The sequence below is a fragment of the Bacillus tuaregi genome (genome assembly GCF_900104575.1).
Lineage (GTDB): Bacteria > Bacillota > Bacilli > Bacillales > Cytobacillaceae > Bacillus_BD > Bacillus_BD tuaregi.
Window position 1 is genome coordinate 4,131,899 of record NZ_LT629731.1, and the last position, 115,343, is coordinate 4,247,241.

Genomic DNA, 115,343 nt, shown 5'->3' on the forward strand with positions numbered 1-115,343 from the left:
CAACCTTGCAAAGTAAAACCACAGCCCGGCCAAGAGGCTAAACGTAATCATAACCTCGCTGTCAAAACGCATATCAATAAATTTACTTTGCATGATTAAGGTTGTAACCGCAACCCCCATGATTAGATAAAGAAAAACAGCTGCTAGCAAATGAATGATTGTTTGAAAGAAAAATTTCATTTTATCACCCGATTTCTAGAAATTGTAAGTCAAGATAACAGCCGTTCCGTCCTCAGGAAGTACATCAGGATCACCGTGGAATTCTGCTGCTCCGCTTTCAAATGCTCCTACTGGCTGGTTAGCATTACTAATAATTCCAACAGGACAGCTGTCAAAGCACATGAAGCAGCCAGTTACCTTATCAGCTGCTGCATCATAGTTACCGCCAAAATGATACTCAAGCTTCTTTCCTGTGCTATCAACCTACCTCATTGATATCATACTCTTTGCCAGCGCCTTCCCATGTAATGCTGACATTTACCTTGTCACCCTTAATGAATTTTCCTTCTGCAGTTTCTTCAAATTCCTTGCTCGCATCTCCGCCTTTATCAACCGCTGGAGTACCGCCAAGCTTCATTAAAGCCTCATTGAATAATAGAGGATCTGCATATGTTTTGAATACGGATTGGTCGCCATATTTTCCTTCCACCCAGTTCGCTCCATGACGTGTTGGTGTGACAAGATATTTTCCGTTGACTGTTGCATAAATCTGCACCATTTTCTCTTCTTCGTTGATAACGATAGGATTTTCCTTACTTACTTCAACGCCTTCTTCTGCAGAAACCAGTGTAAGCTTCTCCGCTGCCTCGTTATTCGAGCATGCTGCTAAAACATTCATTGCCAGTAATCCTGTTAATAGGACAATAGATAATTTTGTGAGTTTCATATATTGGACCTCTTTTACAAATTTAATTGACCCAAAGTGTTGCTAGAAAAGCTTTTTTTCAAGGCAGTGATCAAATTCGCTCGTAGAATTTGCGTCCGGATTTTTATAGAGCTTGCTCGATAAACTACCTTAAAAAAATCCGTGACATCCGCCGGAGGCTTAACTTCATTCAGCCGGGGTTTGTACCCCCACTGAATCGAAGTACTATTTGCATTCATCCCCCACTTGTAGAAGTGGAGGACTTCTGCTGAATGTAGTTAAAGTACAATGTTGATTTTCCAGCAGGTTGATTGTAGTGGATGGCAAGAAGACTCCCGCGGGAGAAGCGAGGCAGTCGAGACCCCTCAAGACACGTAGTACCGAAGAGGATCGGCGGTCACCCGCAGGAAAGCGAAGTGCCTGGAACGAAAATCAACACTCCTGTTTAACAGAGCCTTTTTCAAAAAAATAATTTTGTGACATATATCACAATTATATACATGTTCTTATTTATACTATTAGTAGAATAGCATTAGGCTTATTGCTTGGTTCACCTTCATTATATAGAACCAATATATTTATTAAAACATGATTTTATAGATGAAACATTTATTAATCTATCGATTTTATAGATATTACTTTACAAACATAAAAACACAGCATATCGTTAAATATGCTGTGTTTTTATAATTTCTATAGGACCATATGGACTTCCATTAGTTGTTTTTGTAATTCTTTTACATCTACTCCCGCAGGGGTCACACCCGTTGAAAGAGCAAGTGCTGCTGCTGTTCCGGCAGCCTGTCCAGTTGCCATTGCACTTGGTGTTAATCGAGTGGTTGCGATTGCTTCATGAGTGGCGGACATGCAGCGTCCGGCGACTAAAAGGTTATCTATCCCCTTTGGTACTAGACTGCCGTACGGAATATCAAACGCACCATCCCCTTCTACCCATGCCACCTGCATCCCGTTTCCACTAGGGGCATGAATATCAATAGGGTAGCCACTTTTTGCAATCACATCGTCAAACTTCCGTCCTGCGATGACATCCTCTTTTGTTAAAATATATTTCCCTTCAATGCGCCGAGACTCACGAACCCCGATTTGTGCTCCTGTACTTGAAATCGTAGCCATCTCAAAGCCCGGTATCCACTTTCTCAAAAAGTCCGCTACCATCAGAACCTGCTTACGGCCCTCATACTCTGCCTTCGTTAAGTCTTCTATTTTTGTGGCATCAAGTCCCTGCACTCTTGTCATATTCACAAGTACCTCATCCTCTGCCGGCCCCGCAAAGAATAGGACTTGATCACGGTTGATTGGAAGATTCGCTTCCTTCCATTCCTTATAAAATCCCTGTACAGCTGTCAATGGGAGTTCTTTTAGCTCTGCAAACGGAGTTTTTGGGAAAAAATTGTCCGGATTCTGAAGCATCGCCTCTTTCACCTGCTCTAAATCCACCCCCCGCATTCTAAACTTCATCGTTAGCGGCTGTGTCATCTGATCCTCATCTCGACCCATCAGCGTCTTTGCACCAGATAAAAACGCGACGTCCGCATCACCCGTTGTATCAATAAACATTCCAGCATGGATATGCTTCCGCCCTGATTTTGTCGTAATCTCTATCGATTGAATTTGCCCATTTTCAACCACCACCTGGTCGACAAAGCTATGAACCATTAAATCTACGCCCGCCTCCTCCAGCATTTCAACTGCAAGCACCTTATATACCTCCGGGTCATATGGTGTCACACTATACGTAAAGCCGCATGTATCACGAAGATGACCTGGTGAAGCACCGCGCTCCTTTAAGCGTTGGACGATTTCCTCTGCAATCCCCTTAATCACTTGTGTTCCGTCTTCAGTATGAAACGTCATCCATGGATAAACACCTGCAATGGTAGACATACCACCAAGGAAACCATGTCTTTCTATTAATAATGTTTTTTTATCTTTACGTCCTGCGGCAATGGCTGCATTGATACCAGCAGGTCCCCCGCCTACAACGACAATATCGTACTTATGATGTGTCATATTCATTTGCCTCCTATAGAAAAAATCGTTACTAATTATGTTTCATTTACCTTTATAGTAGCCGATACTAACCGACTGTTTCTATAGATGAGGGCAAGCTTAAAACATGTTTCAAACGTTTTCATAAATGAAAAACATGTTTTAATAACCCGCCTTTACCAAAACTATTATGCTATAGTGACAGTGTTGAAAGCGTACGCAACATATACACGAAGGAGTTCTTTAACGGAGGTTCTTATATGAAAAAGAAATTGCAAAGTTATTTCTCGCTACTAGGTCGTTCCTTTCTAATGGCAGTTGCAGTCATGTCATTTTTCGTTTTGCTGCTATCCTTGGGGGCTGTTCTAAAAAACCCACATTTTATTGAAGCCGCTCCATTTCTAGGAAACACAGCAATCCAATTTATTGCCAATGCTTTAAGTGAATCCGGACTTGTTGTCATCCGATTTATGCCGCTTGTATTCGCGGTTTCTATCGCTATCGGCATGTCGGAAAAAGGTACAAAAGAGCTCGCTGCTTTTTCAGCCTTAGTCGGTTACCTATTTATGATTACCTTCTCAGGCTTGACGATGTCCGCCTTTAATATGACGCTGCCGCCAACGGTTGCTGTTGGGGACAACAATCTTGTCAGCATTTCTCAAACACTTGAAATGAGAAAAGCGATGCAAACGATGATTCTCGGTGTTCAAACGATTGATACCGGAGTTCTTGGAGGGGTTATTGTTGGTACGGTTGCCGCTTGGGCAACGAAGCGTTATAAAACGAAAACATTACCGATGATTTTTAGCTTTTATCAAGGTAAGCATTTCCCCCCCATTGCAACAGGCTTTATCTTTATGCTCGTTGGAATTGCGATTCCGTTTGTTTGGCCGTTTATCGGTGGCGGCATATATAACACAGCAGAGCTTGTAACAGGTGCTGGTGTGGTCGGGTCCTTCCTATTTGGTTTTATTGAAAGAATTTTAATTCCAACCGGCCTTCACCATGTTTGGTACTCATTAGCCCACTTTACACCTGTCGGCGGAACGGTCGAAATCTGTGGGGAAGTCTTTACCGGAACAAAAGCTATTACGACCGGAGCACTTGGCTGCGGTGATTACACTGGCGATTTATCCGATATCACACGCGTTTGGCTTGGCCAAGGTGCAACACCAATCAAGGTATTTGGTGTTCCAGGAGCCCTACTCGGCATTTACCTAGCTGCCAAAAACAAAAATCGAGCAAAGGTAATTGCAATTTCAGCTGCAAGTGCCAGCTTCTTCGCTGGTGTGACTGAGCCGTTTGAATTCTTATTCATGTTCTTAGCTCCTGGATTATTTGTCATCCATGCAGCACTAACCGGTTTATCCTTTGCCGTACTTGATCTATTAAATGCCTCTTATTTAGGAGGAAACAATATCATCGAGCTTCTATTCAACGGGGTCTTCCAAGGACATAAGTCCACATGGATTCCGGTCGTTTTAGTCGGTATAGCGATGTTCTTCATCTACTTACTTACCTTTAAGTGGTACATTGAAAAGTTCAATGTTATGACACCAGGTCGTGAGCCTGATGAGGATACAGAAGAAGTTTTACAAGCTGAATTAGAAGCATCAAAGCTGATTCGCTCTAAAGTGGACAAGAAAGAAGTCGCTCTTAGCTTAATTAAGCATCTTGGCGGCAAGGACAATATTAAAGAATATACCAACTGTATTTCACGCTTGCGTGTCTTTGTCCATGATCCATCATTGGTTGATTCCGAAGCACTGAGGAAAGTTCCTGATTCGCTTGGAATGTCCCAACCTTCAGATGAAGAATTTCATATTGTGTTCGGAATGAAGGTTTCTGAATACCGTGATGCAGTTGATTTGCAATTTGAACAATAATCGAACGAAAAAAATAGAAGAGGTGCATATACATCATGAAAACATTTAAAATTGCTGTAGCCGGTGGAGGCTCTACTTATACACCAGGGATTGCCAAGGCGTTAATGCTAAAAAAAGATGAGTTTCCTATCAGTGAAATTCGATTATATGATGTTGATGCTGAGCGTCAACGCAAGGTCGCTTTAATGACAGAGAAAGTGGTAGCAGAATTTGATGACAACGTAAAAGTTAGTCACACAACCAATCCAAAAGAGGCGTTTGAAGGAGCAGACTTTATCTTTGCCCAGCTGCGTGTCGGAGGAAATGCGATGCGTGAAAAGGATGAAAAAATCCCATTCAGTCACGGTGTTGTTGGCCAGGAAACATGCGGGCCTGGCGGTATGGCATATGGCTTGCGTACAATTGCGCCAATGATTGAGCTATGTGATTTCGCAGCAGAGCACGCTCCGGAAGCATGGATTATCAATTACTCCAATCCGGCTGCAATCGTTGCCGAAGCCCTTCGCAAAGAACGTCCGAATGCAAGAATTCTTAACATTTGTGACATGCCAATTGGGATGATGCTGCGTATGGCAGAGATTTTGGGAGTAGAAAAGGATGAAATTGAAGTTGATTATTTTGGCTTAAATCACTTTGGCTGGTTTACAGATGTTTACGTAAAAGGCGAAAGCAGAATGGAGGAGCTGCGCGAGTATATGAGTGTCAATGGACTCGTTACTCCAGCACAATCAAAGGATTTACAGCACTCGGATGTGGACTGGATTAAAGCACATACAAATGTAGCTAAAATGCTTCAACTTTTCCCTGAGTATATTCCAAGCTCTTATCTTCAATACTATTTGATTCCTAAAACAGTTGTTGAGCAAACAAATCTAGACTATACAAGAGCGAACCGTGTAATGGATAATCGCGAGAAGAACTTATTTGATTCGATTGCACAGTTGGAAGAAACCGGAGAACTAAAGGAAGGCTTCAATGTCGGAGTACATGGTACTTTTATTGTTGATGTAGCTATGGCTATTGCCTATGATAAACGCGAACGCTTCCTGTTGATTGTCGAAAACAATGGCGCGATTCCAAATTTACCGGATGATGCTATGGTTGAGATTCCAGCGTATGTAACAAACAGAGGACCTGAACCAATCCGCTTAAACCCTATCAGCCTATTCTATAAAGGCTTAATTGAGCAGCAGCTAGCATCAGAGAAGCTCCTTGTTGAAGCAGCCATTGAAGGGTCTTACCAAAAGGCATTACAGGCTTTTGCCCTAAATAAAACCTTTCCTTCCGCAGAGGTTGCGAAAATCGTCCTTGATGACTTAATTGAAGCAAACAAAGAGTTTTGGCCTGTATTAAACTAACTATTTTAATAGACGAAAAGAGTGCTTCTATAGGAGGCACTCTTTTCATCTTCTCCATGATTTCCCTTAAAACCATTACTATTTTATAATAGTGGATAGATAAAGGAGAATGAGCTATGAAACGTTTATTGTTAAAGAGGATTATCGCCACTGTCGGCGAATCGATCAATGATACTGAATATACCATCCTACACGATTTAATTGAACGAATGGATGAGCTGCAAACCTACAGCATTCGAGAAGCAGCCAAAAACAACTTTGTTTCTACATCAAGTATTTCGAGACTTTGTGCCAAGCTTGGATTAAGCGGCTACAGTGAGCTGAAATTCTACTTGAAAAATCAGTACGAGTTCCTACATGAAAATCAGGAAAGCCCTCACTCTTCCATGAAGAAATCGGCATTGCTCTTATCGGATTCACTTCAGCAAAATTATACTAAGACAATCGAGCAGATAAATGAAGGAGATTTAGAGGATTTAATCAAATTAATTGTTGATTCCTCCAAAATTGCAGTATGCGGGTCGGGCATTTCTGAAATTGCAGCTACTTATTTCTCACAAAGGTTCCAAATTATCGGCAAGGATAGTTGGCTTGTTGACTTAAGTGCAGCTGGAGGTATTTTCATAAACCAGCTCATCAAGACGCAGCTTATGGTTGTATTTTCGAGGTCCGGCGAGTCCTACTTTGTCCTTTCAAAAGCAAAAATTGCGAAACGAAAGGGGATTACCATCGTTGCCATTACCAGTGGGCAAAACAGCCCTTTAGCTGAAATTGCTGATTTCATTCTACCTATCTACGGATCCCCGGAGCCATTTGATGTATCGTATAATGTTACATCCTATAACTCTATTGTCGTTCTGCTCATTGACCTATTGCTGCAATTATATATGGAAACAGTTCCAGAAAATTGGAAGAACTAAAGCAGGCACGCCTAGATAAGGTTTGCTCCATCCAGGGGTGCCTTCTCAGCAATGATTCCAGTCAATTTCTCATTCATATCACTTGTCGTCACAATACAGCTAATCGAGCGGCCTCTTGTCTTGATCCTTATTTCATACCCCTCATTTACGTCCTTTTCATAGCCATAGTATTTATGGTTAGGTTCAATCGGGACCACCTGAAATGATTTCATTTGCTTCCAAGCAATAAATCGATCACCACAAAGAATACCATCCTCCACTAACGCAAATAAATTAAAGGAATTCCTTGAATTAATCAACGGAAGAAAGAGCAGTATTTGGTAGGACCAATTTAAATCAAATCCGATGATAAACATCGTTAAGACAAAGAGTAGCATGAAGGAATAGATGATGATCCCCCATTTCTGCTTAGCATAGGAAGGAGATGCGACTGGTTTCTGAGGAAATATTCTTAGCACATTCCTTTCACTTTCATTTATTGGCACGATAACTGGCTGCTTCATTTTTATTAATAACTGTATAAATTTATAGAAATAATATCCTAGTGCAATAAGAAATAAAATATTGATGACCAGCTTCATGAAACCTCCACCTTTTTCATTCAATTTCTGCATCGATAAAGATCAACTTATAATATTCTACGAAAAAGGAGTAAATAAAGTTTCAATTTCCCTTACTATTCTAATTATTGATAAAGTAGAACTTGCTGTCGTTAAACGTATGTCTGATTGATCTTTAATGGAAAAAGAAGCAAGAGAATGACCCCCTGCCTCTAATGGTTATACCATCTTTTTCTATTTAAAATAAACAAGCTTCCTCCAAGTGTGAGCACCGAAATAAATTTGCTTGCCAAAAGCAGATAGGAGGTAGTTTGAGAATCAATCGTGATATGTGGGAGCAGGACTAAAAAGTAAACGATGACAAGTCCGAATACCAGAATGATATAGGCATGGTCAAATGACTTATTGATGATCTCCTGTCCCTTTTGATCCTCTTGATTTTTCAGAATAGATACCGCATAGGTAAAAACTAAAAGGATGAAATAGGCAATAGCGACTACTACAACCTCGATGTTCATGTTATGAGTGCCTCCTTTGTTATTCCTAATCGGCCTTATGATAATCTAAATAGGATGGCAGCATACACATTCATATCATTTATATATTCCGTACGTCTGATTTACATCTTGAATAAAGATGATTCCGTTACCCGGCTCATCTATCTTAATTTTTTTCCTGATGGAATTGATGATAGCATCTGTGCTTTCCTGTTCTGATAGAATCAGCACAATCTCCTTCTCCGGTTCTATCGCCATGGCAAAAACTTTACTTGTTTCATGGATACCCGAACCACGAGCATTAATGATGGTGCCCCCTTTTGACCCTGCCTCAGCTGCTGCCTCAATCACATACTCTGCATTCCCTTTTTCGACAATAACCGTAATGGCATGATACATGATAGTTTCCGCACCTCTTTCTTCTTTAATATTATCTCTTTTGCAGCTCCTGGCCCCTATAATATGACCAACAGAAGTAGTAAAGGCAATGCCATGATTTGGCTTTGAGAATTTAAATTTCTCATTAAGCCTTTCAAGGGACTGACTGACTCTTTCTTTATCACTAACCATCAATACGATCTCTTTTCTAACATCATTTAATGCTAAAAATTCTAAGAGGCGGTTCTTGATGGTGCCTTTCCCCAGCAGTACCGTTCCGCCGGGCATACCGCATTTCTTAGCTGTTTGCATGACCTTGCTTCCTAAACCGAAGTCAACGATAATACATAGCAATTCAAAATCAGCTGCTTCAGAATGACTCAACATCCTTAACCATTCCTCCCTTTTTCGATTTCAATTTAAAGACAAGCCCCAAAATCTGTAAGGCAATGAGCGGCGTTAATGCAACCATTGCAATCATACCAAATCCATCTACTAATACATTAGCACCTTCAATTGATTCCGCTGCACCCTGTACAAATGCAAGGATAAAAGTGGCCGTCATCGGTCCCGACGCCACACCACCGGAGTCAAAGGCAATCCCGACAAATAACTTTGGTACAATATAAGTCATAGCAATGGCGATTATATATCCAGGCAAAAGATAATGCCATAATTGAAGCTCGGGAATAATAATTCTCAGCATAGATAAAGCTACCGCAAGTCCTACGCCAATCGCAAGTGTTCCTATCACTACTTTTCTCTGTACATAGCCGCTTGTTACATCCTCAATCTGATGGGTTAATACATGAACAGCCGGCTCAGCAAGTATGGTAACAATCCCTAAAATAAAAGCTACAATTACAACATATGCTTTATTCTCTAAAGATGCAATACTATGTCCAATCGCAGTTCCTACGTCCATAAATCCGGCATTCACTCCTACTAAAAACAAGACAAGTCCAATAAAGGTAAATAAAAGACCCATTAGTATCTTTCTTACCGAATTCCTTGTCATTTTAAATGATATTTTCTGAAAGACAAGAAAGAGAATAATTATTGGCAGCAGGGCAACAATAATTTCCTGTGCGATAATAGGTATCTCATGTATAAACGGACTGATAAGAGAACCAGCTCCTATATCGTGGTGCTCTAGGCTCCCTGATATCTTATCTGTTTTGGAAATAATATTCATAATCATAACAGATATTATAGCTCCGGTAGAAGCAATGGCTACAAGCCCAAAGCTGTCCTTTTCGGAGGCTTTACTATCCTTTTTTAGTGCTGAAACACCTAGAGCAAGCGCAAGAACAAAAGGTACCGTCAGCGCACCAGTTGTCGCTCCCGAAGCATCAAACGAGATGGCTAAAAACTCAGGTGAGGTAAATATGGCGAGAACTAAGATGATTAGATACAAAATGGTTAATAATTTATAAAGAGGAAAGTTAAAAACAATTCGAACGAGGCCTACACTAATTAAAGCACCAATACCGATGGATACGACAAGGACTATACTTGCTTTTGAAATCAAGCCTGCCGTTACTAAATCAACCTGCCTTGCAAGAATATGCAAATCAGGCTCTGCAATAGAGATAAAAAAGCCCAGCATTAAGCCTGCAATAATCACAATCCAAATTTTATTTGATTTTGCGATCGTCCCGCCCATTGACCTTCCGATGGGTGTGATTCCAAGGTCAACACCAAATAAGAATATCGCCAATCCAATAATGATGAGAATCGCTCCAATAATAAATCGGAAAAATAACGCGGAATCAAGCGGGGCAAGAGTAAAGTGTAAAATTAATACGATTACTGTAATCGGTAAAACCGCGTACAGCACTTCCTTGAATTTTGATACTAGTACATTCAACGGTAATCATTCCTTTCAATTCTATTTCGAACGGGAAGAAACAGTCAGAACCACCCCTTTTTTATAAATTAGAAGGATATAAATAAAAGAGTCTGACACAAAAGGACATACTTATCCCATTGCGACAGACTCCACCTATATCAAATTCGCCCGTCGAATTTGCGTCCGGATTTTTATCGAGCTCGCTCGATAAACTACCTTTTAAAAAATCCATGACATCCGCCGGAGGCTTAACTTCATTCATCTGGGGGTTGAACCCCCACTGAATCGAAATACCTTTTACATTCATCCCCCACTTGTAGAAGTGGAGGCCCCTGTACCTGTCGCAAGCTTTCGGTACAAAAGGCATTTGCTGAATGAAGTTAAATACATATAAAATTATAATTTTTTTGCATAAAAGAATAATTTTAATTATTCCTATATCTATAGTAACATACATTTTCCCATTTTTTCTAGCAATATGACATTGCAAACTTTTGGTATAACAAAGGGATTGAAAGTTAATCAATAAACTCTCAATCCCTTTTACTATGAATCTATTTTCTATCTATACTATTCCACAGGAACATAACCAGTACGTTCGACGAGCTCCTGACCTTGTTCAGATAGCATCCAATTTATGAATGGCTCAATATTAGGATTTTCACTGCCAGCTGTAATGGCGTAAAATTGATCAACAAGTGGATAGGTTTTATTTTGAATATTTTCTTTCGTTGGTTGGATTCCTTCTATAGCAATATTTTTTATCTTCCCATTACTAACCATATTCTGCGAAAAATGCCTAAAGGAGTAACCAATTGCATTTGTACGATTTTGATAATTCGTGGTTTCTGTAATAATCCCACCCATTGCCGAAACAATGTCCTTTGAAGGAGGATTCATCAGTGGAACACCATCCATTACCTTTATAAGGGCAGACTGGCTCCCGCTACCCTCAGGACGTTGAAAGGCACGGATTTCTTCATCCTTTCCGCTCACCTCATGCCAATTCGTTATTTTTCCCGAATAGATTCCTTGAATCTGTTCCACTGTCAGTTTTTCTACTGGATTTTCCGAATGAACAAAGAACACAAAGGCCTCTCTTCCGATCGGTGTTAGATTTAAATCAATGCCTTGTTGTTCCGCACTCTTCATCTGCTCTTCAGAAGGATGAGCGATAAAGATGATATCCACCTCACCCTTTAATAGACGATCAAAGGCATATCCTGTTTGACTAGAAACAACCTCACTTTCTCCTAACGGATAGTCCTTTTCGGGATATACTGCTTGAACAAAGGCTGAATAAACCGGATATAAAGCCGTTGCTCCATCTAATAATGGAAGGTTGTCCTGGAATTTTAAAGTTGATGCTTCATCTAAAGCGACGGCTTTCGTCCCTTCTACAAATGGCTGATATTCTGATAAATTAACATCTTGGGTGCTGACTACTTCCAGGGATTTAACGTATGCCTGATACCCCTCATAAATACCCACTGATACGATACATAATAAAATGAAAACAATCGTACTTATCCTTGGTACTTTCCTTCTCAATTTATGATTGATTGCTAGAATGATTATAACGATCATACCAATTGTAACAATAGGTATTAAGATTGTATAAAATTCTGCGTCTCTTGTTAGTGATGCAATGACTGTTGCAATAAACCCGATGAATCCTAGTACAATTACGGTAAGAATAGAGCCAAATATTTTCATCGTATCCTCCTAGACATTGACTGATATTTATCTATAATAAGTCATTCTCTTTATCTATACATTAACATATTTATCCAGCAACCTTTGCTATGTAGGTCGAATAATTAGAGGAATACTAAAAAGATGCCCTCGAGGAAGGCATCTTTTTGTTGTAGATTGACTTATTTAGTTCTCTTTCAATGCAGGCTTTCCAGCTTCAATCAACACTTTATTCCGACCAAGAAAAATCGCTAATATGATAATAAAGATTCCAGTTCCTAGCAGCATCCATTCTATTTTGATGAAATCTGCTATTGGTCCGAATATTAGCATGCCAAGTGGCATCATTGAGGTTGAAATCATCCCCATAACGCCAAACACTCTTCCTAAGTATTCTTCCTCTACTTTTTCCTGCAGCAGTACAGTGGCTGGCGTATTGAAAATGGGCATCGCCACACCGAAAATACCCATAAAGGCTAAATAAACCCAGAAGATAGGTACAATTCCGAGTGCAAATGTGCAAATACCCATAATAACACTCGCAAAACCTAATGTTTTTATTTTATTCTGGAAGCCGCCCCAGGATGCGATGATTCCTCCACCTGCCATCATCCCAACGGAGAAGGCAATTTCAATAGCTGATAGCCGCCACACATCATCACCAAAGCTACGCGTTACCTGCAGTGGTGTCAAAAATGCTGCTGGTGCCATTAACACAAAGAATACCGCAAAGAATAGGAAAAACTTCTTCAGAAAATCATGAGTATTTACATATTGAAGCCCTTGTTTAAAGTCACTAAAATAGCTTGTGGTTTGTTTGTCTGCTGCCTTCTCATGAACAGATACTTTTAAGGCAAGAAGTGAAACTATCGCAATCGCTGCTGTAATCACATCAATAAAGAATATCATTTCAAGCGAGGTCACCCCTAAAAGGGCTGCACTAATCATGGGAGAAATGAACATGATAATCGCTTGAATACTTCCATTGGCTCCGTTCACCTGTGTCAGTCTTTCTTTTGGAACAATTTGCGGTAAAATGGCCCCTACTGCCGGCATTTGTACACCTGTCCCAAAGGCACGGACCGCTGCTATGGCAAACAATAGCCAGATAGAATCAAATCCCATTAAAAAAAGAATAGCGAGGATCAAAGTGGCCGTTGCAATAGCACCGTCTGCTAATATAATCAACAGCTTCCGGTTATAACGATCGGCCCAAACCCCTGCTACTGGAGATAAAATAAACGTTGGAATAAAACCACATATAATATATAACGTCATCATTAAACCTGATTCCGTCGTTAGAGTTATATGCCACATGATTGCGTATTGAACCACTGACGATCCAAAAAGCGAAATCGTCTGGCTGCTTAAAAAGAGGATAATATTCTTAAACCAATTCTCTTTGAGATTATGATTTAGTTTGTTCATTGATTAACAACCCATTTCTATTTAATTTTCAAATTTTACCTAAAATACTTTCAAAGGATTGTTCCACTCTATTCTCACACTTAGTTATCAAATTCGCCCGTCGAATTTGCGTCCGGATTACCTGAGCTCGCTCGGGTAAACTACCTTAAAAAAATCCGTGACATCCGCCATAGGCTTAACTTCATTCAGCCGGGGTTTGTACCCCACTGGATCGAAGGACCATTTGCATTCATCCCCCACTTATAGAAGTGGAGGACTTCTGTACCTGTCGCAAGCTTTCGGTACAGAAAGCATTTGCTGAATGAAGTTAAAGACAACAAAAAAGAGGGAATACTAGTCCCCTCTTTTAATTAACCGTCAAATATAGGTTTTCTTAAAAAAATAGACAGACCAATCCCATTGCTCTGAACATAGGCAGAGCTCCAAACATATTTAATTTGGGTATCGTAATCTCATTGACGCTGTCACAAAGAAAACCTCCATTTCTCAATAGCTTCTAATATCATAGCAAAACTATCGTTTGGACACAATTACTTTTAATTGTCAATAGATGTTTACTCCTCATTTAAACGGTAATGTAACTGAACAACGCCGGAGGAGAATGTTCTTGAATCTACCAGCTTCAGATTGATCCTCTGCCCTATATCAATAAATAATGGTTTTCCTTCACCTAGAATAACTGGGTGAACAGATAATCGAAATTCATCTACTAATCCCAAATGGATAAAGCTAGTAATAAGACTTGCCCCACCATATAACCAAATATCCTTACCAGGCATATTCTTTAATTTATTTACTTCTTCGAGGATATCACCATTTATAAAGTTTGCTTTATTATCCATTCCTTGTTTCGTTTTGGAAAATACATATTTTTCCTTACTATGTACTAATCTCCAGATTTCTTGTTCGTCCTCATTCGTTTCACTTTCCGGAGTATATTGCCCCCATAAATCATAGCTTTTACGCCCATATAAAATCGTATCAATTTGATTCAGGAAGTCAGTGAAACACATATCAGGGTCCATAATGCACCAATCTACTTCACCTCTTGGTCCTTCAATAAAACCATCTAAAGTAACGGCTAAATCTAAAATAATTCTTCTGGGGGTTACATTATTCGACATCATTTTTCCTCCTAGTTTGAAAGTGAACACCTTCTAAATGAGCATTCTACTTAATTTCTTTTAAGCTGATTATCATGATACTATTGGAAAGAGAGAGTTAATTTACGTAAGATAAGAGTAAAAGAATGTAAGGGCATGATGTAAACATGAATAAAGAGATGTTAAAAGGGACGATTGATTTATTGATTCTATCCACCCTCTCTTTGGCTGATAATTATGGCTATGAAATCTCAAAGAAAATAAAGGATCGTACGGAAGGGATGTTTGAGATCCAGGAGGCAACTCTTTACTTAGCACTCAAAAGGCTTGAAAAAAATAATTTTATTGAAGCCTATTGCGGGAGTGAAAGCCAGGGAGGGAAACGGAAATATTACCATTTAACTGAATTAGGAATCAAGCAGCTGGAACAGATGAAAAAGGACTGGATGAATATCTCGGAAATGGTGCATCGCTTTTTATAAAGTAGTGAGTGAGGTCTTGGTTATTTCCCTTACTAAAGTCAATGACAAAATGGTATTAATATTATCTATTATCATTTTTGGTAAGTTATTATAGCGAAAATGATGAAGAACAAATACTCAGAATCCGTTCTGAGTATTTGTTCTTTCCCAAACTAATCACCCTACTGAACAGTACTAGACCCTTAAAGAACCACGGAATCCTCTGGCACCATAGTAGGAGTCAGCACCGTTATGATACAAGAAGACACGACCATAGCGGCAATCACAAAAGACGGCACCGCCACGTTCTCTAATATCAGGAGGAGTTTGCACCCAACTCGATGTTTTTAAGTCGAAGCTTTCTAGCTTCTGCAAGTCTCGATATTGCTCCTCTGTTAAAAGCTCAATCCCCATGGCTGCTGCCATATCCATCGCATTATTTTCTGGTTTATTTTTTTTCCTTGACTCCAGCGCTTCACGGTCGTAACAAACACTCCTGCGCCCTTTAGGACTTTCCGCTGAGCAATCGTAAAAGATGTACTCATCGTTCTCTTTATCATATCCGACAACATCCGGTTCTCCGCCGGTTCTTTCCATTTCATGGAGCGACCATAGCTTATCAGGATGGGCATCAAGCTTTGCTTGGACTTGATCCCATTCAAGCCCATTATGACGATGACTATTTTTCTCAAAACGTGCTTTCAATTCTTCAAGTAGCTCATCTCGTTGTTCTAGAGACAGGTCCTTGTTATGTCCACCATTCTCATTCTCTGTCATATTCAATCCTCCTCGGTTTAAGTATAGGTAAAGATTTGTTTTATACTTATTTAAAAAAATCCGAAGGAATATTGAAAAACCCTCGGATTGGAAATTTTATTTTATAAGTACTGCTAGGGAATGTCAATTTATGCCTTCAATTGAAACGAACCTTTTATCTTCGTTTTTTCTTTTGCTGTTCTTTTAGGAACTTCTTGGCATTTTTTATTCCGCCCATTTCACTAAATAGACTATTTAGCTTTTCTTTTTCAATCATTTTTGAATTCAAGCCTTCATACTTGGTTTCTTTTATGAGTTTCCGATAGCTTTCTAGCCTTTCAGCTGACAACATACCGTCCTTAATGGCCTTTTGCACAGCACAGTTAGGTTCATTTTTGTGAGTACAGTCATTAAATTTACACGTAGCTGCCAAATCATCAATATCCGCGAAGGATTTGGTCAGATCAGCACTCATGATACCAAGTTCACGCATTCCTGGAGTATCAATTACTACGCCAGTACCCTCTATCATGATTAATTCACGTCTTGTCGTTGTATGTCTACCTTTATCGTCGTTTCTGATTCCACTCGTATCCATTACTGTTTGGCCAAGCAGACAGTTAATTAAGGTTGATTTTCCCACACCAGATGAACCGATAAAAGCAGCTGTTTGTCCATTCGTCAGATAGCTTTTTAATGCTTGATAGCCATCATCAGAGGTACTTGTCGTAACGTATACGTCTACACCGATGGCAACGGAAGCGACTTCGTTAAGCCGTTGCTCAATTTCCGTACAGAGATCGGATTTTGTCAGGACCACGACCGGTATCGCACCACTGTCCCAAGCAATAGAAAGGTAGCGTTCCAGCCTGCGCAGATTAAAATCGTTATTCAGTGACATGCAAATAAAAACGGTATCGATATTTGCCGCAACAACCTGCAGCTCTTCCTTTTTACCTGCTGCCTTTCTTGTAAAAACACTTTTACGCGTCAGTACATGATGAATAATTCCAATTCCTTTGGTACTATCATTCCGATCAACCATTACAAAATCACCAACAGCCGGGAATTCAGAAGGGTCCTTGACGCTATAGAGAAACTTACCAGATATCTCTGCTGTCATTTCACCGTGTTCCGTCAACACCTTATAAATATTTTTAGATTGTGAAGAAACTCGGCCAATAAAAAGATTACTATATTGTGTAGACTCCTGAATAAATCGATCAGTAAGTCCTAAATTTTTCATATTCATGTTCAATTCTATTTCCTCCTAAGGTTTGGATTGCAGCCTTTGGGAGGTTCTATGCCTACTTTATTTTGCACATACCTCCCCGTTACTTACAATCTCATTGCTTTGGTTGTTAAACATAAAACAACAACTCCTTTCGATCATTATATGCTTCACTATATCACAATCCTCAACGAAATTGAATGAAGGGGTGCGTGCTCCATTAAGGTAAGAAAAAAATGAAATCATTACGCTCAGATAAAATCTATCGTGAAATTTTACAAGCTCCAGAAGCGGAAAAGGTAGAGCTATTCAGACATCAAATGCTGGCTCCATGGAACTATTCGAAGAATGGAAGGGCTATCCCTGTCTCTTTTCAATATTACTCTTAACCATTATTCTAATTCTTCGCATTCAAGCCTTGACCCATGATCAGCTCTGTTTCATTTTCTCTTTCAATGATTTCAGCTGCAACCTCAGCAGCTGATTTTAATCTCGAACGGTCGGTTATATAGTTATTTTCATCCCAAAAAGGAGTATCCATGCCACCCATATAGACACCCGTAACAGATATAGACGTATTCTCTAATTCCTTTACTAATGCTTCAGTGAAGCCCCGAATAGCAAACTTGCTCGCACAATACGCGGTTTCATGAACCTTTCCATATAATCCGGCTGTTGAAATAATGTTCATGATTTTTCCGGCATTCCGTTCTAAAAAGGAAGGTAAAATGGCTTTAGTCACATAAATTGTTCCTTTTACATTGGTATCAATCATGGAACTAATCTCACCGACTTTGATTTCCTGGAGAGGGCCGAAGTAACCGACCCCTGCATTATTAATCACCTGATCTATCTTTTCCGTCTCATTTAAATCAGAGAGCATTTGTTTAACCCTACTTGCATTTGTTATGTCACAAGAAATGGTTCTTGCACTCCCCTTTGTTTTTACTATCATTTGACGTACTTCATCTAGACGAGTACTTGTTCTTCCAACCAACAAAATTCGATTTCCCTTTTCAGCATATGCAAGAGCAAGTTCTTTACCCAGCCCTGTACCTGATCCGGTAATTAAGATGGTTTTCATACACTACACCTCTGTATTTGGGGTTGTGTTAAACAAAAATCTTGATGCATCCTTGGTCTATAGCTTGCTTTTCAAATCGGTTAAAAAGCTTGTGCCATATTGAGGCATGTTTACTTGGAAGTTTTCAGCAACAGTTGCCCCTACATCAGCAAAGGTTTTTCGAACCGGAAGCTCAAAGCCTTCCTTCATGCGCTGCGAATAAACAAGAAGCGGAACATATTCCCGCGTATGATCAGTACCCGGGTGAACCGGATCATTCCCATGGTCAGCTGTAATAATGAGAAGATCATCTTCATTCATATTAGGAAGCACTTCTGACAATCTTACGTCAAATTCTTCTAATGCCTTTCCATAGCCAATGGGGTCACGGCGATGGCCATATAAGGCATCAAAATCAACAAGATTTAAAAAGCTTAAACCAGTAAAGTCCATTGATAAAGTATCCATTAGTTTATTCATTCCATCTTGATTGGAAATCGTCCGAAGTGACTTCGTTACACCCTCGCCATCAAAAATATCTGAAATTTTCCCAATGGAAATCACATCGAATCCTGAATCCTTTAACTCATTCATCACTGTGCGGTCAAATGGTTTTAATGCATAATCATGGCGGTTCGAAGTTCGTTTAAACTCCCCTGGCTGTCCGATAAAAGGTCTGGCAATTACGCGCCCTACCATATACTTTTCATCAAGCGTTAATTCACGGGCTATTTTACAAATTTCATATAACTCATCAAGTGGAACCATTTCCTCATGGGCGGCAATTTGAAGAACAGAGTCAGCTGAAGTGTAGACGATTAATGCCCCTGACTTCATATGCTCTTCCCCTAATTCATCAAGAATGGCCGTTCCGCTGGCAGGGATATTTCCAATAACCTTCCTGCCGCTTCTTGTTTCTAATTCATGAATCAGTTCATCGGGAAAACCATTCGGGAAAACTTGAAATGGTGTTTGAATATTTAAACCCATCATCTCCCAATGTCCTGTCATCGTATCTTTCCCAACGGAGGCTTCCTCCATTTTGGTGTAAACAGCCAAAGGCTTTTCATCCTTAGCAATTCCCTTTATTGGCTTAATATGACTTAAGCCAAGCTTTGCCATATTCGGCATATGAAGCCCGTTCATTTTTTCAGCAATATGTCCAAGTGTGTCAGAGCCTTTATCACCAAATGCTTCCGCATCAGGAGCTTCTCCAATTCCCACTGAATCCATTACAACTAGAAAAATTCGTTTAAACATATTCTTTTCCACCTTTGTTACCTCCCATAAATCATTAGACTTTACGTTTATCGACTTGCGGCAGTACCACTGAAATCTTTAGCCTCGACAAACCGATAGCAAAATAGACAATCGAGCCGATCATGACGACGTACCATATTTGATTGACAATCGGTGTATTCCATATGCCCATAAAATATAAAAGGGACGGAATGGTTAATGTGACCCATGACTGTATAAAAGCAACTTTACCAAGAAAATGGTCAATTTTCATTTCCAAAGTATTAGATAAAAAGAACAATAGCCAAAGAAACGCCCACATTCCCCATGTTAAGGCACTAATCCCATCATGGAAGTGAACAATGGCTGTAACTGTATACACAATCGCAACAACCACTACCCATAAACAAAACCAGCCAAGCCCTTTACTATCCATTCCCATTAAGGCGGTGATGCCAAAATATAAATACGTCAATCCAAATAAAAAGATAGAGGCAAAGTTGTACAGCTCCCAATTGCTTTGATCTGAGCTGATGATTAAATAAAATGGAATAATGATTTGAATCATTCCCACAAATAGGTTAAATATGCCGACACTTTTCGCTTCAGCTTTTCCAAGAATCAACAAGCTATTCAGAAACAACACTGCACCCGAAAGAAACAAACCTACAAAGCTCATATTCATAGATTATGGGGAATTCCCACAATCTTTCTTCACCTCCTTAAAATAAGGAAAAGCAATTTTTCACCCCTATAATAGGAATGAAAAAATGCTTTTTCAATTTATTATAAAACCATACTTACAATGATAGATGTTAATACACTTACCAATGATGCACCATATAATAGCTTTAATCCAAACTTGGCAACAACATTTCCTTTTTTCTCATTTAACCCTTTTACAGCACCTGCGATAATCCCAATAGAAGAGAAGTTCGCAAAGGAAACTAGGAACACTGAAATAATTCCTAATGTTCGCGGGCTAAAGGATTCTTTCATACTTACCAAATCCATCATCGCAACAAACTCATTCGTGACAAGCTTCGTGGCCATAATACCACCTGCTTTCACTGCTTCTGAGAACGGAATACCCATAATAAAAGCAAAAGGTGCAAAAAGATAGCCTAACATACCTTGGAACGAAATACCGAAAATCATCTGAAAAACGCTATTAATCGCAGCAACCAAGGCAACAAATCCAATTAACATCGCACCAACAATGACCGCTACTTTAAAGCCGTCAAGGATATATTCCCCTAGCATTTCAAAGAAGCTTTGCTTTTCTGTGTCTTGGATTTCTAAAATATCCTCTTCTGGTGTAACTGTATAGGGATTAATAATGGAGGCGATAATAAATCCGCCAAATAAGTTCAGGACAAGTGCTGTTACTACATATCTAGGTTCAATCATTGTCATATAAGCACCGACAATCGACATGGATACCGTTGACATCGCCGACGCACATAGGGTATATAAACGGTTTGCTGGCAATAGACCTAACTGCTTTTTCACCGTAATAAATACTTCAGATTGACCAATCATCGCTGATGCCACTGCATTATATGATTCCAATTTCCCCATGCCGTTTACTTTACTAAGCAACAAGCCAATCGCCTTCATAACAACCGGTAATATTTTCGTGTACTGCAGAATTCCAATTAAAACAGAAATAAATACAATTGGCAATAAAACATTAAGGAAGAAAGGGGCTTGTCCATCATTGGCAATGCCGCCAAATACAAAGGCTACCCCTTCACCTGCATATTCTAATAATTTACCAAACACGCCTGCAATCACTTTAATTAGTCCCAAACCAAGTGAAGTATTCAGTAATAAGACACATAACATTAATTGTATAATAACCATAAGAATAACCGGTTTTATTTTGATATCTTTTCGATTGCTACTTGCCAGATAAGCTAATCCAAAAACGACAAGTAAACCGATGATTGCAATGATGTACTTCATTTTTATTCCCCCACATGGTGTATATATCTCATGTTGATGTATCCGCTTCCATCTTGTGTAAATTTATCGTTAATCTTTTAAAGAGAAAGCACCAGGCAATAACTCATCAATTGTCGTCTCAACTTTAGCCCCGTTTAAATTAGCTAAGATAATTTTGGTATCCTTGTCACAAAACTCAGCCATCACCTGACGGCAAGCACCACAAGGAGCAATAGGACCTTCTGTATCACCTACCACTACAATCGCTTCCACTTCCTTTTTACCTTCAGAAACTGCTTTGAAAATCGCCGTTCTTTCTGCACAGTTAGTTAATCCGTAGGAGGCATTTTCAATATTGCATCCAAGAAAGACCTGCTTATCCTTTGTCATTAAGGCTGCACCAACCTGAAACTTTGAGTAAGGAGCATAAGCCTTTTTACGAGCCTCTATCGCCTGATCAAGTAATGATTGAATATCCATTGTTTTGTCATCCTTTCCGCTCTGATTAATTTCAGTATTAGGCTGGCCAATAGACCAGCCTATTCTATTTATTAATAGGAAGATGTTGATGTTTCTCCATTCACAATCTTTACGCCGGAACTTGCCCCGATTCGTGTGGCTCCTGCTTCAATCACAGCTTCAGCATCTGCTGCACTTCGAACACCGCCAGAGGCCTTCACACCCATATCAGGACCGACCGTTTTCCTCATTAATGCGACATCAGCAACAGTTGCTCCACCAGTTGAGAAGCCTGTTGATGTTTTAACAAAGTCTGCTCCTGCTTTAACTGCCAATTCACAGGCTTTGACTTTTTCCTCATCTGTTAAGAGACAGGTTTCAATAATCACTTTCGTCAACGCTTTCCCTTTCGCTGCATCGACAACTGCCTTAATATCCGCTTCCACAGCATCATACTGTTGATCCTTTAAGTTCCCAATATTGATAACCATATCCACTTCAGTTGCACCATTTTCAATCGCGTTCTTTGTTTCAAACGCTTTTACCTCTGGTGTTGTGGCTCCAAGGGGAAAGCCAATAACCGTGCAGACCTTTACTTCCGGCGTATCACGAAGAAATTCTGCTGCTGTTTTCACCCATGTTGGGTTAACACAAACAGATGCGAATTTGTATTGTTTGGCTTCTTCAAGCAACTTCATTAGTTCAGCCTTTGTTGCATCTGCTTTTAATAATGTATGATCAATCATTGCTGCTATATTTTTCGTCATGCTTTCCATCCCTTTCAACTATTGGATTTCTGTATAAATCAACGTAGGTTTTTCTACTTTTTCATCGACTATACGATAAGCTGAGTATATCTTCTCCATTGCCTCTTTGACATTTTCGTTGTTGCTATGAATGGTTACTAAAGCGTCTCCTGCTTGGACAGAATCTCCTACTTTTTTATGAAGCACTATACCTACTGCCAAATCTATAACAGATTCCTTTGTAGCGCGCCCTGCCCCAAGTACCATCGCAGCAACTCCGATTGTTTCAGCACTAATTTCCGCCACGTATCCAGACTGTTTAGCTGGAACAGCGATAGTATAAGAAGCTGTTGGCAGCTTAGCAGGCTCATCAACAACAGATGAATCTCCGCCTTGGGCAGCAAGGAAGGTTTTAAAGCTTTCTAATGCTTTTCCATTTCGAATCGACTCCTCCAGCATTTCACGGGCCTGCTCGTAATCTGCTGCCTTTTCTGCAGATACAACCATATGACTGCCAAGTGTCAAACAAAGTTCATGTAAATCTTCTGGTCCTTGACCATTCAGGGTGTCAATCGCTTCTTTCACTTCAAGAGCATTTCCAACTGCAAACCCAAGCGGCTGGCTCATATCTGAAATGATTGCTTTTGTTTTACGACCGACTCCATTTCCAATGTCAACCATAGTCTTAGCTAATTCCTTTGCCTCCTCAAGGCTCTTCATAAATGCCCCGCTGCCTGTTTTAACATCAAGAACGATTGCATCAGCCCCTGCTGCGATTTTCTTACTCATAATTGAACTCGCAATCAGAGGAATAGAGTCCACTGTTGCCGTAACATCTCTTAGTGCATATAATTTTTTATCGGCTGGTGTTAAGTTGCCACTTTGACCGATGACAGCCACTTTATTTTTATTCACTAAATCAATAAATTCTTCATTTGTAATTTCCACATGAAATCCTTTAATCGATTCCAATTTATCTATTGTACCGCCAGTATGACCTAGGCCTCGGCCTGACATTTTAGCAACTGGTACGCCAACGGAAGCAACAAGTGGAGCCAATACAAGTGTAGTCGTATCGCCAACTCCGCCGGTGCTGTGCTTATCTACCTTTATTCCTTCAATTCCAGATAGATCAATCTGATCACCGGATTGAACCATTGCTTCTGTTAAATGGACGCGTTCTTCCTTTGTCATTCCTTTGAAGAAAACGGCCATGGAGAAAGCCGACATTTGATAATCTGGAATTTCCCCATTTGTAAAGCCATTTATTAAAAATTGAATTTCCTCTTTCGTTAATTCAAAGCCATCACGTTTTTTCTCAATCAAGTCAACCATTCTCATATGATTTCCTCCTAACAACTGTGAAAAGATATTCAGTATTTACTGAATAAAATTTAAATGCGAACGTTTTCATTTAATGAAATTTTAAAGCACTTTTCCTTGTTAGACTTTACACTAAGCAAGTATTTATGCATCTTTTACACTGATTACTATAACAGTAGTAACCTAATTAGTAAATAGGTTTTTTTTCAAAAAAACGTTGAATGATTTGTGTCAGCTTTAGGTCATTATTTATATGCGACACGAGGAATCGTTTTACAAAACAATCATCATCACCTATGATAGATTGTAAATCATTGGGTTATTTGAAATTCTAAAAGAGGTTGGGCCTATGTTGCAAAAATTCGGATTTTCACAATATGAAAGTAAAGTGTATGAAGTATTGTCTTCAAGTGATGAACCACTCGATGCCACTATGATTGTAAAGTTTTCAGGTGTTCCAAAGGCAAAGGTCTATGAAGTCATATCCAGGATGATTGGAAAAGGGCTGGTACTCGATTCAGTATCCGAAAAGAAAAAGCTGTATACTGCTCTACCATTACAACTTGTCATTGAAAAGCTGACTAGTGAATTCCAGTCCAATATCAAACAATTAAAACTCAATACACCAAAAAAAATAGTAACCGATGACCGTGTATGGAGCTTAAAGGTTGAATCATCCATCCAGCTGCAAATCAAACAGCTCTTGAAAGAGGCACAGCGCTCTATTCAGATTTCTATTTGGACAGATGAGCTCCCTGAATACTTGCCATTACTCATTGAAAAAGAACAATCAGGGGTAAAGGTTGAAGCTCTTTTCGTCGGAGAGACAAAGGAAGAAATCCCATTGTCCACCTATTACAGGCTATCAGTTATAGAAGAACATCGAGCATTGGAAAGAAACCGCCTCATCATTATTGATGAAGAGACGACATTATTCGCCGGTGTTGAAAATAATGCATGGCAAGCGATGGTTACAAAATCAAAGCCATTTGTTAAGTTTTTCGTCGAGTTTTTCTATCATGATGTGGCACTGACAAAGATTACAAAGAAATATGAAGATACCTTGATGGAGGATGAAGAAATTAAACATCTTCTGCTGCGTCTGCGTTATTAGGTATACCTATTTCGAAAGCAACTTAAAAACAGGCAGGGAATACCCTTGCCTGTTCTTTGTTATTTGTTTAACGTTTCAAGAGCTATAACAACCATGTCATCAAAGGTTGTCTGTCTTTCCTCTGCAGTCGTATCTTCTCCGGTAAAAATATGATCACTAACCGTTAGAATAGATAATGCCTGTGCACCGTACTTAGCAGCGAGTGTATACAATGCAGTGGTTTCCATCTCTACCGCTAGTACACCATAATCACCTAGCTTTTTCACAAGATCCATACTGTCACGATAGAAGACATCTGCCGACAATACATTTCCGGTCTTCATGTTAATCCCGTGCTCCGTTCCAATTTGATAGGCATGATGGAGCAAATCAAAGCTTGCACAAGGTGCATAATCAATTCCTGGAAATGTCAAACGGTTGATATTCGAATCCGTCGAAGCTGTCATCGCAAGGACTACATCACGAACATGCATATCCTTTTGAATCGCACCGCAAGAGCCCACGCGAATTAGATTTTTCACACCATACTCACGAATCAGTTCATTCACATAGATAGAAATCGATGGAAGACCCATGCCTGTACCTTGAACCGATACCCTTTTCCCTTTGTATGTCCCTGTAAAACCAAGCATTCCACGGACTTCATTGTAACAGGATACGTCCTCTAAAAAGGTCTCAGCGATATACTTGGCCCGTAATGGATCTCCAGGCAATAAAATACTATCGGCAATTTCTCCCTGTTTCGCATTAATATGAACACTCATTTATTCAAGATTTATAAAAAGCAGTAGCTCTTTTATAAATCTTGTTCACCTCCTTGTTTATAATTCATGAATCTCTTTAGTTGAAGTTTGTGATCGTGTTATCGAAAAAACAGCACTGATTAATGCCAGAAGGACAAAAACCCCTCCGATGGATGCATTGTGGAGCACAGATGAAGACTGGTTAATCACCATTCCCCCAATAACAGAACCAGCTGCGATTCCTAGATGCGAGGCCGTATTATTCAGACTTTGTTGTATATCCGCTGTCTCTGGAGTGGTCTCAATTAAATAATTTTGTTGTGCTGGTGTAATCGCCCAGCTTAACATGCTCCAAATCATCATGATTATCACAAAGAGAATGGTTGAAAAAGTAACCTTTGGTAGGATAAACAGAACAAGGCAAAAGACAGAGATAATCCCCAAAATGCTCTTTTCTGAGCCCCACTTATCCGCCATAAATCCACCGAATCCGCCGCCAATGACAGCCGCCACACCAAAGATGAAATAGAAAATACTTACCCATGTCGCATTCAGGTTTAGTGCTGTTTGCAGGAATGGTGTAAGGTATGCGTATAGTGTTAAATGACCGGTTAAGAATAGCAGCGATGTTAGCTGTGCAGTCAATATTTTTGGTCTCTTTAATGTCTCTAACTGCTTTCTTAAAGAGATGACAGGCTTCGGCTCCATTTTATCAAAAAACAGCATGATTCCTAGCATTGAGACAAGGGAAAGAATCGCAATGAATAGAAACGGCGAGCGCCATCCGAAATGCTGCCCAATAACAAGACCTATCGGCACGCCAATAACTAATGACCCGCTGACCCCCATCATGATAACTCCAATGGCCCTTGCTCGATATTCTCCCCTTACAATACTGGATGAAATCGTGATAGCTAAAACAACTAAAAGAGAGCCAGTAGCAGCTGAGATGATTCTTGTGATAAATAGAATGAGGAAATTAGGACTGAAATAGGCTAGCAGATTGCCGCCAAAAAATATTAATAAAGTCCAAAGAAATAACTTTTTTCTTTCGACCTTGGCTGTTACTGTTAGCAATACGGGAGAAGCAAGTGCAAAAACAAGAGAATATATTGTAATTAGCTCCCCGGCTTTACTAACAGACACCCCAAGGCCATCTGACACAATATCCAGGATTCCACCAACAATCAATTCCGCCATCCCTACTACAAACGAAACAACAGATAATAGATAAACCTTATAATTCAAACGCCCCACCCTTACTTAGATAGTTAATAAAGTTACTACCATAATAGTAACCTTGTTAGATTGGTGATTGCAAGCTATATTTTCATTTATCCACTCTATTGTTTTGAAATTGGGATGATTACTGAAAAGGGAAAGAGGCAGGACTATCCCTGCCTCTTTTACCTCCTTAACTCTAACTTATGATTTTCTATCACGTATACGTAATCAGCTACACATTCGATAAAAGTTTGGTCATGTGATACAAGCAGGATTGTTCCCTCATAACCCTTGATAAACCGTTCTAATGCCTCAATACAAAAAACATCCAAAAAGTTTGTTGGTTCATCTAAAACTAAAATATTATATCTACCTAAGAATAGCTGACACAATACAAGACGAATGGCCTCCCCACCGCTTAAATGACGAACATTCTTTTTTAAATCATTCCCGGTAAAGCTCATAGAGTGCAATACGGATCGAATCTTACTTTCATCGTATTCACTTCTATCTTTCATATAGTCGAGAACACTTTCATCTTTCTTAAATTGATAATCCATCTGTTCATAAGTACCCATGACAGCCTTTGGAGAAATCGTTATTCCTTTACCACATTGTATGATATGACGAAGAAGCGTTGTTTTTCCCGAACCATTTTTACCTGTAATCGCAATGGTTTTACCTAATGGGAATTGAAAGCTTGCTTCCTTAAGAAGTGTCTTCTCTCCCATTTTTAGTGTTAAGCGATCTGCCATTATCGGAAATTTATTGTGTAATTGCAGGGCATTGGACTGATGAAATCGAATGATTTGCTCCTCTTTAGGTGCCTCTACCGCTTCCAGCTGTTCCACTCTTTGCTCCATCGCCTTTGCCGCTCGTTGAACAGCCTTTTGACTTGTATCCTTCGATTTCGTCATAAACATTTTATTTGCCTTTGCTTTTGTTTCCTTTTTAGACATACGTCCATTTTCCTGCGTAATCTTATCTGCCTTTTTCATTTTTTCCTCTGCAGCCTTCATAAGACGTGATTTTTCTTTTACATACCTTTCGTGCTGTTCCTGCTGCTGTCTTTTCTGTAGCTTCTTTTGTGCCACATAATCTGAATAGTTTCCTGTATACTCTTTGACCTTTCCATCTTCCACTTCCCAAATTTTCGTCACAAGTTTATCTAATACATATCGGTCATGACTCACAAGGATTAGGGCGCCATAATAGTAAGTCAATTCCTCAATGAAAAATTGTATACCATCTGCATCAAGATGAGTGGTTGGCTCATCAATTAATAGACCTTCATGATAGTTGGAGAAAATTTGCGCTAATTTCAGTCTTGTCTGTTCACCACCGCTGAAGTTTTCGACTTCGGTTTCCGGAATCGACAGTTTTCCTTTTAGCTCATAATCTACCTCCGTTTTATCAGGTGTTGTTAGTTGATCAAAATAAGCAAAGTCCACATATTTTTTCACATTTCCACTGGACGGTTGAACTATACCCGCAAGTAGCTTTAATAACGTACTTTTTCCTGCACCATTTTTCCCAACGATTCCGATACGGTCAAACTGATGTACAGCTAAACGTTCAATTTCTAATACTTTTCTATCTAAATAATTTATTTCAATATTTTCTAATTTAAAACATACTTTTTCCATTTTGCTACCTCCCGAAATTTAATGATTTCATATCGATAGCTAGGATATCGATACGAGCTTCTACATCAAGCTCGTATCAAAAGAATAGTAAGAAATGCATGGATATCTCCTCCTACTTCGCATTTAAAACAATTAAAATCTCTGTTATTGAAAATAGCGCGGCAACAGTTGTTTCGTTAATCAAGTGACCCAACGACAATAAAAAAATCACAGGCATCTGCCTGTGATTTGAGTAAAGGGAAAGAGACCCGTCCTTATTGCTGGGGCTATCTGGAGCCGTCAACAAGTAAACCTGCCTAGTAAATCACATTCACCCATCCCCCGCTTATCGAAGTGGATGGCTTCTGCTGAATGAAGTTGAATAGGCAAGAAAATTAGACATAAATAAAGAAGGGTAGAAAAATCGCCCTTCCTAAACATTACATATATGCATCCTACCAAGATTCCTAGTACCTCGATAGGATAAGAAAACATCCCTGTCATTCTCATGTTTTCTTATATGAAATGAAGATTATTAAAAAAGGACAGACTTATCCCGTTTACTCTGTATACACAAACAGAGCCTTTGAACGTATTCAATTACTAGTTCAAAGTTGGGAATCGAAGTCTCATTGCATGTGTCATTTTTTGATAATCCTCCTGAACATTTTTATATTACATAATAAATTATACTGTGAGTGTTTGAGAGTGTCAAAGAGTGAACTACCCCCACTTAATTTTCTAGCGAAAATTTGAAGTGGGGGCTTCCAAAGAATTGTAATCGTCTAAGCGATTCTTATTCTTTGAGGCGTAGCCACTTCGCCGCTAGAACATAAGACAGTGATGTCTACAGCTTTACTTTTAGCTAAGATATTTAAAGCGCCGTTGATGTCAGCATTAACTAGCTTGCCAGATTTCGTTTTATACAAACCACGCTTCACTCGTTTGCCGCTGAACTGATAATCTTTAGGATTGTCGGCATTATATTTAGGTATTTCGTCGTTATCGAAGAAGCTAGCTTTGGAGGTGTAAGATTCTTCTTGTTTAAAGAATTTAATCCCGTAAAGCTTACAAAGATATTCTAGTTTTTCTTTGATATTGCCGACAGGAATATTAACGAAATTTTGATTTGTTATTCTACCTAAATTGATGTTTCTTTGCAGAGTTTCAGCATAACCAATAACAAGATTACCTATTTGGTTTTCAAGGCAATAGTTAATAATATATCGACAAGTTTTGTTGATATAATCATTTACTTTATTGTTGCGGTTATAAGTAAGAAACGATTGTTTGCGAGTCGTGCCTTTGATTTTTTGCTTATCTTTTATGCTTTGAAGTCTGGCATTTTCTTTATTAAACCATTGGTTAATGCTTTTTAATTTACGACCATCTACAATGAAAGATTGACGTTCTGTTGTTACACAAGTAGCTAAATTATTTAGTCCTAAGTCAATTGCTAGTGCTTTTTGGTAATTTAAATCTCTTTGCTCTTCAGCCACTTCGTACGTGTACTGGATTTCAAAGAACCTAGCATTGTTTTTAGGAACAATTCGAATTTCTTTAATCTTCTTGTCTAACAAAATAGGAGGAATATTAATTATAATAGGTGCGTGATGCTTTTTGTATAAGTTTGAATACGGAATCGTTAATTGATTTCCGTTTAAGCGAACAAAGCCAATCACTAAAGGATAGTAGCCATCTTTCTTAAGGTATCTTGGAAGATTGATAGATTTAAAGTCGTACTTGCCCTGCTTGGCTAGTTTGATTAAACCAAAAAAGGACTTAAATACTCCGTCTACTTCTTTCAAAATTTGCTGAGCCATATTGCTATTTAATAACTTATAATTCTCGTTGGTTTTTGCGAGATGATAATTACTTTCGTATTTAAGATATTCTTTATGTTCAAAGTAATACTGTCTAACATTGTATAGTCCAACGTTATATAGGTTTTTAGCAATATGACAAAGCTCTTTAAGATTTGAATACTCGTCTTTAGTTAAATGATTGAGCTGTTGTTTAACACATAAGTACATTTACGTCACCTCCTATCTATAATATATTATACTATATTTTACTGAAAATATGATGAATTCAGTAAAATTAAACAGTGGCGATTCATCTCCCACTTACTCCGCTTCGCTACGTTGAAGTGGGAGTCTTCTCGCCAAAGCCAATAAATATCAACATGGATCACCAGCCATTTCTGCTCGATAAAAAGGGAATTGGCTGTTTTTTATATACTTTTTTTGTTTGCGAAAAAAGCGTTTTTTTCGAATGAGTTTGCCCTCACTTCACTTCTACCCCAAAAAATGATCAACACGTAATCTTCATGTATTCGGTTAATACAGCGTTCAATGGTGCTTATTTTATTAAGGATGATATCACTTTTCATACATTCTTCCACTTTCGTTTAATTTTAGATATTTAAAATCTATCTACCTTAACTTATTTCACATATGTAATAGATCTATTGTGAACAAATTATATGACCTCATCAGGATAATAAAGTGATTTACGTAATGTCACATCACGATGCTTCAATGTTTCACCCTTAAAACGCAACCAAATCTCATCATCAGCCATAACACCATGTGTTTTACGAATAATTGCCCATCGATTATAGCTTTTTAAACCGAGTCCAGCGAGTAATTCCTCAGCATTCACTCGTGTTTCGGGGAATACACGCCACTTTAACCATCTTTCTATCTCATCTTTTGTAATATAGCCCTCTGGACTAGGTGAAAATTGCTTATTAAAACCTTTAATATAGTTGATAACGTATGGTTTGTCGATTCCATTTGGTTTTAAATCCACACTTGCGATTACATCATCAAACAGCATCACATCAAATTTAAAATAATCAATCATCAATTTTCACCTCGAATAAGCAATTTTTCATAAACTGGATCGTTTAACTGTGCTTTAATTACATCCAATGCTCGACCAAGTGGGTATGGAGAAGAGGCTAAGCGTTTTTGTAACGTGGCCACATTAATAAAGGGTGGTCCATCGTATAAGGATAGTTGTTTCTTAAAACTATTATTAAACGGTTTTGCTTTTACTTTACGTTTTAAAACTTGAAGATCAACACCCAGTGGATAATCCTTGACATCCGATAACAAGCTTAAACCATGATCAAAAATTGGAGCCAGCTGCCAGGCTTCTGTTTTGGGATCAAAAAGAAACAGAATGTTATTGGTATGGCGATCTTCATTCAAAATGAACGCATCAAATGCTAGCATTTGTGCAATTTGGTGAGAAACATCTAAGCCTGTGAACTGGTATACCTTTTCCATAATTAATCGAAATCTATCTTCTGTGGAGTAGCGGGTATTATTTAAAATGTCATCTGTTGTTTCAAAGTTCGCTTCAAACAAGCGCTCAAGCGTTACTTCCTGTAAATGACCACGAAAATCTATAGAATAACACCCTTCTACAACCGTTTCATCGTGCTTATTAATTAAACAGGGTACATAAGGAACAAAGGAAGTCTTCGGTAAGGTGGAACTATCTAAAACGATAGAAGCAACATATTCCGCTATATTTTCGTAACCACGAGTATTCTCCTTAATCCATTTATCTCCTACTAGCCATTTCGATTGATCACCTTTACTGGATGTACTGACAATCGTTTCAGCATCTTGTGGGATCTGAACTCTTTCCATTCCATACACCTCTGTTCAAAAGTTTATAAAATATGATGTATAACATTCGTTAGTTTAATAATTAATTCCTGTTATTAATGAAGGTGGAATATATTTCTATTTCCACTATATCAAACATACATTCTTATTGTCTAATTATTATTCGTAAAATAAGGATTATACGAATAGTTAGACAAACTCTCCCCCTTTTTAATAAACTGTGATTTCTAATAGCGTAATCTCGGTTATAAAAATAAGCGTACCTTTGGTACGCTCAGAATTTCGAGAAAGGAGTATTTTTCCCGACATTTTCTAATATATGAAGGTATGAAACATTAAATTGCCTACATATTTATATGATTTTAAAAAGGATTGCTCACCTCACCTAGCTTTGCTAGGTGTGTGGCAATCTTTTTCATGTTTTGGCAAGCTGCAGTTAGGAGAACCTGCTCGCTTGCCTTCTTTAGTCCCCGTAACCGGCAGTAGCGAAGCCCCTGCAGCTCTTTTGAGTCTGCGAAGCTTAAATAAGATTAAAGGTTCAGTTGGACGACCATTATCTTCACTATACAAAGGTTTGGTTTTTTCAAGAATAAAGGAAAAATCAATATATTTATCGATTAAACAGAGAAGGTGATCTTCAAGGACTAGTACATCAATTGAAATAAATCAAATTCATTTTGGGAGTTTTTCTCTTGACTTCAACATGATATTAATTCACCACCATGGATTTATTAATATATCTAACTGAATTACATAAAATTAACGCGGTGAATAATTAAAGAAAGTAAATAAAAGCTGTCGAGGGTTTCTCGACAGCCTGAGAGGATAAAAACCCTCATTTGGTTGTTCAATTATAATAAACTGTTCCAGCATTAAGATAAATAGTCGCTCCATTTGTATTAGCATTTACCAGCTGGATCTTATAATTACCAGCATATTGATATAAATTGCTAAGAGGAACAGCGACACCGCCTATGAATCCACCAATTTTTACATTACCTGCTGGAGTAGAACTTGTATCCTTTTGAACTTTAATGTTTAATCCTTCAAATTTACTGCGTGGATTGATTGTGATAGTTGTCGGGTTAGGAAAATAGTTTCCGCCTTTAACCCAAATATTATTAATAATTGAAGTTGTGCCATAATTATAAGTAAGCCTTTGAGCTTGAAAATCGTCTAAAACAGATTTTTGTTTTTGAACAGCTCCCTCTACTGAGGAATCAATTAAATGGTTATTCTCATCGAAAATATGTACATACGGTGAATTTACAGGAGCTTCTGCTGCTTCGTGTACTTTATTAAATTGTTCCGCCTGTACCATAAGCTCTTGAATTTCTTCGTCTGAATATTCTTTAACTAGTTTTCCTTTTGCATCGTAAACTTCGATATAAGGTTTTAAGTTTTCAACTTCGTCCTGAACGCTAGTTTTCACTTTAGCTTCTGGTGTTCCTTGTGCGAAACTTGATGGAGCTACTAACAAAAAGGATGTGGCAACTGCTAGTGAAGCAATTTTTAATATCATTATGATAATCTCCCTTTTTGAATTTTCTTTACAAATCTATAATAACATTAAAAATAGTAAAGTAGAGTATATGTTTCCAATATTTAACAAAGTGGTAAAAAGGTCACCAAAAACTCTCTTTCTTATATATACATCCAGAAGTCTTTTTCGACATACTATGGATTTAAAATATCCTCCCCTTTTGGAATCTGGATATGAACGTAGTCTTTATAATCTAGTGTATCTTTATGGATATCATAGCAAGGTTCCAACCCATACTTTTCACGGGATTTAATGATGTGTCAGATGGATATACATTTTATAATGAGGTGGGGTATCTCTCATCTGAACAGATTATTACAGGCTTTAAAGATGGAACCTTCAAACCTGATAATACAGTTACACGTTCTCATGCTGCTATTATGATTGGCCGTTCTTTAGGACTGAATGGAGACCCTATTAACACAAAATTTAATGATGTTACTGCAAATGTAACTGGATCAGGCTATATTGCCTCAGCTGTTAGAAAAGGAATCATTACCGGATTTCCAGATAACACATATCGACCTAATGAGCTGGTCGCCCGAGGACAAATGGCGATTTTCCTAAACAGAGCCTTCACATTAACGACAGGACAAGCCAATAGTTTTCACGATGTTTCTTCCAATACGGCAGCCTATCAATCCATTTTGGATGCAGTAGCAACTGGAATTGCGGATGGCTATCCTGATGGATCCTATCGACCAGATACATCTGTAACACGTGGACAATTCTCTGCATTTATGGCACGCGCATTAAATCCTGTGTATCGTGAAAAAGGAAGAATAGTCATTCGTGTGGATAAAAACAGTTTCTTGGTAGTTGATACTTATCCTCTTCATTTACAGGCTGGAAATAAATACGGTGCAACATCATTTGAATATCCTAATGCTTCTGAAACATTGAAAATAGGACAAAGAGTAGAAGTTGAATCTACTGGCCCTGTCTTAGATTCATATCCAAAACAAGGAGTAGCAAAAACTATTTAAATACTGCCAGATTATAAACCTGCGGACGCAACGTTAACTGAGTCTATTCCGATGATTGCTAACAGTAGATTTTGCCAATATTTCTTCACCACACCAAAAGAATGAGCTAAAGCTAATATCCATAAAACAAAAGGGAAAACAAGCAAGTAAAGACCTACTGACCAACTTCCCAAAAAACTAACAATATACATAATCAATCCCGCCAACCAAAACCTTCTTGCTCTATTTTAACAACCGCTAAAATCATTAGGACTGTTCCTATTAGAAATAATCCATAAAATATAAATGTTAACATAGAGACACCACCCCTATTCAAATCTAATAATGGTAAAATAATTTGGTTTAATCCTCTTAATATCATACCATGGTATTTGGAATATTTTTGTAATTTCCTACCTTAATTCTCTAAATACAAAAAAGACTCAATCCAATTTTAGGATTGAGTCTTACTTGATTCATTTCTTTACATATTTGTAAAAATGCAATTAGGCAGTTCCCAACTTTGTTGGCGAGTTCCCGACTTTGTTGTCAAATAACAAGGGTATTCCCCTGCTAAAAAGTCCTTCCCCGCCTTCCTCTCCCCCTCATTCCCCTCAAACCCTTGCGTCTCTAAGCCCTGCCCCTCTTATCTCGCCTTTTTTCTTCATTCCATTATGTTATATTGTTCTTCCCCAAAACCCCCATTTTCGCCCTCTTTTTTCCGTTCTGGCTTGTATCGAATATTCGGACAATGTTATTAAGTTCGTACCGAACTGAGAGAAGAATCAAGAGAAAAGAATGAAAAAAATGCAAAGAAACTGCCGAAAAAGTATTGAAACCCTACGGGTTTATATAGTGAGGAAAACAACATATTAGAAGAGAGAAAAGAATGAGCAAGGATGATTGAACCCCTATTGGAAAAGGGATTGAGGAGATATTGGACAAAACAAAAAGACTGGACCACTATTGGATCCAGCCTGAAATATAATTGATTTTACGATTGAAAAATGATTGAGTACATATTGTTCGCCTGCTCTTTTTTCCTCACTCTTCCTTCCACTCTGGATACCAACTATTTAGCAGTAGGTACCGACTTTTTAGCGTGGGAACCAGCTTTTTAGCAGGGAAACATATTAGAAAAAAGAGAATGGAGATAAGAAAGTAATTTCAAACAGAATAACATTTTAAGGACACTATAACCTATATTTAATAAATAGACGTTGAATATTCCTAGTCATCAATCACATATAGTTAATAATATCGGACAAGACAGAAAGGAGTAAAAAATGGGAGTATCACTTTTTCTAATTCTTATATCAATTTTCTCGCTCTCAGTTCTTGTTATTTATAAGGTAACTTACCATAGAAAGAAATTCACTAATATGACTGGCATGATGATAGCTATGTCAATTGGTATGAGTGTCGGTCTCACTGTAGGAGTTATTGTAGGAATTGTAATTTCGGACAACTTTTTTATTGCTACCATTTTAGGAATGGCTGCAGGTTTTCTGATTGGATTTTTGACTGGTTTACCAGTAAGCATTATAGCTGTTCTTGACGGGATGCTATCCGGGATTATGGGAGGCATGATGGGAGCCATGCTTGGGGAAATGATCACGGTAGAGTATCGTGATGCAATTGTTAAGATCATGATTTTTCTATTTCTATCTACTTTACTAATTCTCCTTCATTTGATACAAAAAGAGGTCAGTAATAAAGAAGCGACTTTCTATAATCATCCACTGTTTATCATTATTCTATATAGTTTTATTTTTATTTTACTTAACCAATTAGACCCGATTTTTAGCGATATTGAAGCCCCTAATGAACAAAATCATATAGAACATCATTAAATTGAGTAGATACTTTTTATAAAAGGCAACTATTATAAAGAAGACTAATATTAGAACTGCTGATGCTTCAGCGGTTTTTTTATCTTTCTGGTGTAAAATAATAATGTACCGACCTTTACACAATTTCTGCACAAAATCTTCAAAATTTTATCGTAGGCTAAGCATACATGGAAATAGGAGAATGATCATCGTAATGAAGAAACTTTCAGTAAAACTAGGCATCTTATTTTTTGTTGTAATTTTTGGTTTAATTACATTTATGTTTTTCTTTTTGCATGCCGAAATTGTGGACTCGAGAATAGAACAAGAGCTACAAACATTAAAATCGAGGGGGAATTCTCACAAGGCTATTCTTGAAAAGCAATTCGATGATGAAATGGTTGATCATGTCGTTTTGATGGAATCTGAATCCAATACAGACGTAATCATAACAAATGAGTCAGGGGAGATACTAGATTCTTCGGCCCCGGTTGAAAACTTTAGAAGGTATATAGAAGCCCCTTTAACCCCTATTCCAAATGATGGACAGGTTTTAGAAGAAAAATGGGAGCAGGAACCATATATTGCGACAGTTAGTCCCATTCAAATTGATCAAAAAGTTTCCGGGTATGTTTATATGTTTCAAGATACTGCGTTGGTACGTATTTTAATTCATTCCTTGAATGAACACTTTTTGATTGCAGGCTTGATTTCAGTTATTTTTACGATTATTATCATTTGTTTCTTATCGAGGGGGATTACTAGACCTCTTATTAAAATGAAAGAAGCAACATCACAAATTAGTAAAGGTAATTTTTCCGTTCCTCTCCCTCATACATCAGAAGATGAATTAGGGGATCTAGCAAAATCAATCAAGTTATTAGCGACAGATTTAAACTATCTTAAAAAAGAACGGAGTCAATTTTTAGCTAGTATTTCACATGAACTTCGGACTCCTCTTACTTATATAAAGGGCTATGCTGATATTGTAAAAAAAAGGAATTTATCCAAAGAAGAACAGGGTAAATATTTATCTATTATTGTGGAAGAATCAGATCGTTTAGCCAAATTAATCAAAGAGCTATTTGAACTTGCAAAAATAGATCAAAATACGTTTATCATTGAAAAAGAGTTAATCAACTTAAACGAATTTTTCACTAAAATGGATCAAAAGTTCTCTCCTATTTTTCATGAGAATGAAATGAAATTTACTATAAACTGCCAACCGAATCTGTTATTAAAAGCTGATTCATTAAGACTTGAACAAATTTTTATGAATCTATTAGATAATGCCATGAAATACTCAAACAGAGGTTCGACCGTTTCTTTAACAGCTTGGAAACAAAAAAAGGAAATTTATATTTCCATTAAAGATAATGGAAGGGGAATTCCAGAGGAGGATCTTCCCTATATTTTTCACCGTTTTTATCGAGTGGATAAATCCCGAACACGTTCTCTCGGAGGTACAGGGCTTGGTCTTGCAATAATCAAAGAACTTATCCTTGCCCATGGAGGCGATATTCAAGTGAGAAGTAAAGAGAATGTTGGGACAACATTCGAATTAATTTTCAAGGAGGATCAAAATTGAAAACCATTTTACTTGTAGATGATGAACCAATGATGCTTGATTTATTATCGTTGTACTTATCCCCTCTGGGCTATCAGTGTATTAAAAAAGAATCTGCACGAGAAGCTCTAAAATTTTTGGAGTCCAATACGGTTGATCTTATTTTATTAGATATTATGATGCCTGATATGAGTGGGTTAGAAGCATGTCAGGAAGTACGGAAAAATTGGGATATTCCAATTATTATGCTCACAGCGTTAGGCGACAAAGCAGACATTATAAGAGGTCTTAATATAGGTGCGGATGATTACATATCTAAACCTTTTGATGAAGAAGAGTTAGTAGCTAGAATTGAAGCTGTCCTAAGAAGAAGTACAAAACAACCAGAGCAAATCTCATTTAAAGGACTTACCCTAATTCAAGATTCTCATCAGCTTTTTTATAAAAATCAAGAAATCTCTTTAACTCCGAAAGAATTTGGGATGTTGAACCTCTTTTTAACCAACACAAATCGGGTTTTTTCTAGGGATCATCTGATTGAATCGGTATGGGGATATAATGTTTCAACCGAGGATCGCACGATTGACTCTCATGTCCGAAATTTACGTGAAAAACTAAGAAAAGCAGGTTTTCCAGCAGATGACTATTTACAAACCGTCTGGGGTGTCGGATATAAGTGGAAGTCTTAGGCCTATCCATATTTGAATTGCAAGGAGATGAACCCTTTGAAAAACGCACTTCAAATGATTAAAAGATGGGACATTATTATTACTGTTTTATTATTAGTCATTTCATTTATCCCCGTTTCTATTTTTAGCTATCAGCAGGCTAAAGTAGAGGCAACAACTGAAAATCCAGAATATGTCGCTGTTATTTCCAGTAGAAATGAGGAAGTGAAACGGGTCACATTAACTGGACATAAAGGTACTGAAAGGTTAAACATACCTGAGATTGAATGTAATCCAAATACCGTGGAGTTGCATAACGAGGAGATTCGGATTGAATCTTCTACATGTCCTGAACAAATCTGTGTAAATACAGGCTATATTTCAAAACCAGGTCCTGCTATTGTATGCTTACCCCATCAAGTAGTAATCACAATTGAAACAGTCGGTGGAGGCGAAGATGTGGATCCGCTTATTATTAGTTCATGATAAATATGTATCCAATAAATTCATGTACAATCTTAACAAGTTCCACAAAGTTTCTGCATAATCTCTGCAAACTTTTACGTTAATATAAAAATATAATTAAGAAGGAGATGAAACAAATGAAAAAGAAATTAGCTATCGGGCTATTAACAGGAGCCATTCTGCTAGGCGGGGCAGGATTTGCCTATGCTCAAACGGATGGCTTCCAAGAAATGAAACCATTTATGGAAAAAATGCACCCAGAATTATCAACAAATGAATTAGAGCAAATGTATAATGATTGTCATGGGGATGGGGGCATGATGCAGGATACTGAGAAGGCAAAAAATATGATGAATAGTTTATAATCGTGACAAATAAAAGGATTGGAATACCACCAATCCTTTCGTTTTGAACAATGAAATGTTAAGAAGCCATTTGACGGCAAATTTCTGCACATCTAAAGCAAGATTCTGCACATTTACGACAATGTTCATGATGTTCATGATTTTTACACGCATTGCCACATGCCTCACAAATTTCTGCACAAAGTTGACAAATTTGTTTTGCAAATGGGCTGTTTGATTGCATTGCCTTTGCAGCAAATGCACACATATCCGCACATTCTCTATCCAAACGGATACATTCTGCCATCATTTTTACATCCTCTTCTTTTAAACAGGCATCATAACATCCGTTACATGCCTCCATACATTCCAAACATGCTTTTATACATTCTTCATAGGTCACAGGCATTTTCCAAAATCCTCCTTTTGATTTTTACAGAAAATATCATCCCCTTTTGAAGATTAATTATCCTATCAAAGTCGTAAATCGTTTATAATTATTAAACATAATATGGCTCTTCCAAACGTCATTTATTGGGACTAACCGATAACTCTCTAAAAATAGACCCCATTAAATTTTTATTCATTTCAACTTTGAGACCTGATCGTTCGATCGTGTTGATCGTTTCCCGGTTAATATTGGCTCCCCATAATCTTACCGTTAAAGGATTTAACAAATCCATTACAATACCAACCCACATTTGATCACTTCTCACATGCTCCAACAGCAGTATTTGTCCATTTGGTTTACAAACTCTTTTCAACTCTTTTAAACCCAAAAGAGGATCCGGAACGGAACAAAATACACAAGTAGAGACCACTGTATCGAACATATCGTCTGGAAACGGCAATTCCTGTATATCTGCTTCCATTAATCGAATCGGAAATGGATACCTACCTTTTACTAATTTCTCCTGGGCCTGTTTTAGCATCCCTTTACTAAAGTCAACACCTGTTAGTGATTTTGTATAGGTTGGATAAAAGGGGAAATTAGCCCCCGTCCCGACTCCCACTTCAAGAACATTTCCAGATATATTAGATAGTAAATTCAATCTCCACTCTGCTTTAATCATCTTATCCATAACTTCATATATACTTGAAATTCTATTATATCTTCTTTTAATTTTTTCATTCGTATTCAATTCGTTCCACCTACCTCATAAACATCCTTTTTAGTGTCTCATTTATTTATGAAAAAACTTTGCATTTTTTATAACAAGAATGGCCTCTATCCAAATAGGGGCCATTCTTAAAATCAGTTAACTATTCATTATGTTGTTCTATATTTGTGTGTTCTTGATCCTCTACAGGAGGACTTACAATTGAATAAGCATAATAAGCACCCACAACGACTATTAAATAAGCCAGGGCAGATAATACCCATTTTTTCATATACGACACTCCTATAGTTTGACCTTTTGTAATCGTAGAGCATTGAGTACAACCGAAACAGAGCTAAATGCCATTGCAGCACCGGCAAGCCATGGAGCTAAGAATCCAAACGCCGCAATTGGAATGCCAATTGAATTATAAGCTAAGGCCCAGAAAAGGTTTTGCTTAATATTTCGCATTGTTTTATGGCTCATTAAGATGGAGTCTGGAATACTGTTCAAATCCCCACGGATCAAGGTAATATCGGCTGCTTCCATCGCTACATCTGTACCCGTACCAATAGCCATACCAATATCAGCAGTAGCAAGTGCTGGGGCATCATTAATTCCATCCCCGACCATGGCCACTTTTTTATCTTGAGCTTGAAGTTTCTTCACTTCTTCTGCTTTCCCTTCTGGGAGAACTTCGGCAATTACATGATCAACTCCAGCTTGTTTTGCAATTGCATTTGCCGTATCTTTGTTGTCACCCGTAATCATAATCACTTCAAGTCCCATGTCTTTCATCCGTTTAATGGCGGAAGTAGATGTTTCTTTAATTGTATCTGCTACTGCAACAATCCCTGCATATCTTCCATCAACGGCTGCTAACATAGCTGTTTTCCCTTGTTTCTCAAGATCTTCCATCTTATCTAATACATTATCAATCTCGACATTGTATTTTTTCATAAGACGACGAGTTCCTACAAGAACCACTTTTCCATCCACTACCGTTTTGATTCCATATCCAGGTATATTTTCAAAATCAGAAACATCTTTGAACTGGATGGATTTCTCTACGATTCCTTCAACAATTGCTTGTGCAAGAGGATGCTCTGATTGTTTTTCAGCCGAACCAACAAGAGATAAGAACTCTGTCTCATCTTGCTCCGTTATCACATCTGTTAAAACAGGTTCACCATTTGTGATCGTTCCTGTTTTGTCTAAAATGACTGTATTGACTTTATGAGTCATTTCAAGGTGTTCTCCACCTTTAAATAGAATCCCATATTCGGCAGCTCGACCGGTTCCTGCCATAATGGAGGTTGGTGTTGCTAGACCTAAAGCACATGGACATGCAATGACAAGAACGGCAATTAGGTTTACTAGGGCTGCAGTAAAGTTTCCTGGATCAGCCCAGAAATACCAGATGATAAATGTAATAACCGCTATTCCCACCACAATTGGAACAAAGATACCGGAAATTTGATCAGCCATCCGTTGAATTGGAGCTTTTGATCCTTGTGCTTCCTCTACAATTTTAATGATTTGCGATAGGGCTGTTTCCTTTCCTACTTTTGTCGCTTTAATTTTCAAAAATCCATTTTTATTAATAGTTGCCCCTATTACACTATCTCCAACTGTTTTATCTACGGGGACACTTTCACCAGTGAGCATTGATTCATCCAGTGCTGAGGTCCCTTCCAAAACTTCTCCATCAACAGGAACTTTCTCACCAGGCTTTACTAATAAAATATCGCCAGCCACAACATCTTCTAAAGGAATAGTGGTTTCGATTCCATTTCGAATGACTGTTGCTGTTTTTGCTTGTAGTCCCATTAATTTCTTAATCGCTTCTGATGAACGTCCTTTTGCTTTTGCTTCAAATAGGTTTCCAAGAATAATTAATGTGATTAAGACAGCACTTGTTTCAAAATAAAGTCCAACTGAATGTGCATTACTTCCAAGCGATTCTATTGCTAAATAAACACTATAAAAATAAGCAGCCGATGTACCAAGAGCTACGAGTACATCCATATTGGCACTCTTATTTTTCAATGACTTATAGGCTCCAACATAAAATTGTTTTCCAATAAAGAATTGTACAGGTGTTGCCAAGGCCATTTGTACCCATGGCTTCATAAATGCATCTGGCACCCAAAGGAAAGAAGTAAAACTAAAATGTCCTACCATAGACCACAGTAACGGAAGTGATAAAATAGCTGCGAATATAAACTTCCCTGTCTGTTTTTCAATCTCTTTTTGACGATAATCTACGGCCTCTTTTTCATTTTCATCGCTTTTTACCATCGCTCCGTAGCCGAGATTTTCAACCTTTTGAACTAACTCTTTTGTTGTAACTGCTGATGGATTATATTCTACAGATGCCTTTTCTAAAGCCAAATTAACAGTTGCTTGCAGAACACCATCGACTTTATTAAGACCTTTTTCAATTCTTGTTGCACAGGCTGCACAAGTCATACCAGTTAGTACCAATTCCCTTTTTTCTGTTACAACATCATATCCAAGATCTCTTACCTTTTTCGTTATATCTGAAGGACTCATCATAACAGGGTCAAACTGGACCATGGCTTTTTCTAAAGCAAGGTTTACATTGGCATCCTTGACTCCATCCATTTTTTTCAGCCCTTTTTCAATTCTTGTTGCACAGGCTGCACAGGTCATGCCAGTTACTTGGAATTGATTTTCAATAACTTTTTCGCTCATCCCCATCACCTCATACCTACCTAGGGTATATTTTTTTGAAAAAGAGAGCGTGCTTTAAGCACAGCCCATCTTCAATTTACTTTACTTCGTATCCTTGATCATCAATGGTTTCCTTGATTTTATCTAATGTTACCTCAGCTTGATTAAATTCAACGTCTACTTTTTTATTCTCCAGATCGACTTTTACACTTGAAACTCCATTAAGTGCTCCAACGCTTCCTTCTACTGATTTCACGCAATGTCCACAAGACATACCTTCTACATTTAAAGTTACTTTTTCCATATTTAACGTCCCCTTTTACTTTTTCATTAATTTTTGTATGGTCACTAATACTTCATCTAAAACTTCCATGTCACCTTCTTGAATTCGATTGACTACACATTCTTTCATATGTGCTTCAAGAAGAATTTTAGCAACACCATTAAGAGCTGCTTGTGAAGCTGAGATTTGAGTAATCACATCATCACAGTAAGTATCCGTTTCGATTAATCTTTTTATGCCCCGAATCTGACCTTCAATCCTGTTCAATCGGGTCACAAGGTTCTTTTTCGTTTTTTCTGAGTGATGACTCATTCTCCCATGTGAAGGTGTACAGCAACTATCCTCTGAAATCATCTCATTTTCTAATTCGGGATCCATCTCACTCCTCCTCCTCGATTACATTATAGTATACCCCCGTACCCTATGTAAAGTGACTGATTTGTGAAAAGTAAAATAAAATTAATTATATTACCCAATTTTTATGGAATATAGATTTAATTTGTTCTAACTTCGTATTTTAATACAAAACGTGAGGCGGTTCTCTTGTTTTGCGTATATAAACAAGAGAACCGCCTCCTCGTTTTTATTCTACTGGAGATAATTCACTTTCTGTTACCCATTTGTGATACGTTACCTTTTCCCCTGTTTCAGTATCCGTGTAATCTACCATATAGACTGTTGTTTGTTCAGCAGAATCAATTGTTGCAGTTGCACCTTTCATACCTTCCATATGTTCTGCATTTAATACCACTTCATCACCTGTTTGAAACGATTCATCACCCGCATTTTCAAGTTCCTCATGAATGACCCATTTATGATCCTCGACTGGTTCTCCGCCAGTTGTAGGCGTATATGTAACTGTATAAACCGTCGTGTCAAAGGCTCCAGAGATTGTGGCTTCAGCTCCATCCATTCCTGGCATATGATTTGCGTGAATAATTGCCTTGCTTCCAACCGGATACGTTGGATTCTCTGCTTCCTCTAAGCCTTCAGGTACCTCACTTGAACCAGAGTGATTCATTCCAGCATGATCCATTCCCTCCATTTCTTCTTCTCCATTACTTGATTCCTCATTTTCCTCTTCGTTTGTTGTTGTTCCCTGGTTTGTATTTTCTGTTTTTCCGTTAGTATCTTGTTCTTCGTCGGTTGCGTTTGAACATGCACCAAGCACTAGCAATAGTGAAGCTAACAAAATAAATAAAATTGATCGTTTACCTTTTTTCTGCATTTCTTTATTCCCTCCTTCTTTTATTAAATATAGAGTATCCAAAAAGTTTGCAGAATTTGTGCATTTACATAGTTTACACCTTAAAAAGGTTATAAATTATGTGTGTTCATATGATTCACATTAGTTGTTCAATATTTTTCTTTGAGAAGTTATTAATTTACTTATAAGAATGACCTCAAAAAATTGCTGATGCTATATCAATTTAATCATTAGTTTTCATTTTAAAAACCGATGTAAGTACAATTTGCCAAGTTAAATTTGATTTAAGTACCAAAGGATTTTTTTTTGAACAATTTGTGAATTCATCATTTATCCATTTAGAATCCACAAATTCTCCACATCCTTAATTAATACTAGACATCATAAAAATAAATTTTGAAAAAAGAAAGGAGTTTATAAAATGGGTTGTTGTGGTGGTCATCACTCTAATCAAGATAATCATTCTCAAAATACTTCCATTAAGTCAACGTTTTGGACCTTGTTAATTGGGATCGGTGTAATTGCGGTACTAATATATTTATTAAATTAAAAAAGAAGAGGGATAGGCCCAATTAGTCTCATGCCAATCGTCCCCATTGTTTTTGTTTGTATCATTCGTATAAATTGATGGAGGGAGTACATTATCAAAGATCATAACTATTCAAAGAATAAAAAGGAAAGACCCCTCTTAAAAGCTGTGGGATCAGTATTGTTTGCCATTATAGCCTCTTCTCACCACTGGCTACATACGCTTTTAATTGCACTCGGCCTTACTACACTAGGAACAGGTTTGTTGTCTTTACCACCAAGTATAAGATTAATATTATTAGTAATATCATTGATTTTGTCTGTATGGTTTTTAAGAGTTGCCAAAGTGAAATGGTCACGAAATCGTCCTGCGGCATGGGTTTATCTTATCTCATCCCTTATCTCAATTATTCTAGTTATTACAGCAATACCTGATACACTCACAAGTGTATATCCCAAAAATGAGCCAGTACAGCAACAAGAACAACAACAAAATACAGAACAGCAACACAATCATGATGAGCATAATTAATCTGAACAGGGATATTTAAAATAGATTTTAAATATCCCTGTTAATGCGAATCAATAAATTTTATAAATAGCTTTTTAAGTTACAAACTTCATCAATATGAACATCATCAACATAAAAGAGCCGATAATGCCAGAGAAATACCAAACTCCTTTTACATCCTCTTTTTTCTGCATTTTATTGTATTCATTATAAGTTATTTCCCCTTTAGCAAACCTCAAACCACTATAATCAGGTTTTACGGAAAATAAAGCACCTTTCTTATCCTCTAGGATTATTTTCGTAATAAAATCCTTCCCATTCCATTGTTCATCTTGTTGCGAGAACTCAAAACTTTTACCTCCAAACACTTCTACCTTTACCACTTTATATAACGACTGTTTTCGTATTTCTTCACTTATTTTATAAGCCTGGTGTTCCATAAAATTATTAGTTATACACACTTTAATCGCCTCACTGACATCATAATTTAGAACATTAATCTAAATTCATGAAAAAACTTCTAATGAAATATTTTATGCAGAACACTTCCCAAAAGCCTTTCTTTAATACTACCAATTAACCTCCCTGCATTCATTAACTGTAAGATTTTTTCAAGATTACCAATAAGTCAATGTGTCTAAAACACCTAAAATTAGCAGGGTTATTCCTGCTAATTTTTGAACGATTACACCAATCTTTCTACCTTTTTTCTTAACCAACTTCCCACTTAACTCAAAATACCAAATGAGGAATAGGGTTATTAAAAGTGGTAATGATGTTCCTATTGCAAAAATGGCAGGAAGAATGACTCCATATGATACAGATATTGTAGCAGGCATTAATGTTACAAAAAATAAAACAAACATAGTCGGACAGAATCCAAGGGTAAAACTCACTCCCATTAGAAAAGCACCAAAGTTGCCCTTTTTTATAAATTTCTCTGGTATTGATCCTAAAACGAAAGATTTATAGAATCGAATAACATCGAGCATAAAAAGACCAATCAGGATTAATATAGGTCCAACAACTTTTCTAAACCATGGAAAGTATAGGGCTAAGATGGATTTAAACTCATTTCCGAGCATCCACACAGTAATACCTAGAATAGTAAAAACAAAGATTTTACCAAGAATAAAAAATATAATTTCTTTCCAAGCTATTTGTTTCTGTACTGATTTATTTCCGTATAATGTAATAGCACCTAGGTTCCCAGTAAATTGACAGGGTGTTAAGGCCCCCACAATCCCTAAAACGAAAGCAAATAAAATAGGAATTCCTTCTGTTGTATTGACCATATTATAAAATGGTTGACTGAGCATATAGCTTATTTTGCTAAAGAATTCATACATTTCCTATCCTCCTGTAATTTAAAACCTCTAACTCCCCTCTATCAATTGGGAATATTCCGGATCATGTGTAAATAGCTATTTTGATTTAGCTTAAATATTATTATCTGAAGGATATATTTAAAAATTCACATAATTTATATCAAAATTAAAGGAAACCTCTCAAACGAGGCTTCCAACTTATTGCTTTACTACATTAGTTGCATGGTTGTAATACAAGTATTATCATTTTCAAAAGTGGAGAATTCTGATTCTACTTTCTTATCGTCATACTTAATTTCTATACGATACTCCTTGTCCCGTGGTAGCCATATATCAATAAAGCCATTTGACTGGGACTTTAATTTTTCATCTACTAATACATTCCCTTCGATGTCTTCAATATAAACATCAAACTCTTTATTTACCAACTCACCTTGACAACCTGTCAAGTTATGAATTTGTCAAGGATGGGTTTGCTCAATATAAGGAGCAATGGAAACGAAAAATTCCTCCTTCGGCAAATCATAGCTTGCTTTATTTCCATTACGATCAGTTGCAATGAGTTCATGTGATGTAATAGATGCTGACTGATCTTTAATGTTTCGTAGACTATAATCGTTCACTAACTCCTTAATATTTTTTTCTTCGTTTTCTTCGAAAGCGTTGTCTTCATTTGCACTACAAGCAACTAATGCTAAAAAAGTTAAAGCAATAACAATAAAATGCTTTAATTTCACTTAACATTACCTCCAATCCCTTATGTGGAAATTAATTTGACCTTTTTCCGTACTGTAACTTTGCATATCCTTTCCAACGTCTAAACCAAATTAAGATTACTGCTATTCCAATTAATGATAATGAGACGACTTGAGCGATTCTCAAAGAGTCTGTTAACATCAAACTATCAGTTCTCAAACCTTCTACAAAGAATCTCCCTATCGAATACCAAATAACATAGATAAGAAAAAGTTCACCACGCTTTATATTAAGTCTTCTTACAATTAGTAATAGAACAAACCCCAATAAATTCCATAATGACTCATACAAGAATGTTGGATGATAATAAGAACCATTTATATACATCTGATTAATAATAAAATCTGGCAGATTTATACCTTCTAAAAAGCCCCTCGTTACTTCAGTTCCGTGTGCTTCTTGATTCATGAAGTTTCCCCAACGTCCTATTGCCTGCCCAAGAATAATACTCGGTGCGGAAATATCAGCCAATTTCCAAAATGAAATTCCCTTTTTATTGGCAAAAACAACGGCTGTTACAACACCACCAATTAAAGCTCCATGTATGGCAATGCCACCTTCCCAAATCGCAAATATTTGCCCAGGATTTTGAGAATAATAGTCCCATTTAAAAAGAACATAGTAAATCCTAGCACTTACTATTGAGATTGGAATAACCCAAAGCAATAAATCAGAAAATGTATCTTTAGAAAGCCCTAATTTTTTTGCTTCCCTTGTTGCAAATACCCAACCTAATAATATACCTATTCCGATGATAATACCGTACCAGTATATTGTAAATGGTCCAAATTCAATTGCTACTCTATCTAGTGGCTGTAAATAATCCATCTTGTCCTCACCTCTAAGTTTGCCTAACAAATCGTTCAACCATAAAATTACGACAAATCTGTCGAGATTTTATGCAGAAAATTATAATTGATACTTAAATTATTAGAAATGATAAGTAAAAAGCTGCTACTTTAAGTAACAGCCTTTTACTCATGATTCCTTTTTCACCATTGCAGAAAGAGCTTCAATTTCTTCTCTTAACTTTTTATTCTCCAACTCAAGATTTAGCATTTTATCATTCAAATTGTTTGAAGAATGTGAATGATGGTCATGATTTTTGTGACCAAACATCCCTTTCATACAAAAAATCATCATCAAGGGACAAATTAATAAGATCAATAATTGTAGCCATTCCATAAAATCACCTCATTTTTTATTATCCTACTAAGAAAATATCGAGATTTTATGGAGAATCTTTATGATCAAACAGCGATTCTTTGCATCTCCACATACCATTACTGATATAGTCAAATTGATTAGAAATAATAATTCTAACTTCATCATTTATTGTCCTGCAAAAAAGTCCTTCCCCGCCTTCCTCTCACTCTCCTCAATCCCTTGCGGCTTTAAGCCAAGACCCTCTTATCTCGCCTTTTTTCTTCCTTCCAATATGTTATATAGTTCTTCCCGAAAATGACCCTCCTTTTTCTGTTCTGGCTTGTATCGAATATTCGGACAATGTTAAAGAGTTGGTACCGATAATGGAGGAAAGAATCAGGAGAAAAGACTGAAAAAAATGATTGAAAAAGACATGGAAATCCGTTGGATTTACACTGAATACGTCGTGAACTTTTGCTCTTTATTCGTTACTCTCTTCCCTCTGCTATCCTTATTGGACAAGGGATTGGACAGATCTTGAGCAAAACAAAAAGACTGGATCATATTGAATCCGGCCCCGAATTGATATTGATTTTACGATTGATTATTGATTGATTACATATTGTCGCCTGCTCTTTTTTTCCTCACTCTTCCTTCCGCTATGGACACCAACTATTTAGCAGTAGGGACCGACTTTTTAGCATGGGGACCAACTATTTAGCAGGGAAACATCTGATAAATGGTTTACTGGAAATTTTTCTATGTAATGAATTTATATTGAATAAATTATTTTTTTGTTTGTAGTCATACTCATATTTTCGCCAACTATCCTTACTTCTGATTCTATGCTTTACGTCCCAAGTTTCCTCATTGTTAAAAAAGCGAGACACATAATCTGATGCAAAAGTAAGCAAATTCACTTGATATTTGTCCCATGTCTTTTTAATCCACTCTTCTACTTCCTCTGAGATATAGATATTTTCGAAATCCATTCTTGGATTACTTTGAATTCGATGATGGTCTTTGATAAAAAGGAAAAGCATTTCAGTCTGTTCTTTCAGAAAATGATTTTTCTTTATAAGGTGAGCGTAACAATCATACGAAGCACTGCGAAACTCTCTATCAGTGTTGTATAGATAGAATAAATCATCTTTTTTAAGGTAACTAACAATGGAACGATTCAGTTGCTTTTCATAATCGTCATAAATTCCAACTAACCATTCTTGAATATCAGATTCATATTGCCGAAGGGAATTTTTATACTTTTCAAGACGTTCTTCGTTTAACACTGTTTTTTCATCCAATTTTGAATCATCAAGGTATTGATTGAAATACTCAAATATATAGTTCATACACGTTTGCATGTTTTGAACTTTTGACTCAATATCAAATTCATTAATTCGATCTTCTTTTTTTCTTTTTGAAATGTATTCTTCAAGAGATAGCATCCATATACACATCCTAATTTATCTTCTTTTACCATTTCTCTATTTATTATACTAAATTCCCTTTCAAACCTTTATACCTAACCCATACACATCTACTATGTCCCCATCGAATAATAACGTTCCACCGCCCCTCCCCCTTCTCACTCTCCTCAACCCCTTCTCTCCCAAGGGCTCACGCCCCTTTCTCTACCCATTCCATTTTCTCTTATAAAAAATTACGTTCCCGCCTTTTTGCCAATTTTCGCATGAAATTGTACCGATTTTACAATGATTTTGATAAAAAAATTACGTTCCATAATAGACGAATAGGGAGTATGTGATTGATGACTTTCTGATTCTAATGAGTGAGGAAAAACACTGGAAAGGATGCTGATTCAATACTGTGTGGGAAACTAACCGAAAGAGGCTAGGAGCCTTACTGGACAAGGGATTGGAGGAATACGGAATTGAAAAAACGATTGGATTCGGATTGAATTTTGATTGAAAATGGGATTGGATTGCGATTGGATTCCCGCTGAATTTTATACAAAAAAAACCGAAGGTCTACCGGGAAAAATACCGGAAAAACCTTCGGATTGGGAACATTAATTTTATTTAAGGAACGCTTTTTTTATTTAAGGAACCTTAATTTTATATGGAGACAACCGCTAAAATCATTAGGACTGTTCCTATTAGAAATAATCCATAAAATATAAATGTTAACATAGAGACACCACCCCTATTCAAATCTAATAATGGTAAAATAATTTGGTTTAATCCTCTTAATATCATACCATGGTATTTGGAATATTTTTGTAATTTCCTACCTTAATTCTCTAAATACAAAAAAGACTCAATCCAATTTTAGGATTGAGTCTTACTTGATTCATTTCTTTACATATTTGTAAAAATGCAATTAGGCAGTTCCCAACTTTGTTGGCGAGTTCCCGACTTTGTTGTCAAATAACAAGGGTGTAGCTTTGAAATAAAGTTTGATCAAAAGCATCTAGGCAAACCCATATTTTGCGTTAAATTAAATGAACCTGTTTTGAAAAAGATTGATCAAAACGGGTTCATTCTTTGTGAAGCATTATACAATTTTTATAAAAAAGTTTGATCGCTTTCTATCTATAATCTTCAACAATTGCACCTTATTTTGGAGTAGAAAAATAGTATACCGTAGTGAAGATTGGAAGATTCGACATACTGATTGGAGTTTTTATGATGAAATTTTTGTCATCTCTTTATTTGCATTTTTTTTATTTCTTTATTATGTCTTAAAGCATCGGATGGAGCCTATATTATTTGGTTCTGTTATTATTGTGATTACTGCCAGCGTTTTTTACCACCTAAGCCTCCTTTTGTACCAGCATTTGATACTGTAAAATAGTAAGTTCCGCAAAGGAGAAACCTTTTCTTTGATCATCAATATATTTTTGAATTGTGTCTTTTAAATTTTCTTGCTGTATATCTTTCCTTACGAGAATATCCAACGACTTAAGTATTCTACTAGTAATTTCGGACAATAGAACATCCTCCAAAGGTAGAAAAATATTGGTTGCTAATAACAAATAAGCATTCCATTTTACTTATTACAAGCTCTTTTTTATTTTGTTCAAAAAAATAGATTTTTTCTCAGGGTATAAAGATAATACAAGCTCAAATTCTCTACGGGTTACATTAGCCCAATCCTGTTTAGTAAACTGTTTTTCTATTAATGTGAACGGGAGTTGTAGTTTGATTTCCTCTCCTGCATTTAATTCAGGGGTCATTGTTTTATTAGTGTTAAGGGCCATAAATAAATCTAAATTAACACCATTTGAAAATCCCTTAGATTCGAGGATAAAAGGATAGACCTCTAGTATCATTTTTTTATTACTTGTATTCTTAATATTAATAGTTGTTACTATAGATTTTATATCCTTAATCTCATTGGTAAATAATTTTCCGTAAACAGCGCTAAAGTTTTGAAGTTCTGTTTTATCCATCATTTTATGTTCAAGCATGGTAATTTCAAATGAACCATATCTTACGGGTTCATTTATCTGGTATGCTTCAATTGTTGGTGGTGGAAATTTGTTGTTTAGGCTATTAAACCTGGCCATAAATAGTATAGATAAAATTAATAATAAAGAAGCAATTGAAATACCTACTAATTTTTTTCTATTTAGAATCATATGCAATCGTCCTTAGTCTTTCTTGGTATTTTATTTAGAATTTGATGGTCGATAATACGTCCATTCTCAATAATGAATATTTCATCAGACAAAAATTCTAACTCCTCTTTATCATGACAAGAAACGATTATTAATGCTCCCTCTTTTCGTCTTCTCTGCAAAATATCACGTACCTTATTTGTGCTTTGTTCATCCAAAGCATTAATAGGTTCATCTAATATTATGAGCTCTGGATTTTCCATAATGGCAGCTGCTATTCCTAGTTTTTGTCTCATTCCCAAGGAATACTTTTTATATTTCTTTTTATCACCCGGATCTAAACCTACTTCGAGAAGAACATCATTAATTGTATTATTATCTATCTCTCCTTTTATATCAGCTAATATTTTTAAATTTTTGAATCCGGTATAACTTCCGATAAATCCAGGATTCTCAATTAATGCACCTACACTTTTAGGAAATGAAATATCCTTCCCTAAAATATCACCATTTATATTAATTCTTCCTTCACTAGGGACAATCAGTCCACAAATTGCACGCATTAGCATAGTTTTTCCAGAACCATTTTTCCCTTTTAATCCGTAGATTTTCCCCTTTTCCATACTAAGACTGATATTATCTAAAACAGTTGTTTTAGATATTTTTTTAGTTAGTCCTTTTAACTCTATATACATGTGATCACTCCTTTTTAAATAAGTTTAATCTTTATATAGAATATCTAAATTCCTAAATCTTACGAACCCAATCAAAATTGAAAATATAGAAAGAGAAATAGATAGCAATATGCCTATTGTTGCATAAACTCCTTCACCAAGAGATATCATGTTATTACGAAGAATCATTAAATAATTTCCTATTAACAATGGAAAAGAACTATATGCTGACGCGACCAATAGGGTAATAACGATAATACAACTAAATATAGGTCTGCAAAATAAAGTAAGCGTCATTTGAAATAATGAAATTGCAATAGATGTGATAATGGGTAGAATAAAACCAATTATTAATAGACTTTCTGGTTGAAAGTTTGCAGTATTAACCCTTGAAACTAATAGATTAATATCTTCATTTCTTTGGAATGCTATATCTCCCGAAAGTAATGTAAATAAAAAGACAACTATATATCCTATTAAATAAAAGGTAAGTACCGTACTAATATTCCATATGCATTTACTTAACCACCATTGTTTACGATTTTTTGAGTGAAGTATTATTAGTTGACCATAACCATTTAGATCTTGAAAAGGATAATAACTAACTAAATAAACAATATAGATATTTATCAATAACCACGTTACAGGGATTTCAAAGGGTCTGTTCTCTTGATAAATCTCCATTCCTTTAAATATTTGAATAATGTAATCTGAATAAGATGGAATACTACTTGTTATTTCGTGTGATGCACCTCTATCAACCATGTTTTGAAAGTAAACACATGAAAAAATAAATATTAGAAATACAGGTACATATCTTAACTTTTCATGTAGAATTCCAATTAAAAGATCATGCTTTATTTGTGTATAAAAACTACCTCTCCTTTTACACATAGAGCTACCCCACTTCATTTAAGAAGTCCTTCCTTTTTACTGCCACTATACCTATTATAAAAATAACTAGCCCGACGAAAATACCATACATTATAGATATATTCATATAACCGGAACGTTCCCAAATCGAATGACTTATTGTAAGTTTTCCATACATAACAGCATATGTTCGTTGGAACATATCCCATATTCCAATTGATAAAATCACCAACCAACCAAATAAATATCCGTTTGTAATCCATTGAAGAAGTTGAAATAACATATTCAATATAGTCAATAAAAGAATACAAAATATTAAAAACATAACTAGTACATTCAGAATTGAAACATTATCAGTTACTTTATTATTCGCAAGGTAATATATGCTACTGATACTATTCCAATTAATATAACTAGTAGAAAAAAAACCACCAATGATAAAAGTACAAATTGTAAAGTATGTTGTTACTAATGATGAAAAGATAAATGTTCTGAACATATGTTTCGTCCATAATATCTTTCTACTTTTTTGTCTTAGAATAAACAAAATATTAAAATCGTTTTTATTTAGATACTGTAATAAATAAACTGACATTGGTACGATTAAGAGAGCAAAGAAAAATTTATCTGTAACGAATACAAAACAATCTGCTAAGCTAGCACCTACTCCATATGGCAGAATTGTATTTGTAATTCTCCACATTAAATATAGGAAGATGAGAACAGGGAAAAGAAATATAAATACCAACAGAATGGTCACATTATCCCGAAAATTATACAATAGCTCTTTTATCCACTGACCAAAATTAATATGTATCATCTTTTATCCCCTTTAGTATAAATACCAATGAAGTAGTAAGTCCTAATATTACAGCCTCAATTATAATAATGGTAAAACTGCTATATCCAAAACTTGGTTGAAGAAAATTAATTGGTTCATAAGCTATCGCATCAAACAGGTTAAATACTGAAAAAGTAAAAATATAAACTAAAAGCGGTGAAATCAATACTATAAAGCGATGCTCAACAAAGTGACCAACAACAACTGCGATTGTTGCTATTAAACCTCCAAAGACGAAATCGATAAACATATAACAAATAACATAACCAAAAGGATGATTATAATATAATTCACTCCACATACTAGCAGCATTTACATAATCAAAAGAGGCCGATGCTTGAGGTAGCATAGACGGGAGTAGCAAGGCTGAAATACAAAAATTAATTAAAAGTGGAATGATAACTGCGGTGCCCCCCGCAATAAAAGTAGCTACAAACTTAGAAAGATAATAGTTAATTTTCTTTGTTCTAATAAACACATTTTTTATAAATCCATTTTTACGATCAAGGAAAAATGAGTCAGCAAATGGGATTGTTGAAATAATAGGAATCAGAAGGTAATAAAGATAACCTTGCATATTATATTGATTCCCACCCATCCATGAAGCGAAGAGCCAACCAGGATACATCATTGGTTTATTAAAGGATAAATATTCATCGAGGGTACTGGATAAAGGTATTACGTACTGAAACAAATGGGAGATTGTAATAACTGAACCTATTAAGATGGAAAAAAACAAATATTTATTATTGAAAGCTCGCGAAAATTCAATTCTTAACATTTTAAACACTTTTATTACCCCGCTAGTACTTGATTTTTATTATTCTAACGTTCTTATCTACTAATATTTCGTTTGTATATCCATTGTTAATAACAAAATTAAGTTGTTCTTTATATTTGTCTAAAATTGCATCCTTTTTAATAAACCCTAAATTAAAGGTTACTTTTTCATTTGGTTGTAAAATGTAATGAAAGTAATCCCTTTTCTCTACATCAGCTCGTTTATCAAACAGCATCGGTTCAAAGAGTTCTGCACGTCCACCTTCCATGTTACCTCCAACAATGTAATATGAATTCAGTGAAATTTCCTTTACTTGTTCTAAGTTGTTTTGAATAGATAAATTAACAATTAAATAAGAATATTCATTTAAGATAGTACCTTTGTTATCTAAGTCTAAAATATCATTATAAAAACTTGTAAGAGGAAGTAGACCTTTGTCCTTTGTCCTAGTTATACTATTTATTTTATAGGTCATCCCATCTGTAGAAATTTCATTATTCATATCTAAGGGTTTATTTTTTATGCTGCTACTTTCCTTCTTTACTTGTTCATTTGATTCACCCGTGACATTGGATTTGCTCCAAATATTATTAATCGGTAGAGAATCATTATTCCTTGTAAAGCTATAAACAATAATGGCAATCATAAAAATACCAATTATACTCACTATAATTTTCGTGCCCTTTTTATCCATTTAAAAACCTCCGGTTGAAAAACCAGCGTAATATAGCCGGATAACTATATTACGCTGGTTTTATATTTCAAGCAATTTTAGATACTATCTGGACTCCATTCACCTGCCATAACACTTGCAGAATGCGAGTCTGACATTAATCCTAGTTGTGCGTAATTATAACCCCGTTCTTTAACATAATTAGGTAAATACTTCGCCTCACCTACACCAACATGAGGGATTGGCCCCGCTGTAGCATAAGTACCTATACCACTACTAGAGTAATTTTTTGAACCATACACTATTACAGAATATCCATAATTAGAACCATAGTTATGCACATAGCTAGAAGTATAATCTCTTTTTTCTCTCATGTCTGTGAATCTATCGCTACCATCACCGTTGTAATAAAATTTAAATGGTGTATCTTTATAATTTCCTGCTGCGCTAGCAGAGGACATACCTATAGAACTTGCCATTAAGCAAGTTAGACCCGCAACGGCTAATTTCATTTTTAAAGATTTGATTTTCTTCATGATTATTCCCCCTAATATTTATCTTCATTTGTTATACGGAATACATATCAATGATTTATTTCTAAAATGATTTTTTTAAACATTCCCTTCTTATTAAATAAGCGCTTATTCAAATATTTGAAATTTACAATACAAATATTATTCTAGCATTTAATGTAAAAAAAAGAACCGCAATAATATTTGCGGTTTTCCGTATGTTATGTTGCGGAATCCTATTAAAAATTCGATATATCATAAAAATTTGTTACTCGTTTAACTATAATAACCACTTTTAAATCTATAAGAAAAGAACTGCATCAGCAAGTTCTCTTTTACAGCCTATAAAGTTTCCTTTTATATTAAATATCATTCAGTTATATCCACATGGCAAACCAATATGAAGCAGGAATAAATGCCCTAATAAAGAGCGCTAATCCTGTTTGATGTAAGTTGGCAATAGGTAAGCATTTGATGTTATCTTATCTCCAGCTTTTGTCGGGTAGTTCAGGAGCTGTACCACTCCCTTCCCCCTAAGAACAGTACGTTTAGGGCAACATAATTACTTTAACAGAGCGACACATGCCAACTTAGCGTTCTCACGCCTTGCCTATGATATTGGTGCAATGATGTACAACATCATAATAATTAATCCAGCCTCTAATTTCTTATCTAAGTTCTCGGATAAGGCCAATGCTCGGCGTTATTGACTAAAAGCTGATAACAAAAATGGTAGAATAGGTGTGAACTACTGTGATGAGTTATATCGGCTGGAAAGACAATTTAAGCATTTGACTCCGAGTAAGCGTAGAAAAAACGCAATAGTACTCGAAGCCAATCGTGAAGAAATCCAAAAAACACCTGTTAACCATGAAAGCAAAAATGAGAAACGCATGGCCTGGAGTGGAGAAAGGTAATGAATGGTATTGGAAGTGATGCTGTTTTTAATCCTACAACAACAGAAGTATTTGTATTTGCAAGTGTTCCAGGAACCTTTCCTATTCCCCATTCCGTTGTAAACTGAATACTCGGAAGATTGATAATAATCGTAAGGAACATCAAAAAGATAAAATAAACAGCTGTAGTAATGAAAAGGAAATTTACCAAAATCCTTTTTTTAAGGCTGCTATTTTCTGAATAGGAATTTTTTTAAAAAAAGGCAAATTAAAAAGAGCTGATAAATAGAATCAGCTCCTAAATTTATTCATGATTCACTGAATTTTTGGATAGTAATCCGAATTCTCTCGCCTTTATTAGTGCTTCAGTTCTTGAACCAACCCCTAGTTTAGAAAAAATTTTGGTTAAATTGTATTCAACAGTACGTTGGCTCATAGATAGTTCAATAGCAATCGCCTTATTTGTTAATCCTTTTGAAACCCTATCTAATATTTCCTGTTCTTTACTAGAGAGTATAATATCCCCTAGATTTCGTTGTTCTTCATAAGTTAATGGTCTAGTATCCACTCTTCTTAATTGTTTTAATAATTGAAGTGGAATAACAGCTTCTTCTCTCAAAGAACACTTGATAGCTGTAATTAATTGTTCCTTGGTAGCCGTTTTGCTTATAAATCCTGATACACCTGCTTCTATTAATAAATTATAATGAGAAATCAAATCAAATCCTGTATAGATCAGGATTACCGCTTCAGGATCATATTGTAAGATAACTTTTGTTAATTCAATGCCATTTATCCTTGGCATATACAGATCAATTAGATACACTTCATATTTCCCATTTTTTAGTACCCCTGTAATTTTATCACTTTCTGTTAACACATCAGCGGTCATATCATATTCAGATTCAATAATAGCCCTAGTACCTTCTCCAACAGCAGGGTGATCGTCCACTATTAATATATTAATCAATCCCATCATTGCCTCCTGTCTTCAATTCTAATTCTATAATTACCTTAAAACCGCTATTGGGATTAGACTCAATCTTAATCTTACCACCTATACATGTTACTCGTTCTTTAATACCCGAAATCCCCATTGTTTTAAAAGAATCGTTTAGTTTGCTCATGTCTATGCCAACCCCGTTATCCCAATAAGTAAGTATTAAAGCATGCTTTCTTTTCCTTAATGATATGCTAACCTCAGAGGCTTCCGAATGCTTCATTGCGTTATTTAAAAGTTCCTGTATCACACGATATAAAGCTAATTCATATTCCGGATCTAATTGCTGAATGGATTGATCCAATTCTGTATACAAAATAAAATTGGAGCGTAGTTTAACCTGGTCAATTAAATTTTGAATCGATTGAATAATTCCCAACTCGCTAAGAAAGGGAGGCCTTAATTCGTTACACGTTTCCCTTACTAAATGGATATTATCAAGAAGTCTTTCTTTTATCATCAATAAATCATCTTTTAAGAAGGGATCTGTCATTTTATTTTTTATTGATTCAATTTCTCTTAATAGCTGTAATTGATCCTGTAGGACTGTATCATGGAGATCAATTGATAAATTAGTTCGTTCTTTTTCTGACAAGGAAAATAACAGCCTTGATAACCACGAGGGATAACTTTCCTTTGCCTCTTGTCCTTTTTCTTTATATTTTTCAATTCTTTGGAACAAACCCTCAATTAGCTGATAATTTTCAAGGAGAATACTAGAAAAGTAGGCTATCGTTTCTAACCAAATTTTCTCTTGAATATTTAATTTCGTTTTATACTCTTTCAAACCACAAAAAATTATATCTTTTCGATGATAGTCATCTCCAACAACGACGCAAAATCCATCTTGAAATTCAATGAGAATTCCGGCATTGAGGTTTTCCCAATTTATTTTTTCAATTTCATTAACAAGGTTGGAAGAAAAATCATCCTTGTTGTTCAATGTCCATATGCTCCCATCTTTACTCGCCTGGATTTCAACATATTGAACTTCTTTTACCTTTAATACTTCTTTTACTTCTTTCATAAGGCTCTCTATAAAGCTACTTACTTTTGTTTCCCTCCTAGTCCTTTGAAAGAATTTATAAAGGCTAGAATTAGTTTCCAAATTATACTTTTGTGAAAATAAATGGTGTCTAATTTTATAATCCAAATATTCCTTGATGTATAAGAATAATATAGATCCCGTAAATAATAAGGTAAAGGTAAGAAAAAAAGAACTGGAAATTAACCTTATTTTGAGAAACATAGCTATAAGTGTTGTAAAAAGTAAGGTAAAAGGGAAAGCCAATAGGGTAAAATAACGTAGCCTGCCAAGTAAGAATTCAATATCAAATAGCTTTGCTGCCAATAGTAAATAAACAAAAGCCAACGGTATGACTAGTAAAAATACAGCTGCTATTTCAGCAGAAAGTATTCCCTTCCCCCAAAAAATGTAAGGTACAGCATACAAAACCACAAAAGGACTAAATGCAGTAACTAATGTGACCCAAAGGATTTTTAAAACATTCTTTCCTTCAGAATGTTTATATCGATAATAGAATCTTACTAAGAAAAAAAACAACGAGCTTAATAATAAAAAGAAAAAACCTAATTCAACATTCTTCATTAAAGAGGAAAGGTTATGGAAGAAAAAGCTGCTCAATAATGTTGTAATTAAAAGAAGGTAAATAATATACAGAGTTTTCATACTGCTATCTTTAATAAACCCAAGATCAAATCTTGAAAAGTAGCTTTTTAAAAAATGAATAAGTAAAACAATAGAACCCGAAAAAGTAATAGTAGTAGTGATTCTACCAACTAAGTCTGCTCTCGCTGATGCTGAAGCACTTAAATAACACAGACCTAGTGATAATAAGAAAAAAATTAATATTAATGCTGATTTTTCCTCTTTTTTCTTATAATATAGAACTAAGCTTAAAAAGAAAGTAGAGAGGGCAAATAAAAAGGGCAGAAGCAAATGAACTAAAAGCTGAAAATCCAAATCATTATACGAAATAGCAAATGTATTAATTTGGGACTCATTGTTAGAGATTGTAACAGACTCCGCCATCTCTACCATCCCAAACAGAACAACCGTATTATGCTTACCGGGATCAATGCCATTTATAAGATTAACGATACTCCCTGTTTCTATGTTATTTTTGTAAGCCCAACCCTTGTCATAAACCTTTTCCACTATCCAAACGTCATTAACCTTCTCAACTTCAATTCCCACCAAAGGATATTTCAGGATTAGTAAAGTAAAATGCATGATCAGCCCCATTGTTATTAAGGCTAGCAGCGAAAAGGTTATAGTAGATTTCAAAAAACGCTTCATTTCAATCACCTTAAAAGAAGCCGGAATGTGATTCCCCCGGCTTTAGAGATTATTTCCAATATTCTACTTTTGGAACTATGCTACCCTCAACAAAAACTTCTAATATGGCTCTTAATTCCTCTGCATTAACTCCAATCAAACTTACGGTTCCTTCTTTCAACTTTTCTAAAATTTCTGCATTGCTTAATAGATATTGTACCACCTCTTGCACTGTAAATCCCCCTATTTATAGTTTAATGTATATAGTCTAAAAGTTGTCCAATAAACTTCTTATCAACGTTCAGCTTTTGAAGTTCAGTTTTTACTTTATTTTGGTAAACTCTCTTGATAATTTCCGTATAAACTAATACACCACTATCCACTATCATCTTACTAATAAATTTTTGATTTTTTACCATTTCATCCTTTTCAATAGCTCCATTATAATAACTGCTGATAATTTCAGCTCCATTCCCTTGATAACCCAATAGATAAATAACCGGAAGTGAAAGTTTCTTGTTCAACAAATCGTTTTTTCCTTCCCAATTCTGTAAGTCGTAGATGTCATTGTTTAGTTGCCCTATTAATCCTATAAATTGCGAATACCGATTTATAATTTCTAAGTATTGGTCACTAGCTAAATTAGCTCCAACCAAACATGCAAGTGAAACTAAAGAACCTGATTTTTTGAGAGCCATTTCAATATATTCCTTCTCGGTCCGGCATTTACTTAAAAGATCAATCTGCTGGCCACTTATGGAAAGCAACGAATATTCAAGCAGAATTGAAATTGCCCTCTCTTTATACTTTAAATCTGTTTTTCTTATTACATCAATACATATAAATATCATTGCAGTTGAAGCATTTAATGCAAAGCTTTGTTCATTCATCCATAGCTTTTGATTGTCATCATCATCTTCTATATCATCAAGTATATCGAAAGACAAAATTAGAAGCTCGATTGCTGCAGCAACAGATATGACTTTGTCCAACTCTGTTCCATCCAGCATTTGATAATGTAAGATGGTAAGCTTAGCAAAGGGAAAACCTTTTTTTGTTTGAGCATTAATATATTTTTGAATTGTTTCTTTTAAATTTTCCTGTTGTATTTCCTTCCCCAGAATGGTATTTATTTCCCCTATTATTCTATTAGTAACATCCGTCAATCAGACTTCCTCCATATGGTTTTGATAGTTACTATTATTATATTTTAACTTACTTAAATCTATATTTCACCGCAAATAGAGATGCGGTTATCCGTAAGAATAGTTGCGGTGCAGTATTAAAAAATAGTTAATATTTTCTTGCGCCATCTAAAATATCTCTCTTAAAGTAACTTTTTTAATAACATTTCAGCTCGATGTTTCACGCCTTTTAAACTATGCTTCGATTTGATTGTTTTAACCCCCTGCCTTTTAATACTATTTAGAGATTGGCTTGTCCAAGTACCACAATCGTTTACAAGATTTTCGAGTAGGCGAATAAAAATAAAATCCCAATCCTTCACTTCAGCAGACGACAAAATAAGAGTAGATAAGGACTTACCTTCACGTTCTATCTCAACAATGTAAAAACTTATGCCCTGCATCATATATACTTTTGCAATCACATATCGTCTTCTAGTAACTCTATCACTTAATCTAGTAAATTTACGTTCCCCTAAACCTTCTGGCAATACATCCATGATGACACGAATAGCATTTATCTGCGGATAATTCTCTAAAACCTTTAACACATTGATAAAGTCCTGTAATTCACCCTGCGCTTGAATTTCATGAAGCATTTTATGCTCCAGCCCTCGTGCTAACTGTTGGCCACCTATATCTGCTGTAGAACGGATGGCATCATCATTACCATAGTATTTTTTTGTGTTTTCATCTTCTCTTGTTCGCTGCTTAGCAGTTTTACCTTTTTCTCGAATGATTTTAGGTACTCTTATGTATTCATGTTGTTGCTGGTTCATTTGTACAAGTTCAAAATCCTCAGTGGAACCATCCATCTTCTCATCAAGTGTAAATCCTTCCGTATCACCTTTTTTGCTTACATTACGGTATGTATATTTTTTTGCCTCATCTGTCTTTTCCATCTCCTGTATTTCAGGATGTGAGATTGAAATATGTTCAATTGGAATATGTTTATTTTTTACCTTTGCAATTTGTAATACGGTCCAAAAACCCTTATTTTCCTTTATACAAGCAGTTATTGTGATTGGCTGCGAGAAGTTCCAATCAAACTTAAAAGTTCCTTCTTGAAGCCATGTAAATGCAAGGCTCTCAAAGGTCTGTCGTATGTCACCGTTAGTTAATAACCACACTAATTGATGGATGAATCCAGGGCTCGTGTACTTTAGTTTGTATTGTGCTGTAAAGCTAAGGTGAATTTGACTCTGCCCATATGTTTCTATAAAATATTGTGGAAATGAATTGGACTCAAACAATCGATATAATAGAAAACCATTTGGCGCTAAGATGCTGCGAATGACTTCGACTAATGGTAAAATTATTCTCCTTCCTTCAAAAAAGAAGTTAAAACTTCGAGAAGTTCCCAGATCAGTGTTGCCTTGAATTTTCCAAGGTTTATCGAAATATTTAACACTATTTGGTTCTATCGTAATATCCATTTCACTTATTCCTTCAGGTGGCTTACTAGTTGAAATAACACCGTTCCTATAGAAATGCTGAATAGCCAAACTGGGCAAGGTACCCCAGTCCAACAGTATTTTCTTAGTAACCCCACTTGCGCGAAAATATGCATTAATCATCATCTTATTTTCAAACCGGAAAGGATCACCTATCCAAATCAATTGTGCTTCTTCATCCTGTTTGAAAGGCCAAGGAATTTTAACCTGTTGTTTACCCATATGCCTTCACCTCCTGTTTCACTCGTATATATGCCTCTAAATGCGGTTTTATTTCATGGAAATGATGCGATTTCACTGCACCAATACGTTGTACTTTCCACAATGCAATTGGTTCTTGCTTCTGCAGCATAGTGTCAATAATCTTACAGCAACGGCGAATTTGAAATTGCCTGGCGGATTCTGTGATGTCTTTTAAGAGCCTTTTAGTGCGAGGTAGTTTATCAAGATGCTTTTCTAAATGAGGTAATATTCCTAAAAGCTTCCCTATCAGTGAAGTCGTAATTCGAATGGGTTTCTCTAATCCCATTAACTCCTTATACAGCTGATTTATTTTTGCAAAATATCCTTCATCCCTGTCAGACCAATCCACTGTTACATTGCGGTTTGATTGTTTACGCTTCACAGGCAAGTGTTGAAAAAGCCATTCTTTATCATGGCGATACAAATACGTATATTGTTTTGAAAAGCACGAACGAATTTGTGTTCTTGAATAGCCGGGGGATTGTTGTATTCCTTCAAGTAATTGTTTTCGATATTGCTCTATCATTGGAAACTGTGCATGTTCTCCAACTTGTTCCTTTTGTTCATATTCAGATAAATACTTTTTTACGGTTTTAGAATCAACTCCTAGCATGTTCGCTAAGGATCTTGTGCTTTGATTCCCTTCGCTTGCCAAGGAATGTAATTTAGTTACCCAGATGTCTCCAAACGCTTTGATTCGACCAATACGGTATTTATCCTCATTGGATTTATCCGGACCTTTTCTAGAATAAATAAAGCCACATGAACACTCGAACGTACCGATAGGAGAGGCAGATTTAAAATCTCTAGTAATTATTACTTTAGGAATTACAAATTGACGATAGTGATCAGCAGCTTTGTTCAAGCATGGCCAAGGACCTTTCCCGAAAGGACCTGCATCTTCACCCAATAGCAAAAACCCCTCAACATCTTGGTCCAAAAAACAGAGGAATAGCAGGTGGCGAAATGGATGTACGTGACGTTTTATATTACGGGTCAAAACTCTCAACCAATTATATTCATCATCCTTGTTCAACCCAGAATTATACTTTTCTAGAAACCCATCTGGAAACTTGGCTTGAACTGCATCAAATAACTCTTTTTGTCTTACTCGGTTGGAGACAGTAATCAAATTTCTTTCTCTTAGAAGTAATCTATACCTTTTTACAATCATTTCACGTGAGAATGCTGCTATATTAAGATTTAATAGCTGATACGCCATCGTTGCCAATTTTACTTGAATGTTAAAATAATCAGGAGGCTCCATTCCTTGTAAAATAGAAAAATCCATTCTTTTTGCATCAAAGCGAATAAATTCAATTCGACTGCATGTTGTAAAATCAACTGGATATTTCTTCAACTGCAAAAAATGGCGTGAACACAAGTCAACTCCTTGAAGCTGATGCTCCCGATGGATATACGGTTCACCATATTTTTCAATATCTAACAAGGAACATTGTGGACAATAATACAGCCCTTCTTTTCTACAAATACTCCCTGCAACCATACCCAACCTTGCATAAAGCCCTTTTCCATCATCTTGAACATCTCGTAAGATATCCTGTTGTCGTTGTTTAGAAAGGAAAGGAGCATAAAATGGATAAACTGTATGATTTGCTAACAGTTTATCAACTGAATAATGATTCCCCATTTGTTGAACCAAAGCATGAAAATGGCTGCCAATCTCTATACTTGGTATTACAGAACGGCTTTGGAAAACTTCCTCCAACGTATCCTTATAATCGATATTTCCACTATAGAAGTGATACCGGGCAATCGCTGAATAGATCAACTCATCTGGATATGGCTCAGTAAAGAATGGCAGCATATGATTCCCTCCCTAGTAGAATTCCTCCAAAGGATTTTTAATGTATCCATTTGCTTTTATTAATTCATAGGGGTGTTGCTTTTTGTCTAACGCTTGCTTTCTTAGCTTTAGTAATGGTAGAATCTCTGCTTTTTTTTCTTTTGCCTTTGCTTTTTGATCTTTCTTTTGTTGATTTAATACAATAGCCTGCTGAATCACATCTGATTTAAGATGATTAAATTCAGTATCAAGTGGATTTCCCTCAACTATATTTTGTACGAGCTTTTTAATATCGTTTTCTTTCAAACTATCAAAAATACCAAGGGCTGCCACTTCAACACTTAGGTTCCCAATCATGTCCTGACGTTTATACTCGATTGTATTTTGGCGCTCTTTAAATGCTTCTTGAATACGTCCCGTCATTTCAGTATTTCGCTTGTGATTTAGCATGACTTCATCCAAGTTAATCATAATATCTTCATATTTCATCATGTCGGCTAAATTGTTCGTCCGAATAGCTGTCATCATTGGTTGAATCGTTTGCATATCTTCCCTAGCAGTCTTTTTTAATACTTGTGGTGTAATGATTTCAGCCGGGTTGTCCTCATCAAATAATACTCGTTCTTGCGCTAGAATAAATAGGTTCACAGCAACAGCAGTAATCCCTTGGCATTCATAATAAAATGCCTTCTTTGTCTCCTCCATAAGCTCAGAATGGGTTTTTAAACACTGTAATTCCCAAAGTGTCTCTAGGAAAAACTCCCACTCTTCACTATTTTCGTCCATACGATCCCAAATAATAGCTCCATCACTTGCTGCACGTCTTGCCTGTCTGAAGTTTCCCTTGAATAGTTTTTGTGCTTTAGAAGTGCCGATTAAAACCGTAGGAATGCCAACTGTATTAGACAGTGTTACAAAAAAGTTCAACATTTCTTCCTGTTCATTTTTGGAATGTAGTAAGTGCTGGATTTCATCAATTACTAGAACACCGATGCCGTACATACTTGCTAACGATGTCATGTGTAATAACATTGTCGATGTCACACGGTTCAAATAACCGTACTTTTCTAAATATCGAGTGCCTAGTAAATCATCAATTGCTTTGAAAAAGCTTTTGCAAAGTGTAGATAAACTTCCATCATAGGGGCAGTCAATTTTAAGCCAAACAATTTGAGTTCGATTAAACGGTTGTCCTTTGTATTCTTCATGCTTGATTACTTGTGGATACATAAGCAAAAGACGTTCAATTGCTGTTGTTTTACCAATTCCAGAAATACCGATAATGGATAAGCTATCGGCAGTTGAACGAATATAATTTAGTCGTTCATCTATATATCTATGAGCTGTTTCCTCTTCTTCACGCAATTCATGCAACACCCGAACACGCTCTAGAAATGTTCTATCTAATGGATTTCGCGCCAAGTAACCTCTCCGAATCAATGTAGACAATCGGCGTTCTACCTCGAAATGAATCGGTAACGGCTGTATAAAATTCTTTACACGTTTTAAGATGTGATAACGAATATTCGTTTCACTTAACTTATCTTGCTTGCTAATTCGTGGAGTCACCATAAATCGCTCGAGCACATCATCCTCATTAAATATAGGTGGAAGAGCTTCGATGAAAGGATTATTGGTATATTCATTTAAAAGTTGCTCCTTATAGACAGCTTTCTCAAATTCCCCTTTTAAGACAATCATGTCATTTGTCTTTCCCAAATTCCTCATCTCGCTTCTTCTTTAGTTTTTCCATAAGACGTGAGTTTGATTTCTTAGGTGGTGTTTCATCAATCTTCTCTTTTGTAACAAAGTCGATTACATCAGCAGTTTCACTAACCTTATTAGGCGATAAATCGAACTTTTCAGCTTCACGATTTAACTGTTTTTCAACATCCTTGTTTTCACGAATAGCTGCAATTTTAGCTTTCTTACTTGTTGGCTGATTAAAAGATTGTTTTTTGTTCTTCGTAGCCTTTTTAATAATCTCTTCTAATGCAGCATCAGTATTCACTGTAAGCTGAATTTGATTTGTTCGTTCCATTTCTTCTAGTTCATTCCGAAGTTGTTGCTGAAAGACAACTTCTTCCAAGAAGTCACCTTTATATTGCTGACTAGGCTCTAATAAAATACACGTCTCAAAATCTATTCCGTTATCATGGGGAATATAGATTTTTTCAATATGTCGTGGATCGTAAACGATTTCTACACTTCTATTTTTCAACTTTAAAAACCATTGCTCTTCAATAGCTTGACGAGAACCATAAAGAAGATTTTTAAACTTAATTCCAGCTCTTGAAATTGTCGCTTTCCCACGTGGAAGCACGTTCAGACGAAGAATATTTCGATCAACTGTTCTTAACCTTCCTTTACGATTTTGAATACCCCAATTCCATAAGTTAATTGGCGTTGGCACTAGTCCATCAGCTACCATTTCTTTTTCAACAGGATATTTATCAATGACCTTATGGTTATGATGAAGCACCATTGTGATAATTAGAGATGTAAATTCCTTTAAATTCAGCGTAGCATTTAAGCGATAATCTTGATCTCCACGTTCTCGATATTCCTTTTGAATTGCACCGGGAGCTTTTTGCTTTATCTTTCCGTTAAATGTCCGAAACTTCCTTTCGACAATTCCTTTTAAATCCCCTCGATAAGCTGTGGTATTCTCAATTTTAATATTAAGGTTGTTAATTAAATTCTCCACTGAATAACCTTCAAACTCGCCTCGGTCAGCTATAATGATTTCAGGAAGGTGATGTGTTGGCCATTGTTCAGGTGTAATATCAATTCCATATTGCTTACAAAATTCTACTTTATCTGCGACCATATTATCTAAAGCCATCATTGCACCGATCCATGACGGGCCTTCTAGTCCAACATAAAGACCTGTAATAATACGTGAATACACATCAAGTACCGCATAAATAACTGGTCGACCGATTACTTTATTTACATCAAGTGAACTAACTAAATAAATATCCGCAATGGTTGCGTCAATTTGAAATCTAGTACCAGGACCATTCGTTTCTGATTTAGAATCACTTAAAATCGGACGATGCTTCAACTCATATTCTTTCGTGCTTTTACGGAACTGAATGTCTTTCTTCGGATCCTCAAATTTTTTAAACCAATAATAAAACTGATGATAGGATGGTATTCGATTTGCTTCCCACACTCGATATTTCATTTCGCTTTTTTCTTTATAACGGTCTGAATAGAAATCACGCAGTATAAAATGATAGACTTCTTTTAATGAATAGTTATTTGTCTTGCGATAATATTTGTTAATGGAAAGCTCGAACTGTAGCTTTACTTCATCCGTTATATTAATACCAGTTTGATAATCTCCATTAATATTTACTCTTCGTGGACGACCTACTTTAGCATTTGTTAAAACTTTGGATTTTCCTTTACCACCAGAGTTTGCATAATCTGGTAGCATAGCATTTTTAGTCATACCACGCTGCCAATATCGACTGAGGAGCTTTTTCACCTTCGTAGGAGTTACATTTAACCCTTCCGCAATTTCCTTTATCTTTGTTTCTCTACCTCGTTTTTGAAGAAGCTGGCCCATATGTTGCAAACAGTATTTTTGAATAGTCTCCCAATCATCTTCTCGCTTTTGAATTTGCACATCTGTCAAGTCACTATCAACTACAATTCTTGCAAAAGGATCTGCAATCACTAATAATTCTTTTTGTTCAATTTCTGTAGTCAACGTGGCATAAAGCTCTTTTTTAGGCATAGATGTGTGTGCATCTATATCTACAATAAAAACATGCGATTCTTCTATTTCAACAACACGAATCCGTATTGAATCCTTCACATATTGAAATACTTGATTAATATAAATCATCCGTATTTCACCTTCTTCAACTTGCTTTTATCAATGGACTTAATATCAATCTGTTGCTCTAAATTTAGTGGCTCAAGCATATCTATAACGATGATTTTTTGAGCAAGCAAATGATAGAACAGTGTTACACCACTACCAAAAGGTAAATGGGTATCAGTATCAAATTCATTCGTAATTACACGGATACTATACTTGTTGTTTAGTAGCCTTTGCATTAAAGATAAGGATAAATCTTCAATATGCTGTGAGCTTAATTCCCCGAATACATCATAGTCTAGAATGTCATAATAATCATGAATGTAGCTAATGTTTCGTGCCATTGTTTTGGGAATCCCTTCCTCGGTAACATTGCCCCAATCGATATCCTTCCGTTGCCAATACTCTCGTTCAATCTCAAACTTTTCGAGTACACGTTCATTTAGTAATTCGTCCTTCATTTTGATTGTACGGGCCACTTCAAAAACGCCTTGCCCTTTATTCACTGTTAATAAAAAATCAGTTGTCATTACAATCGGTTCACCAGTTTTAGGATCCGTCGGGTGCTTAATTCCAAGTTCATCAGCTATAACAATCGTTTCTTCTGGTGGTAATAAAGGAAATTGTTCACGAATATCTACAATAAAATTAGAAAAATCTGTTAAATAAAAGTAGTTCCGTTCCAAATCTGATAAAAACTCATGTTGTCTGCCGGTTTTTATGCCTTTTAATCTTGTTGACCGACCCAGTGAGGCTACATCTGTTCAGACATAAAAATCCATGGGTAATTTTCCTCCCCCTCTTTCCCCGCTCCATCCCTTCTCCCGCTTGCCCTCACGCTCCTTTTCCATAATTTGTAATTGAATATAGTTTGCCCAGCGTTTTTCCCCACTTTTGCTCAATCTTGTATCGAATTTGCAATGCCCCAGAGAGAAAAAAGATTGTCCAGAATGGAGAGATAAGGGTTAAGGATTTAAGAGTTAATCAGCCATTCTTTCCCCCTTCTTTTTCAAGCCTATTCAGGCTTCTCTTCAAGCTCCTCCTCCCGCTTTTACTCTTTCATCGCCCCATTTTGTGTATAACTTGTTGATATCTCACATTTTCTCATTCTCTTTTTCCCGCTTCATTTCCGTTATTCACAACTTATCCCCCATTCACCCCAAACCTTCCTATCACACTTTTTTTATCATGCAAAAAAAGAACCGAATGGCGTACCGTCGGTACGCTACTCGATCCTTTAATAAACATTCGTCTTTTCCTTATCCTATATTTTTCCTTGGCTTGGACATTTCAACTATTACTTTACGAATATCATCCAACATTCCTTCAAATTCCCCATCAAAGTCAGTATTGAGGTGAAGCAAGGCATTGTCATATTCTTTGTAAATTTGGAGTATCAATCGGATAATATGCCTTGCTTTTCCATCCACTGCTATTCTTGATCCTAATAAAGCAGTAACGTTAAGCTCTACTTCATCCATGTGAGAGATGGCATACAGATCCTTTACTATGCTTGATTTATCTTGAATTGGTACATGGTGGATAAGTGATTTCCTAATAAAACTAAGAAGGTGAGAGACTCTTTCCACATAAGGATTATAAGCGGGGTGTGTAAACAGTTGTTTAATCTCACTTTCAAGCTGGTTGATATTAGATATTACCTTTTTGAACTTCTTTTGGTTTGATTTTATTGTGGACATTTTCGTGGTCTCCTTTGGGGGTATAGTTTGCGGGTAATCATCAGATGGGAGTGCCAGAGAAGTATTTGATGGCATCCTTTGAGGTGTACGTCGATTGCTTACATTTATATAATACATAGGATAAAAGAGCGGGACAATCCTTTATGTGTTCTATATTGTCGTAGCCCCTATCCCTTGAAATTACAGTATTCGTACCGATGGTACGCTACCCAATCCTTTGTACTTACTAACTCCTATTAATCTTCTTGAAGAATCTTATCTATAATATGCATTTCAAAGATCGTAAGCGGTGCTTCCATTAGCTCTGTTAAATCAAAGCCATCTTTCTGCATCTGTCTTAAACAATCAATACACATCCCTGTATCTCTGCCGACTAATTCTCTAAAATACAAATAAAATTCTACTGCTTTTCCTTTTAAATCCATAGTTCCTGGTGTGTTCATATTAGAGGTCTCCTTTGTATGAGGTATAGTTTGTGGTAAGCGTAAGACGGGAGTGCTTGAAGGGAAGGATTAGCACACCTTTGAGGAAGTTCATCTACCGCTTATGTATTCATTTTATAACGGAGAGTAATGCAGGACAATGGCTTGGATGTTGGAGTTTGTTCTACCCCTTCAAGCCTTGATACCACTGGAAAAGACCATAGGTCTTTATAGTAAGAGCGAGAGAGAATGGCCGAGAATAACCGATTAAAGGATCGTTAAAATGCCAGAAAAGAAGGCCTGGCAAGGAAGTGAGAAGATAAGAACATAGGAAAAAGTTTGAATAAATGTTTGAAGAAAGGGAGCGGAACAGAGTAGAGGCAAGGGTTAAAGGTATGAGATGAAGGAGCGGGAAAAAATGCCCAAAAAAAAGCACGAAGAAATGGAGCCAAAATTTTAGCTTTATCTGCTGTTCATGATTCGTTTGTTCAAATAAAAAAGAACCGAGACGTACCAACGGTACATTCCCGATTCTGATTTGGTTACAGTTGAGAATAAACTTACATACATAATTGACCCTGTACCCCTCAGTCTTGACCAGACTTTTTTCTTTAAGCCTATGATTTTTTCATTAAGCCTAAAGAAAATTGGGTGGGAACAAAGAAGATATAAGGGTTAAGGAAACAACCTATAGAACACCAAACTCCTAACTTATTATTTTTTTTATTATTTTTATTAATACCTCCTCATTAAAATATGACCTATAACATTTCTTTTTCAACATATCATCCTCCCAAAATTTATATTCTTCACTTTCAAATCCATCATGCTCCTTGGGTTCATGATAAATATAACAATCCTTTTCCCCCAATATTTTCTTTGAAAGATCAATAACAAAATGAATCGGCCCATTCCTCAAACTCCCCGCAAAAAGTGTTGAATTAAACTTTGGTATATTAGCTGACCCTATCTCTCTATATAAATTTTCCTGCTCATTGAATAAACTAAAAGAAATATTTGCAGAATGTGAGTATCTTCCTAACTCAATTTCATATATGTACCCTTTCTCTGATAAAGCTGTTCTAAATTCCTCATTTTCATCAAGAGAGTAAAAGATTGAGCGAATTTCTCGAAATTCATGTTCAAAGTATTCATTCCAGTATTCAAACTCTTCAATTTCAGCAATTTCCATTAAATCTAAGATATCCCCATATACTGAATCTAATGGATGTTTAATATTAACAGTGGGTTTCAAATACTCATAATAAAAATCAATAATTAAAGCCAAAGCTCTGTTAATTGCAATCATCACCTCATGAAAGTCCATAGTTTTATCCAATCCAAAATGAGTAACCTTGTTTCTTAATTGCCCCATAGATTCTAAGGTTTGGACTTGACCTTTTGACAAATTAAATATTATTCCTACCCGTTTAATGCATTCAGTGTAATCAATAGTAAGTATATTAAACTTATCAAAAATCATATAATCCTCAAGTGACATATCTGTACTTTTTTTATCCTTCAATAAGTTGAGTAACATAGTATTAGTTAATTCTTTGTAAATCAACAATTCGTTTTCATTACTCAAAAGTTTCTTACTAAATAATTCCAAACAATTGTGAAAGCAGATTACGGCCATCTTTAAATAACCTGGATTTGTATAAGTATCATATTTATCATTTATTCTTAAATATTTATCATAAAATTCTATACCAAATTTCAAAGAATCAATCCCATTTTCCAATAAATTCAGTTTCATTCGTTTTCTCCTTTATCATTGAGGATATTGACATTTCAAGAAAAGCTATGCCGTTCTAAGTAGTAGCAAAAATGTTTATTCTTAGACTTTCATTTATAATGTTTACCGCTTAACAAACCAAGAAAAAGTAGGAAGAGTATGGGATAAATACGGTTTCCTTATTTTCTGTTAATAAGGAAACCCCAATCCGCATCTGGTTTAAACCACTCTGGATCATCGATTGGATTTATGAATTCAGAACTGCGAACTCCCAGCAATGAGTTCATATAACCTTCAATTCCCTTCATTCCATTAACAGTCAATTCATCTAAATTGAATTCATAGTAGATATTTGAAGAAGAAATTAAATTTTCCTTTGCTTCTATATTGATATTTTCCTTTATTTGTAGACTTTTCTTGGGAATCGGCGAAGACAGAATTATTTGGGCAAGATAATCAGAATATACATTTTTATGATAATGCAATTGAATATGACCTTCCGCTTCAATTAATTGCTGATACCCTACCATATTAAATTCATTAGTTGAATAATTATAGAATAAAAAGTGAATACATTTTTGTTGTTCACTTGATACCTTAGCGAACTGATGAAGTGCTTCTGCATTAAAGGTAAATAAATTATTTGATCTCCTTGTTGTTTTAAGTTCAACAATATGCCAACAACCATTAATATTTAATATAAAGTCACCTAACTTATGAAGAAACAAGCTATCTCGAACATAAAGAAAATCAATCCCCATAAATCTTTTGACAAATTCACAATAAAATGAATTTTGATCAACATTTTGCTTGTATTGATAATCAGCAACTTCGTCATTACGGTTTCCTAATTCATTACACAATTTTGCAAGAGGTTTAAAATAATCGTCGATATGATAAACAGGGAGACCTTTAAAATAGGTGTAACTCTGTCTAACCAACTCATTTAATTTTGAATCATGATCCTTTAAATTCTCACTGAATAATTTGCCCATTATATTTTCCCCCTTGACCTTTGTTTACGAATTCTTGCCTGTTTCCTTTTATAATCCTCTCTACAACCTTCATGTAAAGCTCCTTTACCTTGATAGTAGTTACTAACTTGAATCTTACTTGGATCAGCAATTACTTCATCGCAACTTTTACAAATTATGAATTCTTGTTGTTCATTCAAATGATCCATAAAATCTTTATAAATAAGTTGCTCAAAGTTTTGGATTTTCTGTTGAATAACAGGCTTGATTCTAAATCCATTTTTCTTATCAATTGCATAAGTAAATTCAAACTTTATTTGGTTTATCTTTTCTAAAAGTTGACCTTGGCTATTGGTATCCATTGGAATTCGAACAAGGTTAGCCCCAAATTCCCTTTTTTGCTGTTCAGTTTTCTTATATCCATCAAAAATTTCTTTGATAAACCTTCTAATATCTTGTTGAATTTTTTCAATATAGTGGATATTAGTGTTTAAAAAATCAAGGAATTTTGGTGCATATATTTGTGAACCTCTTAATGAATCATTAAAAGGTCGAAGAGCTTCAAAATAGGGTGTTTGTTCCTCTTCTGAATTCCAATCAATTGATTCACTAATTTGAGTGGATATCCACTCAGCTACCCAAAAAGCTACTAACTTCCCTCTTTCTTTCCTCTCCATAAAATTCAATAACTCTATGTTGTCATGGAGATTTATTTCGGCAAAATGAATGCTCAATCTTTTCTTATTCCCCATTATAAATATCTCCTTTATGTTTATATTGATAGTCTAATCCTTTTTCTCGTCACAATCGAGATAGGAAAATGTGTGCGACACAAAATTTTTTAATAAAATCGATATAGCCAATATGGTAAAACTTCACTCCCCACAAAAGACAGAACACGTTTATTTACGCTTAATTACGGATTTAAAAGCATTTATCGGTTAAAATATACGAATTGACACGAATACATACGCTGTGTTACGATGTATTTAGAAATAATAAAACAACAAAAACGGAGGGGTACGAATGAACATCTTCGACATTAATCTGTTTCAATTTAAAACAAAGCCAGAGGGTAACGAAAAAGCATCTGAGTTTCTCAATGAAGGATACATCGCTATTGGTTGGAGCAAAGTATCAGATATGACCTCAATGTCTAAAGAAGATATTCGAGAAGCATTAGCATCTGAATACAATTATTCTGGTCGCTCATTATCAACAAACTTAGGAACAGTTAATACGTTTAGAAATGTTATGCGTGAAGGTGACGTTGTTTTAATTACCCAGGATGGATTTGTTCATATCGGTATAATTGGTGATTATGAATATCATCCAGATAAATTTAATGATGGAACTTGCCATCGTCGTTCTTGTGACTGGAAAAAAATGATTAACAAAGAAGAGTTAAAAGAAGAAGTTAAATCACTACTTAGAAATATGACTACTGTTACTAAGTACCCTCACCCGTTTGTAACATCTGGTATTGGTGAAATATTAGGATTGGTAACTACACATGAAATTCCATCTTCTGAACACATTCATCCACACGATATTTGGGAAGGAGAAGAGGAACAGCAATCACCTAATAAAAAAGAACACGACAAGTTGTTAAGTCGCCTTGACTCATTAGGGACTACAGCATTAGAGATATTAGAAGAAGAAATGCAGTCAGAGGATCATGAACGGCGTAGAAAGGCGGCCGTTGATATTCTTAGCATAATAAAAGGTAATACAAAGAATCCTTTAGAGGGAGAGTAAATCACATATTATAAAAGGATGGAGCCTCCTAAATGATAGCCCATCCTTTCTTCTTTATCATTTTATTAAAATTAAAAAGAAGAATTTACCATGATTTACACATGAATAACTCCAAAATGCTTTAGTTACGGTAACTTAACTGGTCTAATTTGCGGAAGAAATACATATGATTTACTGATGATGATAACGCAACAATCACAAGGAGGAATTTTCATGGCATCCCAACCCAAAGAGAATTGGTGGAGAAATATTCCTGATCTTACTAAGATAATGGATTTGGTTTTACCGAGTATTGCCCCCTTAGCCCAAAGCACTCAAACGAGGGTACAATTTAAGCAGGAATTAGAATCCTTTTGCGACTTTTTAGCTCAGCATCCTTTAGCCATTAAACATAATAAAAACAAGCGTGCCATTTTGGAACATATGAAACTCAATATCGATTTATATAATCAAAGCAAACCTCTTCACCATTGAACGGACACTGGGGTAGCATATAAAGCTACCCTCCTTTTGTTTAAGTAAATAAAATGAACAGAAAAAGACCTTCTACAGTATAGAAGACCTCTTTCTCATATTTAGAGCATTACTTCTTCTTTTTCCTTTTTCTTTTTATCAAATACTTTCCTATACGTTTCTCTGACACTATCCGTAGACTTTTCTTCAATAAAATATGCTATGGCCGCTTCACACAAAGCATATGTACCCGCTGTAGCTACAACACCTGAAATTACACTTCCCGCAACAGGAATAAATTTAACTAACTGACGAGCCACTTGTCTTAAAGCAAAACCTGCGGCCACATTTAATCCTAATGCACTGAAAAATTCAATTACTCCCTTTTTGTCAATCTTCTTGCCACCTATCAATGCAATGGTTGTAACCATCACAGTCTGTAATCCAGTGATTATGGGTAAATCAGAACCAGGAATTGGATTAGCACCAATCAGCCCTGTAACTCCTGCAACACTTGCTCCAATTCTGCGGGCTACCTTTTTCTGAACTGTTCTTATCTTTGCTAATCTCGCCATTATTACTTGGGCTTCATTGGGTAAATGTTCAATTAAATAATCTAATAAAGTATCGACATTCCATCTAATATCATGAACAATTTTGCCATCCTTAAAATGGAGATAACAACAAACAGGTATTACTGTTACTGGGTTTGAAACTGTATCACGCAGTTTCACTGACAAAATCTCAACTGAGTCTGCTATATTTGCTTGCTTTTCTTCATCATCAAATGGTGGGGTGTTTATGTATATTGGACTTAATTCATCTATCTGTGTAACTACACCGATGACAGGAACATCATATTCGTGTTCTGTTTTAATAGTATTTTTCAACTCTAATAATTGTTCCAAATCTTCATCAATTCTTGAACTAACCTCTTTAGCCTTAGCTAAAAACAATATAGCATCTGGACATTTATCTTTTATTGATGCTTTAACTTCTTCTATAGCTGAATCTTGTGAAATGTTTTCTTCTGGTTGATCAGCTTCACCTAATCCTCTTGTATCCAAAATTTCAAGGTTTCCTGAAACGGACTTATAAGTATGCCATTTCCCCATACCTGTTCTTGCCTTTACATCACCAATCTCCGCACGCTTTTCACTAAAAATAGCATTGATCAGGCTTGATTTACCTGCACCCCTTCTGCCTACAATAGCTATACGTGCGGGTCTTGCATCTAACGTAAATGACTTTAAATTATTTAGTTCTTCTTCTATTTTACCTTTTACCTTTTCTGGAATTTTTGAGTTTAACAATGCTTCATAAAGAGATTGCAATAAATCGCCAATTTGTTGATTTTGATTACTTTGATCATCCTGATTATTACTCATTTGATCGCCCCTCCACTAATTGGTAAATTTGTCCTACCCTTTGGTATTATTATTTCATTATCAAATTATTTTGTCTACTAAACTTTCAAAATAAGAAATTAATATATTATACCCTCTACTATACCTTTCCAATAATTATTTACTGGTAATCCCGATCTTCTTAGGATAACCCATGTAATTAATTCGTCACCACTATTCATCATTTGCTTAATTACATATGTGAGCCTCCTCCGCTGAAATGCTTCAACCGTTTCTAAATGACTACTTAAAAACTCCTTTGTCTTTGGTAGATGCCCTTTGGTTAATATCCACTTAAATACTCTGACATTCGTTCCACCTTTGAACTGTAGCTCTCCTCATATGGAGACAGACTTTCTTCTAAAAATTCTGCTAATCTATTTAGCACGATAAAATGGAGCCAAAATATTTTAACTTTATCTGCCTCTATTTCAATCGTTTGTTCAATAAAAAAGAACCGAGGCGTACCAACGGTACGCTCCCGATTCTGATTGATTTTACATAAAATATGGATTTTAAAAACTTTTCATATTTTCATCTGCTAACCAGGCCTCGAAGGATTTTGAATTTAACATCCTCTTTTCATTTTTCCTAACTTCTTCATTAATCTTCATAACCTGTTTCTCGCTGATTTTATAATTTCTTGATTCTTCAATCCTATGATTTAAAAACTCTGCAAATCCGTCAACACTACAGGATTGGGGGATTTTCAAAGTTCCTCTTTTAACTATCTTTGTTTTTGACCATCCCGCCATATTAGTTGGGAAAATGTGCGTAACCATAATAATCCCTGGTAATTTTGTGTATATAAAAAGCGTATTGTTACCATTTGAGGCGATTGTACTATCAATAGATCTTAAAAAATACATATTAGGCTTGTCTTGTAGTTGCAATTCACCACTTACTGATTCAATAGTATCTAAAAAGAAAATATGATGTGCGTACGACCCATGTTTATTAATTTTTCCAAGGAGAAAGTCCCTCCATAATACAAACGCATCATCTAAGTGATTCATTAGAAATCCTGGAATTCCTTCGGCAGTGTGCTTTTGAGTTGCAATTATCCTCCATTGCACAGATATTACAAATTTTAGTAACCATATATCATAGTTAAAATTTTTACCTCCGTCTTGAAACGGCTTAAATATTTTCTCTGAAAACATTTTCTCATATTTAGAAAATAACTGTTCACATTCATTGCATAATAAAGGGAGTTTGGAAATATCCTGTTGTCTTTTATCAGCATTTGAGGTTTGACGCAAATAGCCTGTTGCCGAAGTATTCTTTAACCACTTCCCAATAAATTTTGGAATAATGTGACTACCCTTTAATTCCTTTTGTTCTTCACAAAGCAAACATCTACCAATAGCAGTTGTCATTACTACACAACCTTTTTTATCTTATTCTTACCCTTTGTTTTATTGCTGTTCTTATTTCAGTATATAGCTTAATATCCTGAGTATGTTCAACCATAACTGATACACAGTAGTTCTGCATATGGTTTTCGTCGGTTACCCATTTATTGGAATTTATAACCACTAACGTAAAAGGTGAATTTGGTAATGCCTTTGGCTCCCTTTTAAACTCTCTAATCCCTTTTTGGTGACATCCGCTATTCCTTTTATTAGGGCCTGGTGTTAATTTAATCTCATAGTCATCCAATTCTTCCAAGGTAGCCATGTCATCAGAAAAATCATATTCAGCAAATTTTTCAGCGACAATATATGGATTTATAGTATGATAAAGTTTGAACTGCATACGATTTCCTAAATAGCTGTCTCCCCTTGTCATTCTTGTTACTGGATCAAAAGTTAATGCCACAGATATTTTTTTATACCCTTTTGTTTCAAAGAACAATGATGGGCAATCAAAAGAATAAACTTGTACTTTATTTAATCCAATTACTCCTTCATCAAGAAGCACAACCCTGTTATCAAACGAAGATATTGCCCTTTCATAGTTTGGTAATCCATATCCCTGCACTTTCAACAATGAAGTTTGTTTTTGACTATCGCTTCCATTAAATCCGTCTATTTTTACTGTTTCTGTTGATTGTAACAAAAGATTCTTTAGAAAGTTCGCTGACTTATCTGGATACTTATTGGCTATCTCTCCCAATACATGCGTAACCATTGGTGCAGAAAAACTTGTCCCATAGTTAAAATTAAAAAGTTTTTCCGTTGGGCTATTTGATAACAAAGGAAGTTTTCCACCAACGTTTTCAATTATTCTTCCAAATTCTTTTCTCAAAATTAAATTTCCACCATAATGAACAACTTCTGGCTTTAACATCCCATTAATTCCAAAACCTGTACGAGTAAATGGAGAAGGCTCCTTATGTTGAGCAACCGCTGTATATATATCCATTTTATGTCTTTCTCCTTGCTCTAAGATAGAAAATTCCTGAGCAATTGACCCAACTGTAATTGATAGTGCAGATGTAGCAGGATTAATAATTCTAAAATATTCATTTTCCACTAAGTAATTTGGATAATTTTCAATAATTTCTTCAAGTTCATCGTAAATATTTCTTGGATCAGAGTTTCCAGCGGAAACAACAAAGGCAACGTCTCTATATTCATATGCTAATTCATCCAATAAGGCCGCTAAAGGAAATTGACGATTATTCTTATCTTTTAAAGATTCGTTTGCGTTTCCGAAAGAAATATTTACAATTTTGATCCTATAACCATCCTGATCAAGAAAGCTACGAATTGCTGTATTTAATTGATTCTCGAATAACCTTTCTTCATCATATACAGGAGAAAAATTACCTTGTGCATCCTCTTGTCCATACATAACTTTTGCAGAAAATAACCAATTAGAAGGCAAGAAACTCTTATCATTCATTTTTTGTTTGATATCACCATATAAAGAAACTCCTGCAACGGCAGTACCATGACCTACTTTATCTTGCAATTCCTTTTCAACCTCTTGAAAGTTCTCTTCATCACCAACTGCCTTTTCCAATAAAGGGTGGTTAGAGGTTATCCCCGAATCTATGACTAACACCCCTACAGAGTCTTCATCGGGTGCTGAAATTTCTAAATCCTCTACATCTTGTCCATAATAGTCACTTAATTTAAAGGTTGGAATAAACGGTCGATCGACTCTTGCAACTTCTTTAAGTTCGATTATTTCAGCCAGAACCTCGTATGATATTTTTACTCTAAACAAAGCAAATGAATTGGTAATTAACCTATCACAAATGCGAAACTTATTCCAATCATTATATGTATTACTTAATTCCTTTATAAAAGTCTGGATATACTCGTCATCCATTCTCCAAAGTTCTATATCTAAATAATCAACTTCTTCTTTTTTTAATGGGTTCAATGTAAGGTTTGTCCCTATCTTTTCTTCAATAGGTATATCATCAATTGAGTCGATTGCATTAAAGAAATCGTATTTTCTCCCATCCTTGATTCCTGAATACTGGGATAATTTATCTTTGAATGATATTAACTCCGTATCACTTGAAAAAACAACCCAATAACCTTGCTTATTCTCTGCAACCGATAATACGGTGATCCCGCCCATTGAATGCAGAATCTTAACAAATGAATTGTAATCAACACTTTGATTAACAGAAATTCGATAGACTAAGTGTGGATTTACCTTACCGTTATATTTTTCTTTGAGTTCAGTATAAGACCTTGTAATTTGTTCTGCCTTATCACTAACATCTTTGTAATAATCTTTCTTGACTCTTCCCTGTGGTAATGAAAAGCCTCCACCACCTCTCGGCTTCCGTTTTTCAAGTCCTCCAACGATCTGTGGTAATGAAAGATGTTCATACATTATTATCCCCCCTTTATCTATTACTTGTTCTTATATCCATTCTCTCCTTGTACCTTTCTAATGAATATAATAAATCCCTATTAGTTAAAGTGTCTCTTTCATTTATTATTGCATGTGTAATTGCATCTCTACACATTGACTTTAAATCAGAAGGTGAAAAACCTTCTGTCTCTTCACTTACAAAGCTAACATTGATTTCTGTCTCTTTTTTTATTGGTTTTAAATAAAGATTTATTAGACTCATTCTTTCTTCTTGGGCAGGTAATTCAAAATTAATCACTTCATCAAATCTCCGCCAAATTGCAGGATCGAGGATATGTGGGTGATTAGTAGATGCAATAATCAAACTATCACCTTCAAAATTATCTATCATTTGAAGAAAGTTGTTCACCACTCTTTTTATTTCACCCGTCTCATGTTGATCGTCACGATTTTTGCCAATAATGTCGACTTCATCAAATAGTACAACCCAGAATCCATTAGAAATAAAATCAAATACTTTTCTTAGGTTCGATGCGGTCTCCCCAAGATACGAAGAAATAATTGCATCAAAGTTGATGTAAACAAGTGGAAGCCCTAAATATGAACTTATAACTTGGGCAGAAAATGTTTTACCCGTACCAGGCATACCGCAAAATAAGACCTTATTTTTGGGCTTTAGATTAAAAGTAGCAAGAACTTCATACGACTTAAACCCCAATACAATTTGCTTCAAAGCATAATTTGTCTTTTCTGAGAGAATCAGTTGTTCCCATTCAAGTTCATATTGTTTTATTTCTAATAAAGGGAAACCAGAATCATTATCTCTTGGAATTGGCATATCTGTTCTAAATCGCTTTTCAGAAGTATTCCTACTATAATTTTTAGAATACAAGGCCTCTTTTAGCTCTTTAGCAACTATATTGTGCTTCTTACGTTTCTCTAAATTAATTATTTCTTCCCCAAGTCTATAGAACTCTTCTTCGTCTTTTTTTGAGAACGCTATAAACAATTTTTTTATTAGCTCATTTGTGGTCATAAATGTTCACCTCCATATCCTTTTAGTGTATAATTAAATTTTCACTTTTTTTCCATTATACTATTTGGCCGTCTAATTGTTAATCTTAATCTATTCTATAGAGAACAAATATTCTCTTGACTTTATTTTTTCCTCTACAGTTTTTTTCCATAAATTCCAGTCCTTAATGCCCGACTTCCTTAGAATAATCCATGTTTTAAGCTCCTCATTATTTTTGTACATTTCATTAATCACATGTTCAATTCGCCTTTCGGTAAATTGTTCAACCGTTTCAGCCTTTTCCTGTAAATACTTCATTGTCCTTGGAAGTTTATCAAACTTTTTCTCTAATATTGCCCTCTCTCCGATCAAATTTCCAACCTTTCCAATCGTAATCCGAACTGGCCTATCTTCTGAATTAAGGAGGTTTTTAACCGCTTCACTTACTCTCTCCAATATTTCTTCATCCCGCTTATTCCAATCAATCCTTTCAGGTGATGTTCTTTTTATTGGTTTAGGACTGTTTGCCTTTAACCATTCCCTATTATTTCTGTAGAGCCTCATATAAAGGGCCTTTTCTGCTTCTCTTAATTGTTTAATAGATTTTTGAGGATACTTTCTTTGCAATGACATCCAATTTTGACAATCTTCCTTTACAGAATTTGTTTTTTGTTCAATATTCCAGTTACTTTCCTTTTCGTCATTTAAGAAACGCTTAATTGTATTCGGATCTGCTCCCATTCTTCGGGATAGTTCTCGTAAACTAAGATCGAGCTTTGACAGTTCCCTTAACTTTGTTTTCCATACTTCCCCATATGATTTAACCCTCGTTTTACGTAAACGATCCTGTTGTGTCCTATCTGGCCCTCTCCTCGTATATGTATATCCACAATTAGGACACTTGAAAGTCCCAACTGGATCTTTTGTTTTATCACTAAGGGTTAATTCGATATCCTTTATTACTGGTTGTCTATAATAATCACAAACTGGATTTAAACAAAACCAAGGGGATGATCCAAATGGAGATTTTAAACCTGTACCAAACATATCGTTTAATGATATACCCAAAGCATTCATAACAAGTATGTGACGTAATGGATGAAATGACTTCCGATGTTTCTGAACGATCATGGATAACCAATCGCCTTTACTACTCAATGAACTATAAAACAAATCTAATACCGATTGATCATACCGTTTTTCAAAAAAAGCTCTCCAATCCTCTTGCTTTACCCTCCCGCTATAATAAGCAATTCCTTTTGCAATTAATGCTTGTTTATATTTCTGCTCAAACCAATTTAATTCTTTATGATCAAACCTTTTATTTAAAAGCCCTTTTAAGTAAGGAGCTAATTGTATAACATGATTGATGTACTTTTCTTTAGTGGAGACGGATAGATGCCCTAACGTATTATGGTCTTCATTTATTATGCAGTTGTCCTTTGAGGCGAATTCAAAACGATGTTTACTGCCTCCACTTGCTAATATGGTACTACTATATAAAGGCATAAAATGTTCTAAACAGCAATGGATACCACTTAATTGATGTGTCCTGTGGAAATAAGGTTCTCCGTATTTCTTTTCATCCTCTTCAAAACATAAAGGACAAAACCTTATGAACTTATTCTGAGGGACACCGCTTGCAACAACACCTGCTCTAACGTAGATATCTTTACCATCATTACTCAACATAGATTGATAGACCTTATTAGCTTGATTTGCAGGTAAAAAGGCAGAATTATAGGGATAAAGTGTATTTTCGAATACGAATTGTTCCTCACTATACCCAGAGAATGGAGGCATATTGGAAACTAATGCACTGATTCCAGAAGGTAAAAAAACCGAAGTGGTTAAACCTCGGTTCGAAAATAAATCATGTAGAGTTGCCTTTTCATGTACATTACCACTTCTCTTATGATATCTTGCACAAATACTATAAAGAAGTTCATCGTCTGAATAAGGTGAAGGAAAAAACACTAAACTCACTCACACAACCCCCTCCAATGTTTTTATAACACCAGCTTGCTTTAACGACTGATAAGCTGACAAACCTTGCTCTTTACCTTCTTTTACAATCACTCGCAAATCAGACTTTGCTTCTTCCTTAACATCTTCTCTTGATTCGTGAGATGGATTCAAGGAATATTGATACGCTAATCTTACCAAATCATTTACATCTTGAACTTTTTTATCTTTTAACACAGCTTTTACAGCCATTAATGCCCTTTCCTTTGATAATCCTAATAGATTCAAGCGAAACACCGCCTCTTCCTTTAACTGTTCGGTTGATACAGTTTTATTCACAGCTTTTGTTGCTTGTATAAAACTGTTCTTTTCTAAAACGATTCTTTCCTTTTCAACTGCATTATCAAATGGAAAATAAATATCTTCATACTTTGCAATTTCGTGGATATCCCCTTTACGTAAAGCCTTTAACATTGGCTGTACAAGTTTTAAATTTTCTTTAGCAACCTGTGATATCAGTCTTGGTGAAAGCTCCTCTCTACCCGTTGAGATTGCTCTGATTTGTGAGAGAGCGAATACTTTTATCGCTATATCGAGGATTCCCTGACTCTCCTCGTACAAGATATCTACGTATTCATCTGTAAGTTCCACAGGTTTCCTAACCCACTGATAGTTCCAAATTGATTCAATAAATAAACGCCAATATGGATCATTTTCCAATCTATTAATGACCATGTCGCCTTGACCACTTCCTCGCCTTGCTTGGCGGAACTCACTTTGTAAAACATTTATTGCAGAAGGCGTTCCTATAAGACAAATAGGGATAAGTTGATTGGTTAATCCAACAAAGAAGTTCAACATCAATTTGGCTCCAATCCCCTTTAATGAGAGGTTCTGCACTTCATCGATTACGACAGCACCTAAACCAATTCCCTTGCACACCTGAGTCATTATAGGCATAAGTGTATTAACAGACAACTTGTTTGACCTACCAAACTTATCAAAGTAATTAGTACCTAATAAGTTATCCACAGTTATAAAGAATTGATTCACCAAACCCTTAACGGAGCTATCGTGAGGCAAACCCAATTGAACATATACTAATTGCGTGAACGAGAATGGTCTACCCCTATGGTTCGAATGTACGACGATTTGAGGGTAGGTGTTGAGAATTCGGGATAGTGATGATGATTTTCCCGTACCACTTGGGCCAATAATAGTCATACTTCTTGGGATTGAATCATTTACCCAATTAAGATGTTGTTGCTGTATATTTTCATATCCTTCTGAAAACCCCTTTGCAAACCCTGGGCTGAATGGATTCCTTCCTACATATCCTTGGCGAATTAATCGGGATATTCGGCTTTCAAGATCCAGATGTTGCGGAAACACCTGGAACAAATTGAACAAACGTTGGGTAAGATGAAATCTATAATGACCTTCCATCTCCCGCTCCTTTGGATCAAACAAAGGATAATAACTTAATTTTTGAATTATCTCTTCCTTTGAATAGATTGGTGGTAATGCCTCTATGAATGGATTCTCATATTCTTTTATCGCCTGTTCATGATAAACAGCCTTAATAAACTCACTTCTCACCTTTGTTCCCCAATCCTTTCCGCTGATATTTCTTAATTAATAATAAGTCATCTGAAAGTTCTATTATCTTCTTGGATTCGTCTCGCTTTTCTTGTTCATGCTTCGACATTAACGGAGCATGATCTTCTTGAACTTGTTCGTTTCGAACCCTCTCAATCTCTTTTTCCCTATTATCCTTTATACCTTTGATTCGTTTATTCTTGCTGACATTTGTTCTATCCTTTTTACTTTGTTTCTCAGCTTCCTTAACAATTGTCTCCACTTCTTCCATAAGGTTAATTTTTTCTTTAAGTCCCGACGTTTTATTTTGTTGTTTAATTCGCTGTTCTAATTCTTGCAAATGCTGGACATCTTCAATAGTTTTATCCTTATAGCGAGACTGATGTTCTAATAAATAACACCGTTCGAATGTGTGAGTATCTTTATCATGCAGATATATAAAACTAACGTCTCTTGGATCGTAAGTGATAGTTACCTTATAGCTTCCAGACATCCTGGCTTTAACAAACCATTGCTCTTTTAATGCTTTAGCTGAACTGTAGAACATCCCCTTCCATTTTATACCATGGCCTGAAATAGTTGCTTTTGAGGTGGGCAAGAGCGTAAGCATAAGTTGCTCTTTACTTATGGTTCGTAATTTTCCCGCCCTATTTTTCATTCCCCATTCCCACAGCTTTACTGGTATTGGTTCAACACCCGCTTCAATCATTTCTTCATCACGAACGTAGTTTTCTATAATGAAATTATTGTTATAGTATATAGCAGATAAAATTACAATTTTTTCCAAATCCTTAATTGTTAGCACAGAGGACAATCGATAGTCTTTTGCCCCTCTTTCCCGAAAATCAGACTGAATAGCTCCACTAAGTAAAGGCTTTACTTGTCGGTTTAATATTGCGAATTGTTGCTCAACTAATTGTTTAAAGTCTCCACGATACGGGGCTGAATTTTCAATTTTTATATTCAATTGATCCGTCAGTATTGTAGAGGCATTAGATAACAACTCTGCTCTATCAGCGACTATACATTCTGGTAAATAGGTATTTGGCCATTCATCTTCTGTTATATCAATACCAAACCGTTTACAAAATTCCACCTTATTCTCGACCATATTCATAAGGGCAATTCTTGCCTGCTCAAAATTTGGGCCTTCAAGGCACACATGTACGGATAAGATCATCCTCGAAAATACATCTTTTACAAAATACAACGTGCCTCGCCCGATAATAGCCTGCCTATCGAACTCACTTACAAGGTAAAGATCCGTCGTTGTAGAATCAATTTGAACCTTTTGCCCAGGTGAACGTACCTCTTGCTGAACACTCCCCAGTACAGGTCGATACTGTAATTCATAACGTCTTTTCCCCCGCCTCTTTATAATTCGTTCTGATACTTTTTCATTTTTTCGAACCCAATAAAGAAATTGATTATAACTTGGCAGTTTATCAGGACTGTTTTCCAATTCATCCTTGAAAAATTCTTTAATCATTTGTTCATAAGCGAAACGGACTGTAACATTGTTTTGGCGATAATAATATTTCGTAACTGCCAACTGAAATTTTTGTTTGGTTTCTTCATCAATATTCGTACCTTCTCCAACAATATCACTCATTTTTCGAGGGCGGCCCCTTTTTTTATCACCACTTTTTTTCTCAACTCCAAGGCCTCCGCACTTGTAAAAATCAGGCAGTAATGAATTTTTGTGACTTTTTCCTCCCCGCTTCCAATATCGTTTTAAATTTCTTAGGATTTTCTTTGGGCTTACCTTTAAATCCTCAGCGACTTTTCTTATTATTTGATTTCTGGTTTTCGAGTATAGTAGTTTTTCAACCCCCTGCTCTAAAACATGATTTACCAATTTCCATGCTTCATCACGTATTCTTTTAGCTTTTTCAGAAATCTCGTCTTCACTAATAAGAATACTAAAAGGATCAGCTTCAACAATTAAGGCATCTCCTATAGATAATGCATCCCTAATCTCCTCCACATTTCCCAACCTTGGTAAAGCATCATCAAATACATTTATTAGAAAGCATGAAGAATAGGCTTCATCTATCCAGATAATTCTTTCAATGCTGTTCGGATCGTCTTTATACTTGATTAGCATGTTTGTAGTAAGTATCATAGCTATCCACCTTACCCTTGCTTAAAATCTTGACTGTATGGCATGGTTGCTTAAAAGAAATTGACTTGTTCATGTCTACACCAACAATTTTTCTGGCTAACATATGCTTATAAATTGTAATCGCTGTTCCTTGGTCAAGTTTATATTCAATATCAAGACTGTTTAAAATTTCATTTAACTGTTTACCCTCACCATTACCTATCATGTCTACCAATCGTTCTTTGAGAAATGATTGCATTTCATCCTCTATACCGTATTCCTCCAAATTGTAAAAGGGATGAATAAATTCAACGTTCTTTGCAACAACCAAAGGAATTTCCTTATTAGTTACGATGCCATAATCAATGTTTTTACTATTCCAATATTCTTGCATAATTTGATATCGCTCAATCACTTGTTTATTCTCTAATTGTCGGTGATCCTTTACAGACCTGGCAAAATGACAAATATCTCCGTCATCGGTTTGTAATGATATAAAAAAGGTCGTAGTGAGTATAATCGGTTCACCACTTTTTTGATTGGTCAAACGTTTGATTAAATCCCCGTCTAAATTAGGAATAATCTTATCTAAACCATCTATCAATGGGTAGTGTTCTTTGATATCCAACGTTCGTGAATTCAGCCCACCTATTCTCCTACTACCAAAAAATTCATATAGATAAAACAGCCTTGTCTCAGAATCAGACAAAAAATGATGTACCCTGTTTGTTATCCATCCTTTTACTCTACTTACTCTCCCGCTACTCGAAACTCGTATTGTATCAATAAAAGGCTTATAGTTTTCCTTTTCCCCTTGCCCGTATCCATCTGCTATCAATTTTGCAATTTTCTTTGTTGTCTGTTCATGTTTTATAACTGGCATGTCCCTCAATCCCTTCTTGTGCAATGATTACAGATATACATTTACCTTTTTTAGTCCACAAAAAAAATGCATCTGCCCAAAGTCAACACCTCCGTTTTTTTTTACGGAATGACTTAGTACAAATGCATTTGATTTATTTTAGTATTTATATAATAGAAGAAACTCGGTACAGAGATGAAAATTAAAGTAATTCAGCCTTTCTTTTCATCTCTTCCCTACTTGGATTCGTGTAGATCAAACTTGTTTTTAAATCCCTATGTCCCGCTTGATTAGCAACTTCATGGATTGAATAGCCCGATTCTAAGGCCGCAGTACAGTAATAATGTCTTAGCATATGGGGAGTAATCTTACTACTATACTTTTTAAAGTGCTTATTAATAACACTTCTGTCTACCTTGTCACTTTCTCTCGATGCAAATAAGTATTCACTATCGTAATCTCGTACTTTGAGATACTCCTTGAAGGCATTTATGATCTTGCTGTTTAAATAGACAATTCGTTGCTTACCGCCTTTACCCTTCACCATTAACTCTTTGCCCTCAAAACTGTAATCATTCAACTTTATATTTAATGCTTCCGAGATTCTTAAACCACCGTAAGCCAATAAAGTAACCAGAGCATATAACCGCTTGTCGCCTTTTTCAAGTATCAGTTGCCTAAAATGCTCAACATCCTTTTTTGTAATTTCACATGGGTTTGCATAATCTACTTGAACCCTTACAAAATCTGCTTTAGAAATCACGTCTTCCTCTTGAATGTTTACCTTTATCAAGAATTTATTAAAGCTATGTAATGAACTTAACTTGCTATTTACGGTTTTACCATTTAAGTTCTTGCCTTGATGTTTTTTGACATTCAATAAATAGGACTTGTAGTCCAAAATGTTTTCTCTAAAGAATTTCTTACAGGAAATTCCATATGATTCTTGAAACCATGAACAGTATTCATTTACATGAGCAACATAAGATTTTATTGTATTTTCAGATTTGGCCTCGTCTTTTAGATAATTCACAAATTGATTCATGATATGTAGTTCCATTCGCCAATCTCCTTATTGCGAGAGAATTATGTTGCACTGGAAATTCACCTTACCACAAGGAATTATGTGGCATTCATATACCATATTTTACTTCAAACAATCTTTCAGTGCAACATAAATCCTCTTATGTCGCATTATAATTTTATGTGCAAAGTCACCCCTTTAATTTACATATAAAAAATAGCAGACCTTTTATGATCTGCCTTAAATTAATTTCGATGATTATGAGTTTGAATTCCTCTAATTACACATATAAGAATAATTTTTATCAAAACCCAAGTTTTTTCAATTCCTTTAAAACCTTTTTGTCTACTTTATTATTCGATTTGTATTTCATCATGTTATCCCAATCAAAAAGATCAGTCGGTATGTCCTCACTATATGTTTTTACCGTTATTCCCTTAAAACGCTCAGGATCATGGTCTATTCCATCTTCAATTTTAGATTGATCTAATTTCAAAGCATTAATACGGAAACAAACAATATCTTCCCCTTCATAATTTCTAAGATCAATCCAACCAACACTATGAGATTCCTGAGTTGTAAAATATATGAGTCCCTCTGCATTTGTTTTAAGTTTACCATCCAAACAAATCTTTCTGTAGTTACTCATTTTTGTAGCGTGATATAAGAATAGCATTACTGTCTCTCCCTTGGTGTCAACTTATTAAAAACGCTCTCGTACATATTTATCGACAAATTGATAAAACAGTTTAAAGTAGAATAAAAACCAAATGTTACAGATTCCTGACAGTTTTCTCAGAGATACCTTCGAATTAACTCATTAATCATCATTATCATTTCCTCCTCCATCACTTGTAATTGCTTGCCCTTTTTTTATCATTCCTGAAATCATCTTGCATACTTCTACAACCTTTTCAGTCAATTGTTGAGAATCCTTTCGATCTATGACTCCTTCATTTGTAGCCAATCTTAGCAACTCATTAACTTGCCTTGCTGAGTTCAATGCCATTTTCATAGAATAATTTTTCTGATTTTCATACAACTGACTATTCCCATAGGCAATTCTTATGGGAATTGATGTCGCTAATTTCCAAAGTCTTTGTTGCTCTATTAGCGGTTGCTTTTCTCTCAGCACTTTAATTGAATCAACTAAATTCATTGCCTTCTGATAAACTATCAAATTATGATAATCTGGCAAATATAACTTATCATTCATTTGCATGCTATTCCTCCAGACTGTGAGTTTTAATATTGTCGTGAAATTACGTTTGATAGAGAGGTCATTAATTGAAGAACTTCATTGGGGAAACTTTAGGAGTTTATTACTTTTTTCATCATTCCAATAATCATTCTACGGATTTCAACAAGCCTTTCGTCAAAGTTTTTAAATGCCAATTCATCTAAATATCCGCATCTATAGCTTATTTCAAACCAAGTTTGCGTCTCGGCCGCTGACCCAAGAGCAATATTTAAAAACTGTAGGTCTTTTTTAGAATACATCTGCCCATTTCCTTCACTCAAATTAGCCAACACAGATGTTATTGATTTCCATATCTGATTCTTAATTACATCCTTTTCCTCCCATGGTAGTGTCTTAGTAAACTCCTTAACCTCTACCACCAATTGCAATGCTTTCTCATAAACAGTAGTTCTCCTTACATCTCGCAAGTATAAGTCTTTCAGTTGTTCCATTATAGTCATCCTCCTAATCGGTTATGTGTTATTAAGAAGCATTATCATATACTTGAACTTCCCTATACTTTAATAGGTAATGGTCAATTAAAACTTTTTCTGCTTCTGTTAAATCGAATATGCCTTGAAGACACCAGATCAATCCTTCACAGGCTAATGTCTTTAATAGGTATTCAATATCAAGAATGTTGTAGCAGGATTTTTCTCTTGCATCTCTATACTTTGTTTGTGTTCTGTCTACTAAGATGTTCATACATATTTCACCCCTTTCAATTCATGGTTATTATTTTATTTCTAAGGGATAAGGCATGGCTCCTACTTTGTCATTGAGTATAGGAGCCAATTCTTCCTTAACACACCACTCTACAAGATGCTGAGTGGTGCTTCTCATACGCTTCGATGTTCCTTTAGTGACTTTTTGGAGGAAATCCAGATAAGCCCCTTTTATCATTGGGCCATTTTTAGATTTTCCAATTTCGACATCCGCTCATTTTTCCTTTCTTCTAAAAATGAAGCTCTTTTTTTCAACATATTAACAATGTTGTGAATTACACTACCAATATTATTTCTGTTGATTAACTGTTCATCTGAAATCACCCGATGGGAATGACAATGCATTGAATCGCAGTCTTCACAATAATATGATTCATAAGTTGTATGATAGGCTTTAAAACTACCATCTTCTAATAGAAATAATTCTGTGTTTAATTCTCGGACAACCTCTTCCGTTTCCTCGTAAAATTCTTCTATTTTAAAAACACTTATTCCTTTAAGAATTGCCCCACTTTCTCTGACGAAGTATTCCTCCTCGAATAAATATCCATCTTTTTCAAACGAATCCTCGTAAATGGGTACGAAAGGCAATCCCTGCTTGGCATACTCGATTACTTCCTTCAAGTTTTCTTTTTCAATCTCGAATATCTCTTGATCCATTATTGCAAGCTCTTTTTCGTTAGACTGAATCTTCGATACTAATTCTCTTGTAATATTTAACATTTCAATTCTCCTTTTTACTGATGATAGTTTTTTAGTATGGCATTGATATGGCTTACCTCGATGTTCCTTTCACTAATTCCAGATATTCACCTTTAGCAACGCCTAAATCCAAACAGGCAATAATGCCACTTTTAGCAGTTACACTAACCTGAATAAGAATGGACTTTTTTAGTTAATAATCGGCTGTTTAACACTTATGAGAGTTGTTTTGTAGCCTTTGTTTTAATTGATCATTGGAATTTGTAGGGAGTAAAATAGAGATATGCTTGCGGTTTAATTATTTTGTAGATGTTTTTCGTAGTAATTGTTTTAGGATACAGATGGATTACATGTTATTGGGGGATCTTTATACACTGTAGATGAATCTTTCTTTTCACTCTAATAAATCTGACCAATTAATAGAGCAACTGTTGACTCTATAGGAAATCCAAGTAACAATCCCGTTAATACATGCTCCCAATTCTTCTTTTGGGAACTGGCATAATCAAAGCCTTTTATGAAATAGGCTAATTCTAATTCATTGATTTCCAGTAGACTTTCTTCATCCTTTGGCGTAAGAAGATCATAGCCTATTCGGTCACTGTATAAACGATAGGAACTGACCAATTTGTTAAGATCAAAATATTTTTTAACTTCCCCTTGATTTGCCAATCCAATCTCGTAATCACCTGTCCAAATCTTACTTATTTCATAGCGAAGACCGCTTTGCTTAACTTTATCAATCATCTCTTCAAGATCATTGATTTTAACGATAATAAAGCCTATCGGTTTTAATCCATTAGCAACTGTCTCAAAGAGTCGCATATTACTTCCTGCATATTCTCCATTTTCTAATAGAACGCCATATCCTCCACAGAACGTCAAGTTCATCCAGCTCACCATCGGCGAATGAAAAGGAATGTTAATTCCCCTTGGATATTTATATCTGCATAACGAGTGGCCATTGCTCATAACTACCATTTCATGATTTTCCTTATAGTCTCTTCTGTAAAATCCCGAAAGTCCAAATCCTTGTTCATTTCGATACTTCCCTTTATAAGACTCCTTAGTTGTTGCCCATCCTTCTACTAAAATTAAACTTTTCATATTTTAGTTCCTCCTGCCTTTTCGAGTTGTTGTTTACATGTATTATATTAATATATTTATTTCATTTGGTCAATGAAATATTTTTTATTGCCTAAATAATATTAATGGAGTTTCCCTAACAACCACATTAAAAAGTTTTCTCACTATAAAATGCCATAAAAAAAGAACTGAGGATCACTCAGTTCTAAAGACATTCTTATAACGAGATTATATCTGATTTCTTAAATAGGACTGTTATGACATTTTTATTTTTCTGAACAATCCAATCTTGGTAATCAATAGGTAATGTTAAAATACCGCTTGGAAGGTCACGTAGCATTCCACCATAATTATAAATCGCATCCATTAATGCTTCTTCCCAATCTTTCAGATTAGAAATATGCTTCTTTACACTCTGATCAAATTCAATTGTATATGTTATATCCATTTCCTGGACATCGAACGTATTAACTCGAAATTGACTTTTTTGTTGCATTTCCCGAAACACATATAATTGTTTGAATATGGAAACCAGCTTATCCATACAGTCCGTTTCCTTTGCCAAACCATATTCAAAAATTCCATAGATCATTTTGATTAATTGTTCTTGCTCTTCCTTATTTATAAGTCTTTCATTTTCCGAAAACTCACCTTGACACTCTGAGTCAATTGGAAGTTTAATCTTATGTAAATGTATCACATCATCAATGGAAAATACTGCATCCTGATCGTAGTCCCTAATAAGCGAACTATAGCCAAATGATTTAAAGACTTCATTTATATTAAGATTTAGGGCTTCACATAATTCACACACTATTTCAAAGCTCGGATTACTTTGCTTATTACCTTCAATTCGATTGATATACGAAGGGTTAATTTTACCATCCGTTTTTTCTGATAGCTCTTTTAATGTTAATTGTTGCCTATTTCGCTCTCGTTTAACAATATCGCTAAACATTCCATCTTGTTCAATCATGCTGATGCTCCCTTCTTACATTAATAAGCACCATGAAAATGCCATGTCATAACTATAGAATAACAAAACTAACCTTGAAACGTAACTGCAACATATACATTCAAATACATTGATGCAATTAAATTTTTCCAATGCCCGCAAATGATAACCTTTATGGAGTATCCTGGTCTTTTAAAAATAATAGTGCTTTGTTGAGTAAAAATTCAACTTGGTCAAAACATAAACCTATATATGCAACGCAAAAAAATTGATTGTTGCTGTCAAGCAATATTATCAAGGGTTTTGCGAGTAATTTCCTTGCAAACTCTATAAGGAACTATGCAATTTCGTTTGCGGCCGCAAAAGGTATTAAGTAGAACCCTTCATAGTAGTTTCTATAGGTAACTGTCTTCAACCCTACAAGAATAAATTTTAATCATCGCTAACGCTCTGTGAAGCAATCTCTATGGGTGGTATGCGTACATTCATGTAAAACATAACACTGGGGTTAGCAAGCATCATGCTTATTATATAAGGGATTTTATGGAAATTTCATTACTGGCACTGTTGTAAATCTCCACACCGTACTTCAAAAGCCCTTAAATGACAATGGTAATCACAAAGCGTTGCTTTGGTGTGAACTCTCCCTGTTCTTCCCAATATCCCCTTGGAAAACCATATTCCGTAATGCATACAGGGGTATATTAAACAGCACAAACTACAAAGGGGAGGTAGTTTAAAATTTCTCTACAATATAAAACAATAATACAAATAACATTTGAAATAAGTTAATTTACCCCCTCCCCTCAGTCATTTGCAAAAGCCAAAATAGCATACTATCCTTCGAACTTTACATATTGCTGGTGATTTCAAAAGCGTCAGCTTTCCATTAAAATTTGCTTTACTGAAAGTGCAATCCATCCACATGAATACAACAAAATTCAATATACATTGATGAACTTACATTTATCCAAAATTCACAAAGGGGAAGTTCTCTCTTTACAAATTTATAAGTAAAACCACAAATCGTTGCTCGAACACGATAGAGCAGGTTTGCTATATAGTTTCCTCTTGACCTCTTGTATGATTAGGTTGTAATCATTAATACAAGGAGGAGAATACAAAATGCAACAGGAATTACGCAAATATATTCCAGATCAATTAAAAAAAAGGAACCAATGGATTATCCTTAATGGGGAGAACGATTTACTTTCCAATCAAAAATCCCAAGAATCCTTGCAAAACAACACTCAATTAGAATTATTATCATTCGAAAAGGCCTGTAAAATTGCAGATTCAAACTCTTTAGATGTATTGGGGTTTGTTATGACAAAAGATGATCCATTTGTAGCTGTAATCATAAAAGATTGCCTAAATTACCAAGGTGAATTAAACCAACTTGGTATGGAGATTACAAATCAGATTAACAGTTATACAGAATACGATAATGATAATCTTCAAATCATTTGTGAAGGAATACTTCCGTCTGGCAATCAAAATAAGCCACTATATGGCATTGAACTCTTAGATAATGGAATCCTTTCACTAACAGGTGACGCTATGTATGGAAATTTACAAATTACTGACTCCACAAGAGAATTAGTACAAATTTACAACAAGTATTTCTGTGGTGTTGAAAAGCTCCCTAATCAAAAATCGGCTAAGCCAATCCCCTCCAAAAAAGGAATTATTGAATACCTTAGCAAAATGGAGCAAGGTTCTAAATTAATGGATTTGTTCGAAGGGATTTGGAAGCCATATTATGACTCACATTTGGAAGCAGACTTAGCACTTTGCACTGCTCTTGGAATTGCTACAAACAATAACAAAGAGTTAGTAGATGCAACCTTTCGTTCCTCGAAGTTATTTAGAAAAAGTTGGGATAATGAGTTTTATAGAGGAAATACCTATGGAGAGATAATATTGAGGGAAGCACTTAATCCTTCCTCCAAGAAAGATTTCATTGACAACCAACGCTTTTTAGAACCAACGGACTCGTTGCCTCCCTGGTATGTGACTGGTGATAATGGAAAGCTATCGTTTACTCCCGCAGTTCTTGCAGAGCATCTTTCAAATACCGAATCCATCATCTATTCAAATAGTAAGTATTACCAATATAATAAAGGAATTTATAAAGAACTTACCACGCAAGAAGTTAAAAGCATAATTCAACGAAACCTCTTGAAACGTCATGTGAAACCCACACACCTAAAAGACACAGAGGAATTCCTCAAAATCCTAAGCCACCATCCAGATCATATTTTAAATGGAGAAGCATCAAATCATCTCATTAACTTTAAAAACGGTATTTTGAATGTCTATACTAAGGAGTTTTCCCCACACACTCCACAACACCTATCCTCTATCCAAATGGATTGCTACTACGACCTTTCTTCCGAAGCTCCTAACTTCCAAACGTATTTGTCTCAAATTCTTGATGATGATACCCTTCCTCTTGCCCAAGAATTACTCGGTTATCTCTTGATTCCAAACACTCAGGCTCAAAAGGCATTTATCCTTTACGGCCCTGGCCGTACAGGTAAATCTACTTTCTTACAGATTATCGAGATGATCATTGGGAACAACAACATTAGTAATGTTTCATGGCAAGGTTTAGAGGATAAGTTTCAACCTGCTACTCTTTATGGAAAGTTAGTCAATCTTTTTGGCGACTTACCTGCTACCTCATTGAAAGATACCGCAAACTTCAAAGCTCTTACAGGCGGTGACACAATTAATGCCCAATTCAAAAACCAACAGATATTCTCCTTTAAAAATAAGGCACGTCTTGTATTTAGCTGTAATCAACTTCCTTCAAATAATGTAGACCGAACGGATGCCTTTTATCGCCGAATCATCCTTATTCCCTTTGTAAACCAAGTTCCATCTGATCAAATTGATTCCAACCTTATCCAAAAATTAAAAAAGGAAAAAGACGGTATTGTTCAATGGGCGTTACAGGGTTTATACCGTTTACTGAAAAACGACTTCAAGTTCTCAAGGAGTGTGGTAGCAGATCAAATCCTTGATCAATATAAAATGAATAATGATAGTGTTCTGTGGTTTATGAAAAATTATTGCGAACTAAACTTTGAAACAAGATGCTATAGCCAAGACTTATACAACGCATATAAATCCCAATGTAAAATGAATGGACTGCAAGCTAAAACACAGCCACAGTTTAACGATGATATTCTCAAATACTCAAATGGAAGTGTTCTAAAAGACAAAGAAGGAAAAACAAAAAGAGCTATTTATCGAGGAATTTCATTTCAAATGTCCTGACTTTAGCATAATTGCACATCCAACGATTAAATTACACACTGTAAATAGTGAGACAATATCGTACTTTATAAGAACTTCTTCGACAAAAAAAGTGCGATATTGTGTTATAAGTTCGCACTCTATTAAATAGAATAAAGAAACTACTAAAAAGGAGGAATTAACAATGAACAAAAAGTTTAACTTTGCCATCGATTGCGGAAAATCCGAGTGTAAATATGTCGGTAAATTTGATGGCACGTTACACCTTAGTAAATTTAAAAATAGTGTCATAGAAATAGATGATCTTGGTACTGAAATTGCATTAAATAGCTTTCATGTAGAGTATGAGGAAAGGAGTTTTCTGGTAGGCGATATGGTCGGCGATAATACCGACTTTGAGTTAAGTAAACAGAATCACAGTCACAGATTATCCATTTATTTAGCAATAACAAGGCTTCTTGAACAAGCTGAAAAGTCGAAAGAGCCTATTGCCTTTGCCCAAATAAACCTCTCCGTAAATATTCCCCTAAGTTTATATAAGTCCCAACAGAAAAAAACAGAGTTTGCTGAATACCTAAGAAATAATGGTCAACTAATTGCAATGAGCGTTAATGGAAAACCGTTCACATTTCGTATTCAAACCATCTTTTTACTTCCCGAAGGTCTTGGTAATGTCTATCAGAATATGGATAAATACAGGGATAAGAGGGTTTTAATAATTGATATCGGCAGTCTTAATGTGAATTACCTGGAACTAACTAACCTTGTACCGCAGTATGATAAAATGGCTGTCAGTACGCTTGGTATCAACATTCTGCGTGGGAAAATTGCCGAAACACTAAGTAGTAAATATGGCACGATGATTGCTGATGATGTTGTTGAACAAATTTTTAAAGAAAAGTATCTTTATTTAGATGGAGTCAAACAAGTCGAAAGTAAAGACATTATTGAAAAAATGATTGAAAATCACGTACAAATGGTCATTAACTATGCAAAAAGCCGAAAGATTTCCTTTTCAAACACATCTGTTGTTTTTGTTGGAGGCGGTTCAATACTTCTACAAGATTTTCTTTCGCAATTTCCCTTCGCTATTATCGCTCCAAACCCTCAATTTGCTAACGTCTTATCCTTTTTCAAAGTATTAGAGGCAAAGACCATTGTCAAATCGTAAACTCTCCATTAGCTTTAAACGAAAATATCATGATGTCTACGTCTTTTTAAACCACTTAAAAGATAACAAAGAGAATGTCAGTGATTATATTTGTGGATTAGTAAAAGCAGATATGAATAAAGAGAATACACAAGATACTTTTATTCAGGATGAAGTGCGTAAAGTTGTAATTGAAACGCTTCTTGCAGGTAATCTACCTCTAAATCAGCTTCCCGATAATAAAGTAACAACTTTAAATGAGGATAATCAACGGAGTGAGGATATAGATTTGCTAAACCAATTGTTCTAATTTTCATTAGAAAAGGGAGACTGTATATAGTCTCCCTTTAGCATTTTGAAATCCCAGATACCAGATTTCTTTTTTATTATTTGATCTAAACCAATGATTTAACTCTCTTTAAAGCTCAACTGCTTAGACTCTTCTAAATCCATCCAATCATGACTTGTAGAAGTAACAACTCGATAACTAACACCAATCTTATCAAAATATTTCATCGCACATAAGATTTTACGTTTTTCTTGTGGGAATCGAAGCTCTTCAAGTTTTAATCCACCTTTTGTTTCTCTTACTAATTCGAGTTTCAATTTACCATCGTAGTTTCTTACAATTGCCCAATCGGGATTGTAGTTTCCGATTATTTTCGGTAAAAGAATCTTAAACTTTGGCGGAAACTTGAAGTAAAGGATGGTGTTATCTTTTTCAACATCGGGTTTGATTTGATTTTCAATAAAATCACGCTCTACGTCTGAGTCTACCTGTACCTTATCATATAAACCTGCTCTCCCTGCCTCAATCAGTTCACGTTGAGGCTGTTTAACCATCTCAGGGAAAAGTTCATCTAAATCATAGACCTCAGTGTTATCGTCAATTTCAAATTCAATATTATCAACAATATGATCGCTTAAAGTGATACGAATTTGAGATAAAAACTCTGAAATCCAACCTTCAGGATTATAGAAAATCTTTTCTTTCTGTTCCTTAGTAACTCGTTTAAAAATCTCCACTATTGTCTTTTTTGTTAAATTTGTTTCATTGGCTGTACGAGTAATGAAGTCTGGAATTGGATAGGTTGACTTTTCTGCTTGCTCAACCTGCTTTTTTGGTTTTTCAGCTTTCTCAGTTTGAAACTTATACGGTTCATACTTTTTAACAGTAATTTCATTAGTGAATTTCACATATGGTTCACCATATATTTCACCCATATGAAGGACTTTAAAACCTCGTAATTTTTCATCTTTCGTTACTTTCTTGAGGTCATCGTCTGCTTCTACATAAATCTCATTTTCAATCTTACTCCCTCTTGTATCCTCCATTTGAATTTTTAACTTTGCCCGCTCTTCCTCAAGTGCAACGAGCGAAATTTTATATTCACACATAATGAAGCGGCCTTTTGAAACCTCAATGAGAGGTGATGGGAATTTGGCATTATTGATCTTTTCAACACATTGTTCAATAAGTTTTTCTGTATCAACCGATACTTTATAAGACATTTTTTTGTTAAGTTTTCTCCAAAATTCGGTAAACTCCTCTGACTTATAAATAGTGTCCTTGCGATTTACCTCACTTGGTTCTGGTGTCTTTGGAGTTGGTGGTGCATCCACTCCATCTTCAATATATTCTTGCTGTAATCGTGAAACAAATGATTCATACTGCTCATTAGCCACGACAGTTAGTACATTTATATTATGATTTTCAGCTCTTTTACCTTCCTGATCAACAGCCAGTCGTAATCCACGCCCAATTTCTTGACGCTTTTTCATTGTTGAACTTGTTTGGTTTAGTGTACAAATTTGGAATACATTTGGATTATCCCATCCCTCTTTCAAGGCCGAATGAGCAAAGATAAAAGAAACTGGTTCATCAAAACTTAGGAGCCGTTCCTTATCCTTCATTATTAGTTCAAATGCTTGTTTTTCCATTTCACGTTGTTTTTGGTTTTTGCCCTCAGTATCAACAGCTTCCTCTTCAGAAGAATCTGCTTTAGGCTTTGCAAAGTAACCTTGCCTTACATCCAGTGCAGATAAGGCTTTAAATTCATCGTAATGGAGTTTTAAACGTTCAAAACTTTCATCGAACAGTCTTTTAATCATCCCATCTTGTGCAGTATAATTTTTAACTTTATCAATAAAGAACAGAGATAATACCTTTATTCCTTGTGACTTCAATGCTTGTTGTCGTTGCATATGTACACTTATGGTTCTTTCAATTTGAGATCTAAAGATACTCTCCTTTGATAACATTGAATCGCTCACTGACAAAGTAATCCCATTTTCAAACGATACAATTTGTTCTTCCTCTTGTTTGCCGTACCTAATGTCATCTACAATAAATTGCTCATAATCACGATTCTTTGTTTTATTAAATAAGTCGTCACCTTGTTTTAACGTAATATCTCTTTCAACCAACTGTCCCTTTTCCAACACCAAAGCCCTAACTATAGCTGAAAGTGGTTTTCTTTTTATCTCTAACAAACGTAGAATACCCTCATTAAGATTGCCCAATTCAGAAATCCCAATTACCTCAATTTGCTTAACAAGATTATTCCTAAAAGCATCAATCGGAGTTAAACGATAAACTAAATTGGGAGTTTCCCGATGTGTCGCTGAATATCTAAGTACAAATAGAGGCTTTAGTGTACGTATTGCTTCTTTTGCCTTAGTCGTTTCAAAATTCTGTGCTTCATCTAAAATCATTATTGGTCTTGTTGCCTGGATATACTCATAAGGCTTCCACTCACCTTGTAACTTTTCTGTATGTTTAAAAATATTATTACTTGCCTTATTAAATGCATCGATTGTCATAACCATTACAGTTAAATCAGTATTATTTGCAAAAGTATTCAATTCTCCTAATTTTGTACTATCATAAGGAATAACCGTTACATCTTGATTATCATACAGTTGACGGAAGTGATTTCTCATTGTATTTAGAGACTTTATTACACCTTGATATATCGCAACACTTGGAACAACAATAATAAATTTCGAAAAGCCATATCTCTTCCTTAACTCATACAAACTTCTCAAATAAACATAGGTCTTACCCGTTCCCGTCTCCATTTCAACCGTAAAATGGGGTACACGTATCGAGTCATTTCCCGCTACCTCCAGTACCATTCCATCATCAACAAACAAGTCATCGGAGAATTCCAATTCGCTACCACGATTTTCTTCATTATTTCGTTCTTGAATCATCTGTAAATTCTCGAATAACAAAATTTCATCTAAGAATTCATCAGGTGAAAAGTTCGGAGTAACGTCGTTCATTGTGCCAGGAGGCAAGTCAATTTGTTCCTGATAAGGTACTCCTTCAAACAAATCAACAACACTGGAAATGGCATCTAATTGGAACGATTGGTCAGGATCGTATTGAAGCGTTAGTTTCTTCGCCATTTAGTTCACCTCCATTAAATTGTTTTAACGTTCAATCTCTCACTAAGAATAATTTTTTGTTCATTTGATAAAGCACTATCAAGACATATAAGTGTAGATTTTTCATAATCACTTAGTAATTTTTGTTGCAATGATTCATCCAATTCTTCTTCAAGAAATATCAATAATGGAAGTAACTTTAACTTGTTATGTGCAATAATCCATAAGGAACCTTCTTGTTTTATATTACTGTCAAGTGGATAACCTTGATTAAGCATAAATTCAACTACGATATCCTGTTCATCCGCATCATCTGTAAACGGTGCTAAAGTAAATAAATCCAAGTTTTGATTAAGTTCTGAAAGGTCATTTCCTTCATATTTACTCCATTTTCTCAAGTGTGTCTTAGTTAATTTATAAACAGCAAATCCTCTGTCTACCTGTCCATCTTCCTCATTTAATTTTTCAATAGATTTATGAATCCTTGCCTTAGATATTTCAGCAATGTTACTAAACTCTACATCGTCAATTTCTTCTGGTATTTGTATTAAAATAAATTTTCTTTTTCCATCATCCTTCTTATTTGCTTCAAAGACAGCATGTGCAGTGGTTCCTGATCCTGCAAAAAAGTCTAAAATAATGTCATCTTCTTTTGTTAAAAAGCTAATAAAATACTCTATTAATTCTACGGGCTTTGGATTAGGGAAAATATTCCTTCCAAATAATTCAAGAAGCTCATTACTACCACTGCTTGTGTTACCTTTATCAATCAGTATGCTACGAGGTTTTTTCCCTTTTGGTAATCTCTGTTTAAAATGAATTGACCAACCGTCTTCTTTCTTAACAAACCTAATTTCTCCATCTTCAACATCTTTATTAAACCTATCTTGCGACCTTAACCAACTTATTTTATTCCCGTAATCATCATATTCAAGAATTGTTCCATCTGGACAGGTAATTGGATAATATTGCTTCCCTGACTTTCTCTTAAAGGTATCCCAATAAAATCTCCCCAAATCATCCTCTTCACTGTATCTTTTCAAATATTCATCTGAATATTGTTCGTAAAATGGTTGTAATTTGCTTACACTCTTAGCATAAAGCACAACGTATTCATGCTCTACTGCAACAAATATGGAGTCATTACCTCCACCTTTCTTTTTCTGCCAAATAAACTCTGCAACAAAGTTCTCTTCTCCAAAAATCATGTCCATTAACTTCCTTAGATTAGGTTGCTCATTTTCATCTATGCTAACTAATATAACTCCATCATCACTTAGTAAATTATGAGCTAACTTCAACCTTGGATACATCATACTTAACCAATTTGCATGAAACCTACCGCTCGCCTTTGGATTACTTGTTAATAACCCTTGTTCATCTGTTTGCCCTGTTCTTAGCAAATACTTTTCAAGCGATTCTTTAAAATCATCTTTATAAATAAAATCTGATCCAGTATTATATGGAGGATCAATATAAATACACTTCACTCTATTTTTATAACTATTCTGTAAAATACGTAATACCTCTAAATTATCACCTTCGATAAAAACATTTTTTGCTTGCTCTTCTTGTATTCCCTCACCGTCTATAATCTTTAGGGTTCCTTCTGGGGGAACGAATGCGAGTTTCCTTGCCTCATTTCTACCTTCCCACTGCAACTGATAAAATTCATCCAAAGAATCCTCGACTAATTCATCATCAATTTGGTTAATTTCCGCTTTTAAAATTTCAAGGTTCAATTTATTATCTGAAAATGCCTCTGGAAATAATTCTTTCAATTTTAGAATTTTCTCTTTATAACCTTCATTTTGTTCTTTCTTTAATTCCTCAATAGACAAGAAACTCCACCTCAACTCTCTACTAAATTTGTCTCTAATTAAAAAAAGTCCCTATAAACTTTTTTGATATTTATTAATAAGTTCCTGAACTTCACTTCTAACTCCATATGCCTTATCTTCCAAGAATGGAGTTATTAATTCAATTGCATCCTCGCCTAATAAACTACACAAACATCTAATAGCTTCAATCCTCATATGCCAATCCCTATGCTTGAGAAAAGTTAAAAGGTAATCTATATCCTCTTTATCAATTATCCTCCCATATGCAGATAAAGCGTCTAATTTTGCATACGTGGGCCCTGTTTCTAAAATTTTCTTTAACTCATCGATAAATTGCTTGTTATTAGGATCTTCAACAATTCCTTTTATAGCTTCTTTCCTTGTTCCCATATTTGTAGATAATATTTGTTCAATATATGAATCCATTTTTTACCCTCCAACACTTTAGTTATTCTCTTTCTAATCAAACCGTTGATCATCTAAATTCGCTTCAATTACCTCTACCCGTTCATGTTCTGTGCCAAGATCGTCATAAAAAGCTAAAAAATTACTTTTAGCACGACTTGATGTATATGCATATTCTTTAAATGATTCACAGGAGAATCGGGCATCACAGTTTCGACAAACGTGTACTGCAAACGTTTTGTTGTCTTGGACTTTGGAATGTAGTTTCTCTACAGGAGGAGGGCAGAATTGATAACCTTCAATCATATCAACCACTTTGCCAAATTCCTCAATATACTCTTCCACTTGTTCCGTTTCCAATTGAATTGGAACTTCTGGATTCCATTCCTCAATAGCCTCTTCTAAAACCTTTTCATTATTTGATTGTGAGGCTCTTTGTTTTGCCTTTTTTAAATTATCAGTCTCTCCTATGGCAATGATAGATGTACCATCCAATCTTTGTCCTCGGATAGATTGCCAAATGTGACTATAAATGTTCAGTTGTCCTTCATAGTCCTTCTTATTACTCCTAACAAAATCCACATCGTGGGTTTTGATATCATACATGACTACTTTATCATCTTCTTTAACAACATCAACAACACCCTGAATAGTATAAGACTTTCCCGTAGGTGTCTTTTGTTGAGGAAGCGTTAATCTGACCTCAGTATCCGAAACGTTCTCAGCAAGATTCCGAAGTTTTTTCCAATAATGCTTTACTTGCTCCAAAGCTAATTTTTTAACATGAGGGGAGAGGGAGTGTCCCCCTTCTAACCTAAGTAGCTCATAATTCTCTTCGAATGCTTCCTCGATAAATTGTAACATTTCATCATTATTCACTTCTATCACCTCTTAAAGAAATGATTCTATTATGGATATCCTCAATGGTTTGATGAACAAGACTACCAAATAACATCGTCTGGGAACGTGACGGAACAAATCCATACTTTTTGAAAACCATATAGTTTCTTGGACATTTTAAATAGAGCAAATAGTCACTTGTATATGAATACACTTTAGGTATTTCATCTTCTTTAACTTCAACCCTTGGCATATCCGATATTTTTACGTTTGGGATTAAAGGATATTTCATCTCTTCCAGCAATTGTTTAAATGCAGGCTCAACCTTTTGACCCGCACCCCGTAAATTTGATATTATTAACATCTTTTCAGCTCTTGAAAGAGCAACATAGAACAATCTCATAGTATCAAATTCTGGAACTCGCTCCAACGGCTCATTATCACCTTCAACTAATGGTCTAACAATCTCTTCGGCTCTTGGTACACCTCTATTTTTCTTTCCTGGATTTCCAAGAATAACATATGGAAACTCCAAACCTTTTGACTGATGAATAGTCAAGAACGGTACACGACCTTTAGGGAATGGAGTCTCTTCATTTTCAACTTCTGTTTCACCTACTCTAAAAAGACCGTACACATATCTACCAAAAAAGTCATTTGAAAAGTGATCTTCAATTAGCCTTGCACCTGTTATAACGGATCTTGATTGCTCCATATAGCGGGACAAGTATTCTGATATCATAGAGAGGTTACAAATTGGCCCTTCATCTGAACCAATTTCGGCTAATTTAAACATCTGTGAAAAATATGGGAATCCACATATACGATAAAACAAGTCTAAGATGTTCCAATCAACCGATGTTGCCCGATTGAGAATATATTGTAGGCTAAATGGCTTACCTTCTTTTATTCTTTGTTCAATAATTTTATCTAATCTCCCTGAGCCTAATCCTCTAATTGTTTGTTGGGAAATCATTGGTGTTTTAGAGAGCATTCTTTTATGTGTCTGAGGGACATATGTATCGTGCAATGACCATCCATTATCATTTAACGTTTTCAATAATCGGATATAATCCTCTTTACATCTTTTAAGTTCTTCTATCTTTACATTGACAAACCGCTCTAATCGTTCATCTTTTTGCAAAAGTTCTTTTACTATTTCTTCAATAACATCTAACCAATCATGATAATCTTTGTATGCACCAGAGAAATCTTGACGTGCAGGCTTTCCGAATACCTTTGTCAAAATACCAAACATAGCTTTAGCTTCTTCTACTTCTAAAAATCGCCCTGCCCTTGGAGCATATACATTAATTCCTTCCTTTTCTAAAGCTCTCTTCATTCGTTTTACATGCTGATTATTTTTCAATGCAGGGAATAGAAATGCAATTTGGTTGGGATCTTCAACCTTTTTTTCATCAATGAGTTTTTTTACAAATTGAGCAATTTCCTCTGCCACATCCTCAGACTTTGCTGGTGTAGTTGTAATAACAGAAATATCATTATCCTGGTTATGTGCCTGGATATCTTTATCATGTAATCTATAGTATCCTTCACCGTCTTCCCGTACCCAACTAACCTTGTCAATGAAATTCGTATATGTTGATACAATTTGTTTTTTCGAACGATAATTAATATTTAACTTGATTTCCTTTGGCGGTGTTTGTAAGTAAAGCCGACTACGTTGTGGAAATTGAACAAAATTCTCTACTGTAGCTCCACGAAAGCGGTACAAGGCTTGGTCATCATCTCCAACTACACAAAGGTTCTTATATCCCTTGGCTAATCGAAAGAATAGTTGTTCTTGAATTCGATTTGTGTCCTGAAATTCATCAATAACAACGTGTTCAAATTCATTAATTACATGCTCACTTTCAAGTAGTTGATCCAATGCTCTTTGTTGTAAAAGAGAGAAGTCCACCATATTTGAGGTATGAAGTTTCTGCTTATACCATTCGTATAACTTAGCAATATGAAGCAACGGATCATTTTGTTTAATCATTGCATGTTCTTTAATTACGTCTATTGATAAGTTTTCTTCTGAAAACCTGTTAAAAATTGAAATAATGGATAAAGTTGTTTCATGACGTGACTCCGAACGCTTACCAAAGTATTGTTTTATTTCCGCTCGCCATTCTTCTTCTTTTACATGAAGCAATTCTTCAACCATCCTCCAAAATGAACTTGAATTTATGTAAAAATATTGGTCTAATTCATCCATAAGAATCGGCGGTTTTACCCTTGTACGATTTTTTATAAACCGTCTATCACCAATAATCTTTTGACATAGTGAATGAACTGTACCAACATACATTCTTGAGATGTCGTAAGGTGTTCCCGTAACATTGGTAACTGCTCCTAATATGGTCTGTAATCCATCTTTTAACTGCTTTGCGGCCTTTTCTGTAAATGTAGATAAAAAGATTTTTTCAGGTTGTACATTATGAAAAACAATGGCATTTACAGTTCTCCATAAAAGGACTCTTGTTTTGCCCGAACCTGGCCCTGCCATTAGGAATAGTGGCCCATCTAATGATAAAATTGCCTCTCGTTGCCCTTCGTTTGGCTTAAAGGCATGCATTTCAAACAATTCATCTAATGTTAATCCGTTCTTTGTACCCAATTACCTCTCCTCCTAACGTTAGGAATATCCTGACTTTATTTTACCAATAATACAATTGAATTGTTAGTTAATTGGGAAAATCCCGCTCTGGATTATACTTAAACGCAAAACACCCTTTTTCAGCTAATAAAAAAACCGTCTTATGACGGTTTTAATCACAGTTAGATATCAATTTATCCTTTTAGCAATCCTTCTTTATGTTGCTCCCACATTTCATCTTGCATAGGCTTACCAAAATAGAAGGTGTAATTTGATAAATAGAAAATATATTCATCCATCAAATTAACCAATTGGTCAATCTTATCGAACTTATGCTCATACTCATTAACATGAGTTAGGATTCTTCTATTTACATTATCACAAATAACATTCTTTCCTATCTTAGATTCGAAAACATGCTTTCGTTTTACCAATTCTCTATAAAGAGAATCCGTCATTTTTGAAAATTGACAACTGACCATGGAATTCTCGTATCGATCTTTGAAAATTAATTCAAAATTCACTTCCTCTCTACCTCCACCAAACCGAATTTTATTATCATCTAATGTTCTTTTCTCTCTGAATAAATTGGGAAACTTTACCCTTTCTCTTAATTCGTTAAGAATATAGGCATTTGTTTTTTCCCTGATAGATTCCCTCGAATATCCCTTATAGAAATTTTCACCCTCTAATCCGCTACAATTGCTAACATACTTATCAACCGTATTGGAGTAAATTTCCACAGCATTTAATGCGTTTAATTTATCCATGACTTTCAAAACATGCAGTTTATTTAATTCATCCAATATCTCCAAAACACTATCATTAATCTGAACGGCAAAGAATTCAATTCGTTTAGTAGTAAGGTTTTGAAGCACTTCCGCTACATTATCTAAATGATCACTTGAAAAGTTTAATGCACCCCATACAATTTTGCTGTCATTAGGTGCTTTTTGAATAATTGTTTTAACAGATTTCAAGTGAGACATGTTTGAAGGCGTTATCTGATTCTCCACAAATATAGTAATCTTGCCCTCTTCGGATTCTGCCTCACCATAAATATCAATTTTCTTGGCCTCATGGTATTTTTCCCACTTTAATTCCTCAACTTTTTCTGAAACAATATCCTCTACTATTTTCTTATTCAGTAAAGCAATATATAAATTTAGCATATTCTCTCTTTCACTATTGTTTTTGCTCACATTACATCAGCTCCTATAAAAAATAGAGAAGAGAATTGCTCATTCCCTTCTCATAACTGTTTTTAACCATATAATTCTTGTTTAAGATCATCTATCGCATGCATCGCCTCATAAATGTCCTCAAACATTGATTCCTTATCCCATGTAAAACTAACTATTAAATCAATCAAATCCAATAGTGCTTTTTTAGCACTTGGAGAAAAATCATCTACTCCATCCACTGTAAAGTTGTTAGACAACAACAATTGACCCAGTGATACTGTACTTCTACCCGAATTATTCGAGCTTACTTCAAGCAAGTCAACTGTATCGACTCCATACGCAAGGGCCAGCTTCTCAATAATTGGATATGATGGTGATGTTCTCTTGCCTTTTTCTAACTTGTGGATATAAGCAGGATCTATTCCTGTAACATCAGAAACCTCCCTCAAACTCATATTTTTCTTCTTTCTTAGATACAAGATCATACTGCTAAAGTTTTCGTTCACAGATCTTTCCTCTTTCATTTCCTACCATTCCTCCTGTATTCCGCTAAGCGAAATTCCTTTTTATTTTGAACATTATATTATAGATAGTTAGTATTGAAAGATAACTTCAAATCTGATGTAACTTGTAGAATCTTGAAGGAGAACAGTGATACTCAATACATTGATATAGTGATTATGTTTTTCTTTAAACGCCATCAAAACATTTGTAATTTGCTTTATCATTGAGGAAAAGCATAAAGAGCCTTGCGTTTTTGCAAGGCTCCCTCAACTAAGACAAATCCCCTGTTAATTAAAATCTTTTAATCTCACTAACTAATATTCAGACAGATACTCTGACATTCTTTCTAATTTATATGTATAGCTTTCCTCTGTTTCAAACGGCCTTTCTACACAAAAAAACTCTAATTCTGGATCTACTGGCATCCCCCCATATATCAATTCACGCATCGATCCAATGTCAAACTCCCCCATGTTCATTTCTTTATCTGCCCCTTTCTTGCCAATACCTACTAAGAAATCACTTATATGACTATCCCGATAGTTTTTTAAACAAATAGCTTTAAAGTTGCAACGTTCACATACCATTTGACTTTCAGTTTTATTAAAGGCATCCATAACCTCTTCGTCTCGTACACTTAGCTTTTCCTCTAATTTCATCATTCTCTTAGCACTTTGTTTTATCAGTGTTATAACCTCTTTAAAGTCAGATTGATCTACCGTAAAGGATTTGTTGTTGCCACTTTCTAAGTATTCATTTGTCACAATCAAGTTATTTACATCGGCTCCATATATCGATTCTGCGTACATTCCATATATTGAAAGCTGTATTGGATCAAACGCACTCTCTTTACCTGATTTCCAGTCCACAATTCCCCATTCATTGCAATCAGTATCAAAATAAATCAAATCTGCTGAGAGATTAACTTTTATATCATCCAATATAAAAGAACGGTATTTCTCTGCCTCCATTATTTGTAGCTTACCGCTATGAATTTTTTCATTTAAGGTATGAGAGTTTATAAAACCATCTACACAGATATCCACCTTTCTTCTGATAAACTGCTTGAATTGCTCGTCTACCCCACTGTTATAATAGATTTCAAATAACATCGGATTGACTTTCGGATCTTTATACCAAAGTCCCAGCCCATTTTCAGCCTTACTATAAAATTCTTCAATTCTGTTATTCAAATCTTCTTTTATCTTTGTTTGATTCAGCACTTCCCCAGTTTCAAATAGAGTTCGTATTTCTGTATCGATTTTTTGATGAATTTGATCCCCTATCAACAAGTACACATTTGTCATATTTTTCAACCGCCATGCAAGTTGCAAAAATGGAGGCTTTGTTTCAAATTCGCCCCTTTTAGCAATAAAGTAGTTCAAGGCACACTTCATTTCACATTCCATCAACATTTTATGACGAGATAATGACCAAGAGGAAAGTCGTTGCTTCTTATCCACGATACTCACTCCCTTTTTAACAAACTTTTTATCCCCATGTTGTCAGAGAAACATGATTAAAGAGGGGATTCCTTCAATTTCCCTATGTTTTCAACATGATATCACAGGAACATTTGTACGTAAACATGTTATGAACATAGAACAACACAGAATTAAATACCTCTATTATCTAAGAAATCCCTATTTATCAACGAATATACATCAGACAATTAGATAACTTTTACTTACAAATTATCTCTACATTATCTAATAACCAGTAAAAAAGTATCTGATTAAAAACTTCCATTTAAAATAACAAAAATTTTATGCAGTATCCCATGATTAACCCAAGTTGAAGCATCATTAAATCTCCTCCTAATTCAACCATTTTTTCCTGCATGTAACCGTTTAATATTTTCATTATTTACATCTCCTCTATGTTTATTTTTCAGGTACAACAAAAAAGACTGACTTACTTAGAGCAACAGTAATTGCATAATTCGACTACTACTTAGTTCAAGAAGCATACTAATCCCTTGAATCTAAAATGGTAGAAAATCGAACTATACAAAAATGTAATTCTAAGTAAATCAGCCTTAAAAATTTCTTTTAAAAAATGTATTTCAAAAAATTAAAAAAAGTTTGAGTAAAGTTTACATCACTTTACATATTTCTGTCAATCGGCATGGAAATCAATTAATTCCGCATCTGATTCAACAATTTAATTAACCACTCATTTTGCTTTGAAAGTTCGGATTTGTAATCGTCTGGTAATCTTGTAACCTTTCTTGGTGTCGTTTTTTTCCTTTCCCTTTTATCCTTCTCACAATCTTTATTTATAAGTTCATCCAAAGGAACACTGTTTTCTTCCAGGATTTCAGGATCAAAGTCAACACCATTAGACCACCTTATCGTACCTGCTATATTGTCTAAATCTGCCGTCATAAATAGTTCCGAATCATTGATTAGATCTTTCAGTAACCCTTCTTCATTTTGTAGAAACCTTTGCATGTTTAAAATGCGGTATTCGCTATCATCAAATTCCATGATCAATAAAAAGTTTTTTGTTGCATAAAAGGATTTAATTCTCAATAGTATCCCCTCCATTCTCCAATGGAACTTCTTTGTCCTTATTTCACTACTGTTAATCTAACAACAGTAGCTTCGCATTCATTCGAATTATCTCAAAATCTCTGTCTAACTTTTCTTCGCTAAAGATCTTCATTTCCCACGCTTTCTTCCATACGTCACTTCTTTCCCAAAATTTTTTCACTTCTTCTTTAAACTCTTCAACCGAATAGTCCTTCCATACCTTACCTTCCTCTAAATATGCCTGTAACTCTCTAAATGTTTCTTCGTATAGTTGCTTTAGTTCATCCTGATCATTATTTTTACCCATAACCTTCACCTTCACCTTCTCCTGTCAATAATGTCAATTATTCTATCAAGTTTTAAGATAATCTTATTTAAGCCCCAATTCCGTATCCTTGTTCTTGGAAGATTACGGTTTCTTACTCGCCCTCTTTTAATTCTTGCTTTCTTCATGGGTTTAAATCTCTATTTCTCGTTGGTCTTGCTCGGACTACTATTTTCTCTGCGGAATCGTGAGAGAAGCATCTTTTGCCGTCTTCTTCCCATACATCTGTAATAATTATGGCATAGTCTGCCAACCCCCGAAGTATGACCACATTTCCAGGTGAAAGTTCTTTATCAGTTTCGATCGATGATCCATCTTTTCCATCGAACCAGTATTCAAAAATTTCATCAAAATCGTCATACGTTTTACGGATCGGATGATAAAGTAACATGATACCAACTCCTTTTTGACTTTAATTTCCCATTAATTATTCGATTACTATTTCACCTTTTTATTCAACATCCTGTTGGCCGCATTAATTTGCAGATAATTTAATTTGTATGATAAGGAAATCAACCTACATCAAAACAACCAAACTTTTAATGAATATCCAACCATCAAGCCAATCATAAGAAAGAGAATTTTACCAGATACCTCAATAACAAGATTTTGCATTACGTCTTTTGCTTCTAATTTTGAAATTATCTTTTCCATTCCGTTCTCCCTTTCAATAAATGTGATATCGTTGCTTTGGCAACATAATAAAAAACGCCCAGACAAAAGTGTCTGAGCATTATTCTTCCATTTATTAAATTGTGAGGTTTCTCTCCTGATATCCCCATCATTTTTCACCTATTCAAATATTGTATTTATACAGTTATCATAAATGAACTTCACTTACACGTCAATAAATCATGTTCCTCCATTTTAAATCTAAGTTTTATTGCATTTAACGCCAACCTTCGATTCTTTTCATCCAAATTTCCAAACAAATCAACCACCGTACCACAAGGATAATTGTTGTATAAATTAAATCCCAATTCTACTAATGATTTTGCACTACTGGACAGACATACTTCATCAAAACCTTCAATTCGAATCATTCTTTCCGAGAAGTCATAGAAAAAGTCAAGTTTGTCCATCAATTCACCATTCCCAGCAAAAATGTAAAACATTGCTTGCCTCTCAACATCCATTTGGTGAGTTCCATCTCTCTTAAAAAAATAATCAAACCTTACCTTATGTTCTTGACCTAAAAACATAGAAATCTCCTCCTGCTTTTGTGAATTTCTATGTTATATGCAGAAAAGGCAATAATAATAAATTATGAATCTACTACTTTTATTAAAGAGGGGTAAACCCATCTCTACTATTTTGATAACTATTTATATTTACAACTCTTCCTCTCTCACCCATTAATCCTCGAATGAGATTATTATTATAACTGACCGCTAAGACCTTGTATTTCGATACAAAGGAATTTAAAGAAAACACCCTATGTTTTTTATCTTTTTCATCATATATGACAATTTCATTATAATCATAATCATAGCCTCTTAGTTTCACATTGTTCTGTTTGAATTTCATTGCAACAGACTTTAGTAATACATCCATGGAACGTTCATCCTTAATTACACTACTTCTAACGAATTCAATTACATCTAATTGCACAAATGGCTCCTCTTCAAATAAAACCCATCCAAAGTTTTGTAATAAAACTTGGTGAGAAATATTAAAGTAACAGCCTTCAATTGATTCAATTTCAAAATAATAAGACTTATCTTCATTGTCAGCTCTAATTATCAAAACACGAATCTTTTCTAAATGCTGATTTAATAACGACATTATCTTATTCATAAACATTTTTTCCGCAATACGGTGAGCGGTCTGATATGTAATCATACCGTCATCTTTGATTATATCAAAAGCTGTTTGAATACTTGGATTTCCTGTATTTTGCTTGAACCATCTATAAATTGACTGCGTTACTGCAAAATCATTTCTTTTATTACGATCAACATAGTCCTTAAATATACTAATTTCATTTTCCCTTAGACTAAGTAATTCTCTAAAATTGTTAATGGAATCCTCTGAACCTTTTCCATCCAAAAAATCAAGGTAGTTCTGT

General features: G+C 35.4%; 109 protein-coding genes and 3 pseudogenes (2 of these 112 running past the window's edge). 18 read left to right on the top strand and 94 right to left on the bottom strand.

The features are described from left to right. The 4 genes and pseudogenes from BQ5321_RS22265 to BQ5321_RS22275 form a co-directional block, all read right to left on the bottom strand. Positions 1-180 carry the beginning of a TVP38/TMEM64 family protein gene (locus tag BQ5321_RS22265; protein ID WP_071396539.1) on the bottom strand. The gene continues 996 nt to the left of window position 1, outside the view, so the window shows 180 of its 1,176 coding nt (coding positions 1-180); the start codon lies at positions 178-180; the stop codon falls past the left edge of the window. Positions 181-195: 15 nt separating this feature from the next. Next, positions 196-357 (bottom strand): annotated as a pseudogene (locus tag BQ5321_RS24890) (YdjY domain-containing protein); the annotation flags it as partial. 61 nt (positions 358-418) lie between these two features. Continuing rightward, positions 419-886, bottom strand: a complete 468-nt coding sequence (locus tag BQ5321_RS24895) for a YdjY domain-containing protein (protein WP_261798749.1) — start codon at positions 884-886, stop codon at positions 419-421. 672 nt (positions 887-1,558) lie between these two features. Then, on the bottom strand, positions 1,559-2,896 hold the full coding sequence (locus BQ5321_RS22275; RefSeq protein WP_139187861.1) for an FAD-dependent oxidoreductase: 1,338 nt from the start codon (positions 2,894-2,896) through the stop codon (positions 1,559-1,561). A gap of 239 nt (positions 2,897-3,135) precedes the next feature. On the opposite strand from BQ5321_RS22275, the gene BQ5321_RS22280 reads away from it, so the two are divergent. From BQ5321_RS22280 to BQ5321_RS22290, 3 genes are all read left to right on the top strand, one after another. Then, positions 3,136-4,761, top strand: a complete 1,626-nt coding sequence (locus BQ5321_RS22280; protein ID WP_071396541.1) for a PTS transporter subunit EIIC — start codon at positions 3,136-3,138, stop codon at positions 4,759-4,761. 35 nt (positions 4,762-4,796) lie between these two features. Next, positions 4,797-6,119 (top strand): 6-phospho-alpha-glucosidase, encoded by a 1,323-nt coding sequence (locus BQ5321_RS22285; protein ID WP_071396542.1) that lies wholly within the window; start codon positions 4,797-4,799, stop codon positions 6,117-6,119. Between the two features lie 116 nt (positions 6,120-6,235). Continuing rightward, entirely contained in the window at positions 6,236-7,039 is an 804-nt protein-coding gene (locus BQ5321_RS22290) for a MurR/RpiR family transcriptional regulator (RefSeq protein ID WP_071396543.1), read from the top strand. A gap of 11 nt (positions 7,040-7,050) precedes the next feature. Here BQ5321_RS22290 and BQ5321_RS22295 read toward each other — a convergent pair whose 3' ends face one another. The 7 genes from BQ5321_RS22295 to BQ5321_RS22330 all read right to left on the bottom strand — a co-directional run bounded on the left by BQ5321_RS22295 (position 7,051) and on the right by BQ5321_RS22330 (position 14,573). Beyond that, positions 7,051-7,620: a hypothetical protein gene (locus BQ5321_RS22295; protein WP_071396544.1), complete on the bottom strand. Its 570-nt coding sequence runs from the start codon at positions 7,618-7,620 to the stop codon at positions 7,051-7,053. A 191-nt stretch (positions 7,621-7,811) separates the two neighbouring features. Continuing rightward, positions 7,812-8,117, bottom strand: a complete 306-nt coding sequence (locus tag BQ5321_RS22300; protein ID WP_071396545.1) for a hypothetical protein — start codon at positions 8,115-8,117, stop codon at positions 7,812-7,814. Positions 8,118-8,192: 75 nt separating this feature from the next. Continuing rightward, the gene (locus tag BQ5321_RS22305) at positions 8,193-8,861 is read right to left on the bottom strand and encodes a P-II family nitrogen regulator (protein ID WP_071396546.1); all 669 of its coding nucleotides are present in this window, start codon (positions 8,859-8,861) and stop codon (positions 8,193-8,195) included. Beyond that, positions 8,845-10,344 (bottom strand): DUF1538 domain-containing protein, encoded by a 1,500-nt coding sequence (locus BQ5321_RS22310; RefSeq protein ID WP_071396547.1) that lies wholly within the window; start codon positions 10,342-10,344, stop codon positions 8,845-8,847. Before BQ5321_RS22310 ends, BQ5321_RS22305 begins: the two co-directional genes overlap by 17 nt. Before the next feature lie 552 nt (positions 10,345-10,896). Continuing rightward, on the bottom strand, positions 10,897-12,042 hold the full coding sequence (locus BQ5321_RS22320) for a PstS family phosphate ABC transporter substrate-binding protein (protein WP_071396549.1): 1,146 nt from the start codon (positions 12,040-12,042) through the stop codon (positions 10,897-10,899). Positions 12,043-12,207: 165 nt separating this feature from the next. Further along, complete coding sequence (locus BQ5321_RS22325) at positions 12,208-13,449, bottom strand: MFS transporter (RefSeq protein WP_071396550.1); 1,242 nt, start codon at positions 13,447-13,449, stop codon at positions 12,208-12,210. Between the two features lie 554 nt (positions 13,450-14,003). Then, a complete protein-coding gene (locus tag BQ5321_RS22330) occupies positions 14,004-14,573 on the bottom strand; it encodes a dihydrofolate reductase family protein (RefSeq protein ID WP_071396551.1) in 570 nt (189 codons plus the stop codon). 146 nt (positions 14,574-14,719) lie between these two features. Between BQ5321_RS22330 and BQ5321_RS22335 the strand changes: the two genes are divergently transcribed. After that, on the top strand, positions 14,720-15,034 hold the full coding sequence (locus BQ5321_RS22335; protein WP_071396552.1) for a PadR family transcriptional regulator: 315 nt from the start codon (positions 14,720-14,722) through the stop codon (positions 15,032-15,034). A gap of 174 nt (positions 15,035-15,208) precedes the next feature. On the opposite strand, the gene BQ5321_RS22340 is transcribed toward BQ5321_RS22335, so the two are convergent. Further along, entirely contained in the window at positions 15,209-15,790 is a 582-nt protein-coding gene (locus BQ5321_RS22340; protein WP_071396553.1) for a DUF4256 domain-containing protein, read from the bottom strand. 154 nt (positions 15,791-15,944) lie between these two features. Beyond that, complete coding sequence (gene rsgA / locus BQ5321_RS22345) at positions 15,945-17,021, bottom strand: ribosome small subunit-dependent GTPase A (RefSeq protein WP_234978485.1); 1,077 nt, start codon at positions 17,019-17,021, stop codon at positions 15,945-15,947. A gap of 215 nt (positions 17,022-17,236) precedes the next feature. On the opposite strand from rsgA, the gene BQ5321_RS24770 reads away from it, so the two are divergent. Next, positions 17,237-17,389: a hypothetical protein gene (locus BQ5321_RS24770; RefSeq protein WP_234978441.1), complete on the top strand. Its 153-nt coding sequence runs from the start codon at positions 17,237-17,239 to the stop codon at positions 17,387-17,389. 8 nt (positions 17,390-17,397) lie between these two features. Here the strand turns inward: BQ5321_RS24770 and BQ5321_RS22350 are convergent, their stop codons facing one another. From BQ5321_RS22350 to BQ5321_RS22380, 7 genes are all read right to left on the bottom strand, one after another. Next, on the bottom strand, positions 17,398-18,084 hold the full coding sequence (locus BQ5321_RS22350) for an SDR family NAD(P)-dependent oxidoreductase (RefSeq protein WP_071396555.1): 687 nt from the start codon (positions 18,082-18,084) through the stop codon (positions 17,398-17,400). Positions 18,085-18,141: 57 nt separating this feature from the next. Then, positions 18,142-19,323, bottom strand: coding sequence for a phosphopentomutase (gene deoB / locus BQ5321_RS22355; RefSeq protein WP_071397026.1), 1,182 nt, complete (start codon positions 19,321-19,323; stop codon positions 18,142-18,144). A 34-nt stretch (positions 19,324-19,357) separates the two neighbouring features. Then, positions 19,358-19,981, bottom strand: coding sequence for an AmiS/UreI family transporter (locus BQ5321_RS22360; protein WP_071397027.1), 624 nt, complete (start codon positions 19,979-19,981; stop codon positions 19,358-19,360). 107 nt (positions 19,982-20,088) lie between these two features. Then, complete coding sequence (locus BQ5321_RS22365; protein ID WP_071396556.1) at positions 20,089-21,270, bottom strand: NupC/NupG family nucleoside CNT transporter; 1,182 nt, start codon at positions 21,268-21,270, stop codon at positions 20,089-20,091. 69 nt (positions 21,271-21,339) lie between these two features. Next, positions 21,340-21,729, bottom strand: coding sequence for a cytidine deaminase (locus BQ5321_RS22370; RefSeq protein ID WP_071396557.1), 390 nt, complete (start codon positions 21,727-21,729; stop codon positions 21,340-21,342). Positions 21,730-21,800: 71 nt separating this feature from the next. Further along, positions 21,801-22,475 (bottom strand): deoxyribose-phosphate aldolase, encoded by a 675-nt coding sequence (gene deoC, locus BQ5321_RS22375; RefSeq protein ID WP_071396558.1) that lies wholly within the window; start codon positions 22,473-22,475, stop codon positions 21,801-21,803. Positions 22,476-22,493: 18 nt separating this feature from the next. After that, entirely contained in the window at positions 22,494-23,795 is a 1,302-nt protein-coding gene (locus BQ5321_RS22380; protein ID WP_071396559.1) for a pyrimidine-nucleoside phosphorylase, read from the bottom strand. 331 nt (positions 23,796-24,126) lie between these two features. On the opposite strand from BQ5321_RS22380, the gene BQ5321_RS22385 reads away from it, so the two are divergent. Continuing rightward, a complete protein-coding gene (locus tag BQ5321_RS22385; protein ID WP_071396560.1) occupies positions 24,127-24,891 on the top strand; it encodes a TrmB family transcriptional regulator in 765 nt (254 codons plus the stop codon). A 59-nt stretch (positions 24,892-24,950) separates the two neighbouring features. Here BQ5321_RS22385 and deoD read toward each other — a convergent pair whose 3' ends face one another. The 8 genes and pseudogenes from deoD to BQ5321_RS22420 all read right to left on the bottom strand — a co-directional run bounded on the left by deoD (position 24,951) and on the right by BQ5321_RS22420 (position 33,649). Continuing rightward, the gene (gene deoD / locus BQ5321_RS22390) at positions 24,951-25,655 is read right to left on the bottom strand and encodes a purine-nucleoside phosphorylase (protein WP_071396561.1); all 705 of its coding nucleotides are present in this window, start codon (positions 25,653-25,655) and stop codon (positions 24,951-24,953) included. Between the two features lie 57 nt (positions 25,656-25,712). Beyond that, the gene (locus BQ5321_RS22395; protein WP_071396562.1) at positions 25,713-26,882 is read right to left on the bottom strand and encodes an MFS transporter; all 1,170 of its coding nucleotides are present in this window, start codon (positions 26,880-26,882) and stop codon (positions 25,713-25,715) included. 158 nt (positions 26,883-27,040) lie between these two features. Next, positions 27,041-28,504, bottom strand: coding sequence for an Msr family ABC-F type ribosomal protection protein (locus tag BQ5321_RS22400; protein ID WP_071396563.1), 1,464 nt, complete (start codon positions 28,502-28,504; stop codon positions 27,041-27,043). A 764-nt stretch (positions 28,505-29,268) separates the two neighbouring features. Beyond that, positions 29,269-30,516: an RNA-guided endonuclease InsQ/TnpB family protein gene (locus tag BQ5321_RS22405; RefSeq protein ID WP_071396564.1), complete on the bottom strand. Its 1,248-nt coding sequence runs from the start codon at positions 30,514-30,516 to the stop codon at positions 29,269-29,271. A gap of 448 nt (positions 30,517-30,964) precedes the next feature. Continuing rightward, positions 30,965-31,351, bottom strand: coding sequence for a hypothetical protein (locus BQ5321_RS22410; protein ID WP_071396565.1), 387 nt, complete (start codon positions 31,349-31,351; stop codon positions 30,965-30,967). Continuing rightward, a complete protein-coding gene (locus BQ5321_RS22415) occupies positions 31,351-32,148 on the bottom strand; it encodes a hypothetical protein (protein ID WP_071396566.1) in 798 nt (265 codons plus the stop codon). The genes BQ5321_RS22410 and BQ5321_RS22415 overlap by 1 nt, the downstream gene beginning before the upstream one ends. A gap of 341 nt (positions 32,149-32,489) precedes the next feature. Continuing rightward, positions 32,490-32,648: pseudogene (locus BQ5321_RS23880) on the bottom strand (transposase); the annotation flags it as partial. Between the two features lie 326 nt (positions 32,649-32,974). Beyond that, entirely contained in the window at positions 32,975-33,649 is a 675-nt protein-coding gene (locus tag BQ5321_RS22420) for a hypothetical protein (RefSeq protein WP_071396567.1), read from the bottom strand. A gap of 278 nt (positions 33,650-33,927) precedes the next feature. Here BQ5321_RS22420 and BQ5321_RS22425 point away from each other — a divergent pair, with 278 nt between their 5' ends. Next, positions 33,928-34,656, top strand: a complete 729-nt coding sequence (locus BQ5321_RS22425) for an S-layer homology domain-containing protein (protein WP_071396568.1) — start codon at positions 33,928-33,930, stop codon at positions 34,654-34,656. An 11-nt stretch (positions 34,657-34,667) separates the two neighbouring features. Here the strand turns inward: BQ5321_RS22425 and BQ5321_RS22430 are convergent, their stop codons facing one another. Next, on the bottom strand, positions 34,668-34,862 hold the full coding sequence (locus tag BQ5321_RS22430) for a hypothetical protein (protein WP_139187863.1): 195 nt from the start codon (positions 34,860-34,862) through the stop codon (positions 34,668-34,670). 1,176 nt (positions 34,863-36,038) lie between these two features. Here BQ5321_RS22430 and BQ5321_RS22435 point away from each other — a divergent pair. From BQ5321_RS22435 to BQ5321_RS22455, 5 genes are all read left to right on the top strand, one after another. Then, positions 36,039-36,488, top strand: a complete 450-nt coding sequence (locus BQ5321_RS22435; protein WP_234978442.1) for a hypothetical protein — start codon at positions 36,039-36,041, stop codon at positions 36,486-36,488. 193 nt (positions 36,489-36,681) lie between these two features. Next, the gene (locus BQ5321_RS22440) at positions 36,682-38,055 is read left to right on the top strand and encodes a HAMP domain-containing sensor histidine kinase (protein ID WP_071396571.1); all 1,374 of its coding nucleotides are present in this window, start codon (positions 36,682-36,684) and stop codon (positions 38,053-38,055) included. Continuing rightward, positions 38,052-38,723 (top strand): response regulator transcription factor, encoded by a 672-nt coding sequence (locus tag BQ5321_RS22445; RefSeq protein WP_071396572.1) that lies wholly within the window; start codon positions 38,052-38,054, stop codon positions 38,721-38,723. Before BQ5321_RS22440 ends, BQ5321_RS22445 begins: the two co-directional genes overlap by 4 nt. 27 nt (positions 38,724-38,750) lie before the next feature. Next, entirely contained in the window at positions 38,751-39,188 is a 438-nt protein-coding gene (locus BQ5321_RS22450; RefSeq protein WP_071396573.1) for a NusG domain II-containing protein, read from the top strand. 116 nt (positions 39,189-39,304) lie between these two features. After that, on the top strand, positions 39,305-39,532 hold the full coding sequence (locus BQ5321_RS22455; RefSeq protein WP_019156581.1) for a hypothetical protein: 228 nt from the start codon (positions 39,305-39,307) through the stop codon (positions 39,530-39,532). A gap of 58 nt (positions 39,533-39,590) precedes the next feature. Here the strand turns inward: BQ5321_RS22455 and BQ5321_RS22460 are convergent, their stop codons facing one another. The 7 genes from BQ5321_RS22460 to BQ5321_RS22485 form a co-directional block, all read right to left on the bottom strand. Beyond that, positions 39,591-39,920, bottom strand: a complete 330-nt coding sequence (locus BQ5321_RS22460) for a four-helix bundle copper-binding protein (RefSeq protein WP_071396574.1) — start codon at positions 39,918-39,920, stop codon at positions 39,591-39,593. 118 nt (positions 39,921-40,038) lie between these two features. Next, complete coding sequence (locus BQ5321_RS22465; protein WP_071396575.1) at positions 40,039-40,653, bottom strand: class I SAM-dependent methyltransferase; 615 nt, start codon at positions 40,651-40,653, stop codon at positions 40,039-40,041. A gap of 121 nt (positions 40,654-40,774) precedes the next feature. Then, positions 40,775-40,903, bottom strand: coding sequence for a hypothetical protein (locus BQ5321_RS24900; protein WP_019156584.1), 129 nt, complete (start codon positions 40,901-40,903; stop codon positions 40,775-40,777). 11 nt (positions 40,904-40,914) lie between these two features. Next, positions 40,915-43,329, bottom strand: a complete 2,415-nt coding sequence (locus BQ5321_RS22470) for a heavy metal translocating P-type ATPase (protein WP_071396576.1) — start codon at positions 43,327-43,329, stop codon at positions 40,915-40,917. 76 nt (positions 43,330-43,405) lie between these two features. Continuing rightward, complete coding sequence (gene copZ / locus BQ5321_RS22475; protein ID WP_019156586.1) at positions 43,406-43,612, bottom strand: copper chaperone CopZ; 207 nt, start codon at positions 43,610-43,612, stop codon at positions 43,406-43,408. A gap of 15 nt (positions 43,613-43,627) precedes the next feature. Further along, complete coding sequence (locus BQ5321_RS22480) at positions 43,628-43,969, bottom strand: metal-sensitive transcriptional regulator (RefSeq protein WP_019156587.1); 342 nt, start codon at positions 43,967-43,969, stop codon at positions 43,628-43,630. A gap of 205 nt (positions 43,970-44,174) precedes the next feature. Beyond that, entirely contained in the window at positions 44,175-44,819 is a 645-nt protein-coding gene (locus BQ5321_RS22485; protein WP_019156588.1) for a YdhK family protein, read from the bottom strand. A 688-nt stretch (positions 44,820-45,507) separates the two neighbouring features. On the opposite strand from BQ5321_RS22485, the gene BQ5321_RS24170 reads away from it, so the two are divergent. Beyond that, positions 45,508-45,858, top strand: a complete 351-nt coding sequence (locus BQ5321_RS24170) for a hypothetical protein (RefSeq protein WP_139187865.1) — start codon at positions 45,508-45,510, stop codon at positions 45,856-45,858. Positions 45,859-45,932: 74 nt separating this feature from the next. On the opposite strand, the gene BQ5321_RS22495 is transcribed toward BQ5321_RS24170, so the two are convergent. From BQ5321_RS22495 to BQ5321_RS22630, 28 genes and pseudogenes are all read right to left on the bottom strand, one after another. Then, positions 45,933-46,298 carry a hypothetical protein gene (locus tag BQ5321_RS22495; protein WP_019156591.1) on the bottom strand — a complete coding sequence of 122 codons (366 nt, stop codon included), beginning with the start codon at positions 46,296-46,298 and terminating at the stop codon, positions 45,933-45,935. Between the two features lie 156 nt (positions 46,299-46,454). Further along, entirely contained in the window at positions 46,455-47,186 is a 732-nt protein-coding gene (locus BQ5321_RS22500) for an urease accessory protein UreH domain-containing protein (RefSeq protein WP_019156592.1), read from the bottom strand. Between the two features lie 188 nt (positions 47,187-47,374). Further along, on the bottom strand, positions 47,375-47,902 hold the full coding sequence (locus BQ5321_RS24555; protein WP_173391084.1) for a CueP family metal-binding protein: 528 nt from the start codon (positions 47,900-47,902) through the stop codon (positions 47,375-47,377). A gap of 31 nt (positions 47,903-47,933) precedes the next feature. After that, positions 47,934-48,749: a prolipoprotein diacylglyceryl transferase gene (gene lgt, locus BQ5321_RS22515; RefSeq protein WP_019156595.1), complete on the bottom strand. Its 816-nt coding sequence runs from the start codon at positions 48,747-48,749 to the stop codon at positions 47,934-47,936. Between the two features lie 150 nt (positions 48,750-48,899). Further along, positions 48,900-49,106, bottom strand: coding sequence for a DUF2933 domain-containing protein (locus BQ5321_RS22520; RefSeq protein ID WP_019156596.1), 207 nt, complete (start codon positions 49,104-49,106; stop codon positions 48,900-48,902). 674 nt (positions 49,107-49,780) lie between these two features. Further along, positions 49,781-50,515 (bottom strand): hypothetical protein, encoded by a 735-nt coding sequence (locus tag BQ5321_RS22525; RefSeq protein WP_019156597.1) that lies wholly within the window; start codon positions 50,513-50,515, stop codon positions 49,781-49,783. Between the two features lie 1,328 nt (positions 50,516-51,843). Beyond that, entirely contained in the window at positions 51,844-52,020 is a 177-nt protein-coding gene (locus BQ5321_RS24320; RefSeq protein WP_159433444.1) for a hypothetical protein, read from the bottom strand. 66 nt (positions 52,021-52,086) lie between these two features. Continuing rightward, entirely contained in the window at positions 52,087-52,671 is a 585-nt protein-coding gene (locus BQ5321_RS22530; protein WP_071396577.1) for a DUF5028 domain-containing protein, read from the bottom strand. Beyond that, positions 52,668-53,345, bottom strand: coding sequence for an ATP-binding cassette domain-containing protein (locus tag BQ5321_RS22535; protein ID WP_071396578.1), 678 nt, complete (start codon positions 53,343-53,345; stop codon positions 52,668-52,670). Before BQ5321_RS22535 ends, BQ5321_RS22530 begins: the two co-directional genes overlap by 4 nt. A 24-nt stretch (positions 53,346-53,369) precedes the next feature. Next, positions 53,370-54,236 carry a hypothetical protein gene (locus BQ5321_RS22540; protein WP_071396579.1) on the bottom strand — a complete coding sequence of 289 codons (867 nt, stop codon included), beginning with the start codon at positions 54,234-54,236 and terminating at the stop codon, positions 53,370-53,372. Further along, on the bottom strand, positions 54,223-55,017 hold the full coding sequence (locus BQ5321_RS22545; protein WP_071396580.1) for a hypothetical protein: 795 nt from the start codon (positions 55,015-55,017) through the stop codon (positions 54,223-54,225). The genes BQ5321_RS22540 and BQ5321_RS22545 overlap by 14 nt, the downstream gene beginning before the upstream one ends. Beyond that, complete coding sequence (locus BQ5321_RS22550; protein WP_071396581.1) at positions 55,004-55,828, bottom strand: hypothetical protein; 825 nt, start codon at positions 55,826-55,828, stop codon at positions 55,004-55,006. The genes BQ5321_RS22545 and BQ5321_RS22550 overlap by 14 nt, the downstream gene beginning before the upstream one ends. 13 nt (positions 55,829-55,841) lie before the next feature. Then, positions 55,842-56,513 (bottom strand): hypothetical protein, encoded by a 672-nt coding sequence (locus BQ5321_RS22555; protein WP_071396582.1) that lies wholly within the window; start codon positions 56,511-56,513, stop codon positions 55,842-55,844. 77 nt (positions 56,514-56,590) lie between these two features. After that, complete coding sequence (locus BQ5321_RS22560; RefSeq protein WP_071396583.1) at positions 56,591-57,028, bottom strand: DUF2712 domain-containing protein; 438 nt, start codon at positions 57,026-57,028, stop codon at positions 56,591-56,593. 1,176 nt (positions 57,029-58,204) lie between these two features. Continuing rightward, positions 58,205-58,879 (bottom strand): response regulator transcription factor, encoded by a 675-nt coding sequence (locus BQ5321_RS22565; RefSeq protein WP_315970113.1) that lies wholly within the window; start codon positions 58,877-58,879, stop codon positions 58,205-58,207. After that, on the bottom strand, positions 58,863-61,220 hold the full coding sequence (locus BQ5321_RS22570) for a sensor histidine kinase (protein ID WP_071396584.1): 2,358 nt from the start codon (positions 61,218-61,220) through the stop codon (positions 58,863-58,865). The genes BQ5321_RS22565 and BQ5321_RS22570 overlap by 17 nt, the downstream gene beginning before the upstream one ends. A gap of 49 nt (positions 61,221-61,269) precedes the next feature. Continuing rightward, entirely contained in the window at positions 61,270-61,431 is a 162-nt protein-coding gene (comX, locus tag BQ5321_RS22575; RefSeq protein WP_071396585.1) for a competence pheromone ComX, read from the bottom strand. A 22-nt stretch (positions 61,432-61,453) separates the two neighbouring features. Beyond that, positions 61,454-62,365: a polyprenyl synthetase family protein gene (locus tag BQ5321_RS22580; protein ID WP_071396586.1), complete on the bottom strand. Its 912-nt coding sequence runs from the start codon at positions 62,363-62,365 to the stop codon at positions 61,454-61,456. A gap of 161 nt (positions 62,366-62,526) precedes the next feature. After that, complete coding sequence (locus tag BQ5321_RS22585; protein ID WP_071396587.1) at positions 62,527-64,059, bottom strand: Tn7-like element transposition protein TnsE; 1,533 nt, start codon at positions 64,057-64,059, stop codon at positions 62,527-62,529. Then, complete coding sequence (locus tag BQ5321_RS22590) at positions 64,052-65,908, bottom strand: TnsD family Tn7-like transposition protein (protein ID WP_071396588.1); 1,857 nt, start codon at positions 65,906-65,908, stop codon at positions 64,052-64,054. The genes BQ5321_RS22585 and BQ5321_RS22590 overlap by 8 nt, the downstream gene beginning before the upstream one ends. A gap of 12 nt (positions 65,909-65,920) precedes the next feature. Beyond that, a complete protein-coding gene (locus BQ5321_RS22595; RefSeq protein WP_071396589.1) occupies positions 65,921-67,615 on the bottom strand; it encodes an ATP-binding protein in 1,695 nt (564 codons plus the stop codon). Next, complete coding sequence (locus tag BQ5321_RS22600; RefSeq protein ID WP_071396590.1) at positions 67,590-69,746, bottom strand: Mu transposase C-terminal domain-containing protein; 2,157 nt, start codon at positions 69,744-69,746, stop codon at positions 67,590-67,592. Before BQ5321_RS22600 ends, BQ5321_RS22595 begins: the two co-directional genes overlap by 26 nt. After that, positions 69,743-70,483: pseudogene (locus BQ5321_RS22605) on the bottom strand (TnsA endonuclease N-terminal domain-containing protein); the annotation flags it as partial. The pseudogene BQ5321_RS22605 and the gene BQ5321_RS22600, both read right to left, overlap by 4 nt. Positions 70,484-70,981: 498 nt before the next feature. Continuing rightward, the gene (locus tag BQ5321_RS22610; RefSeq protein ID WP_071396591.1) at positions 70,982-71,422 is read right to left on the bottom strand and encodes a hypothetical protein; all 441 of its coding nucleotides are present in this window, start codon (positions 71,420-71,422) and stop codon (positions 70,982-70,984) included. Positions 71,423-71,658: 236 nt separating this feature from the next. Beyond that, a complete protein-coding gene (locus BQ5321_RS22615; protein ID WP_071396592.1) occupies positions 71,659-71,865 on the bottom strand; it encodes a hypothetical protein in 207 nt (68 codons plus the stop codon). A 685-nt stretch (positions 71,866-72,550) separates the two neighbouring features. Next, complete coding sequence (locus BQ5321_RS22620; RefSeq protein WP_071396593.1) at positions 72,551-73,603, bottom strand: hypothetical protein; 1,053 nt, start codon at positions 73,601-73,603, stop codon at positions 72,551-72,553. 158 nt (positions 73,604-73,761) lie between these two features. Beyond that, on the bottom strand, positions 73,762-74,577 hold the full coding sequence (locus BQ5321_RS22625; protein WP_071396594.1) for a hypothetical protein: 816 nt from the start codon (positions 74,575-74,577) through the stop codon (positions 73,762-73,764). Then, the gene (locus BQ5321_RS22630; protein WP_071396595.1) at positions 74,577-75,308 is read right to left on the bottom strand and encodes a hypothetical protein; all 732 of its coding nucleotides are present in this window, start codon (positions 75,306-75,308) and stop codon (positions 74,577-74,579) included. The genes BQ5321_RS22625 and BQ5321_RS22630 overlap by 1 nt, the downstream gene beginning before the upstream one ends. A 274-nt stretch (positions 75,309-75,582) precedes the next feature. On the opposite strand from BQ5321_RS22630, the gene BQ5321_RS22635 reads away from it, so the two are divergent. Further along, positions 75,583-76,314 carry a hypothetical protein gene (locus BQ5321_RS22635; protein ID WP_071396596.1) on the top strand — a complete coding sequence of 244 codons (732 nt, stop codon included), beginning with the start codon at positions 75,583-75,585 and terminating at the stop codon, positions 76,312-76,314. Between the two features lie 213 nt (positions 76,315-76,527). Beyond that, complete coding sequence (locus BQ5321_RS22640; protein ID WP_071396597.1) at positions 76,528-76,788, top strand: hypothetical protein; 261 nt, start codon at positions 76,528-76,530, stop codon at positions 76,786-76,788. 101 nt (positions 76,789-76,889) lie between these two features. On the opposite strand, the gene BQ5321_RS22645 is transcribed toward BQ5321_RS22640, so the two are convergent. The 16 genes from BQ5321_RS22645 to BQ5321_RS22720 all read right to left on the bottom strand — a co-directional run bounded on the left by BQ5321_RS22645 (position 76,890) and on the right by BQ5321_RS22720 (position 95,254). Then, positions 76,890-78,155, bottom strand: a complete 1,266-nt coding sequence (locus BQ5321_RS22645; protein ID WP_071396598.1) for a GTPase — start codon at positions 78,153-78,155, stop codon at positions 76,890-76,892. A gap of 533 nt (positions 78,156-78,688) precedes the next feature. After that, positions 78,689-79,552 carry a hypothetical protein gene (locus BQ5321_RS22650; protein ID WP_071396599.1) on the bottom strand — a complete coding sequence of 288 codons (864 nt, stop codon included), beginning with the start codon at positions 79,550-79,552 and terminating at the stop codon, positions 78,689-78,691. A 16-nt stretch (positions 79,553-79,568) separates the two neighbouring features. Beyond that, a complete protein-coding gene (locus BQ5321_RS22655; protein WP_071396600.1) occupies positions 79,569-81,974 on the bottom strand; it encodes a S8 family peptidase in 2,406 nt (801 codons plus the stop codon). A 13-nt stretch (positions 81,975-81,987) separates the two neighbouring features. Next, a complete protein-coding gene (locus BQ5321_RS22660) occupies positions 81,988-82,992 on the bottom strand; it encodes an AAA family ATPase (RefSeq protein ID WP_071396601.1) in 1,005 nt (334 codons plus the stop codon). A gap of 90 nt (positions 82,993-83,082) precedes the next feature. Beyond that, positions 83,083-84,957: a TnsD family Tn7-like transposition protein gene (locus BQ5321_RS22665; RefSeq protein ID WP_071396602.1), complete on the bottom strand. Its 1,875-nt coding sequence runs from the start codon at positions 84,955-84,957 to the stop codon at positions 83,083-83,085. After that, positions 84,958-86,535, bottom strand: coding sequence for an ATP-binding protein (locus tag BQ5321_RS22670; protein ID WP_084786895.1), 1,578 nt, complete (start codon positions 86,533-86,535; stop codon positions 84,958-84,960). Further along, a complete protein-coding gene (locus BQ5321_RS22675) occupies positions 86,525-88,660 on the bottom strand; it encodes a Mu transposase C-terminal domain-containing protein (protein ID WP_084786896.1) in 2,136 nt (711 codons plus the stop codon). The genes BQ5321_RS22670 and BQ5321_RS22675 overlap by 11 nt, the downstream gene beginning before the upstream one ends. Further along, positions 88,626-89,522 carry a heteromeric transposase endonuclease subunit TnsA gene (locus BQ5321_RS22680; RefSeq protein ID WP_071396604.1) on the bottom strand — a complete coding sequence of 299 codons (897 nt, stop codon included), beginning with the start codon at positions 89,520-89,522 and terminating at the stop codon, positions 88,626-88,628. The genes BQ5321_RS22675 and BQ5321_RS22680 overlap by 35 nt, the downstream gene beginning before the upstream one ends. A gap of 181 nt (positions 89,523-89,703) precedes the next feature. Then, positions 89,704-90,561: a tyrosine-type recombinase/integrase gene (locus tag BQ5321_RS22685; protein ID WP_187143771.1), complete on the bottom strand. Its 858-nt coding sequence runs from the start codon at positions 90,559-90,561 to the stop codon at positions 89,704-89,706. A gap of 268 nt (positions 90,562-90,829) precedes the next feature. Then, positions 90,830-91,201, bottom strand: coding sequence for a hypothetical protein (locus BQ5321_RS22690; RefSeq protein WP_071396605.1), 372 nt, complete (start codon positions 91,199-91,201; stop codon positions 90,830-90,832). 144 nt (positions 91,202-91,345) lie between these two features. Beyond that, a complete protein-coding gene (locus BQ5321_RS22695) occupies positions 91,346-91,747 on the bottom strand; it encodes a four helix bundle protein (protein ID WP_071396606.1) in 402 nt (133 codons plus the stop codon). A gap of 89 nt (positions 91,748-91,836) precedes the next feature. Then, positions 91,837-92,217 carry a four helix bundle protein gene (locus BQ5321_RS22700; RefSeq protein WP_071396607.1) on the bottom strand — a complete coding sequence of 127 codons (381 nt, stop codon included), beginning with the start codon at positions 92,215-92,217 and terminating at the stop codon, positions 91,837-91,839. Positions 92,218-92,248: 31 nt separating this feature from the next. Further along, complete coding sequence (locus BQ5321_RS22705) at positions 92,249-92,470, bottom strand: hypothetical protein (RefSeq protein ID WP_071396608.1); 222 nt, start codon at positions 92,468-92,470, stop codon at positions 92,249-92,251. A 194-nt stretch (positions 92,471-92,664) separates the two neighbouring features. After that, entirely contained in the window at positions 92,665-93,213 is a 549-nt protein-coding gene (locus BQ5321_RS22710; RefSeq protein ID WP_071396609.1) for a hypothetical protein, read from the bottom strand. A gap of 378 nt (positions 93,214-93,591) precedes the next feature. Beyond that, positions 93,592-94,299 (bottom strand): hypothetical protein, encoded by a 708-nt coding sequence (locus tag BQ5321_RS22715; protein ID WP_071396610.1) that lies wholly within the window; start codon positions 94,297-94,299, stop codon positions 93,592-93,594. Positions 94,300-94,495: 196 nt separating this feature from the next. After that, complete coding sequence (locus tag BQ5321_RS22720; RefSeq protein ID WP_071396611.1) at positions 94,496-95,254, bottom strand: helix-turn-helix domain-containing protein; 759 nt, start codon at positions 95,252-95,254, stop codon at positions 94,496-94,498. 1,104 nt (positions 95,255-96,358) lie between these two features. Between BQ5321_RS22720 and BQ5321_RS22725 the strand changes: the two genes are divergently transcribed. The 3 genes from BQ5321_RS22725 (at position 96,359) to BQ5321_RS22735 (ending at position 99,957) form a co-directional block, all read left to right on the top strand. Then, entirely contained in the window at positions 96,359-98,518 is a 2,160-nt protein-coding gene (locus tag BQ5321_RS22725; RefSeq protein ID WP_071396612.1) for a phage/plasmid primase, P4 family, read from the top strand. A gap of 163 nt (positions 98,519-98,681) precedes the next feature. Further along, positions 98,682-99,668: a ParM/StbA family protein gene (locus tag BQ5321_RS22730; protein WP_071396613.1), complete on the top strand. Its 987-nt coding sequence runs from the start codon at positions 98,682-98,684 to the stop codon at positions 99,666-99,668. Then, positions 99,655-99,957 (top strand): hypothetical protein, encoded by a 303-nt coding sequence (locus tag BQ5321_RS22735; protein WP_071396614.1) that lies wholly within the window; start codon positions 99,655-99,657, stop codon positions 99,955-99,957. The genes BQ5321_RS22730 and BQ5321_RS22735 overlap by 14 nt, the downstream gene beginning before the upstream one ends. A 98-nt stretch (positions 99,958-100,055) precedes the next feature. Here BQ5321_RS22735 and BQ5321_RS22740 read toward each other — a convergent pair whose 3' ends face one another. From BQ5321_RS22740 to BQ5321_RS22800, 14 genes are all read right to left on the bottom strand, one after another. Continuing rightward, entirely contained in the window at positions 100,056-103,061 is a 3,006-nt protein-coding gene (locus tag BQ5321_RS22740; RefSeq protein WP_071396615.1) for a restriction endonuclease, read from the bottom strand. Positions 103,062-103,075: 14 nt separating this feature from the next. Beyond that, on the bottom strand, positions 103,076-104,881 hold the full coding sequence (locus BQ5321_RS22745) for a site-specific DNA-methyltransferase (RefSeq protein WP_071396616.1): 1,806 nt from the start codon (positions 104,879-104,881) through the stop codon (positions 103,076-103,078). A gap of 51 nt (positions 104,882-104,932) precedes the next feature. Beyond that, positions 104,933-105,307 carry a HEAT repeat domain-containing protein gene (locus BQ5321_RS22750; protein WP_071396617.1) on the bottom strand — a complete coding sequence of 125 codons (375 nt, stop codon included), beginning with the start codon at positions 105,305-105,307 and terminating at the stop codon, positions 104,933-104,935. 33 nt (positions 105,308-105,340) lie between these two features. Continuing rightward, positions 105,341-106,165 (bottom strand): PD-(D/E)XK nuclease family protein, encoded by an 825-nt coding sequence (locus BQ5321_RS22755; RefSeq protein WP_071396618.1) that lies wholly within the window; start codon positions 106,163-106,165, stop codon positions 105,341-105,343. Continuing rightward, the gene (locus BQ5321_RS22760; protein WP_071396619.1) at positions 106,158-108,749 is read right to left on the bottom strand and encodes an ATP-dependent helicase; all 2,592 of its coding nucleotides are present in this window, start codon (positions 108,747-108,749) and stop codon (positions 106,158-106,160) included. Before BQ5321_RS22760 ends, BQ5321_RS22755 begins: the two co-directional genes overlap by 8 nt. Positions 108,750-108,922: 173 nt before the next feature. Beyond that, positions 108,923-109,930 carry a hypothetical protein gene (locus tag BQ5321_RS22765; RefSeq protein WP_071396620.1) on the bottom strand — a complete coding sequence of 336 codons (1,008 nt, stop codon included), beginning with the start codon at positions 109,928-109,930 and terminating at the stop codon, positions 108,923-108,925. 62 nt (positions 109,931-109,992) lie between these two features. Continuing rightward, complete coding sequence (locus BQ5321_RS22770; protein WP_071396621.1) at positions 109,993-110,436, bottom strand: helix-turn-helix domain-containing protein; 444 nt, start codon at positions 110,434-110,436, stop codon at positions 109,993-109,995. A gap of 294 nt (positions 110,437-110,730) precedes the next feature. Continuing rightward, positions 110,731-111,879 (bottom strand): PD-(D/E)XK nuclease family protein, encoded by a 1,149-nt coding sequence (locus BQ5321_RS22775; protein WP_071396622.1) that lies wholly within the window; start codon positions 111,877-111,879, stop codon positions 110,731-110,733. 675 nt (positions 111,880-112,554) lie between these two features. Continuing rightward, entirely contained in the window at positions 112,555-112,950 is a 396-nt protein-coding gene (locus BQ5321_RS22780; RefSeq protein ID WP_071396623.1) for a DUF2442 domain-containing protein, read from the bottom strand. A gap of 52 nt (positions 112,951-113,002) precedes the next feature. Further along, positions 113,003-113,266, bottom strand: a complete 264-nt coding sequence (locus BQ5321_RS22785; RefSeq protein ID WP_071396624.1) for a hypothetical protein — start codon at positions 113,264-113,266, stop codon at positions 113,003-113,005. A 133-nt stretch (positions 113,267-113,399) separates the two neighbouring features. Beyond that, on the bottom strand, positions 113,400-113,666 hold the full coding sequence (locus tag BQ5321_RS22790) for a hypothetical protein (protein ID WP_071396625.1): 267 nt from the start codon (positions 113,664-113,666) through the stop codon (positions 113,400-113,402). A 131-nt stretch (positions 113,667-113,797) separates the two neighbouring features. Further along, entirely contained in the window at positions 113,798-113,929 is a 132-nt protein-coding gene (locus BQ5321_RS24905) for a hypothetical protein (protein WP_261798750.1), read from the bottom strand. A gap of 179 nt (positions 113,930-114,108) precedes the next feature. Next, the gene (locus tag BQ5321_RS22795; RefSeq protein ID WP_071396626.1) at positions 114,109-114,477 is read right to left on the bottom strand and encodes a DUF6075 family protein; all 369 of its coding nucleotides are present in this window, start codon (positions 114,475-114,477) and stop codon (positions 114,109-114,111) included. 82 nt (positions 114,478-114,559) lie between these two features. Then, positions 114,560-115,343: the 3' portion of a hypothetical protein gene (locus tag BQ5321_RS22800; RefSeq protein WP_071396627.1), read on the bottom strand. It continues 545 nt past the right edge of the window; only the last 784 of its 1,329 coding nucleotides appear in the window; its start codon lies off the right edge, out of view; the stop codon is at positions 114,560-114,562.

Bases quoted from the DNA above. Each gene is read 5' to 3' on its own strand.
- copZ (WP_019156586.1), bottom strand. From the start codon at position 43,612: ATGGAAAAAGTAACTTTAAATGTAGAAGGTATGTCTTGTGGACATTGC.
- BQ5321_RS22525 (WP_019156597.1), bottom strand. From the start codon at position 50,515: ATGCTATCTCTTGAAGAATACATTTCAAAAAGAAAAAAAGAAGATCGA.
- BQ5321_RS24905 (WP_261798750.1), bottom strand. From the start codon at position 113,929: ATGGAAAAGATAATTTCAAAATTAGAAGCAAAAGACGTAATGCAAAAT.
- BQ5321_RS22450 (WP_071396573.1), top strand. From the start codon at position 38,751: ATGAACCCTTTGAAAAACGCACTTCAAATGATTAAAAGATGGGACATT.
- BQ5321_RS22305 (WP_071396546.1), bottom strand. From the start codon at position 8,861: ATGTTGAGTCATTCTGAAGCAGCTGATTTTGAATTGCTATGTATTATC.
- BQ5321_RS22415 (WP_071396566.1), bottom strand. From the start codon at position 32,148: ATGGAAAGAGTTCAGATCCCACAAGATGCTGAAACGATTGTCAGTACA.
- BQ5321_RS22275 (WP_139187861.1), bottom strand. From the start codon at position 2,896: ATGACACATCATAAGTACGATATTGTCGTTGTAGGCGGGGGACCTGCT.
- BQ5321_RS22455 (WP_019156581.1), top strand. From the start codon at position 39,305: ATGAAAAAGAAATTAGCTATCGGGCTATTAACAGGAGCCATTCTGCTA.
- BQ5321_RS22300 (WP_071396545.1), bottom strand. From the start codon at position 8,117: ATGAACATCGAGGTTGTAGTAGTCGCTATTGCCTATTTCATCCTTTTA.
- BQ5321_RS24770 (WP_234978441.1), top strand. From the start codon at position 17,237: ATGAAATCATTACGCTCAGATAAAATCTATCGTGAAATTTTACAAGCT.
- BQ5321_RS22770 (WP_071396621.1), bottom strand. From the start codon at position 110,436: ATGAAAGAGGAAAGATCTGTGAACGAAAACTTTAGCAGTATGATCTTG.
- BQ5321_RS22695 (WP_071396606.1), bottom strand. From the start codon at position 91,747: ATGCAAATGAATGATAAGTTATATTTGCCAGATTATCATAATTTGATA.
- BQ5321_RS22410 (WP_071396565.1), bottom strand. From the start codon at position 31,351: ATGATTGATTATTTTAAATTTGATGTGATGCTGTTTGATGATGTAATC.
- BQ5321_RS22715 (WP_071396610.1), bottom strand. From the start codon at position 94,299: ATGAAAAGTTTAATTTTAGTAGAAGGATGGGCAACAACTAAGGAGTCT.
- BQ5321_RS22655 (WP_071396600.1), bottom strand. From the start codon at position 81,974: ATGTATGAACATCTTTCATTACCACAGATCGTTGGAGGACTTGAAAAA.
- rsgA (WP_234978485.1), bottom strand. From the start codon at position 17,021: ATGAATATGAAAAATTTAGGACTTACTGATCGATTTATTCAGGAGTCT.
- BQ5321_RS22400 (WP_071396563.1), bottom strand. From the start codon at position 28,504: ATGGAAAAAGTATGTTTTAAATTAGAAAATATTGAAATAAATTATTTA.
- BQ5321_RS22520 (WP_019156596.1), bottom strand. From the start codon at position 49,106: ATGGAATGGCTACAATTATTGATCTTATTAATTTGTCCCTTGATGATG.
- BQ5321_RS22675 (WP_084786896.1), bottom strand. From the start codon at position 88,660: ATGATACTTACTACAAACATGCTAATCAAGTATAAAGACGATCCGAAC.
- BQ5321_RS22540 (WP_071396579.1), bottom strand. From the start codon at position 54,236: ATGAAGTGGGGTAGCTCTATGTGTAAAAGGAGAGGTAGTTTTTATACA.
- BQ5321_RS22470 (WP_071396576.1), bottom strand. From the start codon at position 43,329: ATGAGCGAAAAAGTTATTGAAAATCAATTCCAAGTAACTGGCATGACC.
- BQ5321_RS22285 (WP_071396542.1), top strand. From the start codon at position 4,797: ATGAAAACATTTAAAATTGCTGTAGCCGGTGGAGGCTCTACTTATACA.
- BQ5321_RS22720 (WP_071396611.1), bottom strand. From the start codon at position 95,254: ATGATTGAACAAGATGGAATGTTTAGCGATATTGTTAAACGAGAGCGA.
- BQ5321_RS22680 (WP_071396604.1), bottom strand. From the start codon at position 89,522: ATGCCAGTTATAAAACATGAACAGACAACAAAGAAAATTGCAAAATTG.
- BQ5321_RS22650 (WP_071396599.1), bottom strand. From the start codon at position 79,552: ATGACAACTGCTATTGGTAGATGTTTGCTTTGTGAAGAACAAAAGGAA.
- BQ5321_RS22435 (WP_234978442.1), top strand. From the start codon at position 36,039: ATGTCAATTGGTATGAGTGTCGGTCTCACTGTAGGAGTTATTGTAGGA.
- BQ5321_RS22555 (WP_071396582.1), bottom strand. From the start codon at position 56,513: ATGGATAAAAAGGGCACGAAAATTATAGTGAGTATAATTGGTATTTTT.
- BQ5321_RS22325 (WP_071396550.1), bottom strand. From the start codon at position 13,449: ATGAACAAACTAAATCATAATCTCAAAGAGAATTGGTTTAAGAATATT.
- BQ5321_RS22640 (WP_071396597.1), top strand. From the start codon at position 76,528: ATGGCATCCCAACCCAAAGAGAATTGGTGGAGAAATATTCCTGATCTT.
- BQ5321_RS22730 (WP_071396613.1), top strand. From the start codon at position 98,682: ATGAACAAAAAGTTTAACTTTGCCATCGATTGCGGAAAATCCGAGTGT.
- BQ5321_RS22595 (WP_071396589.1), bottom strand. From the start codon at position 67,615: ATGAGGAATTTGGGAAAGACAAATGACATGATTGTCTTAAAAGGGGAA.
- BQ5321_RS22710 (WP_071396609.1), bottom strand. From the start codon at position 93,213: ATGTTAAATATTACAAGAGAATTAGTATCGAAGATTCAGTCTAACGAA.
- BQ5321_RS22625 (WP_071396594.1), bottom strand. From the start codon at position 74,577: ATGGGCAAATTATTCAGTGAGAATTTAAAGGATCATGATTCAAAATTA.
- BQ5321_RS22700 (WP_071396607.1), bottom strand. From the start codon at position 92,217: ATGGAACAACTGAAAGACTTATACTTGCGAGATGTAAGGAGAACTACT.
- BQ5321_RS22380 (WP_071396559.1), bottom strand. From the start codon at position 23,795: ATGAGAATGGTTGACTTGATTGAGAAAAAACGTGATGGCTTTGAATTA.
- BQ5321_RS22740 (WP_071396615.1), bottom strand. From the start codon at position 103,061: ATGGCGAAGAAACTAACGCTTCAATACGATCCTGACCAATCGTTCCAA.
- BQ5321_RS22440 (WP_071396571.1), top strand. From the start codon at position 36,682: ATGAAGAAACTTTCAGTAAAACTAGGCATCTTATTTTTTGTTGTAATT.
- BQ5321_RS22630 (WP_071396595.1), bottom strand. From the start codon at position 75,308: ATGGGGAATAAGAAAAGATTGAGCATTCATTTTGCCGAAATAAATCTC.
- BQ5321_RS22690 (WP_071396605.1), bottom strand. From the start codon at position 91,201: ATGCTATTCTTATATCACGCTACAAAAATGAGTAACTACAGAAAGATT.
- deoD (WP_071396561.1), bottom strand. From the start codon at position 25,655: ATGAGTGTTCATATTAATGCGAAACAGGGAGAAATTGCCGATAGTATT.
- BQ5321_RS22615 (WP_071396592.1), bottom strand. From the start codon at position 71,865: ATGAACACACCAGGAACTATGGATTTAAAAGGAAAAGCAGTAGAATTT.
- BQ5321_RS22365 (WP_071396556.1), bottom strand. From the start codon at position 21,270: ATGAAGTACATCATTGCAATCATCGGTTTACTTGTCGTTTTTGGATTA.
- BQ5321_RS22330 (WP_071396551.1), bottom strand. From the start codon at position 14,573: ATGTCGAATAATGTAACCCCCAGAAGAATTATTTTAGATTTAGCCGTT.
- BQ5321_RS22370 (WP_071396557.1), bottom strand. From the start codon at position 21,729: ATGGATATTCAATCATTACTTGATCAGGCGATAGAGGCTCGTAAAAAG.
- BQ5321_RS22685 (WP_187143771.1), bottom strand. From the start codon at position 90,561: ATGGAACTACATATCATGAATCAATTTGTGAATTATCTAAAAGACGAG.
- BQ5321_RS24895 (WP_261798749.1), bottom strand. From the start codon at position 886: ATGAAACTCACAAAATTATCTATTGTCCTATTAACAGGATTACTGGCA.
- BQ5321_RS22545 (WP_071396580.1), bottom strand. From the start codon at position 55,017: ATGATACATATTAATTTTGGTCAGTGGATAAAAGAGCTATTGTATAAT.
- BQ5321_RS22560 (WP_071396583.1), bottom strand. From the start codon at position 57,028: ATGAAGAAAATCAAATCTTTAAAAATGAAATTAGCCGTTGCGGGTCTA.
- BQ5321_RS22280 (WP_071396541.1), top strand. From the start codon at position 3,136: ATGAAAAAGAAATTGCAAAGTTATTTCTCGCTACTAGGTCGTTCCTTT.
- BQ5321_RS22290 (WP_071396543.1), top strand. From the start codon at position 6,236: ATGAAACGTTTATTGTTAAAGAGGATTATCGCCACTGTCGGCGAATCG.
- BQ5321_RS22585 (WP_071396587.1), bottom strand. From the start codon at position 64,059: ATGGGTAAACAACAGGTTAAAATTCCTTGGCCTTTCAAACAGGATGAA.
- BQ5321_RS22795 (WP_071396626.1), bottom strand. From the start codon at position 114,477: ATGTTTTTAGGTCAAGAACATAAGGTAAGGTTTGATTATTTTTTTAAG.
- BQ5321_RS22350 (WP_071396555.1), bottom strand. From the start codon at position 18,084: ATGAAAACCATCTTAATTACCGGATCAGGTACAGGGCTGGGTAAAGAA.
- BQ5321_RS22485 (WP_019156588.1), bottom strand. From the start codon at position 44,819: ATGCAGAAAAAAGGTAAACGATCAATTTTATTTATTTTGTTAGCTTCA.
- BQ5321_RS22405 (WP_071396564.1), bottom strand. From the start codon at position 30,516: ATGTACTTATGTGTTAAACAACAGCTCAATCATTTAACTAAAGACGAG.
- BQ5321_RS22590 (WP_071396588.1), bottom strand. From the start codon at position 65,908: ATGCTGCCATTCTTTACTGAGCCATATCCAGATGAGTTGATCTATTCA.
- BQ5321_RS22750 (WP_071396617.1), bottom strand. From the start codon at position 105,307: ATGGATTCATATATTGAACAAATATTATCTACAAATATGGGAACAAGG.
- deoB (WP_071397026.1), bottom strand. From the start codon at position 19,323: ATGTTTAAACGAATTTTTCTAGTTGTAATGGATTCAGTGGGAATTGGA.
- BQ5321_RS22535 (WP_071396578.1), bottom strand. From the start codon at position 53,345: ATGTATATAGAGTTAAAAGGACTAACTAAAAAAATATCTAAAACAACT.
- BQ5321_RS22635 (WP_071396596.1), top strand. From the start codon at position 75,583: ATGAACATCTTCGACATTAATCTGTTTCAATTTAAAACAAAGCCAGAG.
- BQ5321_RS22420 (WP_071396567.1), bottom strand. From the start codon at position 33,649: ATGATATTAAAAATTGCTTCACTAGCAGTTGCCACATCCTTTTTGTTA.
- BQ5321_RS22320 (WP_071396549.1), bottom strand. From the start codon at position 12,042: ATGAAAATATTTGGCTCTATTCTTACCGTAATTGTACTAGGATTCATC.
- BQ5321_RS24900 (WP_019156584.1), bottom strand. From the start codon at position 40,903: ATGAAAAAATGGGTATTATCTGCCCTGGCTTATTTAATAGTCGTTGTG.
- BQ5321_RS22385 (WP_071396560.1), top strand. From the start codon at position 24,127: ATGTTGCAAAAATTCGGATTTTCACAATATGAAAGTAAAGTGTATGAA.
- BQ5321_RS22570 (WP_071396584.1), bottom strand. From the start codon at position 61,220: ATGAAGCGTTTTTTGAAATCTACTATAACCTTTTCGCTGCTAGCCTTA.
- BQ5321_RS22705 (WP_071396608.1), bottom strand. From the start codon at position 92,470: ATGAACATCTTAGTAGACAGAACACAAACAAAGTATAGAGATGCAAGA.
- BQ5321_RS22335 (WP_071396552.1), top strand. From the start codon at position 14,720: ATGAATAAAGAGATGTTAAAAGGGACGATTGATTTATTGATTCTATCC.
- BQ5321_RS22460 (WP_071396574.1), bottom strand. From the start codon at position 39,920: ATGCCTGTGACCTATGAAGAATGTATAAAAGCATGTTTGGAATGTATG.
- BQ5321_RS22620 (WP_071396593.1), bottom strand. From the start codon at position 73,603: ATGAAACTGAATTTATTGGAAAATGGGATTGATTCTTTGAAATTTGGT.
- BQ5321_RS22500 (WP_019156592.1), bottom strand. From the start codon at position 47,186: ATGTATGAATTCTTTAGCAAAATAAGCTATATGCTCAGTCAACCATTT.
- BQ5321_RS22610 (WP_071396591.1), bottom strand. From the start codon at position 71,422: ATGTCCACAATAAAATCAAACCAAAAGAAGTTCAAAAAGGTAATATCT.
- BQ5321_RS22645 (WP_071396598.1), bottom strand. From the start codon at position 78,155: ATGAGTAATAATCAGGATGATCAAAGTAATCAAAATCAACAAATTGGC.
- BQ5321_RS22360 (WP_071397027.1), bottom strand. From the start codon at position 19,981: ATGAGCTTTGTAGGTTTGTTTCTTTCGGGTGCAGTGTTGTTTCTGAAT.
- deoC (WP_071396558.1), bottom strand. From the start codon at position 22,475: ATGACGAAAAATATAGCAGCAATGATTGATCATACATTATTAAAAGCA.
- BQ5321_RS22600 (WP_071396590.1), bottom strand. From the start codon at position 69,746: ATGATTTATATTAATCAAGTATTTCAATATGTGAAGGATTCAATACGG.
- BQ5321_RS22660 (WP_071396601.1), bottom strand. From the start codon at position 82,992: ATGACCACAAATGAGCTAATAAAAAAATTGTTTATAGCGTTCTCAAAA.
- BQ5321_RS22530 (WP_071396577.1), bottom strand. From the start codon at position 52,671: ATGATTCTAAATAGAAAAAAATTAGTAGGTATTTCAATTGCTTCTTTA.
- BQ5321_RS22480 (WP_019156587.1), bottom strand. From the start codon at position 43,969: ATGGATCCCGAATTAGAAAATGAGATGATTTCAGAGGATAGTTGCTGT.
- lgt (WP_019156595.1), bottom strand. From the start codon at position 48,749: ATGGATTATTTACAGCCACTAGATAGAGTAGCAATTGAATTTGGACCA.
- BQ5321_RS22725 (WP_071396612.1), top strand. From the start codon at position 96,359: ATGCAACAGGAATTACGCAAATATATTCCAGATCAATTAAAAAAAAGG.
- BQ5321_RS22565 (WP_315970113.1), bottom strand. From the start codon at position 58,879: ATGATGGGATTGATTAATATATTAATAGTGGACGATCACCCTGCTGTT.
- BQ5321_RS22340 (WP_071396553.1), bottom strand. From the start codon at position 15,790: ATGACAGAGAATGAGAATGGTGGACATAACAAGGACCTGTCTCTAGAA.
- BQ5321_RS22295 (WP_071396544.1), bottom strand. From the start codon at position 7,620: ATGAAGCTGGTCATCAATATTTTATTTCTTATTGCACTAGGATATTAT.
- BQ5321_RS22790 (WP_071396625.1), bottom strand. From the start codon at position 113,666: ATGTTACTTTATCATCCGATCCGTAAAACGTATGACGATTTTGATGAA.